Raw genomic sequence first — 115,343 nt, 5'->3', positions numbered from 1 at the left:
CCGCCGGCTCGACACCGTTTCCGGCAGGGTGGAGCTGCGCGGCCGGTCGCTGCGCATCAACGGCGAGCCGGTCGAGATGGCGCCCGCACCGCTGTTGCTGCTGCGCGCGCTCATCGGCGCCGGCGGGGCAGTGCTGTCCCGCGAGGCACTCTCGGACCTGCTGGAGCTGCGCGGTTCCGTGCATGCCCTGGACATGACCGTCAGCCGGCTGCGGTCCGCGCTGCCGGACACCCGGCTGGTGGAAACCGTGGTGAAACGCGGCTACCGGATCAGGGTCTAACCCAACGCGGGGTCACATAGCGCCCATCCCACCGCTATCTATAGGCGCTAAGTGACCCCGCGTTGGTTTGCTGCCGGCCTTCGCGGGGTGTGACCCACGGCATTACCGGCCGGTAAATACTGGCGAACGGGCAGGGCAGAAGCGGCAACACCGGGGAAACACCCCGGAAAAATCGGACGCCTACGCTGGGGTTCATCAAGCACACCGGCCACACGATGGCCACCCAGCGAAAGGGCCAGCATATGTCCGCTCCGGCAATGTCTCCCATCTCCACTTCCTCCCTGACAGGCGCTTCGGCTGCCCCCGCCACCACGGCCGCCCGGCCCAGGATCGTCATCGCCGGCGCCGGCCGGGCCGCCCAGGCGCTCGTCCGGCAGCTCACCCGGACCCCGTTCGCCGGCGCCATCACGGTCCTCAGCAACCGGGACGACGCACCCGAGGACTTGCTGGAGCTCGCCGTCCTGCCCCAGGTATCCGTCCGCTTCGGCCAGCCGGCCAGCTACATCGACGCGGAAAACCGCCGCGTGACCACCGCCGACGGCATGGAGTTCGACTACGACGAGCTCGTCATCGCCACCGGTTCCGCTCCCGCCGAGGCTCCGGTGGAAGGTGCCGCCCGCTGCCTGAGCTATTCCACGATCGACGACGCCGCCGGGCTGGGCGAGGCCGTCAAGGACGTCACCCGGGTCCTGGGCCGCCGCCCCCTCGGCATCCTGGTCGGCACGGGTTCGGCCGCCGGCCAGGCCGAGGCCGTGCTCCGGTCCCGCGGCGTCCGCCCGGTCCGCACCACCGTCCGTCCCGCCGCCGTCGTTCCCACCGCCGCCGGGTCCGCCCTGCCGGCGTCGGGCATCGTCTTCGAGGACGGCTCCAGCATGAACGGTGACCTCGTGATCCTCGCCGAGGAGCGCATCGCCCGCGACGAGCTGGCCGCCACGGCCGGGCTCGCGACCGCTGCCGGYGGCGGGATCGTCATCGGCCAGGACTTTCGCACCTCCGTGCCGGGCATCTGGGCGATCGGTGACGCGGCAGCCTACGACGGCGTCCGGCTGGGGCTGCTCGTGGCCTCCGGTTCCGCGGCGTCGGTGTGCGCTTCCCAGTTGCTTCAGGCCACCATGGGCCGGGCCCTGGCGGCCGCCGCCTGACGTGCCGGGGAGGCCCGGCCGGGGGCATCCGCCGGGCACATTCCTATGGCAAGATGGTTCCCTGATAAGCCGCGCACCACGCGGCGCCGCCAGGGCCCGCAGGCCCACAAGGCCCGGGAAGGGACCGCCGCGTCCCAGGCCCGCCACGAAAGGGACCACCATGAGCCAAGAAGCCGCCACCGGGGGGACGCCCAACATCGCCTCCTACATCGACCACACCCTGCTCAAGCCGGAGGCCAGCGAGGCGGAGATCCTCAAGGTCTGCGCCGAGGCGGCGGAGTACCACTTCAAGTCGGTCTGCGTGAACCCGGTCTGGGTCAAGACCGTCAAGAAAGCGCTCAAGGGATCCGGCGTCCTGACATGCTCCGTGGTGGGATTCCCGCTGGGCGCCACGCCGAGCGACGTCAAGGCCTTCGAGGCCCGCGGCGCGGTCCTGGACGGTGCCGAAGAAGTGGACATGGTCATCAACATCGCCGCGGCCCGTGCCAATGACAAGGGCGCGCTGGTGGACGACATCGCCGCCGTCGCGGCCGCCGTGCACGAGGGCGGAGCCATCCTGAAGGTCATCATCGAAACGGCGCTGCTGGGCGATGACCAGAAGGTGCTCGCCTGCGAGGCCGCAGTGGAAGCCGGGGCGGACTTCGTGAAGACCTCCACGGGCTTCAACGGCGGCGGGGCCACTGCCGAGGACGTCGCTCTCATGCGCCGCACCGTCGGCCCGGACCTGGGTGTCAAGGCCTCCGGCGGCGTGCGTTCCCTGGCCGATGCTCAGGCTATGATTACTGCAGGTGCAACACGTATTGGCGCCAGCTCCGGTATCGCGATCGTCAAGGGTGAACAGGGTTCGTCCGCGTACTGACCGTGCCGGCACCGCCCACAGTTTTGAGCCCCCCGGGGCCGAGGAGGAACGAATGTCCAGCAACACCACCCCGTCCCGGCGCGTCGAGAACAGCCTCGGATCCAGCATCGCCCTGTTCGTGCCGATGATGGTCCTGTTCCTCGGTGCGATCTACTCGCTGTCCTTCCTGACGCTGGAAAACACCTGGCCGATGGCCGTCTGCCTGATTCTCTTCGCCGCCGCGTTCTGGATCCCGCAGACCCTGCTGGGACGCTCGGACTCGGCCGGCGAAAACTAGGCCACTCCTGACCCTTAAATGACTGAAGCTCCGGTTCATCCGGAGCTTCAGTCATTTAACCGGTGGCAGTCCTAGCCGGGCACCAGCGCGAACAGGCCCTTGACCAGCCCCGTGCCGAGGGCCAGGGCCGCGGGGAAGTGCGCTTTGGCCACCGCCAGGCCGGCGCCAAACATCCCCACCATGGCGTAGCCGCTTACCGGGATCAGGACGAACCATTCCCGCCGCGAACCCGCCCGGCCCAGCAGCGGGATGGAGAACGCCCCGTTGGCCCTCCAGATGTTCTTCAGCAGCGGCAGTTTCCGCAGGACCTTGGGCGGCTTGATCACCAGTGGCCAGAGCAGCGGCACTCCCCCGGTGGTGATCATGTCCCCCACAATGTGCACCAGCACCCCGGTAAGCATCGAAACCGGCAGCCAGGTCCACTGGTGCGGCGCGAACCACGTCACGAGTCCGGCCATGAGCAGCCCGACGATCCAGTTGCTGATCCAGCCGAATTTCGGGAAGAGTTTCAGTGCCTTCGCGGCGATGTTGATCATGAACATGCACAGCAGGCCGGCTCCGACGGACAGCAGCCCCCACTGGGTCTGCACCTGCCACTGCCCGGCGATCGTGGCCAGCAGCACGAAGAACGCCGCGCCCAGCACCGAATGAGTGCCCTGCCGGTGGCCCCCGCTGGCGTTCTCAATGCCGCGCGCCACCAGGTTGGACAGCGGCGGCAGCGCGTGYGCCACCGTGCTGGCACGGTGGTCCCAGTCGCAGACCAGCGCGGTCCCCGCCGTCGCCATCGCGCCGATCACGATTCCGGTGGGATCCAGCGGGTACCAGCCGAGCGCATACGGGCCGGTCGAGGCAATGGCTACCCACGCCGCGGCTCCCGACGCGGCGTGATGTCCTCCCATCATTCTTTTATTTCACCGCCGGTGTGGCAGAGACAGGGGCGTCGGAGAAGATGTTGCGGATCACGCCGTTGGCCCACTCCAGGATCTCGGCGTCCTGCAGGTCCCGGCCGCCGATCCTGGCCGTCTTGGGCTTCGGAACGAGCACGGCGTCCAGAGCCGGCTTCGCCTGCGCGCCGGGGTACATCCGGGTCAGGCGCATGAGCTTGGACTCGGGCAGTTGCGCCGGGGAGAACTTGATGAAGTTGCCCTGCAGCGCGACGTCGGACAATCCGGCCTCGCGGGCGCCCACCCGGAACCGGGCGACGTCGATCRGGTTGGTGGCCGGCAGCGGCAGCTCGCCGTAACGGTCCACGAGCTCCGCGAGGACCTCCTCGATCGCCTCGTAGGTGATGGCACTGGCGAGTTTGCGGTAAGCCTCCAGGCGCAGCCGTTCGCCCGGCACGTAGTCGTGCGGCAGGTGCGCGTTGACCGGCAGTTCGATCTTCATTTCGGCGGCCTTCTCCTCCGCCTCGCCCCGGTATTCGGCCACGGCCTCGCCGACCAGCCGGATGTAGAGGTCGAAGCCGACGCCTTGGATGTGGCCGGACTGCTCGCCGCCGAGCAGGTTGCCGGCGCCGCGGATCTCCAGGTCCTTCATGGCCAGCTGCATGCCGGCGCCGAGCTCATTGTGCGTTGCGACGGCCTTGAGCCGTTCCAGCGCCACCTCGCCCAGCGGCTTTTCCGAAGGGTAGAGGAAGTAGGCGTAGGCGCGTTCACGGCCGCGTCCCACACGTCCGCGCAGCTGGTGCAGCTGGGAGAGGCCGTACTTGTCCGCGCCGTCCACGATCAGGGTGTTGGCGTTGGAGATGTCCAGGCCGGTCTCGATGATGGTGGTGCAGACCAGGACGTCGAAGCGCTTTTCCCAGAAGTCCACGATGATCTGCTCCAGCCGGCTCTCGGACATCTGCCCGTGCGCCACCTCCACCCGGGCCTCAGGGACCAGTTCGCGGATCTTCGCCGCGGTGCGGTCGATCGTGGACACCCGGTTGTGGACGAAGAACACCTGGCCTTCGCGCATCAGCTCACGGCGGATCGCGGCGGAAGTCTGCTTGTCCGTGTACGGGCCCACATACGTCAGCACGGGGTGCCGTTCCTCCGGCGGGGTGGCCAGGGTGGAGGTTTCGCGGATGCCGGTCAGGGACATTTCCAGTGTGCGCGGAATCGGGGTGGCGCTCATGGCCAGGACGTCGACGTTGGTGCGCATCTTCTTCAGCGCTTCCTTGTGTTCGACGCCGAAACGCTGCTCCTCGTCCACGATCACCAGGCCGAGATCCTTGAAGCCGAAGTCCTTGGACAGCAGCCGGTGAGTGCCGATCACGACGTCCACGGAACCGGACTTGACGCCGTCGGCGGTTTCTTTGGCCTCCTTGCCGGTCTGAAAGCGGGACAGCGGCTTGACGACGAGGGGAAAGCCGGAAAACCGTTCGGTGAACGTCTCGTAGTGCTGCTGGGCGAGCAGCGTGGTGGGMACCAGMACKGCGACCTGCTTGCCGTCCTGGACCGCTTTGAACGCGGCCCGGACAGCGATCTCTGTCTTGCCGTAGCCGACGTCGCCCGAGATCAGCCGGTCCATCGGGATCTCCCGCTCCATGTCGGCCTTGACCTCGTTGATGGTGGTCAGCTGGTCCGGGGTCTCCACGTACGGGAAGGCCTCCTCCAGTTCCCGCTGCCACGGGGTGTCCGGGCCGAAGGCGTAGCCGCGGGAGGCCATCCGGGCCGAGTACAGCCGGATCAGCTCGCCGGCGATCTCCTTGACCGCCTTGCGGGCCTTGGACTTGGTGCTCGCCCAGTCCGCGCCACCCATCTTGCTCAGCGCCGGAGTGTCGCCGCCCACGTACCGGGTGACCTGGTCCAGCTGGTCGGTGGGCACGAAGAGCCGGTCGCCCGGGGCTCCGCGCTTGGACGGGGCGTACTCCAAGACCAGGTATTCGCGCACGCCCTCGCCGCCACCGGCAACCTTGCGCTGGATCAGCTCCACGAACCGGCCGATGCCGTGCTGTTCGTGCACCACGGAGTCCCCGGCCACGAGCTGCAGCGGATCCACGGCATTCCGCCGCTTGGACGGCATCCTGCGCATGTCCTTCGTGGAACCGGCCGAGGTCCGGCCCAGCAGGTCAGCCTCGGTCAGCAGCGCCAGCTTGAGCGGATCCAGGACAAAACCGCGGCCGACGGCGGCGGTGGTCACCTCGATCAGCCCGGCCTGCGGATCGGCCTCGAGCGTGTCAACCCGCGCGCACGGGATGTCGTTGTCGTGGAAGAGTTCGGCGAGGCGCTGCGCCGGGCCCGGGCCCTCGGTGACCACGACGATCCGCCACTGGTCCCGGACGCGGGAGCCGATGAAGTCCATCATTTCCGCCACGTCGCCCTGGTAGCCGCGGGGTTCCCGGGCGTGCAGGTTCAGCACGTCGACGTCGGGCAGCAGCTCCTCGTCGCTGGCCAGCGAGGTGATGGACCACCAGGAGACGCCGTGCTCGAGGGCCGCGGTGCGGGTTTCGGTCAGCGAGCGGAAGCTGGCCGAGTGCAGCGCTTCGGACGCCGCAGAGGTCAGATCAAGAGGTGCGGTGCCGCCGTCGGACGCCGTGGACCAGGCGGCCTGGAGGAATTCCTCGTTCGTGGCGGCGAGGTCGTGGGCCCGGGTGCGGACCTTCTCCGGCTCGATCACCACCGCGATGGAACCCGCCGGGAGCTGGTCCAGGAACGGCACCATGGCGTCCACCAGCACGGGGGCCAGCGATTCCATGCCCTCGACGGCGATGCCGCCGGCGATTTTCTCCAGCATGTCCGCGGCGGCCGGGAGCTGGGACTTCAGGGTCGCGGCGCGGGACATGACGGAGGGTGTGATCAGGATTTCGCGGCACGGCGGGGCATGGAGTTCGGTGGGATGGTGCAGGCCGGGCGCGGTCAGCGAGCGCTGGTCGGCGACGGCGAACCAGCGCATCTGGTCCACCTCGTCACCAAAGAACTCGACCCGGATGGGGTGGTCCTCGGTGGGCGGGAAGACGTCCAGCATGCCGCCGCGGACGGCGAATTCGCCGCGGCGGGTCACCATGTCCACCCGGGCGTAGGCGGCGTCGGCCAGGCTCTTGACAACACCGGTGAAGGGGGCCTCCTGGCCGACTGTCAGGGTGACCGGCACCAGTTCGCCGAGGCCGGCGACGATCGGCTGCACGACGGCGCGGACGGGGGCCACCACGACGCGCAGCGCACCGGCGGTGGACGATTCGGGGTGCGCGAGCCGCCGCAGCACAGACAGCCGCCGGCCGACGGTGTCCGAGCGCGGGGAGAGCCGCTCATGCGGCAGCGTCTCCCAGCTGGGGAACTCCGCGATCGTCTCGGCCGGCAGGAAGGCGCGCAGGGCCTCGGTCAGGTCCTCTGCCTCGCGGCCGGTCGCGGTGACGGCCAGGACCACGGGCACTCCCCGGCCAGCCCCTGCAGAGCCGGTTTCGTTTCCCGCCAGGGTCGCGAGTCCGTCCGCCATTTCCGCGAGCAGCGTGGACCGCATTCCGGCCGGGGCGCTGATCTGGTAATCCTCGCTGCGGGCGGCGAACCCGCGGGCGGCCTCGGCCTGGATCCGGGCGTAGTTCCGGTCTTCGGCGAGGACACGGCGCAAACCGGTGAGAGAGGGGCCGTTGAGGCTCATAGCTGTTGCTCCTGATGGGATCACGGGGTGCAGGCAACACGAATAGCCGAAATTCGCGAGAATCCCGGGCCCTCCAAGCCTACCGCGGAGCCTCGGGGACCGCCGACGGGCCCGGCCGGTGAGGCCTGCCCGGGGCGCCGCCGACGGGGCTAGGCTGGCTTCAGGAGCGGGCGGCCCATCCAACGCGGGCCGCGCACCGAATGGCTTGGTAGGCCACCCGCCAACTGCTGGCTGACAAGGAGTCACCATGAACGCCACAACCGCAACCCCCGAACCCGCTGGAACTCCTGCTACAGCCCCGCAGGCAGCCACCGCGAAGGCCGCATCCCCTAAGACCGTGCTCGTCACCGGGGCCACCGGCTACATCGGCGGCCGGCTTGTCCCCCGGCTCCTGGAAGCCGGGCACCGGGTCAAAGTCGTGGTCCGCACCCCGGCCAAGATCGCCGGCGTGCCCTGGCTGGACGACGTCGAGGTGATCCACAGCAGCCTCGACGACGGGGACGCCCTGCAGGCGGCGCTCGACGGCGTCGACGTCCTGTACTACCTGGTCCATTCCATGGCGGCCGGGGCCGGCTTCGAGGCCAAGGAAAAGACGATGGCCGGGACGGCCGCCCGGGCCGCGGCCGCCGCCGGTGTGGACAKGATCGTTTACCTCGGCGGCCTGCACCCGGCCGGGGCCGAACTGTCCACCCACATGCGCTCCCGCGAGGCGGTGGGGAAGGTGTTCCTGGACAGCCCGGTGGACGCGGTGGTGTTCCAGGCCGGCGTCGTGATCGGCTCGGGTTCGGCGTCGTTCGAAATGATCCGGCATTTGTCCGAGACGCTGCCGCTGATGCCCGCCCCGAGCTGGGTGCGCAACAAGATCGAGGCGATCGCGGTCCGTGACGTCCTGTACTACCTCGTGGCGGCAGCGTCGCTGGAAGGACGCATCAACCGGACCTTCGACATCGGCTGCCGCCAGGTGCTCAGTTACGCCGGAATGATGCAGGAATACGCCGCAGAGGCCCGCCTGCCGCACCGGGTGGTGCTGGCGCTGCCGGTGCCGGCCCCCAAACTGGCCGGTCTGTGGGTGGCACTGACCACCCCCATCCCGCTCTCCATGTCCCTGCCGCTCGTCGAATCACTCCAGCACGACGCCGTCGCCGCCGAGCACGACATCGACGCGTACATCCCTGCGCCGGAGGGCGGCCTGACCCCCTACCGGCGGGCCGTGGCCCTCGCCCTGGGCAAGGAACGCGACGGCCAGGTGGAGACCACGTGGGCCAGCGCCGGCGTCGACGCCGATCCCCTGCCGAGCGACCCGGACTGGTCCGGACACGCCGTGTACGTGGACGAGCGAAGCTTCCAAAGCGACGTGGACCCCAAATATGTGTGGACCGTCATCGAAGGAATCGGCGGCCGGAACGGCTGGTACTCCCTGCCACTGGCCTGGCAGGTGCGCGGCTGGCTGGACAAGCTCACCGGCGGGGCGGGGCTGCTGCGCGGCCGCCGGCACCCGCACCTGCTGGCCGAGGGCGAGGTGGTGGACTGGTGGCGGGTCGAGCGGATCGACCGTGGCCGGCTGCTGCGGCTGCGGGCCGAAATGCGGGCCCCGGGCCGGGCCTGGCTCGAACTTTCCGTGGAGCCGGAGGGGACGGGCAGCCGCTACCGCCAGCGCGCCATCTTCTTCCCCAAGGGCCTCAGCGGCCGCCTCTACTGGCTCGCAGTGCTGCCGTTCCACAGCGTCATTTTTCCCGCCATGTCGCGGAATATCACCGCCGCCGCCCGGGATCTGGAAAACCTCGAATCGGAGCCAGCCCGGCACACCACGTAGGATGTTGGAGCCCGAAACGTCCACTTCCACATCACGGAGGACCCCCCTATGGCCCTGAGTGCATCCACCACCGTTCCGCACAGCGTCGACCGCGTTACCGCGGTTTTCGTCAATGAAGACTTCCTGCGCCACACGAGCGAACTCGTCGGCGGCACCCTGGAATCCTTCGCCATCGACGGCGACACCGCCGGCGCTTTCAACACCACCACCGTGCGGACCATCCCCACCACCCGGATGCCCGACATTGCCCGGAAATTTGTTGGCGAAAGCCTGAAGGTGACGCAGCTGGAGGCCTGGGAGGCCCCCACCGCCGACGGCTCCCGGCAGAGCAAGATCTCCCTGAAGGTCTCCGGCGCCCCGCTGGACGTGAAGGCTGTCCAGCGTCTCGTGTCCGACGGCGGCAGCACCCGGATCGAGCTCGAGGGCGACGTGACCTCCTCGGTGCCGTTCCTTGGCGGCAAGATCGCCGACGCCGCAGAACCGATGGTCGGCAAGGCCCTGAACCTGCAGTCCCAGCAGGCCCAGGCCTGGCTCGAAAGCCACTGACCCCGTGGAACTGCCCGCGGTCCTCGCCGTCGTCCTGATCGTCGCCGGCGTCTGGTCCCTTGTTGTCTGGCCGCAGTTCCTGCGCCGGGTCATGAAGGATCCGCGTGCCCGCGACGCCAACGGCAAGGCCACGCGCTTCCTGACCGTCCATGTGGTCCTGGTCAGCATCTCCATGCTGCTGGGGGCCGCGACGGCGGCGATTGGCGTGGCCGGGCTGCTCAGCTAGCATCCGGCACACCGGCGGCGGCACGCGCACCCTGCGCCTGCCGCCGCCGGCCGCTAGAATCAGCAAAAAGGTGGACCGCTGAAAGGGGACGCCAGTTGCTACCCCGCCGCGTCGCCATCTGGGGCCTGTGCGCCTGCGTTCCGGTCCTCGGCCTGATTGCCTTCTGGCCGGTGCCCGTTGACCGGGGCGCGGCCACCTACCTCATGCGGTGGCTCCGGCAACTGCRCAGCTGGGGCGTCCCTCCCTGGTTCGACTACGGGGTGGTGGAATTTTCCTCAAACGTGATCCTGTTTATTCCGCTGGGCGCCCTGGTCGCCATCATCCTGGGCCTGCGGCTCTGGTGGGGCGGGGCCGTTGCCGGGTTCATCCTCTCCGTCGTGATCGAACTCGGCCAGATGGCGTTCCTGCCGGCGCGCTTTCCGTCCGTCGCCGACGTCGCCGCRAACACGATCGGCGCCATGGCCGGCGCGCTCGTGGCCAGGCTGTTCATGGCGCGCCGTGAGGCTGTGCGATCCCGACGTCCACCACGTACCCTGTGAACAGGGCCCGACGGGAGGAAATCGGAACTATGCGGATCTCGGTTATTGGTTGCGGTTACCTGGGCGCGGTCCATGCCGCATGCATGGCAAAGCTGGGTCACGACGTCGTCGGAATCGACGTCGACGAACACAAGGTGGCACAGCTTTCAGCAGGCCACGCCCCCTTTTACGAACCCGTGCTCGACGAACTCTTGTCCCAACTTGAGGAATCGGGCCGGCTGCGGTTCACCACCGACATGGCGGCCGCCCGCGGCGCCGAGGTCCACTTCATCTGYGTCGGAACGCCGCAGAAACGCGGCGAAAACGGCGCCGACCTGCGCTATGTCGACGCCGCCGTCGCCTCGCTCGCTGAATACGTCTCCCCCGGCGACGTCGTCGCCGGCAAATCCACGGTGCCTGTGGGAACCGCCGCGGGCCTGGCCGAGGTGCTGGCGGAGGCAGAGCCCGGCGCCTCGCTGGTCTGGAATCCCGAGTTCCTGCGCGAAGGCCATGCCGTGACAGACACCCTGAACCCGGACCGGTTTGTCTACGGCACGCCGGACGGCAGCGAAGACCATCCCGCGGTGGCCGTCCTCGACAGGGTCTACGAGACTCCCCTGGCAGGCGGGACACCCCGGCTGGTGACGGACTACGCCACGGCAGAACTGGTGAAGACGGCAGCCAACTCGTTCCTCGCGACCAAGATCTCCTTCATCAACGCCATGGCCGAGGTCTGCGAAGCCACCGGCGCCGACGTCACCCGGCTGGCCGATGCGATCGGGCTCGACGAGCGGATCGGGCGGAAGTTCCTGAACGCAGGCATCGGATTCGGCGGCGGGTGCCTGCCCAAGGACATCCGTGCCTTCATGGCCCGCGCCGGCGAGCTGGGGGCGGACCAGGCTCTGACCTTCCTGCGGGAAGTGGATGCGATTAACATGCGGCGCCGGACCCGGGTGGTGGAGCTGACACGCGAACTGTGCGGCGGGTCCCTGTTGGGCCAGCGGGTCGCAGTCCTGGGCGCGGCGTTCAAGCCCGAAAGCGACGACGTCCGGGACTCCCCCGCGTTGAGCGCCGCCGCGCAGCTGCAGCTGCAGGGCGCCGTGGTGACGGTCACCGATCCCCAGGCCCTGCCCAATGCCGCCAAGCGCTTCCCCGAACTCCAGCTGGAACCGGACCTGGAGACGACGCTGCACCGGGCCGATGCCGTGCTGCTGCTGACCGAGTGGCAGGCGTACCGGGAGCTGGATCCGCACGCCGCCAAAGCGCTCGTGTCCGCGCCGCGCATCCTGGACGGCCGCAACGTCCTGGACCCTGCCAAGTGGCGGGCGGCCGGCTGGACCTACAAGGGCCTGGGCCGGCCCTGATGTGTTGCCGTCAGGCCGTCAGCGCCTGGCCGAGGGCGTCCTCCGCGGCCACCCAGGAGAGCATGGCGCATTTGACCCGGGCAGCATAACGGGACACGCCCTCAAACGCCGCGGCGTCGCCCAGCACCTCCGGGTCGGCCGGCACCTTCCCGCGCGAGCGCAGCACCTCGCGGAAGCTGTCAATGACGGCGCTGAGTTCCTCGACTGTCATGCCCTCGGCGAGGTCTGTCAGCACGGACGCCGAGGCCATCGAGATCGAGCAGCCGTCGCCGTCCCAGCGCAGCTCACTGACCTTCCCGCCGGCAACGGACACCCGGACCGTGATTTCGTCGCCGCAGGTCGGATTCAGCTGGTGGGACTGGCCGCAGCTGGCCTCCTTGGGCGCGTCCGCGGCGGCGAGGCCGCTGCCGTGCCGGGCCTTGGCATGTTCGAGGATGATCTGCTGGTAAAGCTGGTCAAGACTCATGGATGTCCGTCCTAGGCTTGGAAGTAGGCACGGACATCGGCGACCGCGTTCAGGAACGCGTCCACATCGTCCGTGGTGTTGTAAAGGTACGTACTGGCGCGCGTCGTCGCCGTCAGCCCGAGCCGGCGGTGCAGGGGCTGGGCACAGTGGTGGCCGACCCGCACGGCGATGCCGCGGCTGTCCAGGAACTGGCCGACGTCGTGCGCGTGGACGCCCGCGACGTCGAATGCCGCCAGGCCAATCCGCTCCTGCCCGGCCGCCGGACCCAGCACCCGGATCCCGGGGATGGACTCCAGGCCGCGCACGAGGCGCTGGCCGAGTTCGGCTTCCCAGGCGTGGATGCGGTCCATCCCGGTTTCGCTGAGGTAATTTACCGCCGCGGAGAGTGCCACGGCCTGCGAAATGCGCTGGGTGCCGGCTTCGAAGCGTTGCGGGCTGGGCAGGAAACCCGCCCGTTCCATCGTGACGGTGGTGATCATGGAGCCGCCGGTCAGGAACGGCGGCATCGCGTTGAGCAGCTCCGAGCGGCCATAGAGGGCGCCGATGCCGGTGGGGGCAAGCATCTTGTGGCCGGAGAACACCGCGAAGTCGACGTCGAGCGCCTTCACGTCCAGGGGCAGGTGCGGTGCGGACTGGCAGGCGTCGAGCACCACGAGGGCTCCCGCGGACCGGGCCAGGGCCACCAGGGCGGCCACCGGGTTGATGGTGCCGAGGACGTTTGACGCGTGCGTGAACGCCAGGACGCGGGTGCGCGGGCCGATGATGCCGGCAGCGGCCTCCAGGTCAAGGGCGCCGGCGTCGTCGATCGGGATGAACTTCACGACGGCGCCGGTCCGGGCCGCCAGCTCCTGCCAGGGGATCAGGTTGGCGTGGTGCTCCATCTCCGTGACCACGAGCTCGTCGCCCGGGGCCAGGGCGAACCGGGCCGCTTCGGGTCCGGCGCCCGGCAGGGAAGCGTTGAGGAAGGAGTAGGTGAGCAGGTTCAGGCCCTCCGTGGCGTTGGAGGTCCAGATCAGCTCATCCCACTCCGCCCCGACGAAGTCCGCCACCGTTTCCCGGGCGTTTTCGAACGCCTCGGTGGCCTCGACGGCGAGGTGGTGTGCCCCACGGTGGACCGCGGAGTTCCGCTGCTCATAGAATTCCTGCTCGGCCTCGAGCACGCTGAGCGGGTTCTGCGAGGTGGCACCGGAGTCCAGGTAGACGAGCGGCCTGCCGTTGACGTGCTGCTGCAGGATTGGGAAGTCGTTGCGGATCCTCAGGACCTCCTCGTTTCCGAGCGCGGCGGCAGAGCGGCGGAGATGGGCTGGGGTGGCAACCATGGCGGAGACTCCTGGATCGGCGTTCGCTGCGGCGTACACCGCGCCGGCCGGGCGGCCAGCGTGCAAAATACGTCACACAGATTAAACCTAATTATCCCACGTTCCTGCAGCCCTCCTGCGCGCCCACCGCGCGGACCCGCACACCGCGGAACCCGGGCGGAGGTCCGCGCCCCGTTAGCCGGCTCCGGCGGCCATCGGCTCCCGCGGCGGTGCCCTTCGGCGGCCAAGACCCGGACCGCGACAGGAGCATTGCCCAAGGGCAGCCGCAATCAACCCCCAGCCAGGCGGGTTGGGCTGGTGCTGCCAGAAAATGGCAGACGACAAACGATAGGGGCCGCGGCGATGACCGCAGGGGCCGCGGGTGTGCGTCGCCGGGACCGCGGGTGTGCGTCGCCGGGACCCATTGGCGGGAGCCGTGGGCCGTCGGCATCCAGCACCGGCATGCAAAAGCGGCATGCAAAAGCGGCATCCAGCAGCGACATGCAACAGGGGCGCCGGAACATCCGGCCGGCTCTCACTGCTACTGCGCAAGGCCTGCGCGGCGCAAGGCTCGCCCGACATGCCGGCGCGTGACGCCAGGTCCGGCGAGGGCTTGCACACCGGACGCCGTCACGCGCCGCTACCCCCTGCGGCGATGCCCGACGGCGCCGGTGTCAGGGCCGCGCTTCTCGATGGCGCGGACCCGCGTGTAGACCGATTAAGGGAGCCGGCGGCGGCTGGGGGGAGAGCCTCGGTCTCAGAAGGCTCTGACGCCGCCGGCTCCGACCTTGGCGCGCGGCTGCCCGTTGAGGCACCGCACGATTCCAATGAAGGAGTTAGTGGGAAAGATTACGGCCCGATCACCTCTAATGGTGGCAGTGGCCGCATCCGCAAGCAAGGAATTTGAGACCACACTTTCCTCGGGCCATGCTTGCGGTTGCTGACCGCCCTCAAGTTCCTCATTTTGAGACCTTTGTGAGCTGTTCGGGTTGGAGCTGTACGGGGTGGAGTTGTTCGGGATGGGGCTGTTCGTGGGACTGGCTTAAGTCAATCGCCCGAACGGACTCTGCACACGAGTAGCGTTTACCCGATTTCTGACGCCCTACTCGCCATGGCACTACTTGGAGCTACTCCCGCTGGTCCCGCAGGCCACCCGTGCTGTACGCACGCCACAGCCAGGTCACGCCATGCCGGGCCGGGCCGGTCAGGAGGGCAGCGGGCCGAGGTCCAGGAGGTCCGCCCGCCGGCCCACGCCGAGCTTGGCGAAGATCCGGGACAGGTGCCCCTCCACTGTCCGAAGTGACACACAGAGCGCGGTGGCGATCTCGGCGTTCGTGGCCCCGCCCGACACCAGTTCCAGGACTTCGGTCTCGCGGGCAGTCAACGGGGCGCCGTGATCGCTGCGGACGACCTCCAATTGCGACAACATTCCGGCCTCCACCAGGCGGTGATGGACCCGGCGCTGGACCGCGGTAAGCCGCCACCGCTCCGGGTCGTCTGCCAGGATCCGCTCGGCCTGCTGGGCGGCCTCAAGGGCAAGGAGCCCGTGCCCTGCATTGAGCGCGTCGTCGCTGATGCCAATGAGGTCGGACGCATCGGACGCCGACACCGCTCGCGCGTAGGACTCCACCAGCCTGGCTTCCGGGCCGTCGACTGCGCCGCTGCTGAGGGCGAGGGCTTCGGCGCCCGAGGTGTCACCGCYGCGGARCGCGAGCCGCCTGATATCGGTTTCAACGCCCCGCAGGCTCTCGTGCAGGGCCTCGTCCGCCAGCCGCGCCAAAGCTCCGGCACCGCTCCCTCCGGGCCCTTCTCCGGGTTCAGCCGCCCGGCAGTACGCCTCTGCCAGCAGGTGAAGGGTTTTCGGCTCCCGGTACTCCGAGAGCCGGTAGGCCAGCACATGCTGGCTGGCCTCATGGTGGCGTCCGACGGCGCCTGCGGCGTAGGCCGCAACGGCGCGCGCAAACGGCAACAGACCTAACGGGTCGGCGATAGTAAGCTCTTCGACACTCAGCCGAAGTTCGGCCAAGCTTTCACGCATCCTGCCCTGGCGCAACCGCGAGTAGCCCCGCATGAGGTGCAGCATGCCGCCGCTGTACAGCAGACGCCCAGGCTCACGGGCCGCGTAATCGTCCAGGACATTTCCGAGCCGGTCCCAGTCGCCTGCCCAGATCAGATTCAGGCAGTGGCGCACCACGAGGTCCTCGTAGACCAAGGGAAGTTCCAGGCTTGCGGTTCGGGCGCCGCCCCATGCCTCTCCGTCCAATCGCAGCCCTGCGCGGAGTTGACCTTGGGCGGTCAAGAGTTCGGCGAGGAGGGAAACTGCCGGGACCCGGATTTCGGGATAGGCGCCGGCCGCGGCGATGAGTTCGCGCAGCACGGTTCCAACTGCCATGAACTTGCCGTCCCACGAGTGACTCAGAAGCTCTGTGGCCAGTCCCCCGGCAGCTGTCACGTCCGACGGCCGTCCCGCCGGAGCGCGCCCGGAAAGGTCGGTGCACGTTGCGAAATCCGCAGACAGTGAATCCCGGGCCCGCGATTCCAGGAGCTCTGGTTCCATGGACAGTCCAAAGGCCGGGCTGTGCGTCCCGGCGTCGGCTTGCTGTTGCCGGGCCGGCGTTGCGGACCCGAGCCGGGCTGCGAGGAGGGCAGCCAGGTAGGACGGCCGTCCGGAGGGCACCGGCTGTGCGGCCTCCAGACACGCCACAGCGGCCTCGGTGCGCCCCGCGATGAAGTGCGAATAAGCCAACTGGATCCGGGCCTCGGGGAGGAACCGGGCGTCCCGGATGGCGCCAGCCACCCGGGACGCGGTCGCAGGGTCCAGGTCCGTGTTCGCGGCGACAGCGGCCTGCAGGAGCTGGATCGGAGGGATCTCTACGCCGCAGTCCATGGACCAGCGCAGCCGGTTGAGGGCCGCTCCCGGCGCGGCGGCCCGTGCCGACGGAAGCGACAACACGCTCGAACGCAGGGCCGAACTGCGGCCGGCCGGGACCCGCTGGCGGATAATCTCGCCAAGGATCGGGCTGGCCGCCCGAACCAGCCGGTCATGACCCGTGGAGACGGCAATGATGCCCGCGGTGTCCAGGGCATCAACGGCCTTGGGACCACTGATCCGCAGAATCTGGGACAGGGATAGCGGTCCGGCCATGGCAACGATCGTGGCGGCGGTCTTTTCCTCCGGTGTCATGGAGCGCAACTGCCGGTCCACAACGTCGGCGGCCGGAACTTGGGCCATGTCGGGGTTGGCCAGCAGGAACCATACTCCGTGCCGGAGGCCCAAGGCGCCGCTGGCCCGGGCATGCTGGATCAGGGACATCAGCATGAGCGGATTGCCGTCGGCCGCCTTATGGAACAACGCACTAACCCACGGAGAGACGTCGGCCCGCAGGACCTGCTCGCACAGTTGGTGGGTTCCGATCCGGCTCAGCGGGTAAAGGTCGAACTTGGAAATTATCCCGTCGTCCCAAAGCGCCAGGAACTCTTCCGGAATCATCGGCCCGGGACGGCAGGCCACGAGGATTCCCGCGGCGCCGGTCGCGGCCGCCTGCGCCAACTGCCGGACGGTCCCATGGTCGAGGCAATGCGCGTCGTCGACCACAAACAGAGGGCGGTCCGCCTCGGATTTCAGGCTGCGCGCCATCGCTTCCACGACGGCTGCGTAGGAGTCGAGTTCCCGGTCAGGAAGCCGGGACAAGTACGGCGCCAGGGCACCGAAAGGAACGCTGGCCAGAGCCGAAGTGGCGGTCAGCCGAATCAGGTGGCGGTGGGGCTCGAGTTCGCGGATGGCGGCCTTGAGGACGGCGGTCTTGCCCGCGCCCGCGCCGCCGACGATGAGCGCACCTGATCGGGTGTCGTCACGCAGGCAACGCACCAGGTCCTTGACCAGCGCCGAGCGCTCGATCAGTGCCGAGGTCTCAGCCAGGCTTTCCATCGCCGGTTCTTCCTGCCAGTTTCTGCCCGTCTTGAATAGCCGTCCGGGTTGCCGCCTGCAGTCTGCCGGGCTCAGCCGAGCCTGGCGCTGTCTGCCGGAGTCGAGATGACATCTTTGAGTTCCGATCGGCTGGCGACGTGCAGCTTCGAATACACCTGATAGAGGTGTCCCTCCACAGTGCGGACGGATACGTGCATCTGTTCCGCGATCTTGCGGTTGGACGTACCGGCAGCGGCCCGGACCGCCACTTCACATTCCCTCGCCGTCAGGGTTGAGGTTGTAAGCGACCGCAGCCCGTTCTTCGGACTGCCGAACTTGTCATCGAGGGACTGCTGCGCCCGCTGGGCGATCCGCAGCGCGATGCGGTTGCCGGCGTCGTTCGCGCAGCCGACGGCTTTCCGCACCGCGTCCCGGGCGAACACGGTGTTGCCGCATGCCTCAGCTTCCTTGGATGCTGCCAGTAACTGCTCGCTGTCAGCCTCGCGCATGCCTTCGGCCAGCCGCGAGCACAGGGCCGCAAATTGTCCGGTCACCCTCCCGCTCAGGCTGCCGAGCTTCTGGCCCGTTTGGCGGTCTCCCAGCCGGGCCGCGGCGGACTGGAACAGGAGCGCGGGGGCCAGTGCTGACGTTTCGGCGTCGTTGCCCGCTTCGGCTGAGAGCGCACGGATGGACATTGCCCTCTGGCCGAGCTCGGCCTGGGCCGACAGTTCGAAATAGCGTGTGAGCCGTTCCACCAGCCAGGCCGCGGGCGGCCTGGCCTGGGCAAGATCGTCCAGTAGCAGGCCGGCCATTTCCTCTTCGCCCTGGAGTGCGGCGGCATAGGCACACACGGCCGCGGCCAGGCCGCCCAAAGCGTCGGGGTCCTGCGCCCGAAGCTGCCACCGGCCCGCCTGGAGCCGGGACAAGGCGTCGTCGAGGTGTCCGGCATGCAGGTCCATGACGCCGTGCCCGATCTCAAACATCCCGCCCAGCCTGGTCTGGGGCTCTGCGCCGCTGTACGTCTCCTCAAGATAGACGGACGTTTCCCTGAACTTGCCGGAGAGCAAAAGGAGGAGGAGGAACCTGCCCCTGATCTCACGAACCGCATGGTCCGGGAGCTGCACGCCGGCTGTGGCCGCCAGGATCTGCTTTCCGAGGGCGAGCGCCCGCACCACGTTGCCGGTGACGGCCAGGGCCTCGCTGCGCACGCTGGCGGTCAGGATCCTTGGTTCGCTGCCCAGGTCCCCCGCGTCCACGCCGTCGGTTATGGCCAGGACTTCGTCGTAGCGTCCACGGAAAGCGGCGAGCCCAGCCTCCGCCAGGCGCAGCCGCTCCCGGGCTGCAACGGCAACTGAACTCTGTGCGGCGGGCTCGGCAGCCAGCCGCTCGGCGAACTCCTGTATCCGGGCTTCGGGGTCGGCGCCCGGGGCGGTGCTGCGTTTGTCCAGTTCCACGCGCAGCAGCTGCAAAGCGGTCCACTCGGTCAGGGGAAGCTTGGCGCACGCGCCGTCATCCAGTGCCTCCAGAACCCGGCGTGCGGAGTCCTCGTTGTTCACCGAGATGTGGGCATTGACTGTTTCGATGGCCATCAGGGCAGCGGGTTCGCTTCCTTCGACCTCCTGGACAAATCGCAAGGCGGCCGCGTGGTCGGATGCACCGTTCGCGGCGCGTGCGGCGGCCAGGGCGACCTGGGAGCTCACCTCTTCCCCGCAATCCAGCGCCCAGGCGACGCCGGCCGAGCCGCCGGTGTCCAGCGCGTCCGATTCCTGGAGAACGGCCGTGAGCCGGCGGCGGAGTTCGGCGCTGCGCCCGGGCGGGACCACGTTGGCGACAATTCCGGCGGTCACCGGATTGGCGATGCTGACCATCGGCGGATGGTCATGGGTGACCCGGATCAGGGCCCGCTCCTGGAGCGCGTCCATATCCTGCGGGTTGGCGATGAGCATGAGGGTCTGCAGCGGGACTGCCCCGGCGAGTGCCAGGAGTTCAAAGACGTCGCGCTGGCCGTTGCCGAGCCGGTTGAGGCGTGCCTTCACGACGTCCCGGATCTCTCCGGTCAAGGCGATGGGGCCGTTGCCCAGGAACCATACACCGTCCTGGCGGATCACTGTGCCCAGCTTGATCTGCTCCCGGGCCAGGGAATGGAGGAACAAGGCATTGCCCCCGCTCGCACTCCAAAGCGCCCGGGCAGCGGTCAGGGAGAACCGGCCGCCGTATTCGTGGTGCAACGTTGTTGCCGTCTCTGCGAAGTCGAACGGCCCGAGGTCCACCCGTCGGAGCAGGTCATCCTTCCACAGGCCCATGATGTCCCCGCCAATGTGCGGCATGTCAACGCACGCCGCCAGCAACGTGACATGGGACCCGGCGCTCAACTGGGCCACCATCATGCTGGAGAGCTCGTCGAGGTCATGGGCGTTGTCCACGAAGAGGACGATTCGCCGGCCTTCGGATTTGTTGTGGAGCAGCTGGGTCAGTCCGCGCAGCACCATCAGCGGGTGCTCGAGGTGGGAGGCGTCGAGGTCGTTGAGCAGGACGCTCAAGGCCCCGTAGGGAAGCTTGGAGGATATGGAGCTGCCCCTGACCTGGACTACCAGGTACTCGTCGCCGAGCTGCTCCAGGGCGCGCTGGGCGATAAAGGACTTGCCGGCCCCGTGGTCGCCCACGAGCACGATGCCGCAGCCGGAACCCGACGTCAGGGTCTCAACGATGTCGGCAACGACCTCCTGGCGGGTGAAGGGTCTGTCCTTACTGCGGCCATGACCGTTTCTTTGCGCCGGAAACACTATTTCTGTCTGGCCGCTGCCCGTTGGCAAGCCGGCGTCTTGCTGGAACATATGAGAGACCTTCGCAATCAAAGTGTGAGCGGTGATACCTCAACGGTAGGGACTACGCGTATTTTCGGTATGCGTAAGTAGTACTCGATTACCTAGCGAGTATTCCGCCCGCTCTACGTAGCTGTACTCAGTTGGACCGGCGCTGCCGCAAGGCCCAAACCAAGTAGTCGCCATCCCGCCGCACGTGTCCGGCGCCGGTAGCGGCCCGGACACCGGGGAAGCGGCCCCGCCACGGCCGGCCGGCCGGCGGACACGGCCCCACGCGGCCTCTCCCTTGCTTGCCGCTAGTGCCCGCCGATACCGGGAAGCTGCTCACGGCCCTTGACGTTGAGCTTCGCGTAGCTGCGGTAGAGATGGCCTTCAACCGTGCGCACGGACACCTGGAGCTCTGCGGCAATCTGCCGGTCAGTGAGGCCGCGTACCGCCAGCGCCACAATGTCGCGCTCGCGGCGGGTCAGTATGCCGAGCGAGTCATCGTTCTTGGCCGCTTCGTCGCCGGGAAGGTCATCGGCCCGGTCCAGGCACCGCTTCCGCTGGGAATTGGCCATGCGCTCCCTGAGGGTGTCGCCCGCGGCCCGGTAGGCGTGCGCCGCGGCGTCGTAGGCGAGGGCGGCAAAGGCCCACAATTCCGCCGCTTCACAGGCTTTCGCGGCCTCAAGGAGGTCTGCGGCGTTGTCCGCGCTGATGGCTGCGGCGTAGGCGCAGATCGCGGCGGGCCTTGGCCCCTCGAGCCCGGCCCGGAGTTCGAGCAGCCTCGGCGCCGAGTCCGTGTCCCCCAGGGCCAGGCAGAAGGCCAGCGCGTCGAGTTCGAGCCCGGCGGTGTCCACTTCCGGGTAAGGTCGGCCGAGCCGCTTCAGTTCCGCGATGGCACCCGGGTAGTTCCCGAGCCGGGCCTTTCCATAGACCACGGCCATCGCGGCCAGTGAGCGCATGTACCGCGGCAGGGCCGCGGGTGCTGCCTCGAAGTCGGCGAGGAGTAGCTCCGCCTTCGTCTGGGCACCGACTTCGGCGGCTGCCGCGAAGGCCATGGCCGCCGTGAGCGCGAACAGCTGCTGGGGGTCGGTCAACCGCAGCGCTTCGAGCGCGGCACTTAGCGTGTTCAGGGCCTGGGCGGCCTTGCCCTGGTAGAGCAGAATGATGCCGTGCGCCGCGTGCACTCCCCCGCCGAAGGAAATCAGGTTGGGCCCGGATCCGGCGACGAAGCCGGTCAGGAGGCTTTCCGCCCCCTGCCAGTCGCCGGAGTGGATTGCGGCGGCCGCCGATCGGACGACGAGGAAGTCGGTGAGGAAGTAGAGCTCATCGTGATCGGCCCCGGCGGCCTCGATGGCCCGGGTCATCGCGGCGAGGGCGCTCAGTCCCTTGCCGCCGGCAAGCAGCCGCTCCGCGTCGAGGCAGAGCCGGAACGCCTGTACGAGGGTGTTCGACTGTGGGGTGTTCGAGGGCGGGGTGTTCGAGTGTGGGGTGCCGGCAGCCGCGTCCTCGCCGGACGCCGCCGCGGCCGGGGCTGCCGCGTACTCGCCCGCCAGCGCCAGGACCATGGCTTCCAGAATCTCCAGCCGCTCTTCCGTGGCACGGTGAATGGCTTCGGCGTCGTCGGGCCGGGCCGCGGCGAGGCGTTCGGCGGCGCGTCGGAGCATCTGTGCCCGCTTGATGATCTCTGCCGGTGTGTGGCCCAGCGCTGACATCGTTGCGGCCCACAGGAGGGATCCGGCCAGGAGCCCGGGGATGCTGTTTCCCTGCCCGAAATCGGCGTCGAGGATGTCCCGGGCCGCCATGTAGTCGGAGGCGTTGTAGCGGGTCCGTGCTATCACGGCGCGGGCCGCCATCTGCAGTTCCGGATCCTTGACGAGGACGGCAGCCTTGCGGGCGAGCTCGTCCTCGTAAAGCCGGCTCGCCAGCACGGCCGCCCTCAGGAGCTGCCGGTCCTCGACCTCCGCGCCGCATTCGATCGACCAGCTTACTTGCCGCAGCAGTCCCTCGGCAGACGTCGGCTCGCTGTCCATCTTGCGCAGCAGGCTTTGCCGAAGTTGCAGGCTCCTGGCCGGTGAAATCAGGTTCCGCAAGGTGTCGCCGTACACGGTATGCCACAGCCGCAGCTCACCCGTCCCGGTGTCCGTGACCCGGATCAGTTCGCTGTCGATCAGTGATCCCACGGCCTCTTCGCCGGCCACCGACTCGATCAGTTCCCGGGACACGGGTTCGGCCAGCGCAACGAGGTTCAGGGCCTGCCGTTCTTCCGGCGAGCGCAGCAGCAACTGGCGGCGCACGACGTCGGTCAGCCGGTCACCGTGGCTGTTCAGGTGCCGGGTGAACAACCAGACACCGTTGCGCCGCAGCAGCGTCCCGTCGTTCCTGGCGTCGTCCAGGAGCCCGTTGAGGAGCATCGGGTTGCCCCCGGAGGCCTCCCAGAGGATCTCGGCGACGTTTGGCAGCACTTGCGAGCCGAGCTCGCCCTCCAGCATCTCTGTGGTCTGCGCGAGGGTGAGCGGGCGCAGGTCGTGCCGCTCGGCGATGCCTTCAAACCAGAGCTGCAGGAGCGGTTCCGGCAGTCCGGGCCGGGCCGCCGCGCCCACAAGCAGTTTCGCCCAGCCGGCCGCCGCCAGCTCCGCGAGGATTCCGGCCGTCGCCTCGTCGAGATCGTGTGCGTCGTCAACGACCAGCAGGAGGGGCTTCTGGGTGGCCCGCTTCTGCTCTTCCAGATGCGCCCACAGCGTCCTCAGCACGGCCAGCTGCGATGTTGCTTCCTGGACCGGCAGTCCGACGATGAAGGGACCCAGGACACCGTAGGGCACCTTGGTCAGCGACGCGCTGCCGTGGATCGGCACCGGCGTCACCTCGGGGCCCAGTTCCCCGACGACGGCATCGATGAGCCTTGATTTGCCCATCCCGCTGTCGCCGAGGACGAACACGGCCACATGGCTGCCGCCCTGGAGGGCTTCCACTGCAGACATCAAATCTTCCGACCTCCCGGTCAAGGCGCGGGCCGGCGCCGTGCCGGGGTTTCCCGCCGGCCCCTTAGATGAGTCCAAGCAGATCACTTCGCGAAGAAACGCCGAGCTTCGTGAACACCTGGTACAAGTGGCCCTCCACGGTCCTGACGGAAATGCCCACTTCCAGGGCGATGTCCTTGTTGGAGACCCCGTTCCCGGCCAGGGTGGCGATTTGCCGCTCCCGGTCTGTCAGCAGCGGGCCCTTGTTGCGCGGCATGACGGGCAGCGCCGGTACGGACTCCGAGAGGCTCTCCAGCATGCTGTAGGCGGCGTTGGCGCTGGCGGTCAGTCCGGCGCCCTTCGCGAAGTCGAATGCGAGCGCGGCGCACCGGGCCTGGACGGCGTCCAGTTCGAGGCCCGCGGCCTGCCCGGCGGCTTCGAGCATGATCGCGGCGTCCTTCTTCCGGCTGCCGACGGCGACCGTCCGGGACAGCTCGGCCAGCGGCCCCTGCCGCAGCCCGGCGATTTCCTCCATCAAAAGAAAATCCTTGACGGTGCCGTTGACGGTGGCCCCGAGCATGCAGATGCCGGCCAGGGTGTAGCGGCCCTTCCGGAAATGCTCCTCCGCGGTCCGTATCAGCCGGTCCTTGGCTTCGGGGTCACCGAGCCACCGCGACGCCATATCCATGCAGAACTCGGTGGAACTGCCGACCGTGAAGCGGGCCGGGCCGTCAGCCGAGCGGGCCCGGTCCAGGTAGATCGTGGCCTGGACCGAGTTGCCGGTCTGGGCGTAGGCAAAAGCAGTGGCGGCGTAGGCCTGGCGCAGGGACTGCAGGCTCGCCCGCACCTCCAGCTGGGCGATCGCGGCCAGCAACGGATCCAGAGCCATGTACCCGCGGCCGGCATAGACATAGGCGAGTCCGACGGCGAGGTCCGTTGCGGCGCTGCCGGAATGCAGCCCGTGCCCGGCCCGGCCGCTCGCGTCCTTGAGCATGTCGATGGCTTGGCGCCAAAGGCCCGAGAGGAGCAGCACGTTGAAAGAGCGCCAGGCGAAGTTTTCCCGGATGCGCGGCACGTTGGACCACTCGCCCAGCTGTCCGCCGATTTCCCGCATGAGTTTGCGGGCGTCGAGTTCGTGGCCGGTCATGGACCAGGCCTCCATCAGGATGATGGCCGACCTGAGCCGGTGCACGGGATCGGCGCCGGGCACGTCCGTGGTGGCCGCGGTGGTAAGCCGCTGCATCATGGGCTGGAAATCCCCGATGAAAGAGAAATAGTTGAACTCGCACAGATCCAGGCAGAGCCCCGCCCGGGCAAGCGCCGCAGGGGCGGGGGACGGCTCGTCCAGGCTCAGGTCCTGGAGCCGTACCCTGGCCTGCCCGAGCAGTTCGGGGACCTGGCCGGAGCGGTCGTCCAGCCACGCCATGCAGTCAGCCTTCGCCGCGATGAATTCGGCGAAGTTCTCGGCCGCAAGGCCGTTGACCTGCCGTTCGGAGACGTCGTCCAGCGCGGACATGGCCTGCAGCGGCAGGCCGAGCTGGAGGTAGGCAGCCGATTTCTGGAGCTGCCCTTCGGCCCATTCAGGGTCCGAGGGAGAGAGGCTGCCGGCGCATTTGAGGGCAAATTTCGGGTCGAAGAGCTTGACGGCGGCACTGGCAGCCGCGACGGCGTGGGCGGGGGCCAGCTGGGCGTGGCAGTCGTGGGTCCACGCCGCGTAGGCCAGCAGGTCTTCGACTGTCAGTTCGTCCAGTTCATGTTCCTGGTGTCCGGGGACCTTGTCCCGGAGCTCCAGCCGGCGCTCCACGCTGAGCCAGTTGCGGACAATGTCGCCGAGGTAGCGGTCGCCCAGCGTGACGAGGTGCCGGTCCGCGCGGTCGACCACGATCTGGCCGGCCTCTTCCATGTCGGCGATGACACCGGGGCTGTACATCCTGGCGAGCCGGGACAGGGGCAGGGTCCGGGCGCAGGAGAGGACGTCGATGACCTCCCGGGCCTCGGGTGTTTCCCTGGCATACCTGGCCCGGACAATATCTTCCAGCGCCGTGCGGCCATCCAGCACAACCTCATCGAGCAGTGTCCACACGGATCCGGACAGAACAAGGTTTCCGCGTTCGATTTGTTCGGAGACGACGGCCTGCAGGAGCGTGGGGCTGCCGCCGACCAGCTGGTGCAGCTGGCTTGCCAGGGCGGTCGAGACCCGATGGCCCAAAGCTGACTGCAGGACCTCCAGCGTCTCGAGTTCGGTCAGGTTGGCGAGCCGGACCTCGGCGAGCTGGCCGGAAGTGATGAGCCAGTAGAAATCGGGCGGAAGGTCAGTGGTGCGCTGGGCCGTTGCGATCAACCGGGCGGTCCGGGTCTGGAGCAGGTTGAGCAGGACCCCGGTGCTGAGTTCATCGAGGGCACCGGCGTTGTCGAGCAGGATCACGCACTGGCGCCCGGCGGCGTCGTCGCGGATCAGCGAGGTAATGCCGTGCAGGATGGCGGTCGGCGAGCCCAGGGAACTCTGCGGGAGCCGCGCAAGGGTGAAGGCGAGGCAGCCGTACGGCGTTGCCGAACCCGGCCCTGAACTGCGGAGCTGGATGGTGTACACCTCGGGGCCGAAGCCCGCGAGGGCGGTCCGGCCGACAAGCGTTTTGCCCACGCCGCGGTCGCCGGTGATGACGACGCCCATCCGGTCCTGGGCAAGCAGTTCCTGGCGGACACGCTCGGCATCAGCGTTCCGCGCCAAACCGGACCAGCCGTGTCTCGCGACCTGGCCGGCAGCATGTTCTTCTTCGGCGGGTGCCAATGTAGTGGAAACATTCCCCCAGCCCAGCGAATCCCTCGACATGTAGTTTCCTTCGTACCGCTTTGCAGACAGCAACCCCGGACTGCCCACTTAGAAGTAGCGTATCCCTATCCCCCGACGTGAGAGTAGACAGATCATAGCTGGAATGCGGAAAGCTTGGAAAGGAAACACGCAATCGGCATGCAACTTAGTCGTCGCCCGCCTGCCGCGGGCCCGGGCCGGCCCGCGGTCGGGGCGTTTCGGCTGCGTGCTGTTTTGCCTGCGTTTACGTCCGGGAGGGCTACGTCGCCTTGGCGGGGTGGAACTTTTGTTGGGCGGCGGTGAGGCCGTCCCGGACCAGGAGTTCGACGGCGTCGGCAGCTGAGTCGATGAGGAAGGGCAGTTCTTTTTTCTCCGGCGCGGAAAAGTCACGCAGGACAAAGTCCGCGGTCTCCATCCGTCCGGGCGGACGCCCGACGCCGACCCGCACGCGCAGGTAGTCCTTGGTGGCCAGGGCCTTGGAGATGTCGCGCAGTCCGTTGTGGCCGCCTTCGCCGCCGCCGATCTTGAGCCGCACGGTGTCGAAGGGGATGTCGATCTCGTCATGGACGGCAATGACGTGGGCCGGATCGATGCCGTAGAACTGGGCCAGGGCAGACACTGGGCCGCCGGAGACGTTCATGTATGACAGCGGCTTGGCCAGCACGATCCGGGGTCCGCCGATGCCCAGGCGCCCTTCGAGGACCTGGGCACGCGATTTGTGCGATTTGAAGCCACCGCCGACGCGCGAGGCGAGTTCGTCCAGGACCATCTGGCCGACGTTGTGCCGGTTGTGGCTGTACTCGGATCCGGGGTTTCCAAGGCCTACGATCAGCCAGGTGTCGGTCATGGGTCAGTCCTTCGGTGGGACGCAGCCGGGGGCGCGGCCAGTGGGGCGGGTCAGGTGGGACGGGTCAAGTGGGTCGGGGCAGGCAGCCGGCTACGGGGCGCGTACGGCGCGGGATACGGCATCAGAGACGACGGCGGCCGGGCCCCTGAGGGACCCGGCCGCCGTAAAATTCAACGGAATTACTCGGCTGCTGCTTCGGCCGACGGTGCGGCTGCTTCGCCCTCTTCGCCCTCTTCGACGTTTTCGGTGGCCTCGGAGATGTTGACGACGAGTGCTTCGGGGTCGGCCAGCAGGGTGGAACCCTTCGGCAGAACGAGGTCGGAAGCGTGGATGTGCTCGCCGGCGCTACGGCCTTCGATGCTGACCTCGATGGCGGTCGGCAGGTGGGTTGCCTCGGCCTCGACGGAAACGACCGTCATTTCCAGGTTGTGGACGTTGCCCGGGGCCAGCTCGCCGCTGAGGTGAACGGGCACGTCAACGGTGACCTTCTCGCCGGTGCGGACGGTCAGCAGGTCGAGGTGCTCGATGATCTGCTTGATCGGGTTGCGCTGGATGTCCTTGACGAGGGCCAGGTGCTGCTCGCCGTCGATGTCCAGGGTCAGCAGGGCGTTGGCGGTGCGGACGGCCAGGGTGGTGGCCTTCGCCGGCAGGGTGATGTGGATCGGCTCGGCACCGTGACCGTAGATGACAGCCGGGATCAGGTTGGCCATGCGGGCGCGGCGGGCGAAGCCCTTGCCGAATTCGGTGCGGACTTCTGCTGCGAGCTTCTGCTCAGACATGGATATCTCCTCGTGGGATTTCAAGCTGTGGGACTAAACGGTGTTCAGCAAGGGCGGAGGTCTGTTTACGACCTTCGACGCCGGGCTGCCGTGCGGCTGCCCTTCAGAAGGAGATTCAGACCCAGTCGATTACGGAGACCAGCACTCCGGGTTCCGATTAATTTCCCGTCAATAAGGAATTCAATACGGAATGCCGGCGCTCTCCCTCGCCAAGGTTTCGGTACAAGGCTACCAGCGGAAGGACCGGTTTCTGAAACCGGGCCCTCCGCCGGCCGGCTTAGGCCTGGCCGTCGAACAGGCTGGTGACGGAGCCGTCGTCGAACACTTCACGGATGGCGCGGGCGATCAGCGGCGCGATGGAGAGCACGGTCAGCTGCGGGAACCGCTTGTCCGCGGTGATCGGCAGCGTGTTGGTGACCACCACTTCGCGGGCGCCGGACTCGGAGAGCCGGCGGGCCGCCGGATCGGAGAACACGGCGTGGGTCGCGGCGATGATGACATCCTTGGCGCCGGCGTTCTTGAGCACCTGGACGGCGCCGGAGATGGTTCCGCCGGTATCGATCATGTCGTCGATCAGGACGCAGGTGCGGCCTTCAATCTGGCCCACGACCGTCTTGGAGACGGCCTGGTTGGGCACGGTGAGGTCCCGGCTCTTGTGCACGAACGCCAGCGGCGCGCCGCCGAGGCGCTCGGCCCACTGCTCGGCCACGCGGACGCGGCCGGTGTCCGGCGAGACGACCGTGACCTTGTCCGAGCCGACCCGGGTGCGGATGTRGTCGGCCAGGAGCGGAATGGCCATCAGGTGGTCCACGGGGCCATCGAAGAAGCCCTGGATCTGGGAAGTGTGCAGGTCCACACTCATGATGCGGTCGGCGCCGGCGGTCTTGTACAGATCGGCGACGAGGCGTGCCGAGATCGGCTCGCGGCCACGGCCCTTCTTGTCCTGCCGGGCGTAGGGGTAGAACGGGGACACCACAGTGATGCGCTTGGCGGAGGCCCGCTTGAGCGAATCGATCATGATCAGCTGTTCCATGAGCCAGTTGTTCAACGGGGCCGGGTGGGCCTGGATTACGAAGGCGTCGGTGCCTCGGACGCTCTCGCCGGCCCGCACGTAGATCTCGCCGTTGGCGAAGTCGTAGGCGTCCAGGGGCAGCAGCTCGGTGCCGAGCTCCTTCGCGATCTCCTTCGCCAGCTCAGGGTGCGCGCGCCCCGCGGCCAGCACCAGCTTCTTCTCGCCGTGTGCCGTAATTTCGCTCATGATTGCTAGCCCTCTTCTGTCGGTGCCGGAGTAGTGGAGGATGTTGGGGCGGCGCCCGCGGCGGAATCCACCGCGGCAGCGGATTCGGCCAGGGCGGACTCGGCCAGGCCGGCGGAAACGGAACCGGGGCGGTTGGCCGCAACCCAGCCGTCCGAGTTCCGCTGCTTGGCCAGGGTGACGGCGAGGGCGCCGGCCGGGACGTCCTTGCGGATGATCGCCCCGGCGCCGCTGTAGGCGCCGTCGCCCACGCGCACGGGGGCCACGAACACGGTGTTCGAACCGGTGCGCACACCCGAGCCGATCACCGTACGGTGCTTCTTCTCGCCGTCGTAGTTGGCCGTGATGTTGCCGCAGCCGATGTTGGTGTCCTCGCCGATCTCCGCGTCCCCGGCGTAGCCGAGGTGGGACAGCTTCGAGCCGCGGCCGATCGTGACGTTCTTGGTTTCGTAGAACGCGCCGATCTTGCCGGTTTCGCCCAGGACGGTGCCCGGGCGCAGGTAGGTGAAGGGGCCGACGCTGGCGCGCGCCCCGATCGTGGAGCCGGAGCCATGGGTGCGGATCACCGTGGCGCCCTCCCCTACCGTGACGTCGGTCAACGTGGTGTCCGGGCCGACGACGGCGTCGCGCGCCACCGTGGTGCTGCCGTGCAGCTGGGTGTTGGGCAGGAGCCGGACGTCCTCGTCGAGCGTCACCGTGGCGTCGATCCACGTCGTGGCGGGATCCACGACGGTCACCCCGGCGCGCATCCAGGCTTCGAGTGTGCGGCGGTTGAGTTCAGCGCCGAGCGCCGAGAGCTGGACGCGGTCGTTGGCGCCCTCCACCTGCCAGCGGTCGTCGGTGACGACGGCGGCGACGCGGCCGCCCGCGGCGCGGGCCAGGGCCAGGACATCGGTGAGGTACTTTTCGCCCTGGGCGTTGTCCGTGGTGACGTGGACCAGCGCGTCGCGCAGGACGGCGGCGTCGAAGGCGTAGATGCCGGAGTTAACCTCACGGATTTCGCGTTCGGCGCTGGTGGCGTCCTTGTGTTCGCGGATTCCCGTGACGGTTCCGTCTTCTGCGCGGAGGATGCGACCGTAGCCGGTGGCGTCCTCGAGCACGGCGGTGAGGACGGTGACGGCGTTGCCCTCGGCCTCGTGGGCGGCGACGAGCTCGCCGAGCAGGCCACCGGTGAGCAGCGGGACGTCGCCGTACGTGACCACGACCGTTCCGCCCAGCGGGCCTTGGGGGTCGAGCGTATCGAGCGCTTCCAGTGCCGCCTCGACCGCGCGGCCGGTGCCGGGCACATCGTCCTGGTCCACAATCAGGGCTTTCGGATCGAGGGCGGAGACGTGGGCGGCCACGAGGTCGCGTTCATGCCGGACCACCAGGGCCAGCTCGCGGGGGCTGATACTGCGGGCCGCCTGGAGCGCGTGGCCGACCAGCGAGCGGCCGCCGATCTCATGGAGAATTTTGGGGGTACGGGATTTCATCCGGGTACCGGCCCCTGCAGCTAGGACGATCACGGCGGCCGGGCCAGTATTCTCGGGGCTCACGTATTGGCTCTCCTTGCTTGGTTGCGCGGTGTGTCTCGCCAAGTTCCGCCCATAGGACTCGAACCTATACTCCACGGCTCCAAAGGCCGGGGTGCTGCCATTACACCAGAGCGGACCGTGCCCAGGCTTGACCTGTGGCACGAGAATCAATTCTGCCACGAAGGTTGATGCTCGTGCGACTCAGCGCCGCGGAAGGAGCGGGCAGGCGCGGGAGGGCGGTGCGGCCAGCGCCACGGGACATGTCCAGTGTTGGTCCGCGCGGCCGGACATATGCCGCAGGAATCACGCACTCCGCGGGACGTGCCTATTTGGGCGCGCAGAGACCTCGGCCCCTACGCGGGATGAGCCCAGTGTTGGTCCCGAGCAATGGACATGATGCCAATATGTCCAGTGCTCGGCCCGCGCCGAGGGACATGCCCGGCGGGAATTGAGCCCTCCAAGGGACATGCCCTGCGGGAATTGAGCCCTCCAAGGGACATGCCCTGCGGGATTTGAGCCCTCCAAGGGACATGTCCAGTGCTGGCCCGCGCCAAGTGACATGTGCCGCAGGATTCACGCACTCCGCGGGACGTGCCTTCCCGGGCGTGCGCAGAGACCTCGGTCCCTATGCGGGATATGCCCAGTGTTGGTCCCGGACAATGGGCATAACGCCAATATGCCCATCCCTGGCCCGCGGCGAGGGACATGCCCGGCGGGATTTGAGCCCTCCAAGGGACATGTCCAATGCTGGTCCGCGCCGTGGGACATGCCCTGCGGGATTTGAGCCCGCCAAGGGACATGTCCGGTGTTGGTCCGCGCCGAGGGACATGTCCCGTGGGTTTTGAGGGCTGCGAGGGACATGTCCAGCGGTGGGTGCTCACGCTGGGCATGTCCCGGGGAGGGCAGGAGGCTACTCCCCCAGCACTTCCAGGGCTTCGAGCCATTCGAGTTCAAGGGCTTCGCGTTCCCCGGCCAGTTCCTGGAGTTTCGCGTTAAGCCCGGCKAGCTGGTCGAACTTGCTGGCGTCCCCGGCCCCGGCGGTCATCTGGGCGTGGATCTTGTCTTCCTGCTGCTTGAGTTTGCCCAGCTGGCGGTCGATCCGGTTCTTGGCCTTGCGGGCGTCGCGCTTTTCGGCCTCGGAAGGGCCGCTGGTGGCGGGAGCGGATCCCCCGCCGGCGGAGGTGACGGGGTTGCCGCCGCCTGTGATCGTGGAGCCGGCCATGGCCCCTTCCCGCAGTTCGAGGTACTGGTCCACGCCGCGCGGCAGGGCACGGATCTTGCCATCGCCAAGGAGCGCCATCTGGTGGTCAGTGACGCGCTCGAGCAGGTAGCGGTCGTGGCTGACGACGACGAGCGTGCCCGGCCAGCCGTCGAGCACATCTTCGACGGCGGCGAGGGTGTCGGTGTCGAGGTCGTTGGTCGGCTCGTCAAGCATCAGCACGTTCGGCTCCCCCACGAGCAGGCGCAGGAGCTGCAGCCGCCGGCGTTCGCCACCGGAGAGGTCCTTGACCGGGGTCCACTGCTTCTCGTTGGTGAAGCCCAGCTGCTCCACGAGCTGGCCGGCGGTGAATTCCTTGCCGCCGACGTTGAAGGAGCGCTTTTCCCGCTCGATCACTTCGATCACGCGCAGGTCCGAGACGTCGTCGAGTTCCTTGACCTCCTGGGTCAGGACCGCGGTGACCACCGTCTTGCCGCGCTTGACCTTCCCGGAGCTGGGCTGGATCTCACCGTTGAGGAGTTTGAGCAGGGTGGTCTTGCCGGCGCCGTTGACGCCCACGAGGCCCAGCCGCTCCCCGGGGGCGAGGCGCAGCGTGATGTTGTCGAAGAGCTTCTGCCCGGGCTCGCCGCCGAGGAAGTCCAGCGAGACGTGCTCGAGGTCCAGGACATCCTTGCCCAGCCGGGCGGTGGCCATCTTGCTCAGCGCCGTCGAGTCACGCGGCTCGGGGACGTCCGCGATCAGGGCGTTGGCTGCCTCGATCCGGAACTTGGGCTTGGCGGTGCGGGCCGGGGCACCGCGCCGGAGCCAGGCGAGTTCCTTCTTCACGAGCTGCTGGCGCTTGCTTTCCATCACGGAAGCGGAGCGGTCGCGCTCGGCCCGGGCCAGGACGTAGGCGGCATAGCCGCCGTCGAACGGGTCCATGATGCCGTCGTGGATTTCCCAGGTCTTGGTGCAGACTTCGTCGAGGAACCAGCGGTCGTGGGTGACCACGAGGAAGGCGCCCTGGTTGGCCCGCCAGCGGGTCTTCAGGTGCCGGGACAGCCACGCGACGCCTTCGACGTCGAGGTGGTTGGTGGGCTCGTCGAGCATGATGACGTCGTGGTCCTCGATCAGCAGCTTGGCCAGCGCCACACGCCGCTTCTGCCCGCCGGAGAGCGCGTGGACGTTGGCGTGCCAGTCGACGTCGGACACCAGCCCGCCCATGACTTCGCGGATCTGGGGATTGCGGGCCCACTCGTAGTCGGCCTGGTCCCCCACGATCGCGGCGCCGACGGTGAGGTCGCCGTCGAGCACGTCGCTCTGGTCCAGGTAGCCGATGTTGACCTCGCTGCGCTTGGTCACCCGGCCGGAGTCCGGGGTGGAGCGCATGGCCAGCAACCGCATCAGGGTTGACTTGCCGTCACCGTTGCGGCCCACCATGCCGATCCGGTCGCCCTCTTCAAGGCCGAGGGTAATGCCATCGAGGACGGTACGGGTTGCATACGAGACCGTGAGGTTCTCGCCGCCGAGCAGGTGTGCCACTGGGAACTGCTTTCTTAGGTGTATCGGTGAAGTGAAGCTGTGAAGTCATCGGATGCGATGCGTCAAAAGCTCCTAAAGGAGCGTATCGGAGATGATGCGGGCCCCGTGCACCGGCCCGTGCACCGCCATGGCGTCGAGGCTGTGGTGCCGCAGCTCTTCGGCGAGCCCGGCGGCCGCGGCGGGGCTGTGCGCGAGGAACGCGACGGTGGGTCCGGAGCCGGAGACGATGCCTGCGATCGCGCCGCAGGCCTCGCCGCGGCCCAGGGTCTCGCGCAGGCCCGGGGCCAGTTCGATCGAGGCGCGCTGGAGGTCGTTGACCAGCACGCGGCTCAGGGCGTCGGCATCGCCGCTGCGAAGAGCCGTGAGCACGCCGGGATCCACGGCGTCGGGTTCGTCCACCGCCAGGCCCTCGGCCGCGCGCAGGCGGTCCAGGGTGCGGTAGACCTCAGGGGTGGGCAGGCCGAAGTCCGCGCTGACCAGGACCCAGTCCGTCTGGGCCTTGACCAGGGCCGGCGAGAGGTCATCGCCCAGGCCCAGTCCGACGGCGGTGCCGCCCAGCAGCGCGAAGGGAACATCGGCGCCGAGCTCGGCGGCCAGGTGGGCCAGCTCATCGCGGGACAGTCCGCTGTTCCACAACGCGTCGCAGGCCAGCAGGGTGGCGGCGGCGTCGGCCGATCCGCCGCCCATGCCGCCAGCCACGGGCACCCGTTTGGTGATCTCCAGGTGGACACCCGTGGAGTGTTCCGAGACGTCGGCCATGATGGCGGCGGCTTTGTAGGCCAGGTTGCGGTGATCGAGCGGAATGTCCACCCCGTCGAGGTCCACGGTGCTCGCATCACTGATGCTGACGGTGATCTCGCCGGTATCGGTGCTGGTGGCGGCAATTTCTTCGTAGAGCGAGACAGCCAGGTAGACGCTGGCCACGGAGTGGTAGCCGTCCGGCCGCAGCGGTCCGACGTCCAGTGAGACGTTAACCTTGCCTGGAGCTTTCACCCGGACGGTCCTCGCGGCAAAGCGCCCTCTCACTGCGTTCATGGCTCCACGCTATGGCATCGCGGCCCGGGCTCCAAGCACGCAACCGCCCCCGGAGGCGCCCATGCAGGGCTCACAAGGAGCTCAGGAGTCCGCTTGTCCGTGGGCTTCGGCGATTCTGGCGAACGCCGCGATGTCGATCACTTCGCCGCGTGCTGTGGGGTCGACGCCGGCGGCCCGCAGGCAGCGTTCGGCCTCGGCGGCACTGCCGGCCCAGCCGGCCAGCGCGGCCCGGAGCGTCTTGCGGCGCTGCGCGAAGGCGGCGTCGATCACGGCGAAGACCTGCTCCCTGGTGGCGGTCGTAACCGGGGGCTCCCGGCGCGTGAAGGCGACGAGTCCGGAATGGATCTTGGGCGCTGGCCAGAAGACGTTCATGCCGATCACGCCGGCCTTGCGCATGCTGCTGTACCAGGCGGCTTTGACGGATGGAACGCCGTAGGTCTTGGAGCCGGGCCCGGCCGCGAGCCGGTCGGCGACTTCATCCTGGACCATGACCAGGCCGTGCTGCAGGCTCGGGAAGTGCTGCAGGAGGTGCAGCACCACGGGAACGGCCACGTTGTAGGGAAGATTCGCGACGAGGGCGGTCGGCTCGACGGGAAGTTCGGTGACCCGCATGGCGTCCGCCAGCACGAGGTGGAAGTTCCCGACGGCGTGCGGTCGCCACGCGGCGACAGTGGCCGGCAGGCGCCCGGCAAGGACCGGATCGATTTCGACGGCGACCACGCTGCGGGCGGCGTCCAGCAGGCCAAGGGTCAGTGACCCGAGTCCGGGGCCGACTTCCAGGACGGTCTCATCGGCCCGGATGTCGGCGGCGTTCACGATCCGCCGGATGGTGTTGCCGTCGATCACGAAGTTCTGCCCGAGGGTCTTCGTGGGCCGCACGCTGATTTCCTCTGCCAGCCGGCGGATATCGGAGGCACCCATCAGCGGTGCGGGCGCCGCTCCGGGCAGGCTTTCGGGGGCGGAGGGGCTCGGTTCAGTCACCTAGGTATCCTATCCCGGCGCCGGTACGCCGCAGGCCGGGTCCGGAGGGAATCCGGACCCGGCCTGTGCTCTCCCCTGGCTGTGGTCGGCAGCCGCGGGAGTCGGGCGTTCAGTGGCGGGCGTTCAGTGGCGGGCAGTCAGCCGCCGGCCTGGCCTGCTAGCTGGAGGCGGCCCAGCCGCAACCCCAGGGCTGCAGTCCGCGCTGGGCGTAGACCCGGTTGGCGACGGCGATCTGCTGGGCCTTGGTGGCGGCCGCGGCGTTCGGGGCGTAGGCGCCGCCGCCCGAGCTGAGCCAGGTGCCGACGTCGAACTGCAGGCCTCCGTAGTAGCCGTTGCCGGTGTTGGTGGACCAGTTGCCGCCGGATTCGCACTGGGCGATCTTGTCCCACATGCCCTGGTTCATCATGGCGGGGGCGGCCGCACCGGTGTTGGCGGCGGGCTTGGGCTTTTCCTTGGTGCCGACAGTGACCTTTTCGGTGACGGGCTGGACGCTGACGGTCTCGGACACCAGGGTCCGGGAGGCTTCGCGGCCATCCACGAGGACCAGCTTGAAGTTCTTGCTGGTGGTGCCGGCGACGCCGGCCTGGGTGACCTTCTTCTCACCCTTGAACATGTCAGCACTCTCGGTGGTGAGCGTTTCGAAGGCGACGGGCTCGGTGGTGTTGGCCGTCTTGCTGACGTCGACGCGGGAGACCTTAATCACCATGTCATTGACCACCGGGGCGTTCCCGGGCTGGGAGACGCGGTCGCTGGCCCCGAGCGAAAGCCCGGCGTCCTCGAGCACTTTGGCGACTGTGGCCGCCGTCGTCGTGGTCGCTGCCGCCTTGCCGTCCGCAACGAGGCTCACCTTTTTAGGCGTCGAGATGGACACGAAGGAGCCGGAGACAGCGAGCTGGGCGTCCTTGGGCACGGAGACCTGCGAGGCGCTGGCCACGCCGAGTTCGGTCACGAGACCTTCGACGGTGGGTGCGGTGGTGGAGATGGTCCGTTCGGCGCCGTCCAGGCTGACCTTGACGGCCTTGGCGAGGTTGACGTTGATGACTGACCCGTCCTGCACGTGGGCGTCCGCCGAAGGCGACACCCTGTCAGATGGCTGCAGTTCAACCTTGGCGCTCTTGACGACTTCCCCGACGGTTCCGCCGAAGGTCTGGACGGAGCTGACTTTGCCATCCACGTTGAGTGTGATCGTCTTGTTATTGCCGACGAAGGCCACGAGGCCCAGCACCAGTGCCACCAGCACCACGAGCTGCGTGCCAACCTTGACGAAGCTGAACTTGCCGTCCGATGTGAAGAACTTGACCACAATTGCCCGAATCTCTTGGACCTTCCGGGCACGGGGAAAAGTGCACGTGGCCATCCCCCGCGAGCGCGCCAACGGCGGCTCCGGACAGCGTCCGGAGCGTCACGGAACATGCGTGCACTGCCTCACCCAAAACGAGAGCGCGCATGTGGTTCGTTGGCCACAATGCACGCCCTGCTGGAGTGAAATTATCCGTAGGCCTTCCCCGACCCCGGCTAATAGTTGACCACTGTAATCGAAGCGTTATAAAGGAACCAAGAATTTGTGCATACCCCGTATCTACACCGGGAGGCTGGATGAGGGCGGTTCAGTCCCAGGATCCGTACGCCAGCACCGTATTTGCGGCGATCTGCGCACACAGCCCGGAAAGCTCCGACCCAGTCACATCGGCCATGGCCCGCACCGTGTACGGAACCATGTAGCTCGCGTTCGGCCGGCCGCGATGCGGGTGCGGGGTGAGGAAGGGTGCGTCGGTCTCGACCAGGATCCGGCTCGGCTCAGCGATAGCCAGCGCTTCCCGCAGGTCCGTCGCGTTCTTGAATGTCACTGTTCCGGCAAAGGACATGTACCAGCCCTCCGCGTTGCAGGTCCGGGCGAGCGCCTCGCCGCCGGAGAAACAGTGGAAGACCACCCGCTCCGGGGCCCCCTCTTCGCGCAGGACCTGGACGACGTCGTCGTGGGCGTCGCGGTCGTGGATTTGCAGCGTCAGTCCGAGCCGTTTGGCGATGTCGATATGGCGGCGGAACGAATAGCGCTGGTGGACCAGGCCCTCGCCCTCGGTCCGGAAGAAGTCCAGGCCGGTCTCCCCGATCGCCCGGATCCTCGGATGGGCGGCGAGCTCCTCGATCTCGGCCAGGGCCTCCTCCAGGCCGCCGCGCCGGGCGTAGCCGGGGGCGTCGTTGGGGTGGAGGGCAACAGCGCCCAGGAGCCGTGAATCGAGGTCGACCGCGTTGACCGTAAACCGGGACGATTCGAGGTCGCAGCCCACCTGCACGGCGCCTTGCACGCCCACGGCGGCGGCGGCATCGAGGGCGTCCTTGATGCCCACCTCAAGCTCCGCGTCGGGAAAATCCAAATGCGTGTGGTTGTCCATGACCGGCACGGGAAGCGGTTCAGGTGCGGGCGGATACCCGCTGCGTCCGGTACCGTCGTGTCCAGGCGACCGGAAGGGGACGGGAGTGAGGGGACTGAGCATTCATCCACCCTAACCGGAGGCCAGATTTCCCCGGAACTCTCTGTCAGGGCCGGCAGTTGTGTTAGTAGTCTGTTAATACTCTGTAATTTCCCCGTTAGGAAACAGGTGAATGCCACTGCGGGGCCCGGCCGCCGCGGGCGGTCAGATCCGGGACCCACCAGGGCTGAAAGGCTGCCGATGGATTACCACCGCACTTCCGTAGACGACATCCTCCCCCAAGGACAGAGCCTCCCGGGCCGCGCTTCCTTGGATCCAAACGCAGCCGGACACCGGCCCCCGCGGCATGAACTGCCGGCCATGGAAGCCGACGCCTTCCACTCAGCCAGCACCCGGATCCTGACGGCGATCAATACGGTCATCGACGGCAAGGCCGAAGCGGCCAAACTGGCGCTCACGGTCCTCCTCGCCCAGGGCCACCTGCTCCTCGAAGACGTCCCAGGGGTGGGCAAGACGCTCCTGGCGAAGACGCTGGGCCGCACCATCGACTGTTCCGTCAGCCGGATCCAGTTCACCCCGGACCTGCTCCCGTCCGACGTCACGGGCGTGTCCATCTACAACCAGGCGACCCGGACCTTCGAGTTCCGGCACGGCGCGGTGTTCGCCAACATCGTCATCGGGGACGAAATCAACCGCGCCTCGGCCAAGACCCAGTCAGCCCTGCTGGAGTGCATGGAGGAGCACCAGGTCACGGTGGACGGCACGTCCTACCGGCTGGATGAGCCCTTCATGGTGGTGGCGACGCAGAACCCCATTGAGATGGAGGGCACGTATCCGCTGCCGGAAGCGCAGCGGGACCGCTTCATGGCCCGGATTTCCATGGGCTACCCGGACCGTGAGTCCGAGATGGAGATGCTCGAAACCCACCAGGCCTCCTCTCCGCTGGCGCGTGTGACGGCAGTGGTCACCGCGGCGGAAGTGGCCGCCATGATTGCCACGGTGCAGCAGGTGTACGTGTCCCGGTCGATCAAGGAGTACACCGTGGCCCTGGGCCGGGCCACGCGGGAAAGCGGGCTTCTCCGGCTCGGCGCCAGTCCGCGGTCCATGCTGCAGCTCCTGCGTGCGGCGAAGGCCACCGCCGCGCTGGAGGGCCGGGACTTTGTGCTGCCGGACGACGTCGTCAGCGTCGCCGAAGCGGTGCTCGCCCACCGGATCATCCTCGACCGCAAGGCGGCCAGCGCGGGTGAGACGCCGCAAAGCGTCATCCGGGCCATAATCGCCAAGATACCCGTCACCCCGGACGTGACGGCCTCACCCAACGGAACCGGCCGCCCTGGCCGGAAGAAGGCCTCGGCCATGGCAGCCGCGCCGCCGCCCAACCTGCCCAATCCGCGCTAGGGAATGGCTCCGCCGTGGCGTTAAGGGATCGGTTCCCCGGGCACTTCTTCAGCAGCCGCGGCTGGGGCCTGCTCGGCGCGGGTGCGGTGTCGTTGCTGGCCGCGCAGATCATGGGGCGCCGGGACCTGCTGGCCCTGGCCGTCCTGTTGCTGGTGCTGCCGGCGCTCGCCCTGGCCGGAACCCGGGTCCTGAAGCCGAGGTTCCGGGTCTACCGCGAATTCAGCCCGTCGCCGGTTGAAACCTCCGCCCGTGCCACGGTGCGGCTGGCCGTCGCGCGGACCGGGGCGGGCACAGGCCACGCGGTCATGGAGGAACACTTGCCGGCCCGGTTCGGCGAATCGCCCGTCTTCCGGTTCCCGGCCCGTGCGGCAGCCGGCGGCACCAGCCGCTATGAGTACCACCTCCGCTCGGCCAGGCGCGGCCAGTTCCTGATCGGGCCCGTCACAGCGGAATTCAGCGATCCCTTCGGGCTCTCCTTCCACCGCCACGCAATTGACGACGGCGACCTCCTCACCGTCACGCCCGCCGCCATCGAGCTGCCGGAGACGGGGCTCGCCGGTGCCCGCGGACACGACGGTGTCACACCCACGCGGGCCCGGGCCAATCCCAGCGACGACGACGTCATGACCCGCGAATACCGCCACGGGGATCCGCTGCGCCGGGTGCACTGGGCCGCGACCGCCCGCCACGGGTCCCTCATGGTGCGGCAGGAGGAATCCGTCACGACCCCCGAGGCGACCATCATCCTGGACCAGCGGCTCTCCGCCTACCCCCACGGGGTGTTCGGCCACAGTGCCCATTCCTCCGGCGGCCACCCGGGCGGCGGGGAGGGGGACGGCCACGACCTGCTGACCTCTGATGCCTTCGAGTGGGCTGTCACGGCGGCGATGTCGATCGGGGCGCACCTCGCGGAACGCAACTACTCGCTGCGGTTCCTGGACAGCGCGGGCGAGCCGGCCTTCCGGCATTCGCCGTCCGCTCCCGACCCGGAAGCCGAGGAATACACCGGAACGGCCGGGCTGCAGTCCATCGCCGAAAGCCTGGCTGCCATCGAGCTTTCCGGCCCGCACCACACCCACCACCACAACCACCCGCACCGTGACCGCACGGGGCCCCGCCCGCAGAAGGCCGCGGCGGGAACCAGCACCGGATCTTCCGCGCCGGGTGGATTCCGCTCCGGGGCCGGGGCGGGCACCGGGAATGCCCCGCACGCCTTCGACGACACCCTGATGGACAAACTTTCCGCCCACCGGCTGCGCGGACCTGTCCTGGCGGTCCTGGGCAGCCTGACCCCGGCCGAGGCCCGGGCGCTGTCCCCGGCCGCCGGGTTCGCCGCGAACGCCTTCGCGCTGCTGGTCACGGACCGGGCACAGGACTCCGGCGACGTGCCCGAGGTGCTGGAGGCGCTGCGGCTGGGCGGATGGCGGGCCCTGGCGGTGTCCGCCCAGAGCTCGCTGCCTGACGCCTGGGCAGCCTTCGACCAGGCAGACCCGGGGATGTCCGCCGGGGCCGACGTCCGCCGCGGCGTGGGAGGCCGGCCATGACGCTCGCCCCGCAACGCAGCCAAGGCACCGGCACGGCCGACGGAGAAGAACCGACGGCCCTCTCCCCCGGTGCGGCGTCCCGGCCGGACGGACCCGGCGCCCGGCCCTGGGTGATGGCGACCGCCGTCGCGGTAGCCGTCGCGGGCGCTGCCCTCGGATTCAACGGCGTCCTGCGTGGCTGGGCCTGGTATTCCCCGGTGTTCAGTACCGTGCTCTCCGTTGCGTTCTCCCTCGCGGTGCTCCGGTCCCTGCGTGCCCGGCCCTGGCTGGTGACCGCCGGCGGCCTGGTGGCGCTGATCGTGGCCGTGACCTTCATCTTCTTCCGGCAGCACAGTATTGCCGGGTTCATCCCCTCCCCGGAGACCATGAACTACCTGGGAAAGTTCCTCCGGCGGGCCAGCGAAACGGTTCTGGCCGAGAGCACCCCAGTGGCCCCCAACGCCGGAATCGTCATGCTGATCTGCGCGGTCCTCGGGCTGCTCGTGATCCTCATCGATGCCCTGGCGTTCCCGCTGGCGCTGCCGGCCACGAGCGGGCTCGGGATCCTGGCAATCCTCGTGGTGCCGGCCATGGTCAAGCCGCAAAGCGTGGGAGTGCTGGGGTTCGTGGGCGCCGTCGTCGGGTACCTGTTGATCCTCGGCTGCAGCCATTGGTACACGCCGGATACCCGCACCCTGGCCGACACCGCCCGCAACCCCGGGCAGCTCCGGCGCGGCACGGTCACGGCCGTCGCGGCGCTGACCCTCACGCTGGTGCTGCAGCTGGTCATCCCGGGTTTCGACCAGGGCACGTTCCCGCAGGGCTCGCGGCTGAACCCGTTCGGCGGCGCCACCGGCCTCAATCCGATGATCAGCCTGGGCAACAGCCTGCGCAGCCCCTCCGGCGAGGGCCGGATCACCTTCGCCACGAACGCGCCGACGACGCCGTACCTGCGCTCGGTGACCGTGGACACCTTTGACGGCGATTCCTGGTCACCCGATGACCGGGAGTCGAGCCGGCAGCCGGGAACCGGCCGGCTCGAGGCCGGGCATGAAACCGCCCCGGCCGAGCTCCGCGTAATTACGGCCGTCAACACCGGCCAGTACACGAGCCCGTACCTGCCCGCACCGTATGCGCCGGAAGCTGTCAACGGACTCTCAGGGCGCTGGAGCTGGGACCCCGCCACGCTGAGCATCAAGGGTGTGGACACAAATTCCCGCGACCAGCAATATGTGGTCTCGTCCGTCACTCCGCAGCTCACGGCAGCGCTGCTGGCGGGCGCTTCCGGGCCAGTGACCGGTGTCCCCGAACTGTTCCTCCGGGAACCGTCGAATGTTCCGGAGGTTGTGCGCAGCACGGCTAAAACCGTGACGGCGGGTGCCAACTCGCCGTATTCGCGGGCCATGGCCATCCAGAGGTATCTGCGCTCCGCCGAGTTCAGCTACTCGCTGCAGTCCCCCGTGCAGGGCGGCTACGACGGCAACGGCCTGTCCGTGCTGGCGGACTTCCTGACCCAGAAGAGCGGCTACTRCATTCATTTCGCCTCCGCCATGGCCGTGATGGCCAGGCTGGAGGGCATTCCGAGCAGGATCGCCGTGGGCTACGCGCCGGGGCGCCCCACGGGGGCCACGGTGGCGGTCTCGGGCCAGGGCCCGCTTCCGGAGTTCGAGGTCGATGCCCGGGACGCCCACGCCTGGCCGGAGCTCTATTTCCAGGGCATCGGCTGGGTCGCGTTTGAGCCGACACCGTCCCGCGGCGTCGTTCCGGCGTACGCCACGGATGCCGCCGCACGCAGCGGTGCCAGCACCAACGACCGCAACGACGCCCTGACCCCCGGTGACGGTTCCACCCAGGCACCGTTCCCGGCCCCCGGCACGGTCCCGCTTCCCGGAGCGGGCACGCCGGCGCCCAGCGGCGCGCAGGCGGCACAGGCGCTGTACAGCGTTGCCGCGGTGCTGCTGCTGGCGCTGCTGGTGGCCTCCCCGCGGCTGGTGCGCAGCGGCGTGCGGCGCCGCAGGCTGAGGACGGCGTCCCGCGGCTATCCCGGCGTCACGGCCGGGACGGCGCTGCCGGCCTGGGCGGAACTGCGGGATCTGGCCACGGACTACGGGGTGGCGCCCGGAGCGAGCGAAACGCCGCGGAATTTCTCCGAGCGGTTGCGCGCCTCGACGGTTTTGGGGGAACCCGGCGGTGCGGACGGGCCCGGCCAGCGGGCCGCGGCGGCCCTGACCGAGGACTTCGAACGTGAGCAGTACGGCCGCCCGGGCGGCGTGGCCGGTCCGGCGCGGACCGCAGGCTCCGCGGATCCGGCCGACTCCGCCGCGGCCAGGATCGCCCTGGTGCAGGCCTCGCTGCGCGCCAACGCCGGCTTCCTGGTCCGGCTGCGCGCGGCCTGGCTCCCGCCGTCGGTCATGTCCGGCTGGCGACGGGCCCTCCGGCTGCCCCGCGGATTCCTCTCCCGGACAGCACAATACTCCCGGACAGCACGACGCACCCGGCGGGGGTTCGCGGGATCCTGGGGAAAGATCCGCAACTCCGTCCGCCGGGTGCGCCGCGGGTAGCTGGCGTGGCTAGCCGGCGTAGGGGTCGGCGATGCCGATGTACTGCGTGTAGAGGTACTCCTCGATGCCCTCGAGTCCGCCTTCGCGGCCCAGGCCGGACTGCTTGACGCCGCCGAACGGGGCGGCGGCGTTGGAGACGACGCCGGCGTTCAGGCCCAGCATGCCGGTCTCGAGCCGTTCGCCCATCCGGATGCCCCGGTTAAGGTCCCGGGTGAAGACGTAGGCCACCAGCCCGTACTCGGTGTTGTTCGCGAGCCGGACGGCCTCGTCCTCGGTGTCGAAGGTGATGATCGGGGCGACGGGTCCGAAGATTTCCTCGGACAGGATCCGGCTGCCCTCGCTCACGCCGGTGAGGATCGTGGGCTTGTAGAAGTAGCCCGGGCCCTCGACGGCGGAGCCGCCGGTCACGGCGACGGCACCGGAGTTCACGGCGTCGGTGACGAGTTCGTGGACCTTGTCCCGGCTCTTGGCATCGATCAGCGGGCCGACCTTGGACTCGGCCTCGGTGCCCCGGGCCGTGGTCATCCCGGCCATCTTCGCGGCGAACTTCTCCGCGAACTCCGCTGCGACGGACTCGTGCACGATGAACCGGTTCGCCGCGGTGCAGGCCTCGCCCATGTTCCGCAGCTTCGCCAGCATCGCCCCGGCGACGGCGGCGTCGATGTCGGCGTCCCCGAAGACGACGAACGGGGCGTTCCCGCCGAGTTCCATCGAGGTCCGCAGCACCGTCTCGGACGCATCCGCGAGCAGCCGGCGGCCGACCTCGGTGGAACCGGTGAAGGACAGCTTGCGCAGGCGCTGATCCTTGATCAGCGGGCCCGTGGTGGCGCCGGCCGTGGAGGTCGGGATGACGTTCAGGACACCGGCGGGCAGGCCGGCCTCGACCATCACGGCCGCGAACAGCTGGGACGTCAGTGGGGTCAGGTTCGCGGACTTGAGCACCATCGTGCAGCCGGCCGCGACCGCGGGGGCGATCTTGCGGGTGGCCATCGCCAGCGGGAAGTTCCACGGCGTGATCAAAAGGCACGGGCCCACGGGCTTCTTGGTCACCAGCAGCCGGGACTTGCCGTCCGGGGAGACCGAGTAGCGGCCGAACGCGCGGACGGCCTCTTCCGAGAACCAGCGCAGGAACTCGGCGCCGTAGGTGACCTCGCCGCGGGCCTCGGCCAGCGGTTTGCCCATCTCCAGGGTCATCAGGAGCGCGAAGTCCTCGGCCCGTTCGGTTACCAGCTCGAAGGCGCGGCGCAGGATCTCGCCGCGTTCCCGGGCCGGGACCTTGGCCCAGGACTCCTGCGCGGCAGCGGCCGCGTCCAGGGCCGCCTTGCCGTCTTCGGGACCGGCGTCGGCAATGCTGAGCAGGACCTTCCCGGTCGCGGGATCCTCGACGTCGAAGGTCTTCCCGGACACGGCCGGACGCCATTCGCCGTTGATCAGCAGACCCGTCGGAACGGACGCCAGCAGGGCGCTCTCCCGGTCCGCGGAAACAATAGGCTGGGCAGTTACAGTCACAATGACTCCCTCGTCAGCAATTCGGTTGAACTAGTGTGGGCACAAGTTTTTTGAATGAGTTTTCGTTGTAGGCGCTCGTTCCCACAGGCAGGCACGGGCGTCTGGATTACTGCCACGCTACTGCCGCGCTCACTGGCAAGTCTATGCATGCGCGCACTACTGTATCCAGACTATGCTGTGCAGCTGCACAACCGTTCTGCGTGCGCGTGGAGCCCGGTTCCGGCCGGCCCCCGAGGCAAGCAGCGCGCCGGAACCCGCCGCCCGGCACCCACCACCTGGCTCAGCGCACGGCTCAGCGCGCGGCGAGGACCGCGGCATAGAGTTCGCGCTTGCTGACCTTCGCGTCATCGGCCACTGCGGCGACAGCCTCCTTCAGCCGGATGCCCTGGGCTATCAGCCCGTTGACGGCGGCCACATGATCCTCGGGGCGGCCGGGTTCGCGTTCCGGGGCGCCGCCCACCACCACGGCGATTTCGCCGCGTACCTCGCTGGACTCGGCCCATTCAAGCAGTTCGCGCAGGGTGCCGCGGATGACCTCTTCATAGGTCTTGGTGAGTTCGCGGCAGACGGCGGCCCGGCGGTCGGCGCCAAAGCTCTCACGCAGGGCCCTCAGCATGGGCTCCAGCCGGTGCGGCGCCTCGAAGAACACCATGGTGCGCCGCTCGGTGTCGAGATCGGCCAGCCGCGAGGAGCGTTCACCGGCCTTGCGGGGCAGGAAACCCTCGAAGCAGAAGCGGTCCGTCGGCAGGCCCGACAGGGCCAGGGCGGTCAGCACGGCGGAGGGTCCCGGGGCCGCGGTGACGGTGAGGCCGGCCGCGACGGCGCCTTCAACCAGCCGGAACCCCGGATCAGAGACAGAGGGCATGCCTGCGTCGGTCACCATCACAAGAGTCTTGCCGGACCGGACCTGCTCCAGCAGGTCAGCCGTCTTGGCTGCCTCATTGTGCTCGTGATAGCTGATGATCCGGCCGGCCACGGTGACGCCGAGGTTCTGCACAAGGCGGTGCAGCCTCCGGGTGTCCTCCGCGGCGACGATGTCCGCCGTCGCGAGCAACTCCATGAGCCGCGCCGAGGCATCGCCCGCATTGCCGATCGGCGTCGCGGCGAGAACGATCCTGCCGGAACCGCCAGGGGCGAGAACACTGGCGGAAACAGCGGCGGAATCAGACGCGGAATCAGGGGCGGGAACGGCGGCGGCGGCATCGCCGTCGAAGGGAGGATCGAGGGGAGGAAGGGGGGAAGGGCTGGGTTCGTGGTCCACAGGACCAGCCTACTGCCGCCGGGGCGGGGGCCTGCGAGCACAGCTGCGAAAGGTAGCATGGGCAACGTGACCCAGACCCCCACGCGGCAGCCCGAGACTGGCCCCGATGCATCGCCGGCAACAGGTCCCAGCCGTCCCGACGGCCGGGCAGCCGGCAAGGACCGGAGCCGCTTCAGCGCCGGCCGCAACCTTGAAGGGCACCGCTGGATCGGCCGCCCCGCCGAGGCCAACACCCCGGAGGCCCTCAGGGAACGCCTGATCGGCGGCCTTCAGAGCTGGCGGGACTACCCGGCGTCGCTTCGGCTCTGGTACTGGCTCATTCCCGTCCTGACGGCCGCGCTGGGCGGCGTCCTGCGGTTCGTCCGGCTGGACACGCCGCGCAACCTGGTCTTTGACGAAACGTACTACGTCAAAGACGCGTACTCCTTCCTGGTCAGCGGATACGAGCGCAGCTGGCCGGACCGGGCGAACGACTCCTTCATCGCCGGCCACCCCGGCGTGCTGCTGAACACGCCGGAGTACGTCGTCCACCCGCCGGTCGGCAAGTGGATGATCGCCGCGGGCATGTGGCTGTTCGGGGCGGACAACCCCTTCGGCTGGCGGTTCGGTGCCGCCCTGACGGGGACGCTGTCCATCCTCCTGCTGGCCCTGATCGCGCAAAAGCTCTTCCGCTCGCTCACCCTGGGTGCCGTGGCCGGCATCCTGCTTGCCGTGGACGGCCACCACCTGGTCATGTCCCGGACTTCGCTGCTGGACATCTTCCTGATGTTCTGGATCCTCGCCGCGTTCGGGGCCCTGCTGATGGACCGCGACGACGGCCGGAGGCGGCTCGCTGCCCGGCTCGGCCGGCAGGCCGCGGCCTCCGCCACGGGGCGGCCCTCGGCGCTGCAGCTCACCTCCGGGCCCTGGCTCGGCATCCGGTGGTGGCGCCTCGCGGCGGGCGTCTGCCTGGGCCTGGCGGTCGGCACGAAATGGTCCGCCCTGTTCTTTCTGGCCGGATTCGGCCTGCTGACCGTCTTCTGGGACCTCAGTGCGCGGCGCATAGCCGGCGTGCATGCCTGGATCAGCGGCGGCATCCTCAAGGACGGCATCCCGGCCTTCCTGAGCATCGTTCCGGTGGCCGCCCTGGTCTACGGCGCCACCTGGACCGGATGGTTCCGYTCCACGGACGCCTACTTCAGGCACTGGGCCGACGCCAACCCCTCGGCCGAGTGGGGCTGGCTGCCGAACGCCGTACGGTCCCTGGCGCATTACCACCTGGAGGCCTACAAGTTCCACCAGGGCCTCAGTGCCGACCACCCCTACGAGGCCAGCGCCTGGAGCTGGCTGGTCATGGGCCGGCCCACGTCCTTCTTCTACGAATCCCCCGGGCAGGGCACCCCGGGCTGCGAGCTGACCAACTGCACCACCGCCATCCTCTCCGTCGGCAACCCGTTGATCTGGTGGAGCGCGGCCGTGAGCCTGGGTGTCCTGCTGTTCTGGTGGGCGGGCCGCCGCGACTGGCGCGCCGGCGCAGTCCTGGCCGGAGTGGCCGCAGGATATCTCCCCTGGTTCATGTACCCGGAGCGCACCACCTTCTTCTTCTACGCCGTGTCCTTTGAACCGTTCCTGGTGCTGGCGCTCGTCTATTGCCTGGGGCTGGTGCTCGGCCAGCGCGCCGACCCCCTCTGGCGCCGGCGGTCCGGGTTCTACCTGGTGGCGCTGTTCGTGGTGGCGGCCGTGCTGGTGTCCGCGTTCTTCTACCCGGTCTGGACGGCCGAGGTGATCCCGTACCAGGACTGGCGCATCCGGATGTGGATGCCGTCCTGGATCTAGGGCAGGATTGCAGGGGAATGTCCGCCGAACTCCGGGCGGACCAGGAAATGGAGACTCGGCTGTGAGAGAAGCAAGCACCGGACTGCTCGTGGAGCTGGACCCGGAGAGCAACGTGACCGACCTGCTCCTGGAGCAGCACGCGAAGGATCCCGTGCACGCCCTCTACTCCCGCAAAGGCCCCGCCGGCTGGACCGACGTCTCCGTCCAGCACTTCCTGGAGCAGGTCACTGCCCTGGCCAAGGGCCTGATCGCCGGCGGACTCACGCCGGGCGAAACCGTCGCGGTCATGTCCGCCACCCGGTACGAGTGGACGGTGGTGGACTTCGCCATCTGGTTCGCCGGCGGCGTCACCGTCCCGATCTACGAGACCTCCTCCGCGGCCCAGGTCGAGTGGATTCTCCATGATTCGGGGGCCCGGCGGGTGTTCGTCGAGGACCACGCCAGGGCCGCCCTCGTCCAGGGCGTCCTGGACGCCTCCACCGTCCTCGGTGACCGGCTTGTTGCCGTCGTGCGGATGGAGCACGACGGCGCCGCACCGAACCTGGCAAGCATGGCCGCGGCCGGCACCGGGGTGACCGACGCCGAGCTGGAACGCCACCGGACCGCGGCGTCCCTGGCGGATGTCGCGTCCCTGGTCTACACCTCGGGCACCACCGGCAAGCCCAAGGGCTGCGAGATCACCCACGCCAACTTTGCCCTCGTGGCCAAGAACATCGTCCTGTTCCTGCCCGAGCTCCTCATGCAGCCGCGTTCCCGGACGCTGATGTTCCTGCCCCTGGCGCACGTCCTGGCCCGGGCGGTACAGGTGGTCTGCCTGAGCTCCGGATCCACCCTCGGCCATACCGCCAGTGCCAAAGAGCTCCTGGACGACCTGGACAGCTTCAAACCCACCTTTCTGCTGGTGGTCCCCCGGATCTTCGAAAAGGTCTACGCCGGAGCCGCGCAGAAGGCCGACGCCGCCGGCAAGGAACGGATCTTCACAGCCGCAGCGGCGGCCGCGATCGACTACTCCAAGGCCCTCGACGCCGCCTCCCGGGGCAACGGCACGGGCCCGGGGCTCCTGCTGCGTGCCCGGCACGCAGTCTTCGACCGGATCCTGTATCCCAGGCTCCGGCAGGCCTTCGGCGGCCAGCTGCGGTACACGGTCTCCGGCGCGAGCCCGCTGAGCTCCAACGACGCCCATTTTTTCCGCGGCGTGGGCATCCCCGTCCTKGAAGGCTACGGCCTGACCGAAACCACGGCGCCCTGYACAGCCAACACCCCGGCSCGGACCAAGGTGGGCACCGTCGGCATCCCGGTGCCGGGCACCACGGTCCGGGTGGCCGACGACGGCGAGATCCTGGTCAAGGGCATCGGCGTCTTCAAGGGCTACCACGCCAACGAGGCCGCCAACGCTGAGGCCTTCGTGGACGGTTTCTTCCGGACCGGCGACCTCGGCTCCCTCGACGAGGACGGATTCCTGACCATCACGGGCCGGAAGAAGGACCTGCTGGTCACAGCCGGCGGCAAGAATGTCGCCCCGGGCCCGCTCGAGGAGAAGATCCGGGAGCACCAGCTGGTCGGACAGGCCGTGGTCGTTGGCGACGGCCGGCCCTTCGTCTCGGCACTGGTGAACCTGGACCCGGAAGGACTGCGCAACTGGTGCGCCGCCCGGAAGGTGCCCGTCATGGCGCCGGCCGAAGCCGCCACGGACCAGACGGTCCGGGCCGCGATCCAGGAAGCCATCAATGCCGCGAACCTCACGGTCTCCAAGGCCGAGTCCATCCGCAGCTTCGTCATCCTGGACGCCGACTTCACCGTGGAATCAGGGCACCTGACCCCCTCGCTCAAACTCAAGCGGGCCGCCGTCGTGCGGGACTACGAACAGCACATCAACCGCATCTACGGCTGACCCCGGGCAACCGGCCCGTCGTCAGACGGTGTGCCGGGTGCGCGCCGGGCCCTCTGCGTCGCTGCCGGCCGTGCCGTCCGCCGCGGGCGCAGCCTCGGCGGTGGCGCCGGCGCCGGCATCAGTATCGGTGCCCTTGGACGTGGCGGCGGCCTTCTTGCCGAGGCCGCGGCGCCGGCGCGTGGGCCAGGTCAGGACGAGGGTGACCAAGGAAGCGASCAGCACGAGGCTTCCGATGACGATCCCGGCGTCCATCCAGAACTGGCCCGGGAAGAGCCGGATCAGGGTGTCCTGGAGCGTAAATGTCCAGGTCCCGTTGGCGAAGAAAATACGGTGGAAATCGGTGAAGAACTGCTCCCAGCCGAGTACCGCGAGGGTCCCGAGGCCGGTGATGAGCGCAAGGGTGACGATCGAGCCGGCGAACAGGCCGCGGCGGACTCCCCCGTTATGGCGCCGCTTGAGGTAGATCACGGCCACCAGGCCCAGCAGGATCAGCAGGGTACCGGCGCCGAAAGTGGACAGGATCACGGCCTTGACGTCGGCCATGTGGCTGACTTCGCCGTCCTTGAACAACCGCTCCCCGCTTTGGTCCACAAGATCGCCGAGGTACCGGGGGCCCGACCAGTTGCTGAGGTAGTCCACCGCGTAGGAACCGTACGTCATGCGGTCATCGGTGCTGAAGCCGTAGCCGTCACCGGGGAAGCCCGGACGGTTGTATTCCACCCAGAGGAACAGGGGGCTGGTCACGGCGCGGACGGCGAGCACCAGCAGGATGACCGGGTAGAACACGGCGAGCAGCACCTGAAGCACCCGCGGGAGGACGGGCTTGGCCTTGGCCGCCTGCTCGCGTTCGGCATTACGGCGTTCGGCGTTGCGGCGTTCGGCTTCGTCCTCGGGGGCGGTGTCAGGACGTGCGCCGGCTGATGCGCCGGCTCCTGCCCCGCGCGCCTCGTCATTCGACGTGGCAGCATTCGACGTGGCCACGTCCGACGGGGAAGTATCCGACGGCCCCGTGGCGGCGGCCTCGGCCGCCTTGCGGTCGGCGCGGCTCTCCGGCTGGCTGGCGGTGGGCGTTGCCGACGGCGCTGCCGTGCCCTCTGCTGATCCCGCTGCTGCGGCTGATCCTGTCTTGCCGGCGGCTGCGGCCGGCCCTGCCGGGCCGGCTGCCGTGCCCGCCGTGGGCTTGCCGGCGGCTGCGGCCGATCCTGCCTTGCCGGCTGCCGTGCCCGCCGTGGGCTTGCCGGCGGCGGCCGGCTTCATCCAGTCGAACGCCGGTTCGTCGGTGTCGTCCGACGGGTCCAGGTGCGGATCCGGCCGGTCGGGAGGGGTGGGACTCTTGTCAGTCACGTGGAGCTTCGCTTCCGTAGGCTTCTGCGCTGCCCGGCCTGCGCCCGGCTGCGCAACTTATCTGGCTCTGAGCCTACCGTCAGAGGATTGGGCTCAGCGAGGTGCCACCCCGTCAGTTGGCGTATTGGGCCCAAGGGATGTTCCAGTCCCCGAAGCCGTCGTCGAAGTTGGCGTACTCCCCCTCGGTGTTCACCACCTGGACAACGTCGCCGGTGGTCATATTGTCGAACACCCACTTCGCGCCGTCCGGGCCCAGGCCGATACAGCCGTGGGAGAGGTTCGTCTTGCCGATATAGGGCATCGCGGACTCCGTGGCCTGGTGGATGAATTCCCCGCTGGGCGTCAGGCGCGTGGCGTAGTTGACGTCCAGCTGGCCGTAGTAGGCCGGGTCCCCCGGTTTGAGCCCAATCGTGGAGGCATCCATGTGCTCCACACGGTGCTTCTCCATAAACACGAGGAAGCCCCGTGCCGACGGGAACCGGGTGTCGCCCATGGTCGCCGGCCAGTGTCCGGCCGGCTTGTCGTTGATGCTGACCGAGAACGTGTGGGCCTTGGCGTCGGCGACGGCCACCTTCTTGTCCCCGATATGGACCGTTACTGTCTTGTTGAAGTTGCCGACCTGCCCGTTGCCGAGCTCGACGCCGAACAGCTTCATGTCCATGGTGATGGTGCTGTTCGCGGCCCAGAAGGCCTCCGGCCGGTACCGGACAGTGTTGTTGTTGAACCAGTGGAAATCACCCACCTGGCCGGACGTCGAGGTGATCTTGATGGCCTTTTCGACGGCGGTCCGGTTCAGGACCGGCTCGCTGAAAGTGATCTGCAGGGGCTGGGCCACACCTACCTTCATCCCGTCCAGGGGGTATATGGCGGCGTCGGCCTCGTTGGCGGTCGAAACGGTGGTGAACGCGCGCGTGCTGTGGGTCTCGCGTCCGGCGTCGTCCACCACGGAGTACGTGAAGTTATACCGCGTGTTGAATGTCAGGTTGCCGGAGGACGTCCAGGCGGACCCGTCCGTGCCCAAGGTGCCGTCAACGGTGTCGCCGTCATCGCTCGTCAGGGCCACGCGGTCAATCCGGCCGTTCGTGACCTTGAGGGAAACCGGCGCCGCAGGGTTGACCTGCTTGGCGCCGTCGGCGGGCGAGACGGCCAGTTCTGCGGGGGCGACCACCGGGACGGCGAGTCCCGGCGTCGTCCGGGACGGGGACCCGGCCTCGGAGGAAATCCCGGACTGGGCCAGCCCCGGAGCCGCCGCGGCGAAGGCTCCGCCGCCGGCTGCCAGGGCACAGAGCACCCCCAGCAGGGCGATCTTTCGGCCGGTACTCCAGGTTTTCAGGGCCATCACAGGACCCGGGCGTTTCCACACGTCATCCTGCCAGCATAAGCGAATTACCTTGGAACCCCGGCCCGATTCGACCACGATCCGGTTACAAAAGTGCCCCCAAAACGGTCACAACAAAGGGCCCCGGACCTTCGTCCGGGGCCCTTTGGGAGGGTTCCTAGTAGCGGTAGTGACCGGGCTTGTACGGTCCGGCCACGTCGACGTCCAGGTACTCCGCCTGTTCCTTGGACAGCTCGGTCAGCTCCACATCGAGGGCACCCAGGTGCAGGCGGGCGACCTTTTCGTCCAGGATCTTGGGCAGGACGTACACCTGGTTCTCGTATTCCCGCTCGCCCTCGGGCTGGCCGGCCTTCGTGAACAGTTCAATCTGGGCGATCGTCTGGTTGGCGAAGGAGTTGCTCATGACGAACGAGGGGTGTCCGGTGGCGTTGCCGAGGTTCAGCAGGCGGCCTTCGGACAGGACGATGATGGAGCGGCCGCCCTTACCCGTGGCCGGGTCAGCTTCGAAGACCCACTCGTGCACCTGGGGCTTGATCTCGACCTTCTTGATGCCGGGGACCCGCGCCAGCCCGGCCATGTCGATCTCATTGTCGAAGTGCCCGATGTTGCCCACGATGGCCTTGTCACGCATCTCGGCCATGTGCTTGGCCATGATGACGTCTTTGTTGCCCGTGGTGGTGATGAAGATGTGGCCTTCGCTGAGGACGGATTCCAGCTTGGCGACCTGGTAGCCGTCCATGGCCGCCTGGAGCGCGCAGATCGGGTCGATCTCCGTGACGATCACGCGCGACCCCTGGCCGCGGAAGGCCTCCGCTGCGCCCTTGCCGACGTCGCCGTAACCGCAGACGACGGCGACCTTGCCGCCCATCAGGACATCGGTGGCGCGGTTGATGCCGTCCGGCAGGGAGTGGCGGATGCCGTACTTGTTGTCGAACTTGCTCTTGGTGACAGWGTCGTTGACGTTGATSGCCGGGAASRGCAGCTTGCCCTGSKCCGCCAKCTGGTACAGGCGGTGCACGCCCGTGGTGGTCTCCTCGGTGACGCCGAGCAGGAGGGCGCCGATGCGGGTCCATTTCTGCGGGTCGGCCTCGAGGGATGCGCGCAGCACGTCGAGGAACACCCGGCCTTCCTCGGACTCGTCCTCGGCGGCGGCGGGGACAGCGCCGGCGGCCTCGAACTCGACACCCTTGTGCACCAGCATGGTGGCGTCGCCGCCGTCGTCCAGGATCATGTTCGGGCCCAGCTCAGGGTTGGCGTCGGCGCCCGGCCAGGTGAGGATCTGCTGGGCGGTCCACCAGTATTCTTCCAGCGTCTCGCCCTTCCAGGCGAAGACGGGGACGCCCTGGGGGTCCTCGACGGTGCCGTTGCCGACCACCACTGCGGCGGCGGCTTCGTCCTGGGTGGAGAAGATGTTGCAGGACGCCCAGCGGACTTCGGCGCCGAGGGCGGTAAGGGTCTCGATCAGCACCGCGGTCTGGAYGGTCATGTGCAGGGATCCGGCGATCCGGGCGCCCTTGAGCGGCTGGCTGGCGCCGAACTCCTCGCGCAGGGACATGAGTCCGGGCATCTCGTGCTCGGCGAGGCGGATCTGGTGGCGGCCCGCCTCGGCCAGGGAAATGTCCGCAATCTTGTAATCGAAAGTCATCTGAGTCCTTTGTTGTGGCCGGTGGCATCGCGTGTCTGGAGCTGGGCGATTCTGGATTGGAGCAGGATCTAAGCAGTCATTCGGTGCCGCGGGCCTCCCTGATGGGTGCCCGGCGGCGTTTTGGGGCGGCTATTCCGCGGCGTGGCGCGGGGCGCGCTATTCCGCGGCGTGGCGCGGGGCGGCGTCGTGCTGATCAGCGGGGGCCGCCGCGGCGGCGGGCAGCAGTTCCGGCGGCAGCAGCAGCGGGATGCCGTCCTCGATTTTGTACCGCAGCTTGTTCCCGGCGCCATCTGCCGTGACGGTGACGAGCTCGTCGCCTTCCTGCACCAGGCCGGAGCCGGTGACGGGGCATCGCAGGAAAGACAACAGTTCGGAACTGAGCTTGGGCATGGTGAACGCTCCCTGATGGGCGCCGCAACAGGGCGCCGGTGGCTGAGTGGCTGACGGCTTTTTGCAGTTTCCACCCTACCGCCAGTTGACGCCTTAGGAAGGTTCGCGCAGGACGCGCAGATGTCCGCGCCGGACGCCCTCGGCCGGGGCCGGTGCCTCCAGCGCCGGGTGCAGCGTGCGCTGCCCCTTCGCCGTTTCCCCCGCAGCCGGACGGGAGGCCGCTTCGCGGACCGCGTTGGCAAGGGCCAGGAGGTCGTCGGGGCCGGGGCCGGCCGGGGTTGCGGGCATCGCCAGCCGCATTACTTCCCAGCCGCGCGGCACGGTCAACGAATCGGCGTGCTGTTCGCACAAGTCGTAGCAGTGCGGTTCGGCGTACGTCGCCAGCGGGCCCAGAACGGCCGTGGAGTCGGCGTAGACGTACGTCAAAGTGGCCACCGCAGAATTGCGGCAGGCAGACCTAGAACAAATACGAATTGCACCCACGACATCACAGACTACTCCCCCTCGGACTGGAGGCTGCGCATTGAAACGGCAGTGGTTATGCCGCGGCGCGGCCGCGGCGGCGCGGCGGCGGCGCGGCGGCGGATCGCCGTCGGGGCTGTATCGCGTATTTCATTGCGCGGGTTTAGAGTCAAGATATGCAGTCATCGCACCACGATTCGGGTTTCACGGTCCGGTTGGCTGACCCCGACGCCGGACGCACAGGCGCCGGTTCCGGCCCCGCCGGCGCGCCGCTGGCCGGGTCGCCTGCCGCCGTCCAGGGAAAGACCTTCCGGCAGCGCCGCAGGAACCGGCACGGCCGGGGCCTTCGCGGCGAACTCATACTCCCCACCCTGCCCGGCTACCGGACCCGCTCCGACCGCTTCGATGACTTCGTCCTGGACTCGGCCCAGCGGCTGCACGACATCTGGGGCAAGCCGCTCGACGGCGTCCGCTTCGCCGTTGACGAGATCCCCCCGGGCCTGGAGCAGCTCGTGGCGGACCGCACGCCCGCGCCGATGGGCGCTTTCACTGCTGCCACGGCCGAGGACGGACCGGTCATCACGCTGTACCGCCGGGTGGTGGAGCAGGTATGCGGAACCCGGGACGAACTCCAGGACCTCGTGCACGACGTCGTCGTGGAATACACGGCCGAGATGCTCGGCGTACCCCCGGAGTCCCTCGACCCCGTCTACCGCCGCCGGTACTAGCCCGAGCCTGCGTCCGGCCTGCCCCGGGCCTAGTAGCCCAGCGTGACGGGGACCTGCCGTTGTCCTGCCGCTTCCGGCGCCAGCGCCACCGCGGAAATGTCCTGCCGGCCGTCCCGCGCCAGAACAAGTGCCCCGTACGCCGGATCCCCGGCGGCGGACACCACATAGCCCACGAGCGGCGAGCCGCCCACGTCAGCGGGGATCTTGATGGAAACGGTGGTTCCGCCGGCAATGTCGGCGGTGCCTGCGGTCCGGATCTTGCCGTCCGCAGTGATTGGCGTGTAGGTCACGGTCGCCCGGCCGGCGGGGGCACCGAGAACGAGCTGCCGGTCGCCCGTGCGCGGAACCGCAACGATGTGCTGGCTGCCCAGCCGGGCCGAGGCGGCGGAAAACGCGATGTCCGCCGCGTCCCCGGCCTGCAGTCCCCGCGTGAGCCGGGCAGTGGCCGCAAACGAGACATCCGAGCTCGCCGCCACGGTGTAGGTCCCGGCCGGGACCCCGGCCAGGGAAACCTCCGTGACCGCGCCGGCCTTCGCCGTCACCACGCCGCCGCCGGGCAGCGCCTTCTGGCCGTCGGGACCATACAGCTTGATCTCGACCACGGCGTCGGTGGCCCCCGGCACGGCGACTTCGAGGGCCGGTCCGGCGTCGGCGAAGCCGGGCTTTGCCTTGAGCGCGGCCAGCGCCGCGGGATCCTGGATGTCGAGACCGGCGGCCACCTGGCTGACGGACGGGGCGGTGCCGGGGGTGATGAAGTCGACGCCGCCGGGCGTGAGGCCGCGGAGCACGCTTTGCTGGATCACGGCAGCCACCGGGCCGCCGGTGCTGCGGACCCGCACGCCGAGCCGTTCCTGTCCCGGCGCGAGCCCGGCCAGGATGATGGAGCGGGTGGTGCCGGGCGCCACCAGCAGGCCGCGGCTTCCGGGAGCCTGKATCGGGCCCTCGGAGCCAAAGAGGTCCAGGCTCACCGTCGCCGGCGTGCTGGAGGCATTGGTCAGGTTCAGGACCGCCGACCGGCCGAGCGCAGTGTTGGCTCCGACCAGCCAGAGATCGTTGCCAGGCTGCTGGCACGCGGCAGCCGCGGAACCCTGGAGGTCCCCGTCCTCGGCCGTGTAGCTCAGGACGGCGCCGGCAGCTGCCTGGTGGTTGTTTTGGGCATCGGCGCTGAGGACGCTGATGTTGTCCACCTCGCGCTGGGGCACGACGCCGGCGACCAGCACGGGCGTGCGGGCCGCAGCCGCGGAAGCCGGGGGCGCGGAAGCTGTGGGCGCGGCGCCCGGCGCGATGTCGGCGAGGGGGGCGCCTTTAAGCGGGGCGAGCCGGCTGCCGGGGATGATGCCGGCGCTTGAGCCGAGCACGGCGGCGCTGACGGCTGTCTTCGCGGTGGCGGATTCCGGACTGAACTGGGGGTCGGTGCCCACGGGGGTGCCCTCAAGCAGCCGGGCCGGGCCCGGGCAGACCCCGACGCTGCTGCCGGCCGGAACCGCGGCGACGGGGGCCTCGAGCTGCCTGCTGGCGGGGTTCTGGGGCGTCAGCGACGCCGCCGATACCAAGCCGCCGCCCGCGGCAACGAGGGCCACCGCGGAGAGGATGCCGCCGATCACTCCGGCCCGCGGCAGCCGCCGCTTCCGCGGCGACGGACCCGTCTCGGCTTCCGTTTCGGTTTCTTTTTCGTTGTCGCCCTTAGACATGCTGATGTTCCTTACGCAGGGAGGCTTCGTCCCTGGACAGGCCGGTGTTGGACCGGCGGGCAGGCATGGGCACGGCGAGGAGGACGGTCAGCCCGATCATCACGGCCTGCGCAATCCCGATCAGGACGGCCCACGGCGCTTCGTAACGGATGCTCAACTGGCCTCCCTGGGCCGGCAGTGTGAAGGCCTGCGACCATCCCGACGTCGTTGAGGTCAGGCGGCGCCCGTCAAGCCAGGCGCTCCAGCCCGGATCGGCCCGCTCGGCGAGCACCACAAGGCGGCCTTCGGGGCCGGCCGGGACCGTGCCGGCCGCCGAGACTTCTTCGGACGGGAGCAGTCCGATGGCGGCGCCGCTGCCGTCCACTACCCTGACCCGGTGCGCGACGTCGGAGTCCGTGATGCCGGGCCGGTCCTGCGGGCTGACCCGCCAGAGCCAGCCCGTCCCCGTCTGGCCGACGGCGACAAGTCCGGGGACTGCGTCCATGCGGCTGGCCGTCAATTCGGAGGCTGAATCGGCAACCCGGAGCACGACAAAGCCGACGCCGAGCCGCTCGAGGTCCTCCCGCGGATCCACGCCTTCGCCGGCGACGATGGTGGCCACGACGTTCCGGAGCGATCCGGCGACGGCATCGTCGTCGCGGACCGTCTCCTGGCCCGGCGCTCCCATGATGCCGCGGGCGGCGGCGATCGTTGAGAGCGCGTCCAGGGTGGTCCCGGCTCCGCGCATGAGTGTTGCGTCGAAGCTTCCGTCCTCGTTGCTGGCAATCAGGAGTGTCCTGGACTGTTCCGGGCCCTCGCCGCGATCAACCGCCGTGGCGGGCAGCGTGCGGGCCTGGGCAGGCTGGACGAGCCTCGGGGTCCCGAGACCGGAGGGTCCCGCGGTGGCTGCCGCTGCCTGTGTTGGTGTCTGCGACGCGGGCTGCAGCAGGTTTTGTGCGGTCCACACGGTAAACCCGGCCAGGGGCGCGGCCAGCAGCAGGAGCATGGATGCCGCGGCCGTACCGCGGACCAGGACCTTCCGTGCCAGCCCGGAACCGGCGGTCCGGTCGGCGGCGTCCAGGAGCCCTTCGGCTCCGATCAGGGCAGCGCCCAGGAACGCGAACGCGGCCGCCGAAACGGCGGGGCCGGGGAACGGAGTGACCAGGACCTCGGCGCTGGCGCCGGAGGCGACATGCCCGGCGAGCCAGCCGCCGGCCAGCATCAGGACGGCCACGGCCCACAGGCCCCGTGCCGTCCGGGTGCGTCCGGCCAGCACAAGCCGGCGCGGCATGAAGAGTGCGGCCAGGGCCAGCAGCAGCACCGGCAGCCCCAACAGCAAGGCCAGCAGCAGTGCCCACGGCAGACCGGCCGGCCCGGCGGAACCGGCGGCGGACCCGCCGAAGGCGCTGAGCCCGGTGAGTCCGGCGCCGGCGTCGAAGTTCAGTGGCTGTCCCAGGGCCTGTTGCCACAGTGGGGCGGCGTCGAAACCGAGCGGCAGGCCCGGGTCGGCCAGGAGCGCCCGCGGCCGGTCCAGGACCGAGAAGGCGAAGGGCAGGAACAGTGCCAGGCTGGGCAGGAGCGCCCACCAGACCGTGCGGCCGCGCCGGCCCAACAGCACGCCGCAGAGGGCCACGACGGCCATGGACGGCAGCAGGAGCGAGGGCGCCGCGGCGGTGACTACGGCCAGGGCGAGGCCCGCGGCGGCCGCAGCCGTCCACGACGGCGTCCCGTTGACACCGGGACGGGCGGCCGGCGTGGGGATGGGCCGTCCCTGCCCCGGGGCCGCGACGGCATGGATGCCGCGGCCCGCGGCCGTGCCGGTCGCCCGGAGCAGCGCCAGGACGACCACCGGGATCATGACGTGCGCGACCAAGGCGCCGAGCCGGCCCTGGTTCACGGACACCTGGAGTGCCGGCGCCGCGGCCCACAGCAGGGCGGCCGCAAGGCGCAGCCTCCGGCGGGCAGTCAGGGCGCCGGCAGCGAACCACGCGCCCAGCGCAGACAGCGGCATGGCGAGGATCAACAACCAGCCCACGCCGCCGTTGGCATCGCCGGCACCGAGCACACCGAGCACCCACAGCAGGTAGCCAAAGGGGTCGCCGTGGCCCGGCAGGCCCGCGCCCAGACTGATCCACCAGGTGGAGGCATGGTTCCAGATTTCGGAGAGGCGCAGTGATACGGGGATCAGCGCGCCGCCGGAGACGGCCGGGGCCCGGAACAGGCTAAGCAACCCTGTCAGGGAGACCGCCAGGGTCAGGAGTATGGCCAGCACCGCACCGCTGCCCACCCACCCGCGGTCCGGGGTGGCGATGGCGGCGAAATCGTCAGCATTGCCGGTGTTCCCGGTGGGCTGCTCGGCCAGCGGACCGGCACCTGTCAATTCGCTGCCGAAGTCGTCGGCGCCGAGCGCCTCAATCAGGGAGCGCCGGTGCGCCCAGACCTCACGGCGCGGCGTCTGCAGTCCCTTCATGACTGAGCGCCGGATCCGGCGGGTGCGCGCGGCGTTGCGGCGTCCGCGGACCACCGCCGCCGGGCGGCCCAGCGCGGCAAAGGTCGCCAGCAGTTGGGAGAACCCGTGTCCCGGGTCCTTAACCGCAATGCTCAGGACGAGTTTGAAGAGGCTGCCCAGGAGGGCGCCGGCCGCGTGCAGCGGGACTTTCCAGCCGGCCGCGTGCTTGAGCCGCAGGTGCACCTGTGCCTTGCGTGCGGCCGTCGCGTTGCCAAGGGCGTGGGGACGGTGCGAGACATGGAACATCCGGGCGCTGGGGACCACCACCACGCGGTGCCCGGCGAGACGGTTGCGCCAGCAGAAGTCGACGTCGTCGCCGCTGCCGGGCAGGGCCGGATCGAAGCCCCGGAGCTCCTCCCAGATGTCGCGGCGGACCAGCATGCCGGCGGAATTGACCGCAAAGGTATCGCTGCGGCCGTCGTACTGGCCCTGGTCGAGCTCGTCGGCGTCGATCAGCGTCAGCCGCTCGGCCCAGCGGCTCGTGGAGAGCCCGACGTCGATCAGCCGCCGCTCGGCATGCCAGTCCAGCTGCTTGCAGCCTGCAACCGTGACCGACGGCGCCCGCTCGACCGCACGGAGGAGTTCGGCCAGGGCCTCGGGTGCCGGTGCGGCGTCGTCGTGCAGCAGCCAGATCCAGTCGGTGCCCGGCGCCGTGGCGGCGGAGCCCTCCGCAGGCCACGGCGCGAGGGCCTTGAGCCCGGCCATGACGGCGCCACCCATGCCGGACCTGGGCTGGTCGAAGACAGTGACGTTGGCCTTGCCCAGTTCCTGTTCAAGGAGGGCGGCGGAGTGGTCGCGGGATCCGGTGTCGACACCGATCACGGCGTCGGCGGGCCGTGTTTGGGCCGCCAGCGCCGCAAGGGTCCTGGGGAGAAAATCACCGCCGTCGTGGGAGACCACGACGGCGGTGACTCGTACTTCTTGAAGAATTAGACTGCTCGCTTCCTAAGCCGGCGCCGCTCGCGCTCGGAGAGGCCTCCCCAGATCCCGAAGCGCTCGTCGTTGGACAAGGCGTACTCGAGGCACTGGGAACGCACATTGCAGGCGCCGCAGACTTTCTTGGCGTCGCGGGTGGAGCCGCCCTTTTCGGGGAAGAAGGCTTCGGGATCAGTCTGGGCGCACAGGGCATCGGTCTGCCAGCCGAGCTCGCCCTCGTCGTCGAATTCCTGCCGGGACGGCAGGCCGATCCAGACTGGCTGCCCGGCGGTACCGGAACCGGGCGAATGGAGCTCCATCGGCGGGTCGAGGGGATCGGTGTCATGATCCGGGCCGGACAGGAGCTCGTCGTGCGCTGCGAGGAAGGCCGTGGCGGCCTCCTGCAGGGAATCCTTGGTGTGTTCGTTATAGCGGTCAGCTGCGTCCGGATCCGCCGGATCTACGTACCAGTCAGTCGGCACGCCGCGCGACCGGTATTTCGCCGTGGCCTGGCCGGCAACTACGGCATCTTCATGGATACGCTCTGCTAGCCCCATGGCGTCCCCCTCCTGATTTGCAGCCACTGCAAGACCCCCTTGGACACTCGGTTGAGTGCCGGTTTTTGTGCAGTGGCTTTAGATAACTAATTACACGCGTGTAAGTATCCGGGAGTCAAGCCACGGCGGAGATAATAATCAACTTGATACACAAAGTGGAGGCACGCCACGCCCGGAATTTTTTCGCCTCTCCCGCGAGAACCCCCGGAATAATCAGGGTACTGAGCACTTTTGGGGCTTTTCATTGAATTTTCGGGAAATTTTCCCGCGCCCTGCGCGGACCCCGCCGAACGCCGGGGCCGCCGGGGTGACGGACGTCACGGAGCCGGGGACTCATCGGCCGTGACAACAGCCGTGGCAAGATGAGGGCATGAGCATTCCGGCAATCGACCTGATGACAGCGCTGCGGTCCGGCCAGGCCACGGCGCCCCGGCTGACCTGGTACGGCCCCGATGCGGAACGGGTTGAACTCTCTGGCCGCGTGCTGGACAACTGGGTCGCGAAGACTTCCAACCTGCTGCAGGACGAACTCGACGCCGAACCGGGCATGCGGCTGCGCCTGGACCTGCCCGCGCACTGGAAGTCGGTGATCCTGGCCCTCGCGGCCTGGCAGCTTGGCATGGAAGTGGTCTTCGACGACGCGGAGGCTGACCTGCTGGCCACCGCGGACCCGGGTCCGGGCGCTGCCGCGGGCGGGTTCGACGCCGTCCTGGCCGTGTCGTTGCCGGCACTGGCCATGCGGTGGACGGGTGAACTGCCCAGCGGCGTCCTCGACTACGCCGCCGAGGTCCGCTCCCACGGCGACATTTTCATGCCCCACGTGGATCCGGAGGCGGGACGTCTCGCCGTCCGCACCTCCGACGGCGCAGCCCATGCGCACGGGGCGCTCCTGGACGGTTTTGCCGCGGCCCAGGACCCCGGGCTGCGGCTGCTCGTTCCGGCGGCCGACGGCCTCGAAACCGTCCTTGCGCAGTCATTGGGAACCTGGAAGGCCGACGGTTCCGTGGTCCTGGTGCACCCCGAGGTAGAGGTGACCGGCAAACTGCGGGACGCCGAGCGCATCAGCGGGGACTGATCCCCACGCGCTGAATCCCCGGCACCGATTCCCGGGCACCGATCCCCAGCCGCTGATTCCCCGGGACGGCGGTTCCTTAGGCCGGCGGGCCGGGCAGTTCCGGATCGTTGACGGGTTCCCTGACGGCTGCCGTGGCAACCGGCTGGGAGTGCGGGTGCCGTTCGATGATCTCGTGGTCGTGCGAGAACTCGGGCTCTGCGTCGAGTTCCTGGTTGAACACCAGGAAGCGGTAGGCAAAGAACCGGACCACGGTCGCGACCAGGATGCCGACCACCCCGGCGAGGAAGAGCATGTTCTTGTCGGTGACTCCCATGCCGTACTTCGCGACGGCGGTCAGGCCGGTGGAGATGCCGATGCCGATCCCGTTGATGATGAGGAACATCACGAACTCGCGCAGCACGTTGGCCTGCCGGCGGTGCCGGAACGTCCAAAAACGGTTCGCAACCCAGGAAAAGACCGTCGCCACGCTGGCCCCGAAGAAGCGGGCCTTGGCCTCGCTGTCGGTCATGGGACCGTGCATCAGGTAAAACGTCAGTCCGTTGTCGATGACGAACGCGATGCCGCCGACGGCACCGAACTTGGCCACTTCGCGCCAGAACAGCGAGGCAAGCCCGCGCATGCGCTCGTTAAGTGTAGTAATCATGACCCTCCGTGGCCTTCTGGAACTGTCGGCCATTGGGCCAAACGCCCATTTTAGCGCCGTTTCCCGGGAGTCCGCCCGCAGCGGCCGCTCAGACGGCTCCCTGCGGACCCGGCGGCGGGCGCCGGGCGGGCGGGTGCGAAACCCCCGTCCCGGCACCGTTCCCGCGCTTGCCAATCCCCAAAAGCCGGGTTCCCGTGAGGTTTTCGGTAGGCTGGGACTTGTGACTTTTCCTGTAATCGGTGTTGTTGGCGGCGGCCAACTTGCCCGCATGATGGCCCCTGCCGCGACCGCCCTGGGCTTTGAGCTCCGTGTTCTCGCCGAAGGCGAGGACGTCTCCGCAGTCTCTGCCGTGGCTAACGCCCCGGTTGGCGACTACAAGGACCTGGAGCATCTGCTCGAGTTCTCCCGCGGCCTCGACGTCCTGACCTTCGACCACGAACACGTCCCCACGGCGCACCTGCGGTCCTTGATCGGTGCCGGCGTGAACGTCCATCCCGGCCCGGATGCCCTGGTCAACGCCCAGGACAAGCTGGTGATGCGCGCCGCGATCGACCGGCTCGAGCTTCCGAACCCCACGTGGGCCTCCGTCGCCAATGTCGCGGACCTCGTCGCCTTCGGCGAGCAGACCGGCTGGCCGGTGGTGTTGAAAATGCCCCGCGGCGGCTACGACGGCAAGGGCGTGCGCATCGTGTCCTCGGCCGAGGACGCGGCGGCCTCCGCCGACTGGTTCGAGGCCATGTCCCCCCTGTTGGCCGAAGCCAAGGTGGAATTCAGCCGGGAGCTCTCGGCCATGGTCGCGAGGACGCCTGACGGTGAAACACGGGCCTGGCCGGTGGTGCACACCATCCAGGTGGACGGGGTCTGCGATGAAGTCATTGCCCCGGCCCTGGACATCTCCGTCGATGTTGCCGCAGCCGCGGAAAACGCCGCGGTCCGGATCGCCGGCGAACTCGGCGTGACCGGTGTCATGGCCGTCGAACTCTTCGAGACCCCGGGCGTGGGCGCCGGGTTCCTGATCAATGAACTCGCCATGCGCCCGCACAATACCGGGCACTGGACCCAGGACGGCTCGGTGACCAGCCAGTTCGAGCAGCACCTGCGGGCCATCCTGAACCTGCCGCTGGGCGCCACTGACCTGCTGGGGCCCGTCGTGGTGATGAAGAACTTCCTCGGCGGCGCCAACCAGGACCTCTATTCCGCCTTCCCCGCCGCCCTCGCGAGCGAACCGGCCGCGAAGGTGCACTGCTACGGCAAGGCCGTCCGGCCCGGACGGAAGATCGGCCACGTCAACCTGGTCGGGACCTCAGCTGCCGACGTCGACTCCGTGCGGCAGCGGGCCACCACCGTGGCCGACATCATCCGGAACGGCCGGGCCCACGCCGGCGCAATGCCGGCAACCTCCGAGGAGACCGCATGAGCACCGCAGCCAGCCCCGAAGCCAACAAAGCGGGAACCCCCCTCGCCGGCACCCGCGCGGATACCCCGCTCGTGGGCCTCGTGATGGGCTCGGATTCGGACTGGCCGGTCATGGAAGCCGCCGCCGAAGCCCTCGCCGAGTTTGGAATCCCGTTCGAGGCCGACGTCGTCTCGGCCCACCGGATGCCCACGGAGATGATCCGCTACGGCCAGACGGCCCACGAGCGCGGTCTTCGCCTGATCATCGCCGGCGCCGGCGGCGCCGCGCATCTTCCCGGCATGCTGGCCTCGGTCACTCCCCTGCCGGTGATCGGCGTCCCCGTGCCGTTGAAGACCCTGGACGGCATGGATTCCCTGCTGTCCATCGTGCAGATGCCGGCAGGCGTTCCGGTCGCCACCGTCTCGATCGGCGGCGCGCGCAACGCCGGCCTCCTGGCCGTGCGCATGCTGGCCTCGGGCACGGACGAACTGGCCATCCAGCTCCGGGCGGACCTCCTGGAGTTCGCCCAGGAGCTGAACGACGTCGCAACCCGGAAGGGCGCGAACCTGCGGCACAAGGTCAGCGAAGTGTTCGCCGCCGGAAACGTCACCCCGCGTAGCGGCAATTAAGGCAGCCATTAGGAATCCCGGCATGAGCAGCAGCTACGCCCCCACACACCGCCCTGAGCAGTCCGGGCGGGCACTGGGCGACCCGGTCCGGCACCCCTCCGGTGCCCCGTCCCCGGTGCTCACCAAGCGGGCGTTCGTCCTGATCCTCATGACGCTGCTGGTTCCCGGCAGCGCCCAAACCGTCGCCGGCAGTCGCCGGCTTGGCCGGGCCGCGCTGCGCGTGACCTTCACGGTCTGGGCGCTGGCCCTGCTGGCCGTGCTGCTCCTGCTCGTGTCCCGCTCCACGCTGATCAACCTCCTCACCGGCACGGTGCCTTCGCTCCTGCTGGTGCTCGGCCTCGCCTGCCTGGCCATCGGCTGGGCAGCCGTGTTCCTGAACACCTTGCGCCTGATCCGGCCCGGGATGCTGGCGCCCAGGATCCGTCCCGCGGTGGTGCTGGCGCTCGTGCTGGCCATGATCCTCAGCAGCGGATCCCTGGGCTACGCGGCCTATCTGCTCAATGTCAGCCGCAACGCCATCGGCAGCATCTTCTCCGGCTCCGGCCCCACCCTTGAGCCGTCCGAGGGCCGGTACAACTTCCTGATGATGGGCGGCGACGCCGGAGCGGACCGCACAGGCCGCCGGCCGGACAGCCTCTCGGTGATCAGCGTCGATGCCAAGACCGGCAGCACGGCGATCATCTCCGTGCCCCGCAACCTCCAGAACGCCCAGTTCAGCGCGGAGTCGCCGATGCGCCAGGTGTACCCGGATGGCTACAACTGCGGCGACGAATGCCTGATCAACGCGATCAACACCGAGGTCACCAACCAGCACCAGGACCTCTATCCCGGGGTGGCCGACCCCGGGGCGCAGGCCACCCTCGAAGCGGTGTCAGGAACGCTGGGCATCAAGGTACAGGCCTAMGTGCTCGTGGACATGGACGGTTTTTCCAAGCTCATCGACGCCATGGGCGGCATCCGGATCAAGGCCGGCGGCTGGGTCCCCATCAGCGGGCCGATGGTGGATGAGGCCAACGGCATCCACGGCATGCCGGACGGTTGGATTCCGGCCGGAGACCAGACGCTCGACGGCTTCCACGCCCTCTGGTACGGCCGGTCCCGGGAATTCGTGGACGACTATGCCCGCATCCAGCGCCAGCAGTGCGTGCAGCAGGCGATGCTGAAGCAGCTCGACCCGGCAAAACTGCTGGCCAAGTTTGAGGACATCGCCAAGGCTGGCACCAAGGTGGTCGAGTCGAACATCTCCTCCGGCCAGCTCGGCAGTTTCGTGGACCTGGCCATGAAGGCCAAGGGGCAGGATGTCAGCCGCCTGACCATCGGTCCGCCGGACTTCGACGCCGCCTTCTCCACGTCCCCGGACTTCGACGTCATCCACGCGCGGGTGGCCAAACTGCTGGCCAGCCCGTCCGCCGGTGCCGCAGCCGCACCTGACGATGCGGTCCTGCAGCCCGGAACGGCCGCCGGGCCGGTCTCCGCCGCCGGCCCCGTCCCGGCCACCGATCCCCCGCCCGCACCGTCGGACTTCACCCCCGTGACCACCACGCCGGACGGCAAGCAGATCACCGAAGAGATGCTGAACCAGTTCAAGCGCAACGGCGACGAACAGTCCATCCGCGACCTCGTCGCCACCAACGGACAGTGCGCGCCGCTCTAACCCCGGCAGCAGCCTTGACCGCAGCAGTGCGACCACATTTCTTTGACGAGACATTTCATTGATCAGACAGGGACCAGGCCATGTACGAACTTGAGAACGTCCTCCGGCCCTACGCCTGGGGCTCCCCGACGGCCATCGCCGGGCTGCTGGGCAGGCCGGCTTCCGGCGGTCCTGAAGCGGAGCTTTGGATCGGCGCCCACCCGGGCTCCCCGTCCGTCGCGCTGACGCCGGCGCCCGGCGGTGCCGGCCGGCACGCACCCGCAACGCACGACGGCGGACGGCTGCCGCTGGACGCCCTGATCGCCGGGGATCCGGAACATTGCCTGGGCAGCGCGAGCGTGGCCGCTTTCGGTCCGCGCCTGCCGTTCCTGCTCAAGGTCCTCGCGGCCGAGGCGCCCTTGTCCCTGCAGGTGCACCCGACGCTCGCCCAGGCCCGGGAGGGCTTCGCGCGCGAGGAAGCCGCCGGCGTCGACCCTGCCGCGACGGAGCGCAACTACAAGGACGATAACCACAAGCCCGAAATGATCTTCGCGCTGGCTCCGTTCGAGGCCCTCTGCGGGTTCCGGCCGGCCGCGGAATCCCGTGCGGTCTTCCAGCATCTGGCGGCGTGCTTCGAGCTCGCCGGGCTGGAGCTGCCGCCGCTGGTCCCGCAACTGCTCGAGGACCTGGCGCAGCCGGACGAACCCGTGGCCCTGCGCTCCGCCTTCGAACGCCTCATCTCCGGCGGCGGGGACGTCGCCGAGGCGACGGCGACGATCGTTGCGGCTCTCGTCTCCGGTGCCCCGATGGCCGGGCACGAGGCGGAACTGTCCACCGCGGTGAGCCTGAACGGCCGGTACCCCGGAGATCCGGGAGTGCTGATTTCCCTGCTGCTGAACCGGATTTCCCTCGCCCCCGGTGAGGCCGTGTACCTCCCGGCCGGCAATGTCCATGCCTACCTGCACGGCCTCGGCATCGAGGTCATGGCGTCCTCGGACAACGTGCTCCGCGGCGGGCTCACGCCGAAATTCGTCGACGTGCCGGAACTGCTGAAGACCGTGGCGTTCGAGGCCGTCGAGGTGCCCATGCTCCCCGCCGAGACCACCATGCTGGGCCAGGAACTCTTCCGGCCGCCGTTCCGGGAATTCCAGCTGCAGCGAATTGTTGTGGCGCCCGGCGCGGAGCCCGTCCCGTTGGCGCAGTCCGGTGCCGCCGTCGTCATTGTCACCCACGGCTCCGTCCGCCTCGACTCCCCCAAGGGCGAGCTCCGGCTGGAAAGGGGCGCCAGTGCCTTCCTGCCCGCCGCCGAGGCACCGGTCAATGTCCACGCCGTCTCCGGCGCCACCGGCCCCGCCCTGGCATTTGCCGTCACCACCGCATTGGAAGCCTGACACCATGGATTATTTCCTGCAGAGCCCGCAGTGGGCACAGTTCCAGCGTTCGCTGGGACGCACCGTCCACGAACAGTCCGGGCCCGGGTGGCGCTTCCTTGCGGTGGAGGAATCCAATCCGGCCGGTAAACTGCTGTACTCCCCGTACGGCCCGGTCGCCGAGTCACTGGCAGCGTTCGACGCCGCACTGGCGGCCCTGACGGACCTCGCCCGGACCAGCGGGGCCGTGTTTGTCCGGGTTGAGCCGGTCACCGCAGGATTCACCGCAGCCGAAGCCGACTCGGTACTCCGCAGCCGCGGCCTGCAGCCGGCCCCGGCCAGCCAGCAGCCCGAGCTCAGCTGGATTGTGGACCTCGACCGGGATTTCAAGGACGTCCTGGCGGATATGAAGCCGGCGAACCGGAACCTGTTCCGCAACATCCACAAGAAGGGCGTGAGCTTCCGCTCCAGCCAGGATCCGGCAGAGATCGCCGTCCTCCTGGAGTTCTTGCACATGACGGCCGCCCGCAACGGCTTCAAGCCGCAAAGCGACGAATACCTGACCCAGGTGGCCCTCTCGCTGATGCCGGCCGGCGCGGCGACGCTGTTCATCGCGGAGCTCGACGGCCACCCCATCGCCGCAGCCCTGGCCTACGACTCGGCCGACACCCGGACCTACGCGCACGCCGCCCTGGACGACACCCACCGCAAACTCAGCGCGGGCATCCCCCTGCTTGTCACCTTGATCGCGGACGCCCAGGCGAAGGGCCTCAAGCACGTGGATCTCTGGGGCGTGGCGCCGGAGGACCAGCCCGACCACAAATGGGCCGGGTTCACGGCGTTCAAGAAGTCGTTCGGGGGCCGCGGGATCGCGTATCCCGGAACGTGGGACCTGCCGGTCCGGAAGGTGCGCTACGGCAGCTACCAGCTGGCGCGCAAAGGCGCCCAGCTCGCGAAGAAGCTGCGCGCCCGGTCCCGGGCCCTCGCAAACCGCTAAGGGCCCAGCAGGCGGCACCGGCCACCGGGTCGCCCCGGCCAGCCGGGCCGCYRTTTCCCGGTGGCCGGTGTTGGTGGGGGCGTTAGTTGGCCGTAATGGCGTGCCGCTGGGCGTCGTAGGCGCTGGCCACCATCTGCTCCACGGAGTGCCGCATCTTCCAGTCGAGATCGCGGGCGGCCAGCGTGCCGTCGGCCACGATCCGGTCCGGATCCCCTGCCCGCCGCGGACCGATTTCGGGTTCGAAATCGATCCCCGTGACGTCGGCCATCGCCGTCATGATCTGGCGCACGGACAGCCCGTCCCCGGATCCGAGGTTGTACACCCGCTCCAGCGGCTTGCCCGCCTCGAGCGCCTGGGCGGCGGCCACATGCGAGGTGGCCAGGTCCGCCACGTGCACGTAGTCGCGCACGCAAGTTCCGTCCGGCGTGTTGTAGTCGATGCCGTTGATGCGCGGCGTCTTACCGGCCGTGAGCGCCCGCAGCACGATCGGGAAAAGGTTGTGGGGGCTGGTGTCGTAAAGCTCGGGCGCACCTGAGCCGACCACGTTGAAATACCGCAGCGAGGTGTGGCTCAGGCCCCGGGCCCGGCCCTGGTCACGGATCAGCCACTCGCCGAYGAGTTTGCTCTCGCCGTAGGGCGATTCCGGGTTGGTGGGCGTCGCTTCGGTGACGATGTCGCCGGTGGGCGTGCCGTAGGTAGCCGCGGACGAGGAGAACACCAGTTTGTCGACGCCGGTGAGCTCCATGGCCTTGAGCAGTTGCGCGGTGCCCGTGACGTTCTGTTCATAAGTCAGCAGCGGCTCCTGGACGGAAACCCCGGCGTACTTGAAACCGGCCAGGTGGATCACCCCGGTCACCGCGTGCTCCCGCAGCGTGCGGGCCACGAGGTCGGCGTCGAGGATGCTGCCATGGATGAACGGCACATCGGCCGGCACGAACTCACGGTGCCCGCTGGAGAGGGAGTCAATCACCACCGGCTGAATCCGGGCACCGCGCAAAGCGGAAACCACATGAGAACCGATATATCCTGCACCGCCAGTTACGAGCCACGTCATGGCTCCACCCTATCTAATCCCACGGGCCCCGGCCGCCGCACCGCAATAGACACGTCATCATGCACCTGGTTTAGACGACGAATCCCGGACCGCGGAGGCGGCCCGGGATTCGCTGTGCTCTATCGTGCAGTTCAGTGTTGCCGTTCAGGTGCTAGCTCCTGCGGGCGTAGCCTTCCCACTTGCTGGCCTGGTGTTCGCCGTCGACAAAGCGGATCGTGCCGGACTTGGAGCGCATCACGATGGACTGGGTGAGGACCTTGTCCTTGGAGTAGCGGACGCCCTTGAGGAGGTCGCCGTCGGTGATGCCGGTGGCCGCGAAGTAGCAGTTGTCGCTGGAGACGAGGTCGTTGGTCGAGAGCACGCGCTCCAGATCGTGGCCGGCGTCGATCGCTTTCTGCTTCTCTTCGTCGCTCGTGGGCCACAGGCGGCCCTGGATGACGCCGCCGAGGGACTTGATGGCGCAGGCCGCGACGATGCCTTCCGGGGTTCCGCCGATGCCCATGAGGGCGTCGACTCCGGTGCCGGCACGCGCAGCGGCGATGGCCCCCGCGACGTCGCCGTCCATGATGAACTTCGTGCGGGCGCCGGCTTCGCGGATTTCCTCCACGAGGGGGCGGTGCCGGTCGCGGTCCAGGATCATGACGTTGAGCTGGTTGACCTTGACGCCCTTGGCCTTGGCGATCAGGTGCAGATTCTGCTTGACCGGCAGGCGCAGGTCCACCATGTCGGCCGCTTCCGGGCCGGTGACGAGCTTTTCCATGTAGAACACGGCGGAGGGATCGAACATGGAGCCGCGTTCGGCCACGGCCAGGACGGCCAGGGCATTGTTGATGCCAAGGGCGGTCAGCCGGGTTCCGTCGATGGGGTCGACGGCGACGTCGCACTCGGGGCCGGTGCCGTCACCGACGTGCTCGCCGTTGAACAGCATCGGGGCTTCGTCCTTCTCGCCCTCACCGATGACAACGACGCCGTTGAAGTGCACGGTCTGCAGGAAGGAGCGCATGGCGTCCACGGCGGCGCCGTCGGCCTTGTTCTTGTCGCCGAAACCCACCCAGTGGCCGCCGGCGATGGCCGCGGCTTCCGTGACGCGGACAAGTTCCAGCGCGAGGTTGCGGTCAGGCTCATCGATCCCGACGGCGAGCGAGGGGGAAAGCGTGGAGTACTTCTGGGACATGGGCGCTGGTGTCACGTGAACCTCTTCTTCGAGTGGCGGTCGTTGAACCCGTACGGCCAGGATCGATCCGTCGCGGTGATTCGTCTGATATTGATCATAGTCGGGGCGGACCCGGAAGGTCATGGGATGACCGGCGCGTGACGCACTTCACCCTCTGAGGGGCCGCTGCGCCGCGAATGTGAGATCGGCCCGGTCATGCGCGACTATAGAGGGGTGAGTGAATTGCAGGACGCTTCCCCCGCCGCCCCCGGTTCGCCGGCTGGCAGCTCCCCCGCGGCAGGCCCGGCCCCTTCCGGACAGCCGCCCGTGAAGCCCGTCATCGCCGCCGCGGCGGCCAAACGCGCCAACGCCTCCGTGATGGGCATGATCATCGCCCTGGTGGTGAGCATCGCCGCGTTCCTGCCGATCGTCCTCATGAACCCGTCTCCGAAGACCGACGGTTACCGGCCCAACGTCAACGTCAGCGCCACCGCGCAGAACGCGGCGGGTGTGGCGGGATTCACACCCGTGGCGGCCGATACCGGCGACACATTCCGCGCCAACTACGCCCGTTGGGAGTCCGGCGCCGGCAGCGGCGTCCCCGCCTGGGAAGTCGGCTACCTGACGCCCAAGGAATCCTTCATCGCCCTCGTGCAGACCCGCACGGCCAACCCCACCTGGCTCCTGCAGCAGACCAAGAACGCTCCCGTGACCGGCACCCGCAACGCCGGCGGCCGCGACTGGGAACTGCGCGACACCGGCAAGGGCGAGAAATCCATGGTGCTGACTGATCGCGGCACCACCGTCATCCTCTCCGGATCCGCGACGCTGGAGGAGTTCTCCGCCCTGGCCACCGCCGTGGTGAAGTCGCTCGAAAGCAATCCGGCCGCCGGGGCATCGTCCAGCGCGCCAGGCGCAACAGTTTCACCTTCGGCCAGCCCTTCACCGTAAAGTGGCCACGTGGCTACTTATCTGACTCCCGCACTCGCCTGGCAGCGTCTCCGTGAAGGCAACAAGCGTTTTGTCGCCGGCACGTCCTCACACCCCAACCAGGACGCGTCGCGACGCTCGTCGCTGGTTGAAAACCAGCACCCCTTCGCGGTGATCTTCGGTTGCGCCGACTCCAGGCTTGCCGCCGAAATCATCTTCGACCTCGGCCTCGGGGACGCCTTTGTGGTCCGCACCGCCGGCCAGGTGATCGACGACGCCGTGCTTGGCTCGCTGGAATACAGCGTCAGCGAACTGGACGTCCCTCTGATCGTCGTCCTGGGGCACGACAGTTGTGGTGCTGTCACTGCAACCAAGAACGCCGTGGAAACCGGCCAGATGCCGGTCGGTTTCATCCGCAGCCTGGTGGAGCGGATCACCCCGTCCGTGTTGACCTCGCTGCGTAACAATCAGACCGACGTCAACGACATGGTGGTCGAGAACGTCAAGCAGACCTCGCAGCGGCTGGTGGACAGTTCCCGGGTGATTTCGGGCGCAGTCGACARCGGCCGCACCGCCGTGATCGGCCTCGCCTACAGCCTGGCTGACGGCCGGGCCGATCTCGTTTCCAGCATCGGCAGGCTGTAAACCCCGGCGCCCGGCCGTCGCAGCCTGCTCACGGTTTTCGGTGGGACTCCTACTCCCAATAAGCTAGCCCCATGACTTCCACAGATGAGTTGAACACCGAAGAGTTCCGCATTGAACACGACACGATGGGCGAAGTCCGCGTTCCCGTGAACGCCCTGTACCGCGCACAGACGCAGCGGGCAGTCGAGAACTTCCCCATCTCCGGCAAGACCCTGGAGCGCGCCCACATCGAAGCCCTGGCACGGGTGAAGAAGGCCGCCGCCCAGGCAAACGCAGAACTGGGGGTGCTCGACGGCGAGCTCGCCCAGGCGATTGCCGACGCAGCCGACCAGGTTGCGGCCGGCAAGTACGACGGCGACTTCCCGATTGACGTCTTCCAGACCGGCTCCGGCACGTCCTCGAACATGAACACCAACGAGGTCATCGCCGAGCTCGCCACGCGTGCCCTCACGTCTGCCGGAAGCGACAAGGTTGTCCACCCGAACGACCACGTCAATGCCTCGCAGTCCTCCAATGACGTCTTCCCCACGTCCGTCCACGTCGCCGCCACGTCCGCCCTGATCAACGATCTGATCCCGGCCCTCGGCTACCTGGCGGAGTCGCTGGGGCGCAAGGCCACCGAATTCAAGGACGTCGTGAAGTCCGGCCGCACGCACCTCATGGACGCCACCCCCGTCACGCTGGGCCAGGAGTTCGGCGGCTACGCCGCGCAGGTCCGCTACGGCATCGAGCGCATCAACGCCGCCCTCCCCCGCGTCGCCGAGGTCCCGCTTGGCGGCACCGCCGTGGGCACCGGCATCAACACGCCGGCCGGATTCCCGGAGCGCGTGATCGAACTGCTGGCGGCCGACACCGGACTGCCCCTGACCGAGGCCCGCGACCACTTCGAGGCCCAGGCCAACCGGGACGGCCTCATCGAAGCGTCCAGCCAGCTGCGCAACATCGCGATTTCCTTCATGAAGATCAACAACGACCTGCGCTGGATGGGCTCCGGCCCCAACACCGGCCTCGGCGAAATCGCCATCCCGGACCTGCAGCCGGGCTCGTCGATCATGCCGGGCAAGGTCAACCCCGTCATCTGCGAAGCCTCCATCATGGTCTGCGCACAGGTGATCGGCAATGACACCGCCATCGCGTGGTCCGGCACCAACGGCGCCTTCGAACTCAACGTCGGCATCCCGGTCATGGCCGCCAACCTCCTTGAATCCGTGCGCCTGCTGGCCAACACCAGCCGCGTCATGGCCGACAAGATGATCGACGGCATCACCGCGAACGTCGAGCGCGCCCGCTTCCTCGCCGAGGCCTCGCCGTCGATTGTGACCCCGCTGAACAAGTTCATCGGCTACGAGAACGCCGCCAAGATCGCCAAAAAGGCCGTGACCGAGGGCCTGACCATCCGTGAGACGGTCGTCTCCATGGGCTTCCTCGAGCGCGGCGAACTGACCGAAGAGCAGCTGGACACCGCCCTGGACGTCATGTCCATGACGCGCCCGCCGCACAAGGCCTAACGGCTCCGGGCGGCGCCGCCCCCGAAGAGTACAACCCCCGCCGGCCGGCATCCTTCCTGGAAGGGTGCCGGCCGTCGGCATGTCTGCACCGCAGGTCAGAACTTAGACCCGGGGCGGTTCCCCGCCGGCGGCTTCCCGCTCCTGCGCCGTGTACGCCGCCGCGGCCGCGGCATCCGCCATGCTGGCACCGCCGATCCGTGCCTCCCGCAACCGCCGCGTCTTGGCGGACTGGAYGGAGAAGGCAGCATCGACGTTCCCGGCGGCGTAGGTCAGGGCGTCTTCGGCGCGGATGCCGAGGCCGCCGGCGGTCAATACGGCGTCCTGGTTGGCGCCCAAATACGTGAACTGCCAGCCCCACTGGCTCTGCTGCCGCTGGACCAGGGCCTTGACCAGCTCGCCCGTGGCCTCGCGCGAGGAGTTCTCGTGGCCGTCCGTCAGCACGGCCACCAGCACAGTGCCGGGGCGCTTGTCCTCCGGAAGGGCCGCCAGTTCCGCACCCGCTTCGCCGATCAGCCGGACCATGGCGTCGTGCAGGGCGGTGCTGCCCCGCGGCTGCAGGTCCAGCGCCGGCACGTCCTGGATGTCCACCGAGGCGTAGACGCGCTCGTAGGTGTCATCGAACTGCGCCAGCGACAGCCGGCACCGGCCCGCCACTGCCCGCTGTTCGCGGATGAACGCCGCAAACCCGCCCACAGTGTCATCGGCGATGGCGCTCATCGACCCGGAACGGTCCAGGAGGACGTACACGTGCGTCAGGGCTGAATCTGTCATGCTTCCCCATTTCCGGCCCCGACGGCGCTTCTGCCTCGTCGCGGGCCACCTGTTGCCAGCGGTATGGCTGGACAGGAGCAGGCTACGGCCGGGCAGCGACATTATTGCCGGCAACAGCCCAAACAACCCAAACAGCCCAAAGTTTCTTTTGCACTATTTATAATTTAGTGCAAAAATACACTTCATGGGAAACAGTGCAATTACTTCGGGCGGCCTCCGCGAGCGCAAGCGGGCCGCAACACGGGCGGCGATCACCGCCGTCGCGCGTTCCCTGACCGCCGAACGCGGCCTCAGCGGCTACACCGTGGAGGAAGTCTGCGAGCGCGCGGGCATCTCCCGCCGGACCTTCTTCAACTACTTCCCTGCCAAGGAAGATGCGATCCTGGGCCACGTCGACGACGACTTTCCGGAAGAGGTGGTGGCCCGGTTCATGGCGGGCGGCGCGGGTTCGCCCGCCGGGGAAATCTCGGCCTCACTCCTCGCCGACCTCGTGCGCCTGTCCCTTGATCTGTCAGAGCGGATGAGCGGCTCCGAGGAAGAGACCCGCCAGCTGATCGGGGTGATCAAGAAGGAGCCCCAGCTGATGCTGAAGATCATCGGCGCCACCGAGGCACGCGAGGCCGACTTCGCCCGGCTGCTCGCGGCCAGGGAAGGCGTACCTGCCGATCATCCCGTAGTCCGCATGGCCGTGGTCCTCCTCGGAAACGTCGCCAGGAAAACCAGCGCCGACTACTTCTCCGAGGGCAACGCCCGCCCCTACAAGGACTTGCTGCTGGAAAACATTGCAGCAGCCCGCACGCTCTTCTCCCTGCCGTTCACCATGTCCCAGTTCGACACAGTCCACTTCGACGGAGTCGAGTCAAATACAGTCCAGCCCAACCCTTCCGAAGGAGCGCAATGAGCGCCGCCGTCAGCACCAAACCAGCAGCCGAGCCGCTGCTGCTGACCCAGAAACGCATCTGGATCATCTTCTCCGCCCTCATCGCGGGCATGCTGCTCTCCAGCCTTGACCAGACCATCGTCTCCACCGCCATGCCGACGATCGTCGGCAAGCTCGGCGGCGTGGAACACCAGGCCTGGATTACCACGGCCTACCTGCTCGCCACCACGATCGTCATGCCCATCTATGGAAAGTTCGGCGACATCCTGGGCCGCCGGAACCTGTTCCTCATCGCCATCGGGCTCTTCACCCTCGCCTCCGTCGGGTGCGCCCTCGCCACCGACTTCTGGGGCTTCGTGGTCTTCCGCGCTATCCAGGGCCTCGGCGGCGGCGGCCTGATGATCCTGTCCCAGGCCATCATCGCCGACATCGTTCCGGCCAAGGAGCGCGGCAAGTACATGGGCCCGCTGGGCGCAATCTTCGGCCTCTCCGCCGTCGCCGGACCGCTGCTGGGCGGTTTCTTCGTGGACYACCTGACCTGGGAATGGGCCTTCTACATCAACATCCCGATCGGCATCGCCGCGTTCACCATCGCCTGGTTCACCCTGACGCTGCCGAACAAGAAGGCCGAGAAGCGGATCGACATCCTGGGCGTGCTGCTGCTCTCCGCGGCCACCACGTGCCTGATTTTCTTCACCGACTTCGGCGGCAAGAAGGACGAAGGCTGGGATTCCCCGCTGACGTGGGCGTTCGGCGCCGGGCTGGTGCTCGCCGCTACGGCCTTCATTCTGGTGGAGCGCCGGGCCGAGGACCCGATCATTCCGTTGAGCCTGTTCAAGAACCGCATCTTCGTGAACTCCACCGCCATCGGCTTCACCCTCGGGCTGGGCATGTTCGCGGCTATCGCCTTCGTCCCGACCTTCCTGCAGATGTCCTCCGGGACCTCCGCCGCCGAATCCGGCCTGCTGATGCTGCCCATGATGGTGGGACTCATGGGCATGGCCATCTTCTCCGGCATCCGCATTTCCAAGACCGGCAAGTACAAGATGTTCCCGATCCTCGGGGCCACCCTGACCATCGCGGCAATGCTGTGGTTGACCACACTCACGGCCGCCACGCCCATCTGGGTCATCTGCGTGCAGCTGTTCGTCTTCGGCGCCGGCCTGGGCTCGATCATGCAGGTGATTGTCCTGGTGGTCCAGAACTCGGTGCCGGCGGACCAGATCGGCACGGCCACGAGCACCAACAACTACTTCCGCGAGGTGGGCGCATCCCTGGGCGTCGCGGTGTTCGGCTCCATCTTCACCACCCGGCTCTCCGAGTCCCTGACCAATGCCTTTACCGGCGCCGGGGCGTCCGCTGAGCAGGCGTCGCAGTCCACCCGGACGATGGACCCCCAGGTCCTCAGCCAGCTCCCGGCGCAGCTCAAGGACGCGATTGTCAACGCCTACGCGGACTCGCTCGCCCCCGTCTTCTGGTACCTGCTGCCCTTCCTGGTCATCGCCCTGATTCTGGCCCTGACCCTCAAGCAGATCCCCCTGTCGGACACCGCCGGCATGGTGGCCCGCGGCGAAGCAGTCGGCGGCGAGGAAGCCGAGCGGCTCGAGGCGGAACGGGCGGCAACCCGCCACGCCGCCGACGCCGCGGAGTCCACGGGGCCGGAAGGGCTTTCAGCCCACGGCAACACCGGTGGGTCCGGCCACGAAGACGAGCTCACCCGCCTGCGCGGCTCAGTGTCCGGAAACTGAYGGTCCGGAGACGGCCCGGCAGCAGCCGGTGAGTGCCAGCAGGGGCGCCGCAACCTTTGGGGGTGCGGCGCCCCTGCCGCGTGCCGGCCGGTCGGCTCCGGCAGGCCGGGATGGCCGTGCAGTCGGCCTATCCGGCGGCCGGCAGCAGCATGGCGGCGGCCGTGCCGGCCAGCATGAAGGGCCCGAAGGGAATGGCCGACTGCAGCGTCCCGCGCCGTGCGGCGAGCAATCCGAGACTCCACAGCCCGCCGAGGACGAACGCCGCAAAGGTCCCCGCCATGACGTGCCCCCAGCCCAGGAATCCCAGGTACATTCCCAGGACGCCCGCGAGTTTCACGTCGCCGAATCCCATTCCCGGCGGATATACCGCGTGCAAGAGAAAGTAGAAAAGCCAGAGGGCTGCCCCGCCGGCCAGGACACGGAGCCCCGGAATGCCGAATGCCCCGGCGTCGGCTATGCTGGCCACGTCTCGCCCGCCGGGAAGCAACTGGCTGGCCGCCGCGCCCAGCAGAAGGACTCCGGCGATCCCATAGGAGGGAAAGACGATCCTGTCCGGGAGCAGGTGGTGCCGGACGTCAATGACCGTGAGCCGRACSGCCATCACGAAGWAATACGCGCACGCAGCCAGGGCAAGCCAGAAAGCCAGCGGGTTGGCGGCGCCCAGGGTGCCGAGTCGTTCGATCACCCTCGGATGCTACTTGATATTCGTCCGGCCCGGCGGTCCCCGCGCGTAAACTGTGGATATGGCCGCATGGGACAGCACGAACCGGCGCGGGCCGGACGCGCCCCGCGGCCCGGCGGAGAAGGCCGCGGCCTTCCGGAACCTGTGCCGGTCATCGCCCTGGAAGTGGCAGTCGCTGAGGTTCGAGTACCTGGACCGGCCGCTCACGGTTTCCGCGGTTTCCCCGGCCGCCCCCTCCCCCGGCGACCTCGTCAGGGGGTGGCTGCGCCGGCCCGGTGCCTTGCGGCTGGAGACTGCCGACGGACTGGTCATCGGCAGCACCACCGGCATCAATGACTCCCGCGGCGGCTTCTATATCAGCTCCACGAGGAAGACCTGGCTCCTACCCCCGCAGTTGGTTACGCCGGTGTACGACGACGACGGGCTGGTGCGCCGCCGCCCGGAGGCAGCTTATGGCGAGCCGTCGTTCGGCAACGGCAGGTTCGCCGCCGTCCTGGACCCGGTGGAGCTTGCGGGGAACGCCCCCGTCCCGTTGGAGTTCCCCAACTCCAACGCCGTCGAGCTTGGCCCCATCACGGAGGTAGACCACGAGGGCCGGCCGGCCCTGGAATCGACGGTCAGCCCGAACCTCTCCTACCGTCCCGCCGATCCCGGAGCCCCGCTATGCCGTCCGGGACGCACGCTGCTGAGGATTGACTCCGGCACGGGCGTCTGCGTTGCGAGCCGCTGGCTGGACGCGCCCGGGGCCGGCTCAGAGCAGGACGGTTACGGGCACTGGCTCCGCATCCTGGGCGTCGACGAATACATGCTCGATGACCTGTTCCTGGCCGAATCGATGAACCTCACGGACGTCCGGCGCCACATCAGCTGGGACGTCCCCGCGGAATAGCCCGGCCGTGACTCGCATCCGCCCGCCGGCACCGCTAGGCTTCCTGCGATGACTGAACCCGCCGACTACTGGCCCCCTTTCGCCTTGAGCCTGACCACGCCGCGTCTTCAGCTGCGCCCCATCCGCGACGCGGACATTCCGGCCGCGGTCTCAGCCGCCCTGAGCGGCGTGCACGAGCCGGGCCGCAGCCCCTTCAGCAGGCCCTGGGCCGAATCCCCCACTGAGGAGCTCGGCCCGAACATGGCGCAGTGGTACTGGCGGTGCCGCGGGAACATGACACCGCAGGGCTGGACCCTCCTGCTCGGCATCTGGCACGAGGACGAATTCGTCGGCTGCCAGGACGTCGAGGCCAAAGACTTCGCCACGCTGAAGACGGTCACCACGGGCTCCTGGCTGCGGCAAAGCGTGCACGGCCAGGGCCTCGGCAAGGAAATGCGGGCCGCCGTCGCCCTCTACGCCTTCGACTGGCTCGGCGCCGAAGTGGCGGAATCCGAGGCCGCCGCCTGGAACCAGCAGTCCCTGGGCGTCTCACGCTCCCTCGGCTACGAGCTCAACGGCGTCACCCGCGCCGCCTGGGGCGGCAGGGCCCAGGAGGTCCAAAACGTCCGCCTCACCCCCGCCACCTTCAAACGCCCCGACTGGCAGCTCGAGGTAAAAGGCCACGAACCCACGGCCAAATTCCTGGGCATCCACGAATAGCCCCAGCGGGGCCGCGGCGCCCGCCGTCGCTCAGACGCCTCCTGTCGCTTCCCGTCGCTGGGTTGCGGTGGTTGCGGGTGCCGTGGTTGGGTTCGCCGGACCGCCACCTTTCGCCGTCGCTTAGACACGACGCATGGGACCCGCTGCGGTCGCTGGGCGACCTCCGGGGATCCGATGCGCCGCGATGCGCTCCTCTACGAAAGACGGCGACCCGGCTGGTGGGCGTCTCACCATCGCGGGGCAGCGGTGTCCCGCTAAGGAGCGCATCGCCGACCAAAGCGAAGCGAAGGTCGCCCAGCGACCGCAGCGCAGCGACGGGAGGTGTCTAAGCGACGGCGGGACGCCGCTGCCCGGCGAACCCAACCACGGTTTCCCGACAACGGCGAACCCAACCACGGTTTCCCGACCACAGCGAAGGGCCGTGGTCCGGCGAACCGGACCACGGCCCCCAACCTCGGGAGGCTAGATCTCCGCCCCCTCCAGCAGCTCCGTCACGAGGGCAGCGATCGGCGAGCGCTCCGAGCGGGTGAGGGTGATGTGGCCGAACAGCGGGTGTCCCTTCAGGGTCTCGACGACGGCGGCCACGCCGTCGTGCCGTCCCACCCGCAGGTTGTCCCGCTGGGCGACGTCGTGCGTCAGGACGATCTTGGAGTTCTGGCCGATCCGGCTCATCACTGTCAGCAGCACATTCTTCTCCAGGGACTGCGCCTCGTCGACGATCACGAATGCGTCGTGCAGGGAGCGTCCGCGGATGTGCGTCAGCGGCATGACCTCAAGCATGCCCCGGTCCATCACTTCCTCCACCACTTCCTGGCTGACCAGCGCGCCCAGGGTGTCAAAGACCGCCTGCGCCCACGGGTTCATCTTTTCCGCTTCGGACCCGGGCAGGTAGCCGAGTTCCTGCCCGCCCACCGCGTACAGGGGCCGGAAGACGATCACCTTGCGGTGCTCCCGGCGCTCCAGGACGGCTTCGAGACCGGCGCACAGGGCCAGTGCGGACTTGCCCGTGCCGGCCCGGCCGCCGAGGGACACGATGCCGACCGACGGGTCCATCAGGAGGTCGATCGCCAACCGTTGCTCGGCCGAGCGGCCGTGGAGTCCGAAGACGTCGCGGTCGCCCTTCACGAGCCTGACCTGTTTGTCCGCCCCTACCCGTCCGAGGGCCGAGCCGCGGCTGGACAGCAGGACCAGCCCGGTGTTGGTCGGCATCTCGGCCGCCGCCGGGATGAATACCGGCTCGTGCCCGTACAAGGTGGCAACCTCGTCCTCGCCCGCGTCGAGCTCGGCGACGCCGGTCCAGCCGGAGTCCTTGACGAGTTCATTGCGGTACTCGTCGGCCAGCAGCCCCATGGCCGAGGCCTTGACGCGCATCGGCAGGTCCTTTGACACCACCGTCACGTCGCGGCCCTCGTTGGCCATGTTCTTCGCCACCGCGAGGATGCGGCTGTCGTTGTCCACCCCGCGGAACCCGGCGGGCAGCACCTCGGCGGAGATATGGTTCAGCTCCACCATGAGCGTGCCGCCGTCGGGGCCCAGCGGGATGGGACGGTCCAGGCCGCCGTGCTCGAGCCGCAGGTCATCGAGCAGCCGGAGGGCCTTGCGCGCAAAGTAACCCAGCTCCGGGTCGTGGCGCTTTCCTTCGAGCTCGGTGATGACAACGATCGGCAGGATGACCTCGTGCTCGGCGAAGCGCAGGAGGGCCCGCGGATCGGAGAGCAGGACGGAGGTATCGATCACGAAACTGCGGGCCGTGCCCCGGCTCCCTGTTCCTTCCCCGGAAACAGCAAGACCGGCCGCCGCGGAATCCGCTGCACCGGTCTTTGAGGTGGCTCGCTTGGCGCGAGAGGTAGCTTTCTGTCCCTGRTCGGAAATGACGTCGGGCAGTTGYTCAGAAATAGCCACATCGACTCCAGCCCCGGGGCAATGCCCGGAATTGTTATTGGTGAGGCGGCTCGGCCTGGAGGCCGGACGCGGCCTCCCATACACCCGGTGCGAAAATCCGCTCCATGTACTGGCCTCCCCGATCGGCCGGCGAATTGCCTGCCGATGGGATTAACGTACGTCTCCGGGGGCCGGTTTGTCCGATAATTTTTCGGCGATTCTTGTTGCCGTCTTGTGAACTCCGCGTGAACCGCTCAGGCGCCGAAGCGGCGCTGCCTGCCGGCGTAGTCGCGCAGGGCACGCAGGAAATCCACCTTGCGGAACGCCGGCCACAAGGCCTCGCAGAAGTAGAACTCACTGTACGCGCTCTGCCACATGAGGAATCCGGACAGCCGCTGCTCCCCGGAGGTCCGGATCACCAGGTCCGGATCCGGCTGGCCCCGGGTGTAGAGGAAGCGCGAGATGTCATCCACGGTGAGTTCATCGGCCAATTGTCCAATGTCCGCTCCCCGGGCGACGGCGTCGTGCAGCAGTTCCCGGACGGCGTCGACGATCTCCCGCCGTCCGCCGTAGCCGACGGCGACGTTGACGTGCAGCCTCTCCTGCGCGGGCGTGCGCGCCGTCAGGTTGTTCAGCCGCTCGGCGAGGTAGTCCGGCAGCAGCTCGGGGGCGCCCATGGCGTGAACCGAGATGTTGGCGTCCTCGTCCAGCCGGTCCAGGGTGTTGGCGATGATGCCCATCAGGAGGTCGAGTTCCTCGCCGGAGCGGTTCATGTTGTCCGTGGAGAGCATGTACAAGGTGACCACCTTGATGCCCAGCTCCTGGCACCAGCCGAGGAATTCGTGGATCTTGTCCGCGCCGGCCTGATGGCCCTGGCTCGTGGGGGCGTTGAACTGGCGGGCCCAGCGCCGGTTGCCGTCGACCATGACGCCGACGTGGCGCGGGATCCGTTCAGGATCGAGGGAGCGCTGGAGCTTGCGCTCGTAAAAGCCGTAGAGGAATCCGGGCATTTCCATCCGGAGATTCACCTGGCTTCCTTGAGGTACTTGTTCAGTGCACATCCTAGGCTACCTGCCGGTGGGCCGTGCCGGGTGCAGCTCCGTCACAGGACAGCCCCGGACCGCTTGTTACTCACCGGTAACTTACTAGGGCGTAGGTTACTATTACGGCATGGAAAGCAACAGTCCGGAGCCCCGGCCGGAGCCTCCGGCGAAGCGGGCAACCCCGGTGGACGACGCCGCGGTGCGCCTGGCTGAACTGCTGATGATCAAGCCCAAATGGCGGGGCTGGATCCACACCGTCACCGCCCCGCTGGCACTGGCCGCCGGGCTGGTGCTGGTGATCCTGGCGCCGCCGGACCTGAAGGTGGCCTGCGCCGTCTATGCCGTTACCGGGGTCCTGCTGTTCGGCGTCAGTGCCGTCTATCACCGCGGGAACTGGTCACCGCGCGTGAAGATCGTCCTGAAGCGGCTGGATCACACGAACATCATGCTGGTGATCGCCGGAAGCTACACGCCGCTCGCCTGGGCCCTGCTGGACCGGCAGCAAGCCGAAGTGCTGCTCTGGGTGATCTGGTCCGGGGCCATCCTCGGTGTGCTGTTCCGCCTGCTGTGGACCAATGCCCCGCGGTGGCTCTATGTGCCGATCTATATCGCACTCGGCTGCGGCTCGCTGTTCTATCTGCCGGACTTTTTCGCCGCCAACGCTGCCTCGGCGGTGCTGATCTGCGTCGGCGGGGTCCTGTACATCACGGGAGCCGTGTTCTATGCGCTGAAGAAGCCGAATTTCAGCTATGAACACTTCGGCTTTCATGAACTGTTCCATGCGCTGACGGTCTTTGCCTTCGCCGCGCACTACATCGCCATTGCCATCGCGGTCCTGGGCTGACGCCGGCTGCGCTGATTCTCCCCACCTTTGAAACTGCGACGCCGGGACTCGCCGGCAGTTCGGCCCGACACGCCGGGCGCCGGCTTCAATCGTGGGGAATTCCGGCGTCAGGAGCCCGCCCCCGGCTCAGCCGGGATGCCCTGCCGCAATGAGCTCGGGCAGCAGCCGCATGTCTGAAAAGACGGTGGTTCCGGGACCGGCCAATCGGGAAGCCGGGGTGACACCGCCGGCATACGCGAAGACGTGCATTCCCGCCGCCCGGGCGGCCTGGACGCCGTAGGCGCTGTCCTCGACGACGGCGCACCGCCCGGGAGCGGTGCCCAGGCTCGCCGCGGCGTGGAGGAACAGGTCCGGCGCGGGTTTGCCGTTGGCCACCTCTGTGGCGCTGTAGATGCGGCCCTGGAAGCGGCGCAGCAGCCCGGTCTTGCCCAGGGTCCGGCGCATCTTTTCGTGGCTGCCGCTGGAGGCGACACAGTGCGGCAGGGACAGCCGGTCCAGGGCGTCCTCGATGCCATCAACGGCCTCGAGGTCACGTTCAAACGCCTCCTGGTACCAGCGACCGTAGTCGCGGTCCCAGCCGTCGGCCAGCCGGACCCCGAGCTGCTGTTCCACGGCGGCCACAAAGTGCGCCTCGGATTTTCCGACGAACCGTTCCACGATGTCATCGAGTTCCAGGTCCCAGCCGAGATCGGCCAGCACGCGCTGGTCCACCCGGATGGCGATCACCTCGGAATCCACCAGCACACCGTCGCAATCGAACACCACCAGCTCAAAGCCGTCCTGACCAGTCATGAGGACATCCTAGCCAGCTGCCCGCGCATTTCTTCGACGGAAGTCGAGGGGAGGCCGCAGACCATGCCGCGGCACAGGAACACCTGCGGGGCGCCGTCCGGGCCCGCGCCGCGGCCCTGCAGCAGCGGTATTGGCCGGGCGGCGCCGGCGGCCTGGACCGCGACCACCAGCCCSGGGCTCGCCGAGAGCAGCAGCTCCCGGTGCAGCACGGCCCGTTCCGGGGTGTCCGGTCCGGCGACGGCGGCCTCGATGGGACCGGCGAGGGCGGCCTGGGCGGTCGCGAGCAGCCAGCCGGCGGCGCGGGGCGCCTGGCCCGCAAGCGGAGGAAGCAACAGGGCGAGGATGCTGGCCGCCAGGGTGCGGTGTTCGGACGAGCCGGAGAATGCCGAGTGGGTCAGCAGGGCACCGGCCAGCGCGGCGGCGCCGCTGGGGGTGGCGCCGTCGAACGGTTCCAGGCCGTCACGGCCGCCCTGGGCGGCCGTGACCTGCGCGGACTCCCCCGCAGCGTCCCTCAGGCCGCCGTCGGCCGCGAACCGCCTGCAGGCGGCGTCCAGAATGGCCTCGGCCAGCCCATACCAGCGGGTGTGCCCGGTAACCGCATAGAGCGCGAACAGCCCCTCGGCGCAGAAGGCGTAGTCCTCCAGCAAACCGCCGATTCCGCCCGCCACTCCGTCATGGGAGACGCGCAGAAGCCTGCCGGGGCCATCCGCCGCGGGCCGCCAGTGCACGCGCTCAAGATAGTCCGCGATCCGCTCCGCCGCGGCCACAAGCTCCGGGCGTGCCAGGACGGCGCCGGTGTCGGCGAGGGCAGCGACTGCCAGCCCGTTCCAGCCCGCCACCACCTTGTCATCCCGGCCGGGCTGGGGCCGGTTCCTGCGCGCCTGCGCCAGCAGCGGGCGCACCCGCTGCCACAGCGCGGCGTCCCCGGCGGACATCTCCCGGCCCGGATGCAGCGGCGAACCGTCAGCGCTCACGCTTCCGGGCATTCGGACGTTCATGAGGGCCGCCACGGCGGCGCCGTCGGCCGGGCCCAGGAGCGACTCAAGGCCGCCGGGAGTCCACAGGTAGCTGGCCCCCTCGGCGTGCACGCCGTCGACGACCGTGTCGGCGTCCAGCGACGACGCCAGGGCCACGACCCCGGTGTCCGGTCCCGACGCAGGGCCCGCCGCAGGGGCTGGCGCCGGTCCTGGCGCCGGGCCCGTCGCAGGTGCCAGCCCGAGGCGGGCCAGGAGCCAGTCGGCGGTAAGCCCGGCAATCCCGGCGGCCTCGGCCGCCGGGTACTCCGGCGTGCCGCCCAGCCGGACCCAATGGACATAGACGCGCAGCAACTGGGCGTTGTCGTAGAGCATTTTCTCGAAGTGCGGAACGGACCAGTCTCCCGTCACCGAATAGCGCGCGAAGCCGCCGTCGAGCTGGTCGAACAACGCCGAGCGGGACATTGCTGCCAGGCACCGACCGGCCATGTCCCGGGCCGCCGTCGCGGTCTCCAGGCCCGCGGAGTCCCGGCCCTCTATGTCCAGGCCAGCGGTGTCCGGAGCGGCTGCCGGCGGCATGCTGTCCGAGGGCACTGCGGCGTGACGGATCAGGAATTCGAGCACGGCCGCGGGCGGGAACTTCGGTGCGCCGCCGAAGCCGCCGTGGGCCCGGTCCTCGGCGCCGGAGAGGGCGGTGACGGCTTCGCCAAGGAGCGCCGCGTCCAGGGGTTCGGGCGGCCCGTCGAGGCGCAGGGCGGCTGCCGGCTGGGAGGCGGCGATGCCGCGCGCCAGGGTGGCCGCGTTGGCCTCGACGGCGCCGCGGCGTTCCGTCCAGGCCTCGCTCACGGCTTCAACGACCTGCCGGAAGGACGGACGGCCCGGCATGGGCCGGGGTGGGAAATAGGTGCCGGCATGGAAGGCGCGGCCATCGGGCAGGAGGAAGACGGACATCGGCCAGCCGCCCTCGCCGCTGATCGCCTGCGTCGCTGTCATGTAGACAGCATCGACGTCGGGGCGCTCTTCCCGGTCCACCTTGATGGAGACAAAGTGGGCGTTCAGGTAGTCGGCGGTTTCATGGTCCTCAAAGGATTCATGGGCCATGACGTGGCACCAGTGGCAGGCCGCGTAGCCGATTGAGAGGAACACCGGCACGTCCCGGGCGGCAGCGGCGGCGAAGGCCGCGTCACCGAACGGCTGCCAGTGAACGGGGTTGCCGGCGTGCTGGCGCAGGTACGCAGAGGGTTCCGCCGCCAGGGCATTCGAGGCCCCGGACGGCGGGTTGGGGAATCCGCGGTCAGCGGGTTCCGGGTCCCGCATCGCCGTTGACTTCCGGCCGGTTAACCGCGCCGTCGGACCGGGAAACCCCGCCGTCGGCGGGGAAGGCCGTGCCGTCAGCGCGGAAGGCAGCGCCGTCGGCAGGGAATACGCCGCCCGGGGCCCCTGGTTCCTGGGATGCGTCCTCGGCGGCCGCACGCTCTTCCTCCACCTGGGCACGGTAGCGGACCCGGCGGATACGCCGCACCATGTCCACGATCAGCAGCGCGGTCAACACCACGATGAAGGCTGTCAGCAGGAAGCCCAGCAGACCCGGGGTGACCTGGTCCTCGGACAGGCCCGGGCGCAGCGACGGCGTAGGGGTCGGCGCCGGGGTTGTTGCGAGGGCGATGAGCAAGGAATGCACGGTGGGAAACCTTCTGTGGAACTGGGTGTCTTTTCTGCGGTGACTTTTCTACAGTGCTTTGTCTACAACATCTTTTCTACACTGGATAGAAGAGCCATTTCGTCTCTATCTTAGCCCGGCGAAGAGGTCCGTTTCCGGCAGATCCACGGGGATCCGGGATTCGATCAGGGAGTAGTCCTCCCACGGCCAGACCTTGCGCTGCATGGCCGAGGAGACCGCGAAGAAGAATCCTTCCGGGTCCACCTGGGTCCGGTGTGAGCGGAGTGCGTCGTCGCGGGCTTCGAAGAAATCGCCGCACTCGACCTGGGTTGTGGTGGCGTGTGTCGGCGGCGGCGGGGTATGCCCCTCGGCGTCCGCTTCCAGCCAGGCAGCGAGCCGCTCGGCATACGGGGACTGCAGGCCGGCCTCCTCCAGCGCGGAGTGGAGGGCACGGAAACGGTCCGGGCTGAAGGCGCGGTCGTAGTAGAGCTTGCTGGGCACCCAGGGTTCCCCGGCGTCCGGATACCGGGCGGGATCGCCGGCCGCCGCGAAGGCCTCGACGGCCACCCGGTGCGCCATGATGTGGTCCGGGTGCGGGTAACCGCCGTTCTCGTCATAGCTGAGGATCACGTGGGGCTTGAAGTCCCGGACCAGCCGGACCAGCGGTGCGGCCGCCCGCTCCAGCGGCTGCAGGGCGAAGCACCCGGGCGGCAGGGCCGGCAGGGGGTCGCCCTCGGGCAGCCCGGAATCGACGAAGCCGAGCCAGCGCTGCCGGATGCCGAGGACGTTCGCGGCGGCGTCCATCTCCAGCCGGCGTGCCCCGGCCATGTCGCGTTTGGGGTGCGGTTGCCCCTCCATCGCGGGGTTCTGGATGTCGCCGCGGGAGCCGTCGGTGCACGTGGCCACCAGGACGTCCACGCCGGCGGCAGCATACATCGCCATCGTGGCGGCACCCTTGCTGGATTCGTCGTCGGGATGAGCATGGACCGCCAGCAGACGAAGCGGTGCTGACGGGCTGGGGGATGCTGTCATCGTGGGACGGCTCCTCTTTCTGCTGTGCTGCCCTGTTGGGGTGCGTCTGTTGGTGTGCGGCTTGGTCTGTGCGGCCAGCCGGAAATATCCCGGTCCGATCCACACTAAACTGGACTGGTGACTTCCGAGGACCAGCCTGCCGCGCCGGCACCTAACAGCCTATCCAATCGTTACGGCGGCCAAAAGCGCGCGCTGTCCCGCAAGGTCAAACGCAACATCCTGATCGCCGCCCTCGCCGTGGGCATTGCCTTTCTGGCCTGGGTCTCGACGTCGGCGGCCATCGGCGGTGTCAGCTACAAGGATGTCGGCTACAGCACCCCCGACGCCACGGTCACGGAAATCGACTTCCAGGTCACGAAGGACCCGGCAGCGGAGGCGAAATGCGCTGTGAAGGCCATGGACTCGAAGTTCGCGATTGTTGGCTGGAAGGTTGTGGACATCGGGCCGAACGCGGCCGATGCCGGCACGGACGGCGGACGCACCACAGCCCACCGCACCCAGCTGCGCACGGAATCCCAGGCGGTCTCCGCCGTCGTGGACAGCTGCTGGATTCCCGACGCCGGACAATAACGGGACCACAGGCCGCGGCAAGTGCCGGGCCGCGCACGCAGTGATGCCGTCCGAGGCTGCTTGGGACACCGTGTGATCCACGCCGCAGTCCTCTTTGGTTTATCCACAGGATTGACTACAATGGATCAATACCTTTCCCCCGCTGAGCTGGTTACTGCGTCATAAAAGTGGCCACCGTGGCGGGGTCTTTGCTTGTATGACCACCCAAAGGAGAAGTCCGTGTCTACCACCAACAGCGCAACTGCGGCTTGGCTTACCCAGGAAGCTTTTGACCGCCTGAAGGCAGAGCTGGACAACCTTTCCGGCCCCGGCCGGGCAGAAATCGTCCAGAAGATCGAAGCGGCGCGCCAGGAGGGCGACCTCAAGGAGAACGGTGGCTACCACGCTGCCAAGGAGGAGCAGGGCAAGATCGAGGCCCGCATCCGCCAGCTCACGGCCCTCCTCCGGGACGCCCACGTCGGGGAGGCCCCGGCCGACGACGGCATCGTGGAGCCCGGCATGATCGTCGTGGCTAGGATTGCCGGCGACGAGGAGAGCTTCCTGCTCGGCTCCCGTGAAATTGCCGGCGACTCGGACCTGGATGTCTTCAGCGAGAAGTCCCCCCTCGGCGCGGCCATCGTCGGCCACAAGGAGGGCGACAAGCTCAGCTACACCGCCCCGAACGGCAAGGACATCACGGTGGAGATCATCTCCGCCAAGCCGTACGCCGGCTGACACCAGCGACATAACAGCGACGCCGGTCTCTCCTTCAAGGGGAGGCCGGCGTCGTTTTTTCCGCCCGTTGGCGGGGGGCTGTTGGGGCCGGCCGGTTTGGCCGGAGTCCTGGGGAGGTGTCCTCTTTCCGGGTACTCAGCGTCCCGCTGGCAGCGCACCGGGGCGCCTGGTGCTCAGCAGCAGCGCGGCTGTGATACCGCCAATAGCCCCGCCCAGATGGGCCTGCCACGAGACGAAACTGGCCACGGTGGGCAGGATTCCGAACAGGATGCCGCCGTAGGCCATGAACAACACCACGGACAGGGCGATCTGCCACCAGTTCCGGTTGATGAAGCCGCGGACCAGGAGGAACGCGAAGAGCCCGAACACCAGCCCGGAGGCGCCAACAGTGACGCTGGCGCCGCCGATGAGCCACACCACGAGCCCGGATGCCAGCCAGCTGGCGGCCAGTGCGGTGATGAACACCCGGCGCCCGGAGAGGAACACGAGGAAGCCGAAGATGATCAACGGGAGCGTGTTGGACATCAGGTGGGCCAGGCTGGAGTGCAGCAGCGGAAAGGTCAGGATGTCCAGGATCCCGTCCAGGCTGCGCGGCCGCAGCCCGAAAGTGCGGTTCAGGGAGTGGAACAGTGCGGTGTTGAGGATCTCGATCAGGTAGAGCAGCACCACGAAGGAGCCGACCACCAGCAGTCCCCGGCGGGCCCGCACCGCGGTGCTCTCCCCTTCCCGCGGCTCCCCGCCCCCAAACGCGTCCGTCACCATGGCCCCTAGTGCACCACGATCGGCTGGAAACCCTCGGCGCGCAGCGCCGCCAGGACCTGGCTGCAGTGCTCGTGGCCCTTGGTTTCCAGGTTGACGGTGATGGAGACGTCGCCCATGCTGATGGAGCCGCCCACCCTGGTGTGGTCCAGGCCCGTGACGTTGGCGTCGTTCTCGGCGATGATGCGGGCAATCGTGGCCAGCGAGCCCGGACGGTCGTCCAGCATCATCCGCACGGTCATGTACCGGCCGGCGGCGGAGAGGCCGCGCTGGATGACCTTGAGCATCAGCATGGGGTCGATGTTGCCGCCCGAGAGGACCACCGCAACGGTTCCGGGGTTTTCGATCTTGCCTTCCATGAGCGCCGCGACGCCGACGGCCCCGGCAGGTTCCACCACCATCTTGGCGCGCTCCAGCAGGAAGATCAGCGCCCGGGCCAGGGCGTCTTCGCTGACGGTGACGACGTCGTCGACGAGCTCGCGGATGATGCTGAACGGCAACTGGCCCGGCCGGCCCACGGCGATGCCGTCGGCCATGGTGGAGACCTTCTTGAGCGGGACGAGGGCGTCGGCGGCGAGCGAGGGTGGATAGGCGGCGGCGTTTTCAGCCTGGACGCCGATAATGCGGATATCGCGGCCGAGTTCTTTGGCGCGCGCCTTCACCGCAACGGCAACGCCCGCGAGGAGTCCGCCGCCGCCGACACCCATCAGGATGGTGTCGACGTCGGGGACCTGTTCGAGGATCTCCAGCCCGACCGTCCCCTGGCCGGCGACGACGTCGACGTCATCGAAGGGGTGGACAAAGACGGCGCCGCTTTCATCGGCGTAGCGCTTGGCTTCCGCCAGCGCCTCGTCCACGTTGTGGCCATGCAGCACCACCTCGGCGCCGTGGCTGCGGGTGGCGGCGAGCTTGGGCAATGCGACGCCGAGYGGCATGTAGATCCGGGCCTTAATGCCCAGGCTCTTGGCTGCGACAGCCACGCCCTGGGCGTGGTTTCCGGCAGACGCCGCCACGACGCCGCGCTTCTTTTCGGCGTCGGAGAGCTTGGCCATCCGCACGTAGGCGCCGCGGACCTTGAAGGAGCCGGCGCGCTGCAGGTTTTCGCACTTGAGGAAGACCTCGCCGCCGACCGTGCTGCCGAGGGCCCGCGATGATTCCACGGGCGTCCGCGTAATAATCCCGTCGAGCAGCTTCTGCGCCTCCAGGACATCGTCCAGCGTGACGGGCAGGCTCTCAAGGGTATTCACGAACTGTTCTCCTTCTTTGGATCAGGCGTCGGTGCCCCGTCCGGCATCACTGCCCGGAGCACCGCTGTTGGGTGCGGCGCCCTCGCCGCCGGGGTTTGCGCCCGGCAGGTGGACGTCTGTGAAGGTGGTGTCTGCGCCGGGTTCGGGGGCATGACCGCCCCCGGCTCCCGCGGTTGCCAACACTTCATCATGTTCCCACGTTCTGCCCGCAATGTAGCGAATCGACGAGTTTGCTACGGCAAGGATCGGAACGGAGAACAATGCGCCGGGGATCCCGGCGAGGTAGGAGCCGGCCGCGACGGACAGGATCACGGCGACGGGGTGGAGGGAGACGGCCTTGCCCATGACGAGGGGCTGCAGGATGTGGCTTTCGAGCTGCTGGACGCCGAGCACGATCGCCAGCATGATGAGGGCGTTGACGGGCCCGTTGGCGACCAGCGCCAGCAGCACGGCGATCGCGCCGGTGAACAGCGCGCCGACCACCGGGATGAACGAACCGAGGAAGACCAGCACGCCCAGCGGCAGCGCGAGCGGCACGCCGATGATGGCGGCGCCGACGCCGATTCCCACGGCGTCCACGAAGGCGACGAACATTTGGATGCGTGCGTAGCTGACCATGGACGTCCAGCCGCGGCGGCCCGCGCCGTCCGTGGCCCGGCGCGCCTTCCGGGGCATGAGCCTGACCAGGAAGGCCCAGATTCTGTCGCCTTCGAGCAGGAAGAAGATCAGGATGAACAGCGCCAGGACCAGGCCGGCGGCGAAGTGCCCGGCGGTGCTCCCGAACGTCAGAGCCCCGCTGAGGATGCTGCTGCTGTTGTTCTGCAGGGCCGCGGTGGCGTCCTCGATGTACTTGTCGATCTGGGCGGCCGTCAGGTGCAGCGGGCCTTCCGACAGCCAGGTCTGAACCTGCTGCACGCCCGTGAGCGCCTGGGACCACAGCTCGCCGAAGCCCTGCATGAGCTGGCGCCCGACCAGGGTCAGCGCACCGACGATGAGGCCGATGAAGCCGAGCACAGTGATGGCGACGGCGAGCCCCTTGGGCACACGCCGGTTGGCCATCCAGCGCACTGCGGGGCTGAGAAGCCCCGAGAGGAGGGCAGCCACCATGACGGGGATGATGAGGAAGCTGACGTGGCTGAGCAGCCAGACCAGCAACCCGATCACGAGCAGGATCAGCCCGCCGCGCCACGCCCAGGCGGCGGCGATCCGCACGCCGTAGGGAATGTCCTGGTCGATCTCCCGGTCGGTCCATACCCGGGCCCCGGCACGTGCGCCGGTCCCGGCCGCGGAATAGGAGGGGCTTGTGGCAGGTGCGGCGTCCTCAGCTGGCGTCATAGCCCCATGATTCCGTAGGCGACGTTCAATAGGAAACCAGCAACCAGCAACCGGCCCGGGGGCCGTTCCTGGGGTCAGGCCGCCGGGTCAGCCCACAGCGTCAGCCTGCAGCGGCCGTCAGCGAGGCGGAGATGCCCCAGGTCATGGAGAACTGTTCCCCCGGCGCAAGCCAGCGCAGTCCCTCGCCGCTGTTGAACGCGTTGGCGGGACCGGTCATCGGCTCGATCGCGACCGCCTTCGACCGGCCCGGAAATTCCGTCGTCACGAAGACATGGACGTACCCGCAGCTCGCGTCCTGCCACAGGCTAACCGTCCGCCCGTCGGGTGAGCGCAGCGTGTGCCGGGCGACGCCGCCGTCGAACTCCAGGTCCGTGTAGGCCGAATCGAGGTCAAGTGTCCCTACCGGCCGCCCGCCGCGCAGATCGAAGTCGCCGCTGACCGGTTCACTGCTGCGCGGGATGAGGCGGTCGTCGGCGACCAGCCTGGTCCGGGCGTCCACGCTCACGGTGAGGTCCTCGCTGGGCACGTCGCCCAGCCGCAGGTACGGGTGCGCGCCAAGCACGAACGGCGCGCGGTCCTGGGAATCGTTGATCAGGGTTTGGCGCACCACCAGCCCCAGGTCCTCGGCCAGTTCATAGCGGACCCGGTGCCGCAGAAGAAACGGGTAGCCGTGCTGCGGAAAAACTGCCGCCTCCAGGGTTACGGAGAACTCGTCCTCGTCCACGAGATCGTAGGAGGAGTTCCGCAGCAGACCGTGGCTGGCGTTATTGCGGGAGACCTCGGTGATGTCCAGCTGCAGCTTCTTGCCGTTGAGGTGCCAGACGCCGTCCTCCACCCGGTTGGCCCACGGTGCCAGCGTGATGCCGGTGGCGCCGGGCGCAATGTCGGCATCCCCGTAGGTTTCCGTCAGGGCGGTGTCTCCGCGGCTGTAGAGCCGCAGGCCGGCGGCGAGTTCGGTGACGACTGCCAGGGCGTCGCCGCGCCGGAGCTCATACTGCCGGCCGGACGCGTACCGGCGCATCGTGTCATTGGCGGCGGATACAGTGCCGGATGCCGGGGGTGTCGCTGAGAGATCCATGGTGACCACCGTACAGCCCGCACCACACAAACAACCCCGCGAACCCGTATACCTTGGACCCATGACTTCCAGCAGCGCAGGAGCCAGGCCATGAATCCACCCCTGGACGGCCGCGGGCTCGCCGCCCGGTTTGAGACGGTCTTCGGCGCCCGGCCCGACGGCGTGTGGCAGGCACCGGGACGGGTCAACCTCATCGGCGAGCACACCGATTACAACGAGGGCTTCGTCCTGCCGTTCGCCATCGACCGGGCGGCCCGGGTTGCCGTCCGGGTCCGGCCGGATTCCACCGTGCGGATGCTCTCCACGTTCGGCAACCAGGGGCTGACCACCGCGGAGACCGGCTCGCTGGCCCGCGCCAGCGCCAGGGGCTGGACAAAGTACCCGCTCGGGGTCATCTGGGCCCTGCAGCAGCGGGGCCTCCAGGTTCCCGGCGTGGACCTGCTCCTGGATTCCGAGGTTCCGCGCGGGGCGGGCCTGTCGTCCTCCCATGCCATCGAATGCGCCGTGATTTCGGCGCTGAACGGGCTCATGGACGCCGGCCTCTCCGTGCAGGACATGGTCCTGGCCACCCAGCGGGCGGAGAACGACTTCGTCGGCGCGCCCACCGGCATCATGGACCAGTCCGCCTCGCTCCGGGCCACGGCCGGCCACGCCGTCTTCCTCGACTGCCGGGACCAGAGTGTCCGGCTGGTGCCGTTCGACGCCGACGCCGCGGGACTGGTGCTGCTGGTTATCGACACACGGGTTTCCCATTCCCACGCCGACGGCGGGTATGCGGCCCGGCGGGAATCGTGCGAACTCGCCGCCGAGGTCCTTGGCGTGCGGGCGATGCGCGACGTCGGGTTCGAGGATCTCGAGGAGGCCAGCGGGCTTCTGGACCAGGAGACCTTCCGCCGGCTACGGCATGTGGTCACCGAGAACCAGCGCGTGCTGCAGACGGTGGAGCTGCTGGACACCCGGGGCCCGGCCGCCATCGGTCCCCTGCTCGACGCGTCCCATGCCTCGATGCGCGATGACTTCGAGATCTCCTGCGCGGAGCTGGACCTTGCCGTGGACACGGCGCGGTCGGCTGGCGCGGTCGGCGCCCGCATGACTGGCGGCGGCTTCGGCGGCTCCGCGATCGCCCTGACCCCGGCGGGATCGGCGCAGCAGGTTCGCTCCGCCGTCGAACGTGCCTTCGCCCGGGCCGGGTACGCCGCGCCGGAGATCTTCAGCGTCAGCCCCGCGGCCGGAGCCATGCGCCTGGCCTAGGCGGGGCGTAGTCTGGGCGCATGCCAGAAGCTGTCATCGTTTCTACCGCCCGGAGCCCGATCGGCCGGGCTTTCAAAGGGTCCCTGAAAGACGAACGTCCCGACGATCTCGCCGCGGCCATGATCACAGCGGCCCTCGCCGGGATTCCTGCGTTCGACGCCGCCGCCGGGCCAGGCCGCGGCCTGGACGACATCTATCTGGGGTGCGCCGAGCCAAGCGGTGAGGCCGGCTCCAACATGGCCCGGGTGGTCAGCATCCTGGCCGGGCTGGACAACGTTCCGGCCGCCACCATCAACCGTTTTTGTGCCTCCAGCCTGCAGACSMTCCGSATGGCCTTCCACGCCATCAAGGCCGGCGARGGSCAGGCGTTCGTGGCCGCCGGGGTGGAGGCGGTGTCGCGCTACCGGGAGTGGTCCGGTGCCGGTGAGACCGACGCCAGCACGCACAATCCGCGCTTCGAGGCGGCCCGGAAACGCACCGAGGCCCGTGCGGCCGCCAACACGCCGTGGACCGACCCGCGGCTGGGTGGCCGGATGCCGGACGTGTATATCGCCATGGGCCAGACGGCGGAGAACGTCGCTACAAGCTACGGCATCACCCGCGCGGAGCAGGACGCCTGGGCGGTGCTCAGCCAGAACCGGGCCGAGGCGGCCATCGCCTCCGGGTTCTACGCCCGCGAAATCACGCCGTATACCCGCACCGACGGCTCGGTGGTGGACCGCGACGATTCGCCGCGTCCCGGTGTGAGCGCGGAGGCCGTCGGCGCCCTGCAGCCCGTCTTCCGCAGTAGCGGCACTGTGACGGCCGGGAACGCGTGCCCGCTCAATGACGGGGCCGCCGCCGTCGTGGTCATGAGTGACTCGCGCGCCCGCGAACTGGGCCTCGAACCGCTAGCCCGGATCGTCTCCACCGGTGTCAGCGCCCTGTCCCCGGAGTTGATGGGCATGGGGCCGGTGGAGGCGACCCGCCGGGCACTCGCGATCGCTGGGCTGGGCATCGGGGACATCGACCTGGTGGAGCTCAATGAGGCCTTCGCGGTCCAGGCGGTGGCCAGCGCCCGGGAGCTCGGCATCGATCCGGAGAAGCTCAATGTCCACGGCGGCGCCATCGCGCTCGGCCACCCCTTCGGGATGACCGGCGCACGCATGACCACCACGCTGCTCAACGGGCTCCGCGCCCGCGATGCCTCCCTCGGCCTGGCCACGCTGTGCGTCGGCGGCGGCCAGGGCATGGCGGTTGTGTTCGAGCGGCTCAGCTGAGGCGTTGCAGCTGATGGGCTGCAGCAGGTTCCCGTCGCCGCAAACACGAGGAGCCCCGCCGTTGGGCGGGGCTCCTCGCGGGAAATCAGGGTCGTTCAGGAACGACGCCGGCTACTCGTCGCCGCGGAGGATGGCCAGGAGCCGGATGATCTCGACGTAGAGCCAGACCAGCGTGACCGTGAGGCCGAAGGCAGCGGTCCAGGAGAATCGCTGCGGGGCGCCGGCGCTGATGGCCGCCTCGATGGACGTGAAGTCCATGATCAGGGAGAAGGCGGCCAGGCCAATCGCCAGCACGCCGATGAAGACGCCGAGCGGGATGCCCATGATCTCCACGCTGGTGCTCAGTCCGAACGGCGTGGTCACGGCCCCGGTCATCATCATGAAGAGGTTGATGAGCGCGAACACCGCATAGCCGATCAGTGCGATCATGAAGAACCGCATGAGCTTGGGCGTCGCCCGGACCTTGCCGCTCTTGAATAGCACCAGCGTCACGGCGAAGACGGACAGCGTCCCGACGACGGCCTGGATGCCGACTCCCGGGAACAGGTTGTCGAGGATGCGGGTCAGGCCGCCGAGGAAGAATCCTTCGAGCAGGGCGTAGGCCAGGATCAGTCCGGGCGACGGCTGCTTCTTGAAGGTGTTGACCATTGCGAGGGCGAAGCCGCCGAGGGCTCCGAGGATCATCAGCATGGATCCAGTGCCCTGCGGGACGGCGAGCGCCACTGCGGCGCCGACTACCAGGATGCCGAGGCACCCGGCGGTCTTGACGATGACGTCGTCGTACGTCATCCGTCCAATGTCAGCCGGCCCGGCCGCCGGGCGGTTGTACAGGTCCTGGAGCTGTTCCTGGGTCATGCCCTGCTGGGCCGATTTCCACCCGCCCTGGCCCGGGGCCTGGCCGTAAGCGGTCTGGCCATACGGGTTCTGACCGTATGGGGCCTGCGGGGCAGGCGGTGCCTGGGTGGCTTCGCGGAAATTCTTTCCGCTGAAGATCGGGTTTCCGCCATGTGCCATTGCGGGTGTCCTCCAAAATAAGGGGGTGGGTGATGTTCCGGTGCGATGCGGACTAGTGCGTTGCGGACTAGACGAAACAGGGTTTTATATAGTCACGCTACCAATTCCCACGGCTGACAGGGAGGGATAGTTCCCCACGGGGACCGCCGCAACCGAACCGTGATCTAGGTCAGCGGGTTTTTCAGGCCGAGCATGTCCGCGGACGYCGGCCTCCCGGCGCGGCTCGCGAGAGTGCGGCTCGCGACAGTGCGGCTCGTGACGGTGCCGGCCGCGAGCAGGCCGGACTGTCCGTCACCGTGGAAATCGTCGAACCGCCGCGACGGGTCCCCCTTCGGCTCCGGGAGGGGGCCGGGAACCGGCGCCGGCGTTCCCGTGCCGCTGTTGACAATGACGTCGTCGATATAGATGTCGGCCATTTGCTGATCGTGTTCGGAGCCAAGCTGGAGCGTGTCGAGCGTCGTGGCGGAAATACTGACAGTGCCGGCGTAGACCGAACGCCCGTCCCACCAGACTTGGACGTTGGTCCCGGGGCCGTTGGGGACCACGTGCATGACGAGCCGGTGCCAGGAGTCAGTCGGGACGTCCCGCCGCAAGGTGGTGTAGGCGAACCCTGCGGGTGACGAGGTACGGAGCACGAGCTCATGGGAGATGTTCTGCCGGAAAACATCCAGGACGCGGACTCCGCCGGCAAAGAACCGGAAGTAGGGAACATTGTTTCCCGCCATTCCTTCGGCGGCGATGTTGAACCAGCCGTCCGCATATGCCTCCGTGGTCCCGGGGGTCAGGCCCACCGTCAGCCTGGCGATGGAGCCCGGCGCCGCGGTGGTGTGCAGGAGGGCGGCACAGTTCCCGGAGTGCGAGAGCCCGGTGGACACCGAGGCGTTCCCCGTCCCGGCCGCGGAAATGCCGAACCCGTCCAGGGTGCCTGCCTCGAAGCTGGACGCCGCCGCCTGGATCCCCGGATAGGGGTCCCTGAGTGCCTCCGTGGAGGGAACGCAGGCCTGCGCCCCAGCGGGTTCGGGGCCCAGGCTGAGCGCCGGGAGGCCCAGGATCGCCAGTACAAGCGAACCCGCGAGGCACAGCTTGACCACCCGGTTCATCAGTCGGCCCTCCACGATCGGCCCCTGCCTTCGGCGCCGGCCGGATCCCGGAACGAACGGACTCGGGTTCTGGCGCTCTTCGCACCATAACGCCGGCGGGCTTGGGAAAAGCTTGGGGGTGGCGGTGACGCGGGCCGGAGCGGACGTGCCCGGCCGCCCGCGCCAGCCCCGAGTGGCCCGGCGAATTGGGGACCGGGCAGGCCACTGTTTAGGCATACTCGGAATCAACAAAAGTTTTCTTTAGCTGGGCTACAGCAAGGTGTCGGCGGCGCTACACGGTTGTTACCCGATCGCGACGTTCTCCCTGCTCGCGGCGGCATTCTTTGGGTCCCCCGGGCTGTAGCATAGGCCACACAGGGTGACGGACATCACAACACATGATCGTAATGCCAGACGCTCGTCCCCTGACCGTTCGCAACGGTTGCAAAGGCGCAACCCACAGCACCCCCATGTGGAGGTTTTCAATTTGAGAAGCACAACGAGCGGCCTGTCGCAGAGACGGCGCGGCAGACTATTGAGGGCTGTGGGGTCAGTATTTGCAGCCACGGCTGCGCTACTGCTCATCGTGGCCCCGGCGTCCAGCGCCACGACCCCCTCGCCGACACCATCCCCGTCGGCCACCCAGTTCACGAACAGCATCAGCGGCTTCCTGCGCGGCGACGACCGCGCACCGATCCCCGGGGTGACCATCACCGCCACGAGCGGCGATTTCACGGGAACCACGAAATCGGGAGCCAACGGCGCCTGGACCATCGGCGTCCCCACCCAGGGAACCTACGAGGTCAAACTCGATGAGTCCACGCTTCCGCAGGGCATCAAACTGGCCGAGGGCCAGGAGAACCCCCGCAACGTCACCTTCAGCCAGACCTCAAACCTCTCGGTGATCTTCACGTTTGGCAAGGGCATTGTCGTGGAGCAGCAGAACTTCATGCAAAACCTGCTCAACCGGCTGGTGGCAGGCCTGAGCTTCGGCCTGTTGCTCGCCCTCGCGTCCGTGGGCCTGTCCCTGATCTTCGGTACCACCGGCCTGACCAACTTCGCCCACGGTGAAATGGTCACCCTCGGCGCGGTGCTGGTGTTCGCCTTCAACCAGATGCACCTGCCGTTCTGGCTGGCCGTCATCCTGGCCGTCATCGGCGGCGGATTGTTCGGCTACGTCCAGGACGCGGGCCTGTGGAAACCCCTGCGGCGCCGCGGAACCGGACTTGTTCCGATGATGATCGTCAGCATCGGCCTCGCCCTGTCCGTGCGCTACATCATCCAGTTCTACTTCGGCGGCGCCACCCAGCAACTGCCGTTCGCCCAGAGCGTGGAAATCCTGATCGGCCCGATCTCCATCTCCCCCAACAACCTCTTGTCCCTTCTCGTCAGCGCCGTCGTGATCGCCGCCCTCGGGATCGTCCTGCTCAAGACCCGCCTCGGCAAGGCCACCCGTGCTGTGGCCGACAACCCGGCGCTGGCCGCGGCCTCCGGCATCGACGTCGACTCCGTCATCCGGATCGTCTGGGTGGTCGGCGGCATGCTCGCCGCCCTCGGCGGCATCCTCTGGGCCTACTACCGTCCCGGCGTCACCTTCGACATGGGCTCGCAGATCCTGCTGCTCATCTTCGCCAGCGTCACCCTCGGCGGCCTCGGCACAGTCTGGGGCGCCCTGGTCGGTTCCATCATCGTCGGCATCTTCGTTGAGCTGACCACCGTGTTCGGCCTCGCAGCCGACCTCAAATACGTGGGAGCGTTGTTCATCATGATTGTTGTCCTCTTGTTCCGCCCTCAGGGCATTCTGGGCCGCAAAGAGCGCGTGGGTTAGGAGACAGCCATGGACTTCGGATTCATATTTTCCAGCGCCGCCGGCGAACTTTTCAGCCCGACGACAGCTGCCTACGCCCTGGCCACCCTCGGCCTCGCGGTTCACTTCGGCTACACCGGCCTGCTCAACTTCGGCCAGGCAGGCTTCATGGCGGTGGGAGCCTACGGCTTCGCCATCTCCACACTGACGTTCCATGTGCCGTTCTTCGTCGGACTGCTCATCGCCGTCGTCGCCTCCGCCATCTTCGCCCTGCTGCTGGGTATCCCGACGCTGCGGCTGCGGGCGGACTACCTGGCCATCGTGACCATCGCGGCGGCCGAAATCGTGCGCTACATCGTCACGACCAACCAGCTGACCGCCGTCACCGGCTCGGCCAACGGCCTGGCCGCCTTCGAGGGTGATTTCTACGCCATGAACCCCTTCCCGCCGGGGACCTACGTTGGCATGAACAACCGCGACTTCTTCATCCGGGTGGTCGCCTGGGCAGTCGTGGCCCTCTTCTGCACCCTGGTCTGGCTGCTGATGCGCAGCCCCTGGGGCCGGGTACTCAAGGGCATCCGCGAGGACGAGAACGCCGTCCGCTCGCTCGGCAAGAACGTGTACGCCTACAAGATGCAGTCCCTGATCATCGGCGGCGCGCTCGGTGCCCTGGCAGGCATGATCTTCACGATTCCCCGCGGCGCGGTGCAGCCTGCCAACTACGGCACGGAATTGACGTTCTTCCTCTACACCTGCCTGCTGCTCGGCGGCCTCGGCACTGTGCTCGGCCCGGTGGTCGGCGCGATGATCTTCTGGGTGGTGCTCTCGCTCACCCAGGGCATCCTCTACGGCCTGATCGAGTCCGGCACCATCACGTGGCTGAACACGGTCCAGGCCGGGCAGCTGCGTTACATCCTGGTCGGCGTGGCGCTCATGCTGCTGATGATATTCAGGCCCCAGGGCGTTCTCGGCAATAAGAAGGAGCTGGCATTCGCATGAGCATTCCAAGCGAAGAGTCACGGGACGAACCCCGCACGTCGGAAGAGATCGACTACATGACGGACAACCGTCCGATCGCGGCCGGCGAGATCGCGCCCGGTTGCAAGAAGCGTGATCCGATCGTGGTGGCAGAAAACGTCACCCGCACCTTCGGCGGCATCAACGCCGTCGACGTCCAGTACCTCGAGATCCCGCGGCACAAGATCACCGCGCTGATCGGCCCCAACGGCGCCGGCAAGACCACCTTGTTCAACCTGCTGACGGGATTCGATACCCCGAACTCGGGTACCTGGCAGTTCGAGGGCAACAACATCGCCGGCGTCTCCTCGTACAAGGTTGCCCGGATGGGGATGGTGCGCACGTTCCAGCTCACCAAGGTCATGGGCAAGCTCACCGTCATGGAGAACATGCGCCTCGGCGCCTCCAGCCAGTCCGGGGAACGGCTGTCCAAGGCTTTGTTCAAGGGCATCTGGGGCGGCCAGGAAAAGAAGATCACCCAGGAAGCCAACGTGCTGCTGGAGAAGTTCAAACTGGACGCCAAGAGGGACGACTACGCGGCGTCGCTGTCCGGCGGGCAGCGGAAGCTGCTGGAAATGGCCCGCTCCCTCATGGTGCGGCCCAAGCTGGTCATGCTCGACGAGCCGATGGCCGGCGTCAACCCGGCGCTGACGCAGTCGCTGCTGGACCACATCAAGAACCTCAAGGCCGAGGGCATGACCGTCTTGTTCGTCGAGCACGACATGAACATGGTCCGCCACATCGCCGACTGGGTGGTGGTGATGGCAGAGGGCAAGATCGTGGCCGAAGGGCCTCCCGCCGAAGTCATGAAGAACCCCGCCGTGATCGACGCCTATCTCGGCGCCCACCACGACGTGGATCTCGGCGACGCCGAGGGCATCAAGGAACTGGCCGCGGAGCTGGTCGCCGACGAGGAATCGATTGTCGGCACTGAAAACGCCGGCATCATCTCCGCCGACGTCCTCACCACCGAGGCGGAGGAGGCGGCGAACGGGACAACGCGCGGCCGCCGCAGCGCCGGAGAGCCGAACCGCGCCGAAGAGCCAAACCGCGCCGAAGAGCCAAACCGCACAGAGAAGGACAAAGAATGAGCGCCACCAGCGCGGCACCGGCCGCCCAGCCCGCCTTCGATGGCGACTCGGTCGTGAAGGTCACCGATCTGGTGGCTGGTTACATCCCCGGCGTCAATATCCTCAACGGCTGCAGCATCGAGGCCCGCAAGGGTGAGCTGATCGGCATCATCGGCCCCAACGGCGCCGGCAAGTCCACGCTGCTGAAGGCCATGTTTGGCCTGGTCAAGGTCCACTCCGGCTCGGTGGTGGTCCGCGGGCAGGACATCACCGGGCTCAAGGCCAACAAGCTGGTCAGCAAGGGCGTCGGCTTCGTTCCGCAGAACAACAACGTGTTCGCCGCCCTGACCATCGAGGAAAACATGCAGATGGGCATGTTCCAGCGGCCCAAGGACTTCGCCAAACGGTTCGACTTTGTCTCCGAACTGTTCCCGGAGCTCGCCAAACGGCGCGCCCAGCGTGCCGGCTCGCTCTCCGGCGGCGAACGCCAGATGGTCGCCATGGGACGGGCCCTCATGATGGACCCGGCCGTTCTGCTGCTCGATGAGCCCTCCGCGGGCCTCTCCCCTGTCAAGCAGGATGAGACCTTCCTCCGGGTCCACGAGATCAACCGGGCCGGCGTCTCCGTCATCATGGTGGAACAAAACGCGCGCCGCTGCCTGCAGATCTGCGACCGCGCCTACGTGCTGGACCAGGGCAAGGACGCGTACACCGGTACTGGCCGGGAGCTCATGAAGGATCCCAAGGTCATCCAGCTCTACCTGGGGACGCTCGCAGACACTGTCGAATAGCGCTTCGGGCAGTATCCCCACAGGGGCCGTCACCAGCCGGTGGCGGCCCTTCTGCGTGCCCGGTGCCTGCTACAACAGTCCGTGGGCCGACGGCATCTCCAGTCGCCTCCGGCCGCCTCCGCAGCCGCTTGCTCGTCGCCCGTCGCCCTTCGTTTGAGCCACGTTTTCGCGGCGGTTTCGGACCGGCGCACCTCGGATCCGCGCCGCCCTCGTCCGAATCCGCAGCGCAAATCCGGTTCCGCAGCCGCCGCACGGCCACGGCAGCCCTTCCCCGCACCTCGTGGCTGCCAAGGCACCTCGGATGTCGACACCACGACGCCGGCCCCTCCCGGCGTCCTCATGTCCTGTTTTCGCACCGGCTCCGGACCGGCGCACCTCGGATCCGCGCCGCCCCTGTCCGAATCCGCAGCGCAAATCCGGTTCCGCAACCGYGTCCGGTTCCGCGGTCCTGACGCTCCGGCCCCGGTCCCCCGCACACAAAAGACCCCCGTCCGGACTGGACGGGGGTCTTTTGTTAGTCGAGGGGAAGCGGCTTACAGCTTGCCGAATTCTTCCTTGACCGGCTTGTAGGTGTTGTCATCCTGGTACTCGTAGATGCCAATGTAGGCTTCCGTCGGGTCGCCGGCGTCGGAGAACGTTACGGGGCCGGACTGGCCGTCGTAGTCGATGTCCTTACCGTTGCGAAGCAGGGTGACGCAGCTCGGGAAGGTGTTGCACTTCTCCCCACCCTCAGAGACGTCCTTCAGGTGCGCCGCGATATCAGTGCCCTTGGTGCTCTTGGCTTCCTCAGCCGCCAGCGCGATCAGGTTCACTGCGTCGTAGGACTCGCCGGAGTAGCTGTAGTCCTTCAGCGCCGGGTCAATCGCCAGGAGCTTCTTCTTGAAGTCCTCCTTGGCGAAGGTGCCCGGGATGGTGCCCTGGGCGCCCTTCAGGGTTCCTGCCTGGAAGTCCTTGCTGTAATCGGACATGTTGCCGTCCACCATGAAGATCTGGGTCGGCTTGACGCCCTTGCCCGTCATCAGCGGAACGATGCTCTTGGCCTGGTCGAAGGTGATCAGGGCAATGGCATCCGGCTTGGCGGCCAGAACCTTGTCCACCTGGCTGCTGAACTGGGAATCGCCTTCATTGAACAGCTCCTGGGCCACAACCTTGCCGCCGGCCGCCTCGAAAGCTGCCTGAACGTTCTTAGCAAGGCCGGTTCCGTAGGCGTCGTTCAGGACGATCATGCCGACCGTCTGGGCGCCACAGGTGGCCATGTAGTTGCCGAGGACCTTGCCCTGGAGCACGTCCGAGGGCGCGGTGCGCCAGTAGAGGCCCTTGTCATCCCACGCCGTGAAGTCCGGGGAGGTGTTGGCCGGGGAGAACTGGACGACGCCGGCACCGGTGATCTGGTTGATCACGGTCTTGGAGACACCCGAGGAGGCGGCGCCGACGATTGCGCTGACGCCCTGTCCGAGCAGTGCCGTGGTGGACTGGGTGGCGATGTCGGTCTTGGTGTCGCCGGAGTCACGGTGGATGACCTCCACCGGCTTGCCCAGGACGCCGCCGGCATCGTTGACCTCCTTGATGCCGAGGTTGACACCTGCAATTTCGGGCGGGCCGAGGAAGGCCAGCGAACCCGTCGTCGGCAGGAGCGAGCCGATCTTCAGGGGCGTGGGGGTGGTGGTGGCCGAGGCGGGCACAGTGCCCGTTTCGCCGGCGGCGCTGGTACCGCCACCGGTGGCGCTGGGTGCCGGGCACGCGATTCCCGCGGCCGCGGCTGAGCTGGATCCCGACGAACTCGGGGCGGGTGAAYCGCCACAAGCCGTAGCCAAAAGGGCGACGCCGAGGCTAAGCACGGTGAGCTTAGCGACGCGGGGCGCAACCCGGGGGAGTGAAGTCATGTACAAGCTCCTCGATCTAAAGGTGCGAACGGCCTTTGACGCGAAAGATCAGGTGTTCCTGATTCCACTTCAAGCTAGTGCAATTTCGACGTGAAAATAAGTGACTACGGTCACATCCTTATAACACTCGTTGCATAGAGGAAATCTGGACGGTTTGCGGCGGCTGTTTTGTCGGGGGCGACGGCCCGGAACGGCTGCCCGGGTCAGGCGACCCCGAGGGCAAGCACGTGCGTGGGACAAGCCCGTGCGAGGGGCCTGGGAACGCCGGGGGTCAGGGCCACCCGGCTGTCGGGCGCCGCAGGGCGGCGCGCAACTCAGTGCCCCAGGTGGGACTCGAACCCACAACACGCGGATTTTAAGTCCGCTGCCTCTGCCAATTGGGCTACTGGGGCGCCCGGTCAATGGTATCCCGTCGCCGGGCGGATCAGTCCGCGAATGGCCCCGCGTAGCGGAAGGTGCCGCTCACGCCGCCGGGCCAGACGGCGAGCGGCAGCAACTGGAAGTGCGCGGCCCAGCCTGCCTCCGGCGGCGCCACCCCGAGCGAGGTGGACGGAACAAAGCCGAAGCGGGAGTAGTACTCGGGGCTGCCCAGCAGGGCTATCCCCCGCTCCCCCGCGGTGTTGGCCCGCGCCACGGTCTCGTTCATGAGCGCGGTGCCGATGCCGTGGCGCTGCAGCCGCGGCACCACCCCGATCGGCCCGAGGCCGAGCAGCTCCAGACCGTCCACCCACCCGCGGGTGCTGATCACATGCCCCACGATTTCGCCGKCGAGTTCGGCCACGATGCTGAACGCCGGCAGGTATTCCTGGCACTCGAACAACCGCGCCAGCAGCTCCACTTCCTCGGGTTCGCCGTCGACCTGCTCTCCGGTGGCGGGCGAGATGGCAAACGCGGCAGCGGTGAGGGCGAGGATGGCGGGACGGTCCGCCGGCTCCTCGCTGCGCAGCACGAGTTCCGGTGCCGGTTTGTACACCCCGTTGGCCGCGACGAGCTCGTGCAGTACCTCCAGCGCCCGTTCGGTGTCCGCCACCGGCACCAGCAGATGGTCATGGTGGAAGCCGGCAAGGACGTTGCAGCTGATCTTCGCCTCGGTCAGGGCCGCGCTGACGGCAGCCGTGAGGCCGATCGCCTCAAGCGAAGAGTGCACCTGGAGCGTGATCCAGGCCGCGACGAAGTCGTAGGAGAGCCCCAGGCTGTCCGCTTCGTTCCGCGGCAGCACGACGGTCAGCCCTTCCGCCTCACGGACGGCGGCCGCAATGGCCCCGGCCAGGGGCTTGCCGTGCGGCCACAGGGCGTAGACGTATTCGCCCTCGCGCAGTTCGGGGTGCATGGTGGCCAGGAGGGCGTGCAGGTCCTTTTCAGCTGTCATGGAGCCAGTCTAGGCGGGGGTCCCGCGCTCCTGCCCGCTCCCGGCGTCCTGGGGCGGCTGCCCGCCACGAAAACGGCGGCCGCTCCCCCTGGGGGGAACAGCCGCCGTCGAAGGCTCGGATCAGGCTACTTGGAGTCGGCCGGAACAGCTTCCTTGGTGTCGTTCTTGGCAGTGTCGTTCTTGGCAGTGCCACTCTTCGCGGCGTCGTTCTTGGCAGCATCCGCAGGCGTGCCGGCAACGGGAGCAGCGGCAGGCTTCGGGGCCGGCGTCGCTGCGGCCACGAAGGCGCCGCGCGGGTTGTCCAGATCCATCAGCTGCGTGGTGTCGCGGCCCAGGAAGAAGGCCCAGATCCAGCCGGAGATCACGCGGATCTTGCGCTCCACAGTGGGGATGGCCATGCCGTGGTAGCCACGGTGTGCCAGCCAGGCCAGCGGGCCCTTGAGGCCGATGCGGCCAAGCAGGTTGATGTTCGCCACGCCCTTCCATTCGCCGAAGCCAGCGACGGCGCCCAGGTTCTTGTGCTTGTAATCCTTGAGCGGCTTGTCCCAGCGGGAGGCCSACAGGTTCTTGGCGAGGCGCTTGGCCTGGCGCAGCGCGTGCTGCGCGTTCGGCACGCASGTGCCGTCCSGCAGGCCGCTGCCCGTGAGGTCSGGSACGGCMGCRAYGTCGCCGGCGGCCCAGGCGTTSTCGATGATGCCCTCGTCGCCTGCGATGCGCAGATCGGCCAGGACGCGGACGCGGCCGCGCGGCTCGAGCGGGAAGTCGGTGGAGCGGACCATCGGGTTGGCCTGCACACCGGCAGTCCAGACCAGGGTGTCGGTCTCGAATTCCTGGGCCGGGCTCTTGTCCGGGAGGTTGATGAGCTTCAGGGAACCCTCGGCGTTGTCGAGGGAAGTGTTCAGCAGGACCTCGATGCCGCGGCTGCGGAGGTGCTCGACGACCCATTYGGCCTGCGATGCCGTGACCTCGGGCATGATGCGGCCCATCGCCTCGACCAGGACGAAGCGGACTTCCTCCTGCTTGATGCGCGGGTTGTTCTTGACCGCGGCGCGGGCCAGGTCTTCCATTTCGGTGATGCACTCGATGCCGGCGAAGCCGCCGCCGACGACGACGAACGTCAGGGCGCGGGCGCGCTCAACGGGGTCCGTCATGAGGGAACCGGTCTCGATCCGCTCGAGAACCTTGTTGCGCAGGGCGACGGCCTCTTCGATGGTCTTCAGGCCGATGCCCTTGTCCGCGAGGCCCTTGATCGGGAACGTGCGGGTGATGGCGCCGGCGGCAAGCACGACGTCGAAGTAGGGAATCTCGAAGGTGTGGCCACCGTCGGAGGGTGCGACCACTGCCGTGCGGTTGGCGTGGTCGATCGAGGTGACGCGGCCCTGGATGAGTTCCGTCTGCTTCAGGTGCTGGCGGTGCGAGACGACTGCGTGGCGCGCCTCGATGTTGCCGCCGGCAACTTCCGGCAGGAAGGGCTGGTAGGTCATATAGGGCAGCGGATCCACGAGGGTGACAATGCCACCGGCATTCGCGATCTTTTTCTGAAGTTTGAGGGCTACATACAGGCCGACGTACCCGCCGCCGACGACGAGTACCCGGGGACGGTCCTGGAGCTGAAGGGAGGATGCCATATCTCAAGAATACCGTAGTTTGTGAAAACCTTCACTAACTATGACGGCTTGCTGGAGTCCACCGGATTGACGGCCTCGGGTTCGGCCTTGCCGGTCCCGCCCGGCCCGTCCGGGCCGTCCTTCGGCGGCGTGCGCATGGCGGCCCGCAGCTGGAACGCGGCGGCCACAACGATTCCCACGAGCAGGGCTCCGAAGCCCAGGACCACCGCGGCCGGCACGGCACTGTCCAGCTGGGACGGCTTCTCCGCGACGGGCACGGTCGCTTCGGGCAGGGTGGGGGCAGCGCTGGAGGGCGCTGGCTCAGCGGCAGAGGCAGTCGTGGCGAGGTTTCCGCGCCGGTGGACCCGGATCCAGTCCGAAATGGACCCCAGCGGATTGACTTTGGTTTCCGGGACATCGGCCTTGAGTGCGGCCTCGGCGTTCAGCACGCCGAAGCCGTAGAGCGGATCCTTCCCTGGCGCCCCGGCGTCCTTGGCCGTGGTGACGATCCGGTTGATGACCTGGCTGGCGGACATTTCGGGCCATTTGGAGCGAATCAGGGCCGCGACGCCGGACACGATGGGCGTGGCTCCGGAGGTGCCGGCCCAGTCGGCGTAGCCGCCGCCGGGCAGGCCGCCAACCAGGTCCTCGGCGGGAGCTGCGACGCCGATGCTGATGCCTTGGGAGGAGGAGTCGATGCTGGCCGCGCCCGTGCGGTCCAAGCCTGCAACCGTCAGGACGCCGGGGATGGTGGCCGGGGCGCCGACCTGGACGTTGCCGCCCACCCGGTTGCCCGCGGCGGCGACGATCACGACRTCCTTCTGTTCGGCGTAGAGGAATGCCGCGTCCCAGCTCTGCGGCCATTCCGGCGACGTGCTGCCGAGGGAGATGTTGATGACGCGGGCGCCGTTGTCCACGGCCCAGCGCACTGCCTCCGGGATCTGGTCCTGGTCGCTCTTGCCGCCCGGGTTGGCGGAACCGAGCCAGGTGGAGACGGACAGCAGCTGCGCTTCCGGGGCGACGCCGACAACCCCGTCAGGTCCAGCGGCCGGGCCGGCGGCAGGGCCAGTTGCGCTGGCGCTCGGTTTGGCGGTCGCTTCGGGCGCTTGGTGCCCCCGTCCGGCCAGCATGGTGGCCACGAGCGTGCCGTGTTCGGGTTTGGCGCCGATACTCTCCTGGCCGTTGGCCTTGCCGGCGCCGGAAATGTCCGCGCCGCCAGCGAGCACGCCGCCCAAATCCGGATGCCGGCCGTCCACGCCGCTGTCAATCACGGCGACCTTGACCCCGGCTCCCTTGGAAACGTCCCAGGCTTTGGTGATGCCGGACTCGGCGAGCCAGTATTCCTTGTCCCGCCAGGAGTCGGCGTGGGCGGGTGCGGCCAGGGTCAGCGCCGCCGTGGACGCTCCGCCGGCGAGGGCCAAGGCCATCAACGCGGAGGCGGTCCGGCGGCGCCGGGCTGTTGCTCTGGTCATTCAGGTCCTATCGGCGGATGCACCAGCGGCACGGGCGCGCGCTGGGGCACGGCTGCTGGGGCGGGATCATCGGATGCTGAGGGCAATTCCGTCAAGAATATCGTGTTCGCTGCTCACGGCCGTGGTGATGCGCCCGCCGGTGACCTCGGCCAGGCGCTGCAGGACCCGCCGCCAGACCAGTCCACCGGCGCCGATCACGTCCACCCGCCCGGGGTGCATGTAAGGCAGCGCGGCCCGCTCCTCCCGGGTCATTTCGAGCAGCTCGGTGCAGGCTTTCCGGACCGCGTCCAGGTCCAGTTCGGTGCCGTGGATCGCGGCCGGTGAGTACTCCGGCAAGCGCAGCGCGTGCGCCGTGATGGTGGTGACGGAGCCGGCCACGCCGACGACGGCGGTGGCGCGTTCCAGCGGAACGGTTTGTGCCGCCTCGCTGATGGCGGCGTCGACGTCGGCCTCTGCCGCTGCGATCTGATCCGCTGTGGGCGGATCGCTGCGCAGATGCCGTTCGGTCATCCGGACGCAGCCGACGTCGACCGAGCGGGCCGCGATGACGCCGTCGGCGTTGCCCAGCACGAACTCCGTGCTGCCGCCGCCGAGGTCCACCACCAGCACGGGGTCCTGCCCGCGGGAGGGCAGGRCACTGCTGGCGCCGGCGAAGGACAGCGCGGCTTCCTCGTCGCCGGTGATCACCTCGGGTTCGACGCCGAGGATGTCGCGGATGCCGTCGACGAAAACCTGGCGGTTGCGGGCATCGCGGGTGGCGGAGGTGGCCACGAAGCGCACTTTTTCGGCGCCGTGCTCGCGGATGAGGGCAGCGTAGTCCCGGGTCGCGGCGAAGGTGCGCTCAAGCGCTTCCTGGGCCAGTTCACCTGTGGAGTCCACGCCCTGGCCCAGCCGGACCACGCGCATTTCCCGCACGATGTCGGTCAGCCGCGGCGTGGCCAGCCCTGTTGCGCCGCCTGCGCTCACATCTGCGATCAGCAGGCGGATGGAGTTGGTGCCGCAGTCTACGGCCGCGACCCGGGTCACTTGGACTCCCCCGTGCCGGTGGTACCGGCCGTCTCAGCAGCACCGGCGGTGGCGGCCGTGTCAGCGGCGCCGGCGCCGGCGGCGTCGACGCGGGACTTGCGGACCGGCGCGGGCCGGCCCACGATCTCCGGCAGGCCTTGGGGGCCATGGCGGCTGAGGTCCCGGGACGGGGCCTCCCCGCCGGTGTCCCAGGCGCCGTCGCAGTAACAGCGCTCCACGGTCCACCATTCGGCGATGGCCGCGATCGATTCATCGCCCAGCGGGTTCACGCCCGGACCGGCCGCCAGCGAATGCCCCACGAGGACATGCAGGCATTTGACGCGGGTCGGCATTCCGCCGGCGGAGACGCCGTCAATTTCGGGAACGGCCCCGATGCCGGAGCGCGCGCCGATCTCGGCACGGGAGGCCAGATATGCCTCGTGGGCGGACCTGTACCGGGCCGCGAGGCCGGCGTCGGCAGCGAGCCGGTCGTTCATTTCGTTCATCAGCCCGGCGGCCTCCAGCCGCGATACCGCCGACGTGATCACCGGGTGGGTGAGGTAAAACGTGGTGGGGAACGGCGTACCGTTGCTGAGCCGCGGCGAAGTGGCGGCAACGAGCGGGTTTCCGCAGACGCAGCGTGCCGGGATTTCGACGACGTCGCGCACGGGCCGGCCCAACTGGCGGCTGAGGACCTCGAGATCGTGCGGCGACGGCTGGCGGGAGCCCTCCGGGGCGTCTGCCCTGTGCCGTGGTGCCGGGGTCTTGGCCCCGTCGTTGTTCTCGGCTGCTCGGTTCTGGTCCACTCGGTTCTCGTCCACGGGAGTGGCACCTTCCTGCCCTGTTCCGGATTGTCAACGGGACAATCCCGGCGGCGGGCGCCGCTTCTAGTCTGTTGCCGATCGCCTGATGGACTCCCAGAGGGCGTCCACCCAGGGCAGGTTGGCCGGGTCTCGTGCTGATGCTGCACCCGCCGCGCCACCGGACTGCGCGGCAGGAAGATCGCTGCCGAATACCCAGTAGCCCGTCTCTCCGGGCATAACCATGTTAATGCGGTCGMGGGCCTGCTGTTTCACATAGTTGGGATCCTGCCACCGCGACACCTGGCGCTTGAGATCCTCCTGCTTCGTCTGCTTGGCCGCAATATCGGCCTGCAGCGCCGCGATTTCGGCGCGTTTGTCCAGGAAGATCTTGACCGTGGGGGCCAGCAGGATGGTGATGGCAATCATGACGACGCCCAGGGCCAGCAGCCGGCCCGAGAACGCCTTGGCGGGCACGGGGTCCAGGGATTCGTCCGGACCCCCTGCGGCGGTCCGGTTCTGGGCCTTGCCGCCGGCCTTGGCGCCGGCCTTGCCGCCGGACTTGGCGCCGGCCTTCCCGGCCGCCGGGCGGGTCTCGGGCTTTGCCGGTGCTCCTGCCGGGGCTGTTGCGGGACGGGCTCTGGCCGCAGATCCGGCGCCGGTGCTGCCCGGGGCCGGCTTGCCTGTGTGAGCTGACACCCGTGGCGGGGCAGGCGCAGCGCCGGCCGGCGCCGCCGCGCCGCTGCGGGCGCCGCCAAAGTCCGCCTGGATCACCTCGCCGCCGTCGGCTGCTGCCCCCAGACCCGTGGCCGCAGGCTTGGCAGCAGCAGCCTTGGCGGCAGGCGTAGCCCGGGGAACATTGGGGCGTCGGGTTGCCATGTCACTCCTTCAAAAACGGACCAAAAAAAGAACCGGTGGCCATGGTCTTTCAACCATAGCCACCGGTTACCGGTTTTCGCGGCTAACTAGCCCTTGAAACGCGGGAACGCGCTGCGGCCGGCGTACCGTGCGGCGTCGTCGAGTTCCTCTTCGATGCGCAGCAGCTGGTTGTACTTGGCCACGCGCTCGGAGCGTGCCGGGGCACCGGTCTTGATCTGTCCCGCGTTGGTGGCAACGGAGATGTCAGCAATGGTGGTGTCCTCGGTTTCGCCGGAGCGGTGTGAGGTGATGGTGGTGTAGCCGGCACGCTGGGCCAGGGAAACGGCGTCCAGGGTCTCGGTCAGGGAACCGATCTGGTTGACCTTGACGAGCAGCGAGTTCGCGGTCTTGGTGTCAATGCCGCGCTGCAGGATGGCCGGGTTCGTGACGAAGAGGTCATCGCCCACGAGCTGGACCTTGTCGCCGATGGTGTCGGTGAGGGTCTTCCAGCCTTCCCAGTCGTTCTCATCCAGCGGGTCCTCGATGGACACGAGCGGGTAGTCGGCCACGAGCTCGGCGTAGTAGGCGCTCATCTCGGTGGCGGAAAGTGCCTTGCCCTCGAACTGGTACGCGCCGTCCTTGAAGAACTCGGAGGAGGCGACGTCCAGGGCCAGGGCAATGTCCTTGCCCGGGGTGTAGCCGGCGTTCTTGATGGCTTCCTGGATCAGGTCCAGGGCGGCACGGTTGGACGGCAGGTTCGGCGCGAAGCCGCCCTCGTCACCCAGGCCGGTGGACAGGCCCTTGGCCTGCAGGACGGACTTGAGGTTGTGGTAGACCTCGACGCCCCAGCGCAGGCCTTCGGAGAAGGTCTCGGCGCCGATCGGGACGATCATGAATTCCTGGATGTCCACGTCGGAGTCGGCGTGCGAGCCGCCGTTGAGGATGTTCATCAGGGGCACGGGCAGGACGTGCGCGTTGGGCCCGCCCAGGTACTTGTACAGCGGCAGGTCAGCGGAGGCGGCGGCGGCGTTGGCCACGGCCAGGGACACGCCCAGGATGGCGTTGGCGCCGAGCTTGCCCTTGTTGGGGGTGCCGTCCAGGTCGATCATGGCCTGGTCGATGCTGCGCTGGTCGGTCGCGTCGAAGCCGGTCAGGGCCGGGGCGATCTGGTCGATGACCGCGTCGACGGCCTTCTGGACGCCCTTGCCGAGGTAGCGGCCCTTGTCGCCGTCGCGRAGTTCAACGGCCTCGTGCTCGCCGGTGGAAGCGCCGGAGGGAACTGCTGCGCGGCCGATCTGGCCGTCCGAGAGCAGGACTTCAACTTCTACGGTCGGGTTGCCACGGGAATCGAGGATTTCGCGGGCGTGGATGGCATCGATAAGCGCCATGGATATGCTCCTTTGGGTGAAGCGATCTGCAGGGAATCTGACTGCTTGGACTCTGGCTGTACATCAAGCGGAAAAGCCGACGTCGTCGTCGCTACTAGCGTAGTCGAGAGCGGGATAAGTTACGGAAACCTATCCAAACCCCGGACGTCATGATGGTGCCGCTACCGTGCCGACTCTAGTCTGCCAGCGCTATTGTGCCGATGGCCGGGAGCCGGTGCTGTCCTGGAACCGGCGCAGGGCGCCGCGGAGGGCGCGTTCGGCGTCGAGCCCGCCGGCCCGGGCAGCGGCCACGATCCCGAACAGCAGGTCGCCGAGTTCCTCCTCGGCGGCCGGGAGGTCGACGGCGGTTTCGACGGCGGTTCCGACGGCGGTTCCGGCGGCGGTTTGGCCGGCGGCCGCTGCCATGCCCGCGCGTTCGGCGCGGTCCAGGAGCTTTTGGGCCCGCGCGAGGGCCGGCAGCGCGGCGGGAACCCCGTCGAAGACGTGGCCGCGTTCGGGCCTCTCGGCCTTCTTGACGGCGTCCCATTTCAGGACGATCTCCTCCATCGTTGCCGGGAAGGATTCCTGCAGCGAGCCGTCGGGCCGGAACACGTGCGGGTTGCGCCGGATCATCTTGGCCTTCAGGCCCCGGGCGACATCGCCCAGGTCAAAGGCGCCGCGTTCCTCGGCGAGCCGGGCGTGGAGCACCACCTGCAACAGGACGTCCCCCAGTTCAGACTGCAGTTCCGCGTCGCCGGCGCCGGTCTCGATGGTCTCGGCCACTTCATAGGCCTCCTCCAGGAGGTACTCCACGAGGGACTCGTGGGTGAGGGCACCCATCCAGGGGCAATGCTCGCGCAGGGCCGCTATCAGCCCCAGCAGCTCCCCGACCTCGCAAGCTCGGCCAGGGACCCCTGCCGCTGTGGGCCCAGCGAGCCCCTGGACGGGTGATGTGTCCTCGTTAGCCAAGATCGGAGTAGGCCTCATTGATGTATTCGACCAGGGCTTCCTTCTCCTCGAGCGGCAGGAAGGCGGCCTCGGCCGCGTTCAGCGTCAGCTCCAGCAGGTCATCGAGGTCGTAGTCGAACGTCTCAACCAGGAGTTCGAACTCGTCGGTCAGCGTCACGCCGCTCATGAGCCGGTTGTCGGTGTTGATGGTGACGTTGAAGCCGAGCTGGTAGAGCATGTCCAGCGGGTGGCTTTCGATGCCCTCACCGAAGCCGGCAATGGCGCCGGTCTGCAGGTTGGAGGAGGGGCAGATCTCCAGGGCGATGCCACGGTCCCGCACCCAACTGGCGAGCTCGCCCAGGGTCACCATGCCGATGGTGTCGTTGACGGAGTCGTCGAAGCCTTCGGCGTCGGCGGCCTCTTCGTCCTCTTCGAATTCGATCGTGACGTCCTCGGCGATCCGGACGCCGTGGCCCAGGCGCAGGGCCCTGCCGTCGACGAGGGCCGACTGGATGCTTTCCAGGCCGGCGGCTTCGCCGGCGTGGACGGTGGCCGGGAAGTTGTGCTGGGCCAGGTAGGTGAAGGCGTCCTTGAAGCGGGACGGCAGGAAGCCGTCCTCGGCGCCGGCGATGTCGAAGCCGACGGCGCCGTTGTTGCGGTGGCGGACGGCCAGTTCGGCGATCTCCTGGCCGCGGTCGGCGTGGCGCATGGCGGTGATGAGCTGGCCCACCTGGATATCGCGGCCGGTCTCTGCCACGGCGTCCACTCCAGCTTCGAGGCCGGCCTGCACGGCTTCGACCACGTCGTCCAGGCTCAGGCCCTTCTGCAGGTGCTGTTCGGGCGCCCAGCGCACCTCGCCGTACACGACGCCGTCGTCGGCCAGGTCTTCGACGAATTCCTTCGCGACGCGGAACAGGCCCTCCTTGGTCTGCATCACGGCGATGGTGTGGTCGAAGGTCTCCAGGTAGCGGACCAGGGAGCCGGAGTCGGCGGATTCGCGGAACCACTCCCCCAGTGCAACGGGGTCCGTGGACGGCAGCGTGTGGCCGACGGCCTCAGCAAGTTCAATGATGGTGGCCGGGCGGAGTCCGCCGTCCAGGTGGTCGTGAAGGGAAACCTTGGGAAGGCCCTTCAGGTCGAAGTCGAGGTCAGGGGCAGCGTCAGGAAT

Annotated in this window: 91 protein-coding genes and 2 tRNA genes (1 of these 93 running past the window's edge); 37 read left to right on the top strand and 56 right to left on the bottom strand. The window is 68.4% G+C overall.

Annotated elements, in window-relative coordinates:
- The 4 genes from AC1DHX_RS05765 to AC1DHX_RS05750 all read left to right on the top strand — a co-directional run.
- Positions 1-280 carry the 3' portion of a uroporphyrinogen-III synthase gene (locus AC1DHX_RS05765; protein ID WP_476856642.1) on the top strand. It extends 875 nt beyond the left edge of the window, so the window shows 280 of its 1,155 coding nt (coding positions 876-1,155); its start codon lies beyond the left edge, outside the window; the stop codon is at positions 278-280.
- 242 nt (positions 281-522) lie between these two features.
- Positions 523-1,422: an FAD-dependent oxidoreductase gene (locus AC1DHX_RS05760; RefSeq protein WP_476859118.1), complete on the top strand. Its 900-nt coding sequence runs from the start codon at positions 523-525 to the stop codon at positions 1,420-1,422.
- A gap of 160 nt (positions 1,423-1,582) precedes the next feature.
- Positions 1,583-2,281 carry a deoxyribose-phosphate aldolase gene (gene deoC, locus AC1DHX_RS05755; RefSeq protein WP_476859119.1) on the top strand — a complete coding sequence of 233 codons (699 nt, stop codon included), beginning with the start codon at positions 1,583-1,585 and terminating at the stop codon, positions 2,279-2,281.
- 52 nt (positions 2,282-2,333) lie between these two features.
- Entirely contained in the window at positions 2,334-2,558 is a 225-nt protein-coding gene (locus AC1DHX_RS05750; RefSeq protein WP_230010712.1) for a hypothetical protein, read from the top strand.
- Between the two features lie 71 nt (positions 2,559-2,629).
- Here AC1DHX_RS05750 and AC1DHX_RS05745 read toward each other — a convergent pair whose 3' ends face one another.
- The gene (locus AC1DHX_RS05745; RefSeq protein ID WP_018774647.1) at positions 2,630-3,460 is read right to left on the bottom strand and encodes a metal-dependent hydrolase; all 831 of its coding nucleotides are present in this window, start codon (positions 3,458-3,460) and stop codon (positions 2,630-2,632) included.
- Between the two features lie 4 nt (positions 3,461-3,464).
- Positions 3,465-7,136 carry a transcription-repair coupling factor gene (gene mfd, locus AC1DHX_RS05740; protein WP_476899903.1) on the bottom strand — a complete coding sequence of 1,224 codons (3,672 nt, stop codon included), beginning with the start codon at positions 7,134-7,136 and terminating at the stop codon, positions 3,465-3,467.
- A gap of 247 nt (positions 7,137-7,383) precedes the next feature.
- Between mfd and AC1DHX_RS05735 the strand changes: the two genes are divergently transcribed.
- The 5 genes from AC1DHX_RS05735 to AC1DHX_RS05715 all read left to right on the top strand — a co-directional run bounded on the left by AC1DHX_RS05735 (position 7,384) and on the right by AC1DHX_RS05715 (position 11,603).
- On the top strand, positions 7,384-8,949 hold the full coding sequence (locus AC1DHX_RS05735; RefSeq protein WP_476899902.1) for an SDR family oxidoreductase: 1,566 nt from the start codon (positions 7,384-7,386) through the stop codon (positions 8,947-8,949).
- A 48-nt stretch (positions 8,950-8,997) separates the two neighbouring features.
- Entirely contained in the window at positions 8,998-9,495 is a 498-nt protein-coding gene (locus AC1DHX_RS05730; RefSeq protein ID WP_476859122.1) for a DUF2505 domain-containing protein, read from the top strand.
- A 4-nt stretch (positions 9,496-9,499) separates the two neighbouring features.
- A complete protein-coding gene (locus tag AC1DHX_RS05725) occupies positions 9,500-9,721 on the top strand; it encodes an SCO4848 family membrane protein (protein WP_018774651.1) in 222 nt (73 codons plus the stop codon).
- Positions 9,722-9,816: 95 nt separating this feature from the next.
- Positions 9,817-10,260, top strand: coding sequence for a VanZ family protein (locus AC1DHX_RS05720; RefSeq protein WP_476899901.1), 444 nt, complete (start codon positions 9,817-9,819; stop codon positions 10,258-10,260).
- A gap of 29 nt (positions 10,261-10,289) precedes the next feature.
- Entirely contained in the window at positions 10,290-11,603 is a 1,314-nt protein-coding gene (locus AC1DHX_RS05715) for a UDP-glucose dehydrogenase family protein (RefSeq protein WP_476856545.1), read from the top strand.
- Between the two features lie 10 nt (positions 11,604-11,613).
- Here the strand turns inward: AC1DHX_RS05715 and sufU are convergent, their stop codons facing one another.
- The 16 genes from sufU to AC1DHX_RS05635 form a co-directional block, all read right to left on the bottom strand.
- Positions 11,614-12,069, bottom strand: coding sequence for a Fe-S cluster assembly sulfur transfer protein SufU (gene sufU, locus AC1DHX_RS05710; protein WP_230009833.1), 456 nt, complete (start codon positions 12,067-12,069; stop codon positions 11,614-11,616).
- 11 nt (positions 12,070-12,080) lie between these two features.
- A complete protein-coding gene (locus AC1DHX_RS05705; protein ID WP_476859123.1) occupies positions 12,081-13,388 on the bottom strand; it encodes an aminotransferase class V-fold PLP-dependent enzyme in 1,308 nt (435 codons plus the stop codon).
- 1,183 nt (positions 13,389-14,571) lie between these two features.
- Positions 14,572-17,295 carry a helix-turn-helix transcriptional regulator gene (locus tag AC1DHX_RS05700; RefSeq protein WP_476899900.1) on the bottom strand — a complete coding sequence of 908 codons (2,724 nt, stop codon included), beginning with the start codon at positions 17,293-17,295 and terminating at the stop codon, positions 14,572-14,574.
- 71 nt (positions 17,296-17,366) lie between these two features.
- Complete coding sequence (locus AC1DHX_RS05695) at positions 17,367-20,108, bottom strand: LuxR C-terminal-related transcriptional regulator (RefSeq protein WP_476859125.1); 2,742 nt, start codon at positions 20,106-20,108, stop codon at positions 17,367-17,369.
- A gap of 284 nt (positions 20,109-20,392) precedes the next feature.
- Positions 20,393-23,146, bottom strand: coding sequence for a LuxR C-terminal-related transcriptional regulator (locus AC1DHX_RS05690; protein WP_476859126.1), 2,754 nt, complete (start codon positions 23,144-23,146; stop codon positions 20,393-20,395).
- Positions 23,124-25,868 (bottom strand): helix-turn-helix transcriptional regulator, encoded by a 2,745-nt coding sequence (locus AC1DHX_RS05685; protein WP_476859127.1) that lies wholly within the window; start codon positions 25,866-25,868, stop codon positions 23,124-23,126. The genes AC1DHX_RS05690 and AC1DHX_RS05685 overlap by 23 nt, the downstream gene beginning before the upstream one ends.
- A 238-nt stretch (positions 25,869-26,106) precedes the next feature.
- Positions 26,107-26,694, bottom strand: a complete 588-nt coding sequence (gene pth / locus AC1DHX_RS05680) for an aminoacyl-tRNA hydrolase (protein ID WP_223914139.1) — start codon at positions 26,692-26,694, stop codon at positions 26,107-26,109.
- A gap of 179 nt (positions 26,695-26,873) precedes the next feature.
- Positions 26,874-27,473, bottom strand: coding sequence for a 50S ribosomal protein L25/general stress protein Ctc (locus AC1DHX_RS05675; protein ID WP_028276489.1), 600 nt, complete (start codon positions 27,471-27,473; stop codon positions 26,874-26,876).
- Positions 27,474-27,750: 277 nt separating this feature from the next.
- Positions 27,751-28,731 carry a ribose-phosphate diphosphokinase gene (locus AC1DHX_RS05670; protein WP_476899899.1) on the bottom strand — a complete coding sequence of 327 codons (981 nt, stop codon included), beginning with the start codon at positions 28,729-28,731 and terminating at the stop codon, positions 27,751-27,753.
- Between the two features lie 5 nt (positions 28,732-28,736).
- Complete coding sequence (glmU, locus tag AC1DHX_RS05665; RefSeq protein WP_476859128.1) at positions 28,737-30,263, bottom strand: bifunctional UDP-N-acetylglucosamine diphosphorylase/glucosamine-1-phosphate N-acetyltransferase GlmU; 1,527 nt, start codon at positions 30,261-30,263, stop codon at positions 28,737-28,739.
- A gap of 43 nt (positions 30,264-30,306) precedes the next feature.
- Positions 30,307-30,378, bottom strand: a tRNA-Gln gene (locus AC1DHX_RS05660).
- 774 nt (positions 30,379-31,152) lie between these two features.
- Positions 31,153-32,982, bottom strand: coding sequence for an ABC-F family ATP-binding cassette domain-containing protein (locus tag AC1DHX_RS05655; protein WP_476859129.1), 1,830 nt, complete (start codon positions 32,980-32,982; stop codon positions 31,153-31,155).
- Positions 32,983-33,054: 72 nt separating this feature from the next.
- Entirely contained in the window at positions 33,055-34,017 is a 963-nt protein-coding gene (locus AC1DHX_RS05650; RefSeq protein WP_028276492.1) for a 4-(cytidine 5'-diphospho)-2-C-methyl-D-erythritol kinase, read from the bottom strand.
- Between the two features lie 81 nt (positions 34,018-34,098).
- Complete coding sequence (gene rsmA / locus AC1DHX_RS05645; RefSeq protein ID WP_476859216.1) at positions 34,099-34,938, bottom strand: 16S rRNA (adenine(1518)-N(6)/adenine(1519)-N(6))-dimethyltransferase RsmA; 840 nt, start codon at positions 34,936-34,938, stop codon at positions 34,099-34,101.
- 217 nt (positions 34,939-35,155) lie between these two features.
- Entirely contained in the window at positions 35,156-36,301 is a 1,146-nt protein-coding gene (locus AC1DHX_RS05640; protein ID WP_476849065.1) for a ubiquitin-like domain-containing protein, read from the bottom strand.
- Positions 36,302-36,605: 304 nt separating this feature from the next.
- Positions 36,606-37,493 carry a TatD family hydrolase gene (locus AC1DHX_RS05635; protein ID WP_476859130.1) on the bottom strand — a complete coding sequence of 296 codons (888 nt, stop codon included), beginning with the start codon at positions 37,491-37,493 and terminating at the stop codon, positions 36,606-36,608.
- Between the two features lie 177 nt (positions 37,494-37,670).
- On the opposite strand from AC1DHX_RS05635, the gene AC1DHX_RS05630 reads away from it, so the two are divergent.
- Genes AC1DHX_RS05630 through AC1DHX_RS05620 form a run of 3 tightly spaced genes read left to right on the top strand, consistent with a single transcriptional unit; the run spans position 37,671 to position 42,912 of the window.
- Positions 37,671-38,828 (top strand): AAA family ATPase, encoded by a 1,158-nt coding sequence (locus AC1DHX_RS05630; RefSeq protein WP_476849067.1) that lies wholly within the window; start codon positions 37,671-37,673, stop codon positions 38,826-38,828.
- Between the two features lie 14 nt (positions 38,829-38,842).
- Positions 38,843-40,372, top strand: coding sequence for a DUF58 domain-containing protein (locus AC1DHX_RS05625; protein WP_476859131.1), 1,530 nt, complete (start codon positions 38,843-38,845; stop codon positions 40,370-40,372).
- Positions 40,369-42,912: a transglutaminase TgpA family protein gene (locus AC1DHX_RS05620; protein ID WP_476899898.1), complete on the top strand. Its 2,544-nt coding sequence runs from the start codon at positions 40,369-40,371 to the stop codon at positions 42,910-42,912. Before AC1DHX_RS05625 ends, AC1DHX_RS05620 begins: the two co-directional genes overlap by 4 nt.
- Before the next feature lie 9 nt (positions 42,913-42,921).
- Here AC1DHX_RS05620 and AC1DHX_RS05615 read toward each other — a convergent pair whose 3' ends face one another.
- A complete protein-coding gene (locus AC1DHX_RS05615) occupies positions 42,922-44,421 on the bottom strand; it encodes an NAD-dependent succinate-semialdehyde dehydrogenase (protein WP_476859133.1) in 1,500 nt (499 codons plus the stop codon).
- Positions 44,422-44,713: 292 nt separating this feature from the next.
- A complete protein-coding gene (rsmI, locus tag AC1DHX_RS05610) occupies positions 44,714-45,535 on the bottom strand; it encodes a 16S rRNA (cytidine(1402)-2'-O)-methyltransferase (protein ID WP_476859217.1) in 822 nt (273 codons plus the stop codon).
- Between the two features lie 204 nt (positions 45,536-45,739).
- On the opposite strand from rsmI, the gene AC1DHX_RS05605 reads away from it, so the two are divergent.
- Together AC1DHX_RS05605 and AC1DHX_RS05600 are read left to right on the top strand one after the other, a co-directional pair.
- On the top strand, positions 45,740-47,497 hold the full coding sequence (locus AC1DHX_RS05605; RefSeq protein ID WP_476859134.1) for a dolichyl-phosphate-mannose--protein mannosyltransferase: 1,758 nt from the start codon (positions 45,740-45,742) through the stop codon (positions 47,495-47,497).
- A 61-nt stretch (positions 47,498-47,558) separates the two neighbouring features.
- Complete coding sequence (locus AC1DHX_RS05600; RefSeq protein WP_476856556.1) at positions 47,559-49,388, top strand: AMP-dependent synthetase/ligase; 1,830 nt, start codon at positions 47,559-47,561, stop codon at positions 49,386-49,388.
- Positions 49,389-49,409: 21 nt separating this feature from the next.
- Here the strand turns inward: AC1DHX_RS05600 and AC1DHX_RS05595 are convergent, their stop codons facing one another.
- From AC1DHX_RS05595 to AC1DHX_RS05575, 5 genes are all read right to left on the bottom strand, one after another.
- The gene (locus AC1DHX_RS05595) at positions 49,410-50,732 is read right to left on the bottom strand and encodes a TIGR01906 family membrane protein (protein ID WP_476899897.1); all 1,323 of its coding nucleotides are present in this window, start codon (positions 50,730-50,732) and stop codon (positions 49,410-49,412) included.
- 112 nt (positions 50,733-50,844) lie between these two features.
- A complete protein-coding gene (locus AC1DHX_RS05590; protein WP_476856558.1) occupies positions 50,845-52,071 on the bottom strand; it encodes a L,D-transpeptidase in 1,227 nt (408 codons plus the stop codon).
- A 157-nt stretch (positions 52,072-52,228) separates the two neighbouring features.
- Positions 52,229-53,716 carry an adenosylhomocysteinase gene (gene ahcY / locus AC1DHX_RS05585; protein ID WP_476899896.1) on the bottom strand — a complete coding sequence of 496 codons (1,488 nt, stop codon included), beginning with the start codon at positions 53,714-53,716 and terminating at the stop codon, positions 52,229-52,231.
- Positions 53,717-53,872: 156 nt separating this feature from the next.
- The gene (locus AC1DHX_RS05580; protein ID WP_476859137.1) at positions 53,873-54,106 is read right to left on the bottom strand and encodes a hypothetical protein; all 234 of its coding nucleotides are present in this window, start codon (positions 54,104-54,106) and stop codon (positions 53,873-53,875) included.
- A gap of 93 nt (positions 54,107-54,199) precedes the next feature.
- Entirely contained in the window at positions 54,200-54,589 is a 390-nt protein-coding gene (locus AC1DHX_RS05575) for a DUF3499 domain-containing protein (RefSeq protein ID WP_476856560.1), read from the bottom strand.
- A 155-nt stretch (positions 54,590-54,744) separates the two neighbouring features.
- On the opposite strand from AC1DHX_RS05575, the gene AC1DHX_RS05570 reads away from it, so the two are divergent.
- Complete coding sequence (locus AC1DHX_RS05570) at positions 54,745-55,296, top strand: metallopeptidase family protein (protein ID WP_028277395.1); 552 nt, start codon at positions 54,745-54,747, stop codon at positions 55,294-55,296.
- Positions 55,297-55,325: 29 nt separating this feature from the next.
- Here AC1DHX_RS05570 and AC1DHX_RS05565 read toward each other — a convergent pair whose 3' ends face one another.
- Genes AC1DHX_RS05565 through AC1DHX_RS05555 form a run of 3 tightly spaced genes read right to left on the bottom strand, consistent with a single transcriptional unit; the run spans position 55,326 to position 60,947 of the window.
- Positions 55,326-56,987, bottom strand: coding sequence for a DUF5719 family protein (locus AC1DHX_RS05565; protein WP_476859138.1), 1,662 nt, complete (start codon positions 56,985-56,987; stop codon positions 55,326-55,328).
- Positions 56,980-60,375 (bottom strand): glycosyltransferase family 2 protein, encoded by a 3,396-nt coding sequence (locus AC1DHX_RS05560; RefSeq protein ID WP_476859139.1) that lies wholly within the window; start codon positions 60,373-60,375, stop codon positions 56,980-56,982. Before AC1DHX_RS05560 ends, AC1DHX_RS05565 begins: the two co-directional genes overlap by 8 nt.
- Positions 60,376-60,404: 29 nt before the next feature.
- Positions 60,405-60,947 carry a WhiB family transcriptional regulator gene (locus AC1DHX_RS05555; RefSeq protein ID WP_230008885.1) on the bottom strand — a complete coding sequence of 181 codons (543 nt, stop codon included), beginning with the start codon at positions 60,945-60,947 and terminating at the stop codon, positions 60,405-60,407.
- 370 nt (positions 60,948-61,317) lie between these two features.
- Here AC1DHX_RS05555 and AC1DHX_RS05550 point away from each other — a divergent pair, with 370 nt between their 5' ends.
- Positions 61,318-62,022, top strand: a complete 705-nt coding sequence (locus AC1DHX_RS05550; RefSeq protein WP_476859140.1) for a TIGR03089 family protein — start codon at positions 61,318-61,320, stop codon at positions 62,020-62,022.
- A gap of 76 nt (positions 62,023-62,098) precedes the next feature.
- Here the strand turns inward: AC1DHX_RS05550 and AC1DHX_RS05545 are convergent, their stop codons facing one another.
- Positions 62,099-62,665, bottom strand: coding sequence for a GtrA family protein (locus AC1DHX_RS05545; RefSeq protein WP_223914153.1), 567 nt, complete (start codon positions 62,663-62,665; stop codon positions 62,099-62,101).
- Positions 62,666-62,933: 268 nt separating this feature from the next.
- Here AC1DHX_RS05545 and AC1DHX_RS05540 point away from each other — a divergent pair, with 268 nt between their 5' ends.
- From AC1DHX_RS05540 to AC1DHX_RS05520, 5 genes are all read left to right on the top strand, one after another.
- Positions 62,934-64,082 carry a 5-(carboxyamino)imidazole ribonucleotide synthase gene (locus tag AC1DHX_RS05540; RefSeq protein WP_476859218.1) on the top strand — a complete coding sequence of 383 codons (1,149 nt, stop codon included), beginning with the start codon at positions 62,934-62,936 and terminating at the stop codon, positions 64,080-64,082.
- 83 nt (positions 64,083-64,165) lie between these two features.
- Positions 64,166-64,690, top strand: a complete 525-nt coding sequence (gene purE / locus AC1DHX_RS05535; RefSeq protein WP_476859219.1) for a 5-(carboxyamino)imidazole ribonucleotide mutase — start codon at positions 64,166-64,168, stop codon at positions 64,688-64,690.
- Between the two features lie 22 nt (positions 64,691-64,712).
- A complete protein-coding gene (locus AC1DHX_RS05530) occupies positions 64,713-66,344 on the top strand; it encodes an LCP family protein (RefSeq protein ID WP_476899895.1) in 1,632 nt (543 codons plus the stop codon).
- A gap of 80 nt (positions 66,345-66,424) precedes the next feature.
- Positions 66,425-67,714, top strand: coding sequence for a mannose-6-phosphate isomerase, class I (gene manA / locus AC1DHX_RS05525; RefSeq protein WP_476859142.1), 1,290 nt, complete (start codon positions 66,425-66,427; stop codon positions 67,712-67,714).
- A 4-nt stretch (positions 67,715-67,718) separates the two neighbouring features.
- Positions 67,719-68,690 (top strand): lipid II:glycine glycyltransferase FemX, encoded by a 972-nt coding sequence (locus tag AC1DHX_RS05520; protein WP_230008873.1) that lies wholly within the window; start codon positions 67,719-67,721, stop codon positions 68,688-68,690.
- Positions 68,691-68,772: 82 nt separating this feature from the next.
- Here AC1DHX_RS05520 and galE read toward each other — a convergent pair whose 3' ends face one another.
- On the bottom strand, positions 68,773-69,744 hold the full coding sequence (gene galE / locus AC1DHX_RS05515) for a UDP-glucose 4-epimerase GalE (protein ID WP_476899894.1): 972 nt from the start codon (positions 69,742-69,744) through the stop codon (positions 68,773-68,775).
- Between the two features lie 151 nt (positions 69,745-69,895).
- The gene (glpX, locus tag AC1DHX_RS05510) at positions 69,896-70,918 is read right to left on the bottom strand and encodes a class II fructose-bisphosphatase (RefSeq protein ID WP_028277383.1); all 1,023 of its coding nucleotides are present in this window, start codon (positions 70,916-70,918) and stop codon (positions 69,896-69,898) included.
- A gap of 195 nt (positions 70,919-71,113) precedes the next feature.
- On the opposite strand from glpX, the gene AC1DHX_RS05505 reads away from it, so the two are divergent.
- From AC1DHX_RS05505 to AC1DHX_RS05495, 3 genes are all read left to right on the top strand, one after another.
- Entirely contained in the window at positions 71,114-71,848 is a 735-nt protein-coding gene (locus tag AC1DHX_RS05505; RefSeq protein WP_476859143.1) for a DUF4245 domain-containing protein, read from the top strand.
- 9 nt (positions 71,849-71,857) lie between these two features.
- The gene (locus AC1DHX_RS05500; protein ID WP_476899893.1) at positions 71,858-72,472 is read left to right on the top strand and encodes a carbonic anhydrase; all 615 of its coding nucleotides are present in this window, start codon (positions 71,858-71,860) and stop codon (positions 72,470-72,472) included.
- 71 nt (positions 72,473-72,543) lie between these two features.
- A complete protein-coding gene (locus AC1DHX_RS05495) occupies positions 72,544-73,980 on the top strand; it encodes a class II fumarate hydratase (protein WP_476859144.1) in 1,437 nt (478 codons plus the stop codon).
- Between the two features lie 102 nt (positions 73,981-74,082).
- On the opposite strand, the gene AC1DHX_RS05490 is transcribed toward AC1DHX_RS05495, so the two are convergent.
- Positions 74,083-74,751 carry a VWA domain-containing protein gene (locus AC1DHX_RS05490; protein WP_476899892.1) on the bottom strand — a complete coding sequence of 223 codons (669 nt, stop codon included), beginning with the start codon at positions 74,749-74,751 and terminating at the stop codon, positions 74,083-74,085.
- A gap of 184 nt (positions 74,752-74,935) precedes the next feature.
- Between AC1DHX_RS05490 and AC1DHX_RS05485 the strand changes: the two genes are divergently transcribed.
- Both AC1DHX_RS05485 and AC1DHX_RS05480 read left to right on the top strand, forming a co-directional pair.
- Positions 74,936-75,652, top strand: coding sequence for a TetR/AcrR family transcriptional regulator (locus AC1DHX_RS05485; protein WP_476859145.1), 717 nt, complete (start codon positions 74,936-74,938; stop codon positions 75,650-75,652).
- Positions 75,649-77,379: an MDR family MFS transporter gene (locus AC1DHX_RS05480; protein ID WP_476899891.1), complete on the top strand. Its 1,731-nt coding sequence runs from the start codon at positions 75,649-75,651 to the stop codon at positions 77,377-77,379. Before AC1DHX_RS05485 ends, AC1DHX_RS05480 begins: the two co-directional genes overlap by 4 nt.
- 127 nt (positions 77,380-77,506) lie before the next feature.
- On the opposite strand, the gene AC1DHX_RS05475 is transcribed toward AC1DHX_RS05480, so the two are convergent.
- Positions 77,507-78,064 (bottom strand): prepilin peptidase, encoded by a 558-nt coding sequence (locus tag AC1DHX_RS05475; protein WP_476899890.1) that lies wholly within the window; start codon positions 78,062-78,064, stop codon positions 77,507-77,509.
- A gap of 58 nt (positions 78,065-78,122) precedes the next feature.
- Between AC1DHX_RS05475 and AC1DHX_RS05470 the strand changes: the two genes are divergently transcribed.
- Both AC1DHX_RS05470 and AC1DHX_RS05465 read left to right on the top strand, forming a co-directional pair.
- Complete coding sequence (locus AC1DHX_RS05470) at positions 78,123-78,950, top strand: hypothetical protein (protein ID WP_476849089.1); 828 nt, start codon at positions 78,123-78,125, stop codon at positions 78,948-78,950.
- Between the two features lie 48 nt (positions 78,951-78,998).
- Positions 78,999-79,649: a GNAT family N-acetyltransferase gene (locus AC1DHX_RS05465; protein WP_476859146.1), complete on the top strand. Its 651-nt coding sequence runs from the start codon at positions 78,999-79,001 to the stop codon at positions 79,647-79,649.
- A 462-nt stretch (positions 79,650-80,111) separates the two neighbouring features.
- Here AC1DHX_RS05465 and AC1DHX_RS05460 read toward each other — a convergent pair whose 3' ends face one another.
- Together AC1DHX_RS05460 and AC1DHX_RS05455 are read right to left on the bottom strand one after the other, a co-directional pair.
- Complete coding sequence (locus AC1DHX_RS05460) at positions 80,112-81,551, bottom strand: PhoH family protein (RefSeq protein ID WP_028277376.1); 1,440 nt, start codon at positions 81,549-81,551, stop codon at positions 80,112-80,114.
- 233 nt (positions 81,552-81,784) lie between these two features.
- A complete protein-coding gene (locus tag AC1DHX_RS05455; protein WP_043436292.1) occupies positions 81,785-82,546 on the bottom strand; it encodes an isoprenyl transferase in 762 nt (253 codons plus the stop codon).
- A gap of 154 nt (positions 82,547-82,700) precedes the next feature.
- Here AC1DHX_RS05455 and trhA point away from each other — a divergent pair, with 154 nt between their 5' ends.
- On the top strand, positions 82,701-83,417 hold the full coding sequence (gene trhA, locus AC1DHX_RS05450) for a PAQR family membrane homeostasis protein TrhA (RefSeq protein WP_230009209.1): 717 nt from the start codon (positions 82,701-82,703) through the stop codon (positions 83,415-83,417).
- A 126-nt stretch (positions 83,418-83,543) separates the two neighbouring features.
- Here trhA and AC1DHX_RS05445 read toward each other — a convergent pair whose 3' ends face one another.
- From AC1DHX_RS05445 to mca, 4 genes are all read right to left on the bottom strand, one after another.
- Positions 83,544-84,209, bottom strand: a complete 666-nt coding sequence (locus AC1DHX_RS05445) for an HAD family hydrolase (RefSeq protein ID WP_230012707.1) — start codon at positions 84,207-84,209, stop codon at positions 83,544-83,546.
- On the bottom strand, positions 84,206-86,500 hold the full coding sequence (locus tag AC1DHX_RS05440; protein WP_476859147.1) for a thioredoxin domain-containing protein: 2,295 nt from the start codon (positions 86,498-86,500) through the stop codon (positions 84,206-84,208). The genes AC1DHX_RS05445 and AC1DHX_RS05440 overlap by 4 nt, the downstream gene beginning before the upstream one ends.
- Positions 86,478-86,864, bottom strand: coding sequence for a hypothetical protein (locus AC1DHX_RS05435; protein ID WP_223914167.1), 387 nt, complete (start codon positions 86,862-86,864; stop codon positions 86,478-86,480). The genes AC1DHX_RS05440 and AC1DHX_RS05435 overlap by 23 nt, the downstream gene beginning before the upstream one ends.
- 105 nt (positions 86,865-86,969) lie before the next feature.
- Positions 86,970-87,875 carry a mycothiol conjugate amidase Mca gene (mca, locus tag AC1DHX_RS05430; RefSeq protein WP_230008780.1) on the bottom strand — a complete coding sequence of 302 codons (906 nt, stop codon included), beginning with the start codon at positions 87,873-87,875 and terminating at the stop codon, positions 86,970-86,972.
- 117 nt (positions 87,876-87,992) lie between these two features.
- Here mca and AC1DHX_RS05425 point away from each other — a divergent pair, with 117 nt between their 5' ends.
- Positions 87,993-88,445, top strand: a complete 453-nt coding sequence (locus tag AC1DHX_RS05425) for a DUF4307 domain-containing protein (RefSeq protein ID WP_476849093.1) — start codon at positions 87,993-87,995, stop codon at positions 88,443-88,445.
- A gap of 219 nt (positions 88,446-88,664) precedes the next feature.
- On the top strand, positions 88,665-89,159 hold the full coding sequence (gene greA / locus AC1DHX_RS05420) for a transcription elongation factor GreA (protein ID WP_028277369.1): 495 nt from the start codon (positions 88,665-88,667) through the stop codon (positions 89,157-89,159).
- Positions 89,160-89,294: 135 nt separating this feature from the next.
- Here the strand turns inward: greA and AC1DHX_RS05415 are convergent, their stop codons facing one another.
- The 4 genes from AC1DHX_RS05415 to AC1DHX_RS05400 form a co-directional block, all read right to left on the bottom strand.
- Positions 89,295-89,921 (bottom strand): rhomboid family intramembrane serine protease, encoded by a 627-nt coding sequence (locus AC1DHX_RS05415; RefSeq protein WP_476849094.1) that lies wholly within the window; start codon positions 89,919-89,921, stop codon positions 89,295-89,297.
- Between the two features lie 5 nt (positions 89,922-89,926).
- Positions 89,927-91,165: a threonine ammonia-lyase gene (gene ilvA, locus AC1DHX_RS05410; protein ID WP_026537791.1), complete on the bottom strand. Its 1,239-nt coding sequence runs from the start codon at positions 91,163-91,165 to the stop codon at positions 89,927-89,929.
- A gap of 21 nt (positions 91,166-91,186) precedes the next feature.
- Positions 91,187-92,500, bottom strand: coding sequence for an AI-2E family transporter (locus AC1DHX_RS05405; protein ID WP_476849095.1), 1,314 nt, complete (start codon positions 92,498-92,500; stop codon positions 91,187-91,189).
- 100 nt (positions 92,501-92,600) lie between these two features.
- Positions 92,601-93,578, bottom strand: a complete 978-nt coding sequence (locus tag AC1DHX_RS05400) for an aldose 1-epimerase family protein (RefSeq protein ID WP_243180042.1) — start codon at positions 93,576-93,578, stop codon at positions 92,601-92,603.
- Between the two features lie 90 nt (positions 93,579-93,668).
- Between AC1DHX_RS05400 and galK the strand changes: the two genes are divergently transcribed.
- Both galK and AC1DHX_RS05390 read left to right on the top strand, forming a co-directional pair.
- Positions 93,669-94,829 (top strand): galactokinase, encoded by a 1,161-nt coding sequence (gene galK / locus AC1DHX_RS05395; protein WP_476859148.1) that lies wholly within the window; start codon positions 93,669-93,671, stop codon positions 94,827-94,829.
- Between the two features lie 20 nt (positions 94,830-94,849).
- Positions 94,850-96,088: an acetyl-CoA C-acetyltransferase gene (locus AC1DHX_RS05390; RefSeq protein ID WP_476899889.1), complete on the top strand. Its 1,239-nt coding sequence runs from the start codon at positions 94,850-94,852 to the stop codon at positions 96,086-96,088.
- A gap of 111 nt (positions 96,089-96,199) precedes the next feature.
- Here the strand turns inward: AC1DHX_RS05390 and AC1DHX_RS05385 are convergent, their stop codons facing one another.
- A complete protein-coding gene (locus AC1DHX_RS05385) occupies positions 96,200-97,102 on the bottom strand; it encodes a Bax inhibitor-1/YccA family protein (protein ID WP_476859150.1) in 903 nt (300 codons plus the stop codon).
- Positions 97,103-97,266: 164 nt separating this feature from the next.
- Positions 97,267-98,217 carry a hypothetical protein gene (locus AC1DHX_RS05380; RefSeq protein WP_476899888.1) on the bottom strand — a complete coding sequence of 317 codons (951 nt, stop codon included), beginning with the start codon at positions 98,215-98,217 and terminating at the stop codon, positions 97,267-97,269.
- A 508-nt stretch (positions 98,218-98,725) separates the two neighbouring features.
- On the opposite strand from AC1DHX_RS05380, the gene AC1DHX_RS05375 reads away from it, so the two are divergent.
- Genes AC1DHX_RS05375 through AC1DHX_RS05360 form a run of 4 tightly spaced genes read left to right on the top strand, consistent with a single transcriptional unit; the run spans position 98,726 to position 102,866 of the window.
- A complete protein-coding gene (locus tag AC1DHX_RS05375) occupies positions 98,726-100,009 on the top strand; it encodes a branched-chain amino acid ABC transporter permease (RefSeq protein ID WP_476856583.1) in 1,284 nt (427 codons plus the stop codon).
- A gap of 9 nt (positions 100,010-100,018) precedes the next feature.
- On the top strand, positions 100,019-100,987 hold the full coding sequence (locus AC1DHX_RS05370) for a branched-chain amino acid ABC transporter permease (RefSeq protein ID WP_223914177.1): 969 nt from the start codon (positions 100,019-100,021) through the stop codon (positions 100,985-100,987).
- Positions 100,984-102,096, top strand: a complete 1,113-nt coding sequence (locus AC1DHX_RS05365; protein WP_476859152.1) for an ABC transporter ATP-binding protein — start codon at positions 100,984-100,986, stop codon at positions 102,094-102,096. Before AC1DHX_RS05370 ends, AC1DHX_RS05365 begins: the two co-directional genes overlap by 4 nt.
- Complete coding sequence (locus AC1DHX_RS05360) at positions 102,093-102,866, top strand: ABC transporter ATP-binding protein (RefSeq protein WP_230009341.1); 774 nt, start codon at positions 102,093-102,095, stop codon at positions 102,864-102,866. The genes AC1DHX_RS05365 and AC1DHX_RS05360 overlap by 4 nt, the downstream gene beginning before the upstream one ends.
- Positions 102,867-103,399: 533 nt before the next feature.
- Here AC1DHX_RS05360 and AC1DHX_RS05355 read toward each other — a convergent pair.
- The 11 genes from AC1DHX_RS05355 to AC1DHX_RS05305 form a co-directional block, all read right to left on the bottom strand.
- Positions 103,400-104,749 carry an ABC transporter substrate-binding protein gene (locus AC1DHX_RS05355; RefSeq protein WP_476899887.1) on the bottom strand — a complete coding sequence of 450 codons (1,350 nt, stop codon included), beginning with the start codon at positions 104,747-104,749 and terminating at the stop codon, positions 103,400-103,402.
- A 318-nt stretch (positions 104,750-105,067) separates the two neighbouring features.
- Positions 105,068-105,141, bottom strand: a tRNA-Leu gene (locus tag AC1DHX_RS05350).
- A 32-nt stretch (positions 105,142-105,173) separates the two neighbouring features.
- Positions 105,174-106,118 carry an N-acetyltransferase gene (locus tag AC1DHX_RS05345; RefSeq protein ID WP_476899886.1) on the bottom strand — a complete coding sequence of 315 codons (945 nt, stop codon included), beginning with the start codon at positions 106,116-106,118 and terminating at the stop codon, positions 105,174-105,176.
- 125 nt (positions 106,119-106,243) lie between these two features.
- Positions 106,244-107,746, bottom strand: coding sequence for an NAD(P)/FAD-dependent oxidoreductase (locus AC1DHX_RS05340; RefSeq protein WP_476899885.1), 1,503 nt, complete (start codon positions 107,744-107,746; stop codon positions 106,244-106,246).
- Between the two features lie 38 nt (positions 107,747-107,784).
- Positions 107,785-109,197, bottom strand: a complete 1,413-nt coding sequence (locus AC1DHX_RS05335; protein ID WP_476859154.1) for a S8 family serine peptidase — start codon at positions 109,195-109,197, stop codon at positions 107,785-107,787.
- 66 nt (positions 109,198-109,263) lie between these two features.
- On the bottom strand, positions 109,264-110,223 hold the full coding sequence (locus AC1DHX_RS05330) for a Ppx/GppA phosphatase family protein (protein ID WP_476899884.1): 960 nt from the start codon (positions 110,221-110,223) through the stop codon (positions 109,264-109,266).
- Complete coding sequence (locus AC1DHX_RS05325) at positions 110,220-111,023, bottom strand: DUF501 domain-containing protein (RefSeq protein WP_476859156.1); 804 nt, start codon at positions 111,021-111,023, stop codon at positions 110,220-110,222. Before AC1DHX_RS05325 ends, AC1DHX_RS05330 begins: the two co-directional genes overlap by 4 nt.
- Positions 111,024-111,089: 66 nt before the next feature.
- Positions 111,090-111,881: an FtsB family cell division protein gene (locus AC1DHX_RS05320; protein ID WP_476899883.1), complete on the bottom strand. Its 792-nt coding sequence runs from the start codon at positions 111,879-111,881 to the stop codon at positions 111,090-111,092.
- An 86-nt stretch (positions 111,882-111,967) separates the two neighbouring features.
- Positions 111,968-113,248, bottom strand: coding sequence for a phosphopyruvate hydratase (gene eno / locus AC1DHX_RS05315; protein WP_018774732.1), 1,281 nt, complete (start codon positions 113,246-113,248; stop codon positions 111,968-111,970).
- Between the two features lie 189 nt (positions 113,249-113,437).
- Positions 113,438-114,067 carry a MazG nucleotide pyrophosphohydrolase domain-containing protein gene (locus tag AC1DHX_RS05310; protein WP_476859220.1) on the bottom strand — a complete coding sequence of 210 codons (630 nt, stop codon included), beginning with the start codon at positions 114,065-114,067 and terminating at the stop codon, positions 113,438-113,440.
- 121 nt (positions 114,068-114,188) lie between these two features.
- Positions 114,189-115,343 (bottom strand): adenosine deaminase (locus tag AC1DHX_RS05305; protein WP_476899882.1); only part of this gene is annotated, 1,155 nt, incomplete at its 5' end.

It is taken from the genome of Arthrobacter sp. 05N33_2, from assembly GCF_056397425.1.
The sequence above is the reverse complement of the archived record's forward strand: the minus strand, read 5'-3'. Positions and strand labels throughout refer to the sequence as shown.

Excerpts from the sequence above, each read along its gene's own strand:
- rsmA (WP_476859216.1), bottom strand. The coding sequence starts at position 34,938 with ATGGGTGCCTCCGATATCCGCCGGCTGGCAGAGGAAATCAGCGTGCGG.
- AC1DHX_RS05465 (WP_476859146.1), top strand. The coding sequence starts at position 78,999 with ATGACTGAACCCGCCGACTACTGGCCCCCTTTCGCCTTGAGCCTGACC.
- glpX (WP_028277383.1), bottom strand. The coding sequence starts at position 70,918 with ATGTCCCAGAAGTACTCCACGCTTTCCCCCTCGCTCGCCGTCGGGATC.
- AC1DHX_RS05570 (WP_028277395.1), top strand. The coding sequence starts at position 54,745 with ATGCAGTCATCGCACCACGATTCGGGTTTCACGGTCCGGTTGGCTGAC.
- AC1DHX_RS05485 (WP_476859145.1), top strand. The coding sequence starts at position 74,936 with ATGGGAAACAGTGCAATTACTTCGGGCGGCCTCCGCGAGCGCAAGCGG.
- AC1DHX_RS05590 (WP_476856558.1), bottom strand. The coding sequence starts at position 52,071 with ATGGCCCTGAAAACCTGGAGTACCGGCCGAAAGATCGCCCTGCTGGGG.
- galK (WP_476859148.1), top strand. The coding sequence starts at position 93,669 with ATGAATCCACCCCTGGACGGCCGCGGGCTCGCCGCCCGGTTTGAGACG.
- AC1DHX_RS05630 (WP_476849067.1), top strand. The coding sequence starts at position 37,671 with ATGGATTACCACCGCACTTCCGTAGACGACATCCTCCCCCAAGGACAG.
- AC1DHX_RS05675 (WP_028276489.1), bottom strand. The coding sequence starts at position 27,473 with ATGTCTGAGCAGAAGCTCGCAGCAGAAGTCCGCACCGAATTCGGCAAG.
- AC1DHX_RS05405 (WP_476849095.1), bottom strand. The coding sequence starts at position 92,500 with ATGACGCCAGCTGAGGACGCCGCACCTGCCACAAGCCCCTCCTATTCC.
- AC1DHX_RS05415 (WP_476849094.1), bottom strand. The coding sequence starts at position 89,921 with ATGGTGACGGACGCGTTTGGGGGCGGGGAGCCGCGGGAAGGGGAGAGC.
- AC1DHX_RS05545 (WP_223914153.1), bottom strand. The coding sequence starts at position 62,665 with ATGATTACTACACTTAACGAGCGCATGCGCGGGCTTGCCTCGCTGTTC.
- AC1DHX_RS05540 (WP_476859218.1), top strand. The coding sequence starts at position 62,934 with ATGATGGCCCCTGCCGCGACCGCCCTGGGCTTTGAGCTCCGTGTTCTC.
- sufU (WP_230009833.1), bottom strand. The coding sequence starts at position 12,069 with ATGAGTCTTGACCAGCTTTACCAGCAGATCATCCTCGAACATGCCAAG.
- manA (WP_476859142.1), top strand. The coding sequence starts at position 66,425 with ATGTACGAACTTGAGAACGTCCTCCGGCCCTACGCCTGGGGCTCCCCG.
- AC1DHX_RS05310 (WP_476859220.1), bottom strand. The coding sequence starts at position 114,067 with ATGGGTGCCCTCACCCACGAGTCCCTCGTGGAGTACCTCCTGGAGGAG.
- AC1DHX_RS05730 (WP_476859122.1), top strand. The coding sequence starts at position 8,998 with ATGGCCCTGAGTGCATCCACCACCGTTCCGCACAGCGTCGACCGCGTT.
- trhA (WP_230009209.1), top strand. The coding sequence starts at position 82,701 with ATGGAAAGCAACAGTCCGGAGCCCCGGCCGGAGCCTCCGGCGAAGCGG.
- purE (WP_476859219.1), top strand. The coding sequence starts at position 64,166 with ATGGGCTCGGATTCGGACTGGCCGGTCATGGAAGCCGCCGCCGAAGCC.
- AC1DHX_RS05550 (WP_476859140.1), top strand. The coding sequence starts at position 61,318 with ATGAGCATTCCGGCAATCGACCTGATGACAGCGCTGCGGTCCGGCCAG.
- AC1DHX_RS05580 (WP_476859137.1), bottom strand. The coding sequence starts at position 54,106 with ATGCCCAAGCTCAGTTCCGAACTGTTGTCTTTCCTGCGATGCCCCGTC.
- AC1DHX_RS05650 (WP_028276492.1), bottom strand. The coding sequence starts at position 34,017 with ATGAACGCAGTGAGAGGGCGCTTTGCCGCGAGGACCGTCCGGGTGAAA.
- AC1DHX_RS05400 (WP_243180042.1), bottom strand. The coding sequence starts at position 93,578 with ATGGATCTCTCAGCGACACCCCCGGCATCCGGCACTGTATCCGCCGCC.
- AC1DHX_RS05455 (WP_043436292.1), bottom strand. The coding sequence starts at position 82,546 with ATGGAAATGCCCGGATTCCTCTACGGCTTTTACGAGCGCAAGCTCCAG.
- mca (WP_230008780.1), bottom strand. The coding sequence starts at position 87,875 with ATGACAGCATCCCCCAGCCCGTCAGCACCGCTTCGTCTGCTGGCGGTC.
- pth (WP_223914139.1), bottom strand. The coding sequence starts at position 26,694 with ATGACCGACACCTGGCTGATCGTAGGCCTTGGAAACCCCGGATCCGAG.
- AC1DHX_RS05750 (WP_230010712.1), top strand. The coding sequence starts at position 2,334 with ATGTCCAGCAACACCACCCCGTCCCGGCGCGTCGAGAACAGCCTCGGA.
- AC1DHX_RS05635 (WP_476859130.1), bottom strand. The coding sequence starts at position 37,493 with ATGCTCAGTCCCCTCACTCCCGTCCCCTTCCGGTCGCCTGGACACGAC.
- AC1DHX_RS05705 (WP_476859123.1), bottom strand. The coding sequence starts at position 13,388 with ATGGTTGCCACCCCAGCCCATCTCCGCCGCTCTGCCGCCGCGCTCGGA.
- AC1DHX_RS05695 (WP_476859125.1), bottom strand. The coding sequence starts at position 20,108 with ATGTTCCAGCAAGACGCCGGCTTGCCAACGGGCAGCGGCCAGACAGAA.
- deoC (WP_476859119.1), top strand. The coding sequence starts at position 1,583 with ATGAGCCAAGAAGCCGCCACCGGGGGGACGCCCAACATCGCCTCCTAC.
- AC1DHX_RS05505 (WP_476859143.1), top strand. The coding sequence starts at position 71,114 with ATGCGCGACTATAGAGGGGTGAGTGAATTGCAGGACGCTTCCCCCGCC.
- AC1DHX_RS05685 (WP_476859127.1), bottom strand. The coding sequence starts at position 25,868 with ATGTCGAGGGATTCGCTGGGCTGGGGGAATGTTTCCACTACATTGGCA.
- AC1DHX_RS05370 (WP_223914177.1), top strand. The coding sequence starts at position 100,019 with ATGGACTTCGGATTCATATTTTCCAGCGCCGCCGGCGAACTTTTCAGC.
- AC1DHX_RS05365 (WP_476859152.1), top strand. The coding sequence starts at position 100,984 with ATGAGCATTCCAAGCGAAGAGTCACGGGACGAACCCCGCACGTCGGAA.
- AC1DHX_RS05520 (WP_230008873.1), top strand. The coding sequence starts at position 67,719 with ATGGATTATTTCCTGCAGAGCCCGCAGTGGGCACAGTTCCAGCGTTCG.
- AC1DHX_RS05555 (WP_230008885.1), bottom strand. The coding sequence starts at position 60,947 with ATGGGGCTAGCAGAGCGTATCCATGAAGATGCCGTAGTTGCCGGCCAG.
- AC1DHX_RS05495 (WP_476859144.1), top strand. The coding sequence starts at position 72,544 with ATGACTTCCACAGATGAGTTGAACACCGAAGAGTTCCGCATTGAACAC.
- AC1DHX_RS05470 (WP_476849089.1), top strand. The coding sequence starts at position 78,123 with ATGGCCGCATGGGACAGCACGAACCGGCGCGGGCCGGACGCGCCCCGC.
- AC1DHX_RS05385 (WP_476859150.1), bottom strand. The coding sequence starts at position 97,102 with ATGGCACATGGCGGAAACCCGATCTTCAGCGGAAAGAATTTCCGCGAA.
- AC1DHX_RS05445 (WP_230012707.1), bottom strand. The coding sequence starts at position 84,209 with ATGACTGGTCAGGACGGCTTTGAGCTGGTGGTGTTCGATTGCGACGGT.
- AC1DHX_RS05360 (WP_230009341.1), top strand. The coding sequence starts at position 102,093 with ATGAGCGCCACCAGCGCGGCACCGGCCGCCCAGCCCGCCTTCGATGGC.